At 64.3% G+C, this 113,544-nt stretch carries 101 protein-coding genes, 2 tRNA genes and 1 pseudogene (2 of these 104 cut by a window edge); 48 read left to right on the top strand and 56 right to left on the bottom strand.

Features of this window, described 5'->3' with window-relative positions; genetic code table 11:
- Positions 1 to 32, top strand: the end of a protein-coding gene (locus OEJ36_RS06735; protein WP_263400851.1) for a hypothetical protein. It extends 433 nt beyond the left edge of the window; the window shows 32 of its 465 coding nt (coding positions 434-465); its start codon lies beyond the left edge, outside the window; it ends in the stop codon at positions 30 to 32.
- A 147-nt stretch (positions 33 to 179) separates the two neighbouring features.
- Here OEJ36_RS06735 and OEJ36_RS06730 read toward each other — a convergent pair whose 3' ends face one another.
- Positions 180 to 2,642 carry a DUF4132 domain-containing protein gene (locus tag OEJ36_RS06730; protein WP_263400850.1) on the bottom strand — a complete coding sequence of 821 codons (2,463 nt, stop codon included), beginning with the start codon at positions 2,640 to 2,642 and terminating at the stop codon, positions 180 to 182.
- 34 nt (positions 2,643 to 2,676) lie between these two features.
- Positions 2,677 to 3,072 carry a hypothetical protein gene (locus tag OEJ36_RS06725; RefSeq protein ID WP_263400849.1) on the bottom strand — a complete coding sequence of 132 codons (396 nt, stop codon included), beginning with the start codon at positions 3,070 to 3,072 and terminating at the stop codon, positions 2,677 to 2,679.
- 404 nt (positions 3,073 to 3,476) lie between these two features.
- Between OEJ36_RS06725 and OEJ36_RS06720 the strand changes: the two genes are divergently transcribed.
- Complete coding sequence (locus OEJ36_RS06720; RefSeq protein ID WP_263400848.1) at positions 3,477 to 3,905, top strand: hypothetical protein; 429 nt, start codon at positions 3,477 to 3,479, stop codon at positions 3,903 to 3,905.
- Positions 3,835 to 4,935 carry a hypothetical protein gene (locus OEJ36_RS06715; RefSeq protein ID WP_263400847.1) on the top strand — a complete coding sequence of 367 codons (1,101 nt, stop codon included), beginning with the start codon at positions 3,835 to 3,837 and terminating at the stop codon, positions 4,933 to 4,935. Before OEJ36_RS06720 ends, OEJ36_RS06715 begins: the two co-directional genes overlap by 71 nt.
- 202 nt (positions 4,936 to 5,137) lie before the next feature.
- Here the strand turns inward: OEJ36_RS06715 and OEJ36_RS06710 are convergent, their stop codons facing one another.
- Both OEJ36_RS06710 and OEJ36_RS06705 read right to left on the bottom strand, forming a co-directional pair.
- Complete coding sequence (locus tag OEJ36_RS06710) at positions 5,138 to 6,466, bottom strand: sensor histidine kinase (protein WP_263400846.1); 1,329 nt, start codon at positions 6,464 to 6,466, stop codon at positions 5,138 to 5,140.
- A complete protein-coding gene (locus OEJ36_RS06705; protein WP_263400845.1) occupies positions 6,463 to 7,206 on the bottom strand; it encodes a response regulator in 744 nt (247 codons plus the stop codon). The genes OEJ36_RS06710 and OEJ36_RS06705 overlap by 4 nt, the downstream gene beginning before the upstream one ends.
- A 163-nt stretch (positions 7,207 to 7,369) precedes the next feature.
- Here OEJ36_RS06705 and OEJ36_RS06700 point away from each other — a divergent pair, with 163 nt between their 5' ends.
- The 3 genes from OEJ36_RS06700 to OEJ36_RS06690 all read left to right on the top strand — a co-directional run bounded on the left by OEJ36_RS06700 (position 7,370) and on the right by OEJ36_RS06690 (position 9,587).
- Entirely contained in the window at positions 7,370 to 8,125 is a 756-nt protein-coding gene (locus OEJ36_RS06700; protein WP_263400844.1) for a VacJ family lipoprotein, read from the top strand.
- 3 nt (positions 8,126 to 8,128) lie between these two features.
- Positions 8,129 to 8,374, top strand: a complete 246-nt coding sequence (locus OEJ36_RS06695; RefSeq protein WP_184488063.1) for a hypothetical protein — start codon at positions 8,129 to 8,131, stop codon at positions 8,372 to 8,374.
- Between the two features lie 256 nt (positions 8,375 to 8,630).
- A complete protein-coding gene (locus tag OEJ36_RS06690) occupies positions 8,631 to 9,587 on the top strand; it encodes an NAD(P)H-dependent flavin oxidoreductase (protein ID WP_263400843.1) in 957 nt (318 codons plus the stop codon).
- A 72-nt stretch (positions 9,588 to 9,659) separates the two neighbouring features.
- Here the strand turns inward: OEJ36_RS06690 and OEJ36_RS06685 are convergent, their stop codons facing one another.
- The 9 genes from OEJ36_RS06685 to OEJ36_RS06645 all read right to left on the bottom strand — a co-directional run bounded on the left by OEJ36_RS06685 (position 9,660) and on the right by OEJ36_RS06645 (position 18,928).
- On the bottom strand, positions 9,660 to 10,850 hold the full coding sequence (locus OEJ36_RS06685; protein ID WP_263400842.1) for a serine hydrolase domain-containing protein: 1,191 nt from the start codon (positions 10,848 to 10,850) through the stop codon (positions 9,660 to 9,662).
- Positions 10,851 to 11,116: 266 nt separating this feature from the next.
- Positions 11,117 to 11,497 (bottom strand): hypothetical protein, encoded by a 381-nt coding sequence (locus tag OEJ36_RS06680; RefSeq protein ID WP_263400841.1) that lies wholly within the window; start codon positions 11,495 to 11,497, stop codon positions 11,117 to 11,119.
- Between the two features lie 191 nt (positions 11,498 to 11,688).
- On the bottom strand, positions 11,689 to 12,516 hold the full coding sequence (locus tag OEJ36_RS06675) for a phytanoyl-CoA dioxygenase family protein (RefSeq protein ID WP_263400840.1): 828 nt from the start codon (positions 12,514 to 12,516) through the stop codon (positions 11,689 to 11,691).
- Complete coding sequence (locus OEJ36_RS06670) at positions 12,513 to 13,907, bottom strand: amino acid permease (RefSeq protein WP_263400839.1); 1,395 nt, start codon at positions 13,905 to 13,907, stop codon at positions 12,513 to 12,515. The genes OEJ36_RS06675 and OEJ36_RS06670 overlap by 4 nt, the downstream gene beginning before the upstream one ends.
- A gap of 45 nt (positions 13,908 to 13,952) precedes the next feature.
- Positions 13,953 to 15,425, bottom strand: coding sequence for an aldehyde dehydrogenase family protein (locus OEJ36_RS06665; protein WP_263400838.1), 1,473 nt, complete (start codon positions 15,423 to 15,425; stop codon positions 13,953 to 13,955).
- Between the two features lie 227 nt (positions 15,426 to 15,652).
- Positions 15,653 to 16,984, bottom strand: a complete 1,332-nt coding sequence (locus OEJ36_RS06660) for an MFS transporter (RefSeq protein WP_263400837.1) — start codon at positions 16,982 to 16,984, stop codon at positions 15,653 to 15,655.
- A gap of 244 nt (positions 16,985 to 17,228) precedes the next feature.
- On the bottom strand, positions 17,229 to 17,825 hold the full coding sequence (locus OEJ36_RS06655) for a putative adenosine monophosphate-protein transferase Fic (RefSeq protein WP_263400836.1): 597 nt from the start codon (positions 17,823 to 17,825) through the stop codon (positions 17,229 to 17,231).
- On the bottom strand, positions 17,825 to 17,995 hold the full coding sequence (locus OEJ36_RS06650; protein WP_263400835.1) for a YhfG family protein: 171 nt from the start codon (positions 17,993 to 17,995) through the stop codon (positions 17,825 to 17,827). Before OEJ36_RS06650 ends, OEJ36_RS06655 begins: the two co-directional genes overlap by 1 nt.
- Before the next feature lie 84 nt (positions 17,996 to 18,079).
- The gene (locus tag OEJ36_RS06645; RefSeq protein ID WP_263400834.1) at positions 18,080 to 18,928 is read right to left on the bottom strand and encodes a helix-turn-helix transcriptional regulator; all 849 of its coding nucleotides are present in this window, start codon (positions 18,926 to 18,928) and stop codon (positions 18,080 to 18,082) included.
- A gap of 101 nt (positions 18,929 to 19,029) precedes the next feature.
- Between OEJ36_RS06645 and OEJ36_RS06640 the strand changes: the two genes are divergently transcribed.
- The gene (locus tag OEJ36_RS06640; protein ID WP_263400833.1) at positions 19,030 to 19,836 is read left to right on the top strand and encodes an XRE family transcriptional regulator; all 807 of its coding nucleotides are present in this window, start codon (positions 19,030 to 19,032) and stop codon (positions 19,834 to 19,836) included.
- Between the two features lie 433 nt (positions 19,837 to 20,269).
- Here OEJ36_RS06640 and OEJ36_RS06635 read toward each other — a convergent pair whose 3' ends face one another.
- The 15 genes from OEJ36_RS06635 to thrS form a co-directional block, all read right to left on the bottom strand.
- Positions 20,270 to 21,703 (bottom strand): Eco57I restriction-modification methylase domain-containing protein, encoded by a 1,434-nt coding sequence (locus tag OEJ36_RS06635; protein WP_263400832.1) that lies wholly within the window; start codon positions 21,701 to 21,703, stop codon positions 20,270 to 20,272.
- Positions 21,696 to 22,286, bottom strand: coding sequence for an HNH endonuclease signature motif containing protein (locus tag OEJ36_RS06630; RefSeq protein WP_263400831.1), 591 nt, complete (start codon positions 22,284 to 22,286; stop codon positions 21,696 to 21,698). Before OEJ36_RS06630 ends, OEJ36_RS06635 begins: the two co-directional genes overlap by 8 nt.
- Positions 22,283 to 22,918, bottom strand: a complete 636-nt coding sequence (locus OEJ36_RS06625) for a response regulator transcription factor (protein WP_263400830.1) — start codon at positions 22,916 to 22,918, stop codon at positions 22,283 to 22,285. The genes OEJ36_RS06630 and OEJ36_RS06625 overlap by 4 nt, the downstream gene beginning before the upstream one ends.
- Positions 22,915 to 25,458, bottom strand: a complete 2,544-nt coding sequence (locus OEJ36_RS06620) for a sensor histidine kinase (RefSeq protein WP_263400829.1) — start codon at positions 25,456 to 25,458, stop codon at positions 22,915 to 22,917. The genes OEJ36_RS06625 and OEJ36_RS06620 overlap by 4 nt, the downstream gene beginning before the upstream one ends.
- A 68-nt stretch (positions 25,459 to 25,526) precedes the next feature.
- Entirely contained in the window at positions 25,527 to 25,844 is a 318-nt protein-coding gene (locus tag OEJ36_RS06615) for a hypothetical protein (RefSeq protein ID WP_263400828.1), read from the bottom strand.
- A gap of 37 nt (positions 25,845 to 25,881) precedes the next feature.
- On the bottom strand, positions 25,882 to 26,574 hold the full coding sequence (locus OEJ36_RS06610; RefSeq protein WP_263400827.1) for a hypothetical protein: 693 nt from the start codon (positions 26,572 to 26,574) through the stop codon (positions 25,882 to 25,884).
- A 503-nt stretch (positions 26,575 to 27,077) separates the two neighbouring features.
- Positions 27,078 to 27,154: transfer RNA gene (locus tag OEJ36_RS06605), tRNA-Pro, on the bottom strand.
- 83 nt (positions 27,155 to 27,237) lie between these two features.
- Complete coding sequence (locus OEJ36_RS06600) at positions 27,238 to 27,594, bottom strand: MerR family transcriptional regulator (protein WP_031286878.1); 357 nt, start codon at positions 27,592 to 27,594, stop codon at positions 27,238 to 27,240.
- Complete coding sequence (ihfA, locus tag OEJ36_RS06595; RefSeq protein ID WP_003282572.1) at positions 27,575 to 27,877, bottom strand: integration host factor subunit alpha; 303 nt, start codon at positions 27,875 to 27,877, stop codon at positions 27,575 to 27,577. Before ihfA ends, OEJ36_RS06600 begins: the two co-directional genes overlap by 20 nt.
- A gap of 3 nt (positions 27,878 to 27,880) precedes the next feature.
- A complete protein-coding gene (gene pheT, locus OEJ36_RS06590) occupies positions 27,881 to 30,259 on the bottom strand; it encodes a phenylalanine--tRNA ligase subunit beta (protein WP_263400826.1) in 2,379 nt (792 codons plus the stop codon).
- A gap of 189 nt (positions 30,260 to 30,448) precedes the next feature.
- Positions 30,449 to 31,465, bottom strand: a complete 1,017-nt coding sequence (gene pheS, locus OEJ36_RS06585; protein ID WP_043243027.1) for a phenylalanine--tRNA ligase subunit alpha — start codon at positions 31,463 to 31,465, stop codon at positions 30,449 to 30,451.
- Between the two features lie 94 nt (positions 31,466 to 31,559).
- Positions 31,560 to 31,916: a 50S ribosomal protein L20 gene (gene rplT, locus OEJ36_RS06580; RefSeq protein ID WP_004422590.1), complete on the bottom strand. Its 357-nt coding sequence runs from the start codon at positions 31,914 to 31,916 to the stop codon at positions 31,560 to 31,562.
- Between the two features lie 29 nt (positions 31,917 to 31,945).
- A complete protein-coding gene (gene rpmI / locus OEJ36_RS06575) occupies positions 31,946 to 32,140 on the bottom strand; it encodes a 50S ribosomal protein L35 (protein ID WP_021701550.1) in 195 nt (64 codons plus the stop codon).
- A 61-nt stretch (positions 32,141 to 32,201) separates the two neighbouring features.
- Entirely contained in the window at positions 32,202 to 32,753 is a 552-nt protein-coding gene (gene infC, locus OEJ36_RS06570) for a translation initiation factor IF-3 (RefSeq protein WP_173178453.1), read from the bottom strand.
- Positions 32,753 to 34,675, bottom strand: a complete 1,923-nt coding sequence (gene thrS / locus OEJ36_RS06565; RefSeq protein ID WP_184488044.1) for a threonine--tRNA ligase — start codon at positions 34,673 to 34,675, stop codon at positions 32,753 to 32,755. Before thrS ends, infC begins: the two co-directional genes overlap by 1 nt.
- Positions 34,676 to 35,172: 497 nt before the next feature.
- Between thrS and OEJ36_RS06560 the strand changes: the two genes are divergently transcribed.
- Positions 35,173 to 35,334 carry a hypothetical protein gene (locus OEJ36_RS06560; protein ID WP_021216953.1) on the top strand — a complete coding sequence of 54 codons (162 nt, stop codon included), beginning with the start codon at positions 35,173 to 35,175 and terminating at the stop codon, positions 35,332 to 35,334.
- Between the two features lie 192 nt (positions 35,335 to 35,526).
- The gene (locus tag OEJ36_RS06555; protein ID WP_164488229.1) at positions 35,527 to 35,679 is read left to right on the top strand and encodes a hypothetical protein; all 153 of its coding nucleotides are present in this window, start codon (positions 35,527 to 35,529) and stop codon (positions 35,677 to 35,679) included.
- Between the two features lie 95 nt (positions 35,680 to 35,774).
- On the opposite strand, the gene OEJ36_RS06550 is transcribed toward OEJ36_RS06555, so the two are convergent.
- From OEJ36_RS06550 to OEJ36_RS06530, 5 genes are all read right to left on the bottom strand, one after another.
- The gene (locus tag OEJ36_RS06550; protein WP_263400825.1) at positions 35,775 to 36,170 is read right to left on the bottom strand and encodes a hypothetical protein; all 396 of its coding nucleotides are present in this window, start codon (positions 36,168 to 36,170) and stop codon (positions 35,775 to 35,777) included.
- Positions 36,171 to 36,346: 176 nt separating this feature from the next.
- Entirely contained in the window at positions 36,347 to 36,613 is a 267-nt protein-coding gene (locus OEJ36_RS06545) for a hypothetical protein (protein ID WP_263400824.1), read from the bottom strand.
- 154 nt (positions 36,614 to 36,767) lie between these two features.
- Positions 36,768 to 37,106 carry a hypothetical protein gene (locus tag OEJ36_RS06540; RefSeq protein ID WP_263400823.1) on the bottom strand — a complete coding sequence of 113 codons (339 nt, stop codon included), beginning with the start codon at positions 37,104 to 37,106 and terminating at the stop codon, positions 36,768 to 36,770.
- A gap of 54 nt (positions 37,107 to 37,160) precedes the next feature.
- Entirely contained in the window at positions 37,161 to 37,535 is a 375-nt protein-coding gene (locus tag OEJ36_RS06535) for a hypothetical protein (RefSeq protein WP_263400822.1), read from the bottom strand.
- A gap of 270 nt (positions 37,536 to 37,805) precedes the next feature.
- Positions 37,806 to 37,882: transfer RNA gene (locus OEJ36_RS06530), tRNA-Val, on the bottom strand.
- 183 nt (positions 37,883 to 38,065) lie between these two features.
- On the opposite strand from OEJ36_RS06530, the gene OEJ36_RS06525 reads away from it, so the two are divergent.
- A complete protein-coding gene (locus tag OEJ36_RS06525; protein WP_043246916.1) occupies positions 38,066 to 39,349 on the top strand; it encodes an NAD(P)/FAD-dependent oxidoreductase in 1,284 nt (427 codons plus the stop codon).
- 67 nt (positions 39,350 to 39,416) lie between these two features.
- Here OEJ36_RS06525 and OEJ36_RS06520 read toward each other — a convergent pair whose 3' ends face one another.
- Positions 39,417 to 40,091: a PA2778 family cysteine peptidase gene (locus tag OEJ36_RS06520; RefSeq protein WP_263400821.1), complete on the bottom strand. Its 675-nt coding sequence runs from the start codon at positions 40,089 to 40,091 to the stop codon at positions 39,417 to 39,419.
- Between the two features lie 280 nt (positions 40,092 to 40,371).
- Here OEJ36_RS06520 and OEJ36_RS06515 point away from each other — a divergent pair, with 280 nt between their 5' ends.
- From OEJ36_RS06515 to OEJ36_RS06485, 7 genes are all read left to right on the top strand, one after another.
- Positions 40,372 to 40,641 (top strand): hypothetical protein, encoded by a 270-nt coding sequence (locus OEJ36_RS06515; protein ID WP_021218003.1) that lies wholly within the window; start codon positions 40,372 to 40,374, stop codon positions 40,639 to 40,641.
- Between the two features lie 190 nt (positions 40,642 to 40,831).
- A complete protein-coding gene (locus OEJ36_RS06510) occupies positions 40,832 to 41,545 on the top strand; it encodes a DUF421 domain-containing protein (RefSeq protein ID WP_263400820.1) in 714 nt (237 codons plus the stop codon).
- Positions 41,542 to 42,573, top strand: coding sequence for a DNA topoisomerase IB (locus OEJ36_RS06505; protein ID WP_263400819.1), 1,032 nt, complete (start codon positions 41,542 to 41,544; stop codon positions 42,571 to 42,573). Before OEJ36_RS06510 ends, OEJ36_RS06505 begins: the two co-directional genes overlap by 4 nt.
- Before the next feature lie 100 nt (positions 42,574 to 42,673).
- The gene (locus OEJ36_RS06500) at positions 42,674 to 43,681 is read left to right on the top strand and encodes a GlxA family transcriptional regulator (RefSeq protein WP_263400818.1); all 1,008 of its coding nucleotides are present in this window, start codon (positions 42,674 to 42,676) and stop codon (positions 43,679 to 43,681) included.
- 10 nt (positions 43,682 to 43,691) lie between these two features.
- A complete protein-coding gene (locus tag OEJ36_RS06495) occupies positions 43,692 to 43,940 on the top strand; it encodes a DUF1272 domain-containing protein (RefSeq protein WP_021217999.1) in 249 nt (82 codons plus the stop codon).
- A 14-nt stretch (positions 43,941 to 43,954) separates the two neighbouring features.
- Positions 43,955 to 44,464, top strand: coding sequence for an HPP family protein (locus OEJ36_RS06490; RefSeq protein WP_263400817.1), 510 nt, complete (start codon positions 43,955 to 43,957; stop codon positions 44,462 to 44,464).
- Between the two features lie 15 nt (positions 44,465 to 44,479).
- Entirely contained in the window at positions 44,480 to 45,661 is a 1,182-nt protein-coding gene (locus OEJ36_RS06485; protein WP_263400816.1) for an MFS transporter, read from the top strand.
- A 570-nt stretch (positions 45,662 to 46,231) separates the two neighbouring features.
- Here the strand turns inward: OEJ36_RS06485 and nfuA are convergent.
- The 3 genes from nfuA to OEJ36_RS06470 all read right to left on the bottom strand — a co-directional run bounded on the left by nfuA (position 46,232) and on the right by OEJ36_RS06470 (position 50,295).
- Complete coding sequence (gene nfuA / locus OEJ36_RS06480; RefSeq protein WP_021216800.1) at positions 46,232 to 46,816, bottom strand: Fe-S biogenesis protein NfuA; 585 nt, start codon at positions 46,814 to 46,816, stop codon at positions 46,232 to 46,234.
- 94 nt (positions 46,817 to 46,910) lie between these two features.
- The gene (locus OEJ36_RS06475; RefSeq protein ID WP_263400815.1) at positions 46,911 to 49,190 is read right to left on the bottom strand and encodes a fatty acid cis/trans isomerase; all 2,280 of its coding nucleotides are present in this window, start codon (positions 49,188 to 49,190) and stop codon (positions 46,911 to 46,913) included.
- A 136-nt stretch (positions 49,191 to 49,326) separates the two neighbouring features.
- Entirely contained in the window at positions 49,327 to 50,295 is a 969-nt protein-coding gene (locus OEJ36_RS06470; protein WP_263400814.1) for a hypothetical protein, read from the bottom strand.
- 416 nt (positions 50,296 to 50,711) lie between these two features.
- Here OEJ36_RS06470 and OEJ36_RS06465 point away from each other — a divergent pair, with 416 nt between their 5' ends.
- The 8 genes and pseudogenes from OEJ36_RS06465 to OEJ36_RS06435 all read left to right on the top strand — a co-directional run bounded on the left by OEJ36_RS06465 (position 50,712) and on the right by OEJ36_RS06435 (position 59,752).
- Positions 50,712 to 51,215 carry a hypothetical protein gene (locus tag OEJ36_RS06465; protein WP_263400813.1) on the top strand — a complete coding sequence of 168 codons (504 nt, stop codon included), beginning with the start codon at positions 50,712 to 50,714 and terminating at the stop codon, positions 51,213 to 51,215.
- Positions 51,216 to 51,228: 13 nt separating this feature from the next.
- Positions 51,229 to 51,702: a hypothetical protein gene (locus OEJ36_RS06460; protein WP_263400812.1), complete on the top strand. Its 474-nt coding sequence runs from the start codon at positions 51,229 to 51,231 to the stop codon at positions 51,700 to 51,702.
- A gap of 217 nt (positions 51,703 to 51,919) precedes the next feature.
- Positions 51,920 to 55,642, top strand: a complete 3,723-nt coding sequence (gene metH / locus OEJ36_RS06455; protein WP_263400811.1) for a methionine synthase — start codon at positions 51,920 to 51,922, stop codon at positions 55,640 to 55,642.
- Positions 55,643 to 55,922: 280 nt separating this feature from the next.
- Positions 55,923 to 56,615 (top strand): annotated as a pseudogene (locus tag OEJ36_RS30575) (cache domain-containing protein); the annotation flags it as partial.
- Positions 56,616 to 56,735: 120 nt separating this feature from the next.
- A complete protein-coding gene (locus OEJ36_RS30570) occupies positions 56,736 to 58,016 on the top strand; it encodes a methyl-accepting chemotaxis protein (RefSeq protein ID WP_411860975.1) in 1,281 nt (426 codons plus the stop codon).
- Positions 58,017 to 58,096: 80 nt separating this feature from the next.
- On the top strand, positions 58,097 to 58,381 hold the full coding sequence (locus OEJ36_RS06445) for a YceK/YidQ family lipoprotein (RefSeq protein ID WP_263400809.1): 285 nt from the start codon (positions 58,097 to 58,099) through the stop codon (positions 58,379 to 58,381).
- A gap of 53 nt (positions 58,382 to 58,434) precedes the next feature.
- Positions 58,435 to 59,469: an RNA methyltransferase gene (locus OEJ36_RS06440; RefSeq protein ID WP_263400808.1), complete on the top strand. Its 1,035-nt coding sequence runs from the start codon at positions 58,435 to 58,437 to the stop codon at positions 59,467 to 59,469.
- Positions 59,470 to 59,521: 52 nt separating this feature from the next.
- Entirely contained in the window at positions 59,522 to 59,752 is a 231-nt protein-coding gene (locus tag OEJ36_RS06435) for a DUF2970 domain-containing protein (protein ID WP_263400807.1), read from the top strand.
- A 3-nt stretch (positions 59,753 to 59,755) separates the two neighbouring features.
- On the opposite strand, the gene OEJ36_RS06430 is transcribed toward OEJ36_RS06435, so the two are convergent.
- Positions 59,756 to 60,838, bottom strand: coding sequence for an ABC transporter substrate-binding protein (locus tag OEJ36_RS06430; RefSeq protein ID WP_263400806.1), 1,083 nt, complete (start codon positions 60,836 to 60,838; stop codon positions 59,756 to 59,758).
- A 425-nt stretch (positions 60,839 to 61,263) separates the two neighbouring features.
- Here OEJ36_RS06430 and OEJ36_RS06425 point away from each other — a divergent pair, with 425 nt between their 5' ends.
- From OEJ36_RS06425 to OEJ36_RS06395, 7 genes are all read left to right on the top strand, one after another.
- Complete coding sequence (locus OEJ36_RS06425; RefSeq protein WP_263400805.1) at positions 61,264 to 64,965, top strand: DUF4132 domain-containing protein; 3,702 nt, start codon at positions 61,264 to 61,266, stop codon at positions 64,963 to 64,965.
- Positions 64,959 to 66,056, top strand: a complete 1,098-nt coding sequence (locus OEJ36_RS06420) for an AAA family ATPase (protein WP_021221774.1) — start codon at positions 64,959 to 64,961, stop codon at positions 66,054 to 66,056. The genes OEJ36_RS06425 and OEJ36_RS06420 overlap by 7 nt, the downstream gene beginning before the upstream one ends.
- Positions 66,057 to 66,059: 3 nt before the next feature.
- Positions 66,060 to 68,528: a DUF5682 family protein gene (locus OEJ36_RS06415; protein ID WP_263400804.1), complete on the top strand. Its 2,469-nt coding sequence runs from the start codon at positions 66,060 to 66,062 to the stop codon at positions 68,526 to 68,528.
- The gene (locus tag OEJ36_RS06410) at positions 68,521 to 69,645 is read left to right on the top strand and encodes a VWA domain-containing protein (RefSeq protein WP_263400803.1); all 1,125 of its coding nucleotides are present in this window, start codon (positions 68,521 to 68,523) and stop codon (positions 69,643 to 69,645) included. The genes OEJ36_RS06415 and OEJ36_RS06410 overlap by 8 nt, the downstream gene beginning before the upstream one ends.
- Positions 69,642 to 71,657, top strand: a complete 2,016-nt coding sequence (locus OEJ36_RS06405) for an SWIM zinc finger domain-containing protein (RefSeq protein ID WP_263400802.1) — start codon at positions 69,642 to 69,644, stop codon at positions 71,655 to 71,657. Before OEJ36_RS06410 ends, OEJ36_RS06405 begins: the two co-directional genes overlap by 4 nt.
- Positions 71,658 to 71,883: 226 nt before the next feature.
- Positions 71,884 to 73,542, top strand: coding sequence for a nitrite/sulfite reductase (locus tag OEJ36_RS06400; RefSeq protein WP_263400801.1), 1,659 nt, complete (start codon positions 71,884 to 71,886; stop codon positions 73,540 to 73,542).
- Positions 73,526 to 74,026: a DUF934 domain-containing protein gene (locus OEJ36_RS06395; protein ID WP_263400800.1), complete on the top strand. Its 501-nt coding sequence runs from the start codon at positions 73,526 to 73,528 to the stop codon at positions 74,024 to 74,026. The genes OEJ36_RS06400 and OEJ36_RS06395 overlap by 17 nt, the downstream gene beginning before the upstream one ends.
- A gap of 355 nt (positions 74,027 to 74,381) precedes the next feature.
- Here OEJ36_RS06395 and OEJ36_RS06390 read toward each other — a convergent pair whose 3' ends face one another.
- Positions 74,382 to 74,960: a TetR/AcrR family transcriptional regulator gene (locus OEJ36_RS06390; protein WP_021221780.1), complete on the bottom strand. Its 579-nt coding sequence runs from the start codon at positions 74,958 to 74,960 to the stop codon at positions 74,382 to 74,384.
- A gap of 109 nt (positions 74,961 to 75,069) precedes the next feature.
- Here OEJ36_RS06390 and OEJ36_RS06385 point away from each other — a divergent pair, with 109 nt between their 5' ends.
- Positions 75,070 to 75,507: a hotdog fold domain-containing protein gene (locus tag OEJ36_RS06385; protein ID WP_021221781.1), complete on the top strand. Its 438-nt coding sequence runs from the start codon at positions 75,070 to 75,072 to the stop codon at positions 75,505 to 75,507.
- 44 nt (positions 75,508 to 75,551) lie between these two features.
- Here the strand turns inward: OEJ36_RS06385 and sohB are convergent, their stop codons facing one another.
- Positions 75,552 to 76,577, bottom strand: a complete 1,026-nt coding sequence (sohB, locus tag OEJ36_RS06380; RefSeq protein WP_263400799.1) for a protease SohB — start codon at positions 76,575 to 76,577, stop codon at positions 75,552 to 75,554.
- Between the two features lie 209 nt (positions 76,578 to 76,786).
- Between sohB and OEJ36_RS06375 the strand changes: the two genes are divergently transcribed.
- The 4 genes from OEJ36_RS06375 (at position 76,787) to OEJ36_RS06360 (ending at position 79,943) form a co-directional block, all read left to right on the top strand.
- On the top strand, positions 76,787 to 77,497 hold the full coding sequence (locus tag OEJ36_RS06375; protein WP_184488021.1) for a histidine phosphatase family protein: 711 nt from the start codon (positions 76,787 to 76,789) through the stop codon (positions 77,495 to 77,497).
- Between the two features lie 60 nt (positions 77,498 to 77,557).
- On the top strand, positions 77,558 to 77,872 hold the full coding sequence (locus OEJ36_RS06370; protein ID WP_021221784.1) for an SCP2 sterol-binding domain-containing protein: 315 nt from the start codon (positions 77,558 to 77,560) through the stop codon (positions 77,870 to 77,872).
- Positions 77,873 to 78,079: 207 nt separating this feature from the next.
- Positions 78,080 to 79,150 (top strand): phosphotransferase family protein, encoded by a 1,071-nt coding sequence (locus tag OEJ36_RS06365; protein WP_263400798.1) that lies wholly within the window; start codon positions 78,080 to 78,082, stop codon positions 79,148 to 79,150.
- A gap of 25 nt (positions 79,151 to 79,175) precedes the next feature.
- A complete protein-coding gene (locus OEJ36_RS06360) occupies positions 79,176 to 79,943 on the top strand; it encodes an SDR family oxidoreductase (protein ID WP_263400797.1) in 768 nt (255 codons plus the stop codon).
- 174 nt (positions 79,944 to 80,117) lie between these two features.
- Here OEJ36_RS06360 and OEJ36_RS06355 read toward each other — a convergent pair whose 3' ends face one another.
- On the bottom strand, positions 80,118 to 80,768 hold the full coding sequence (locus OEJ36_RS06355) for a hypothetical protein (RefSeq protein ID WP_021221787.1): 651 nt from the start codon (positions 80,766 to 80,768) through the stop codon (positions 80,118 to 80,120).
- Positions 80,769 to 80,867: 99 nt separating this feature from the next.
- Between OEJ36_RS06355 and OEJ36_RS06350 the strand changes: the two genes are divergently transcribed.
- Positions 80,868 to 81,644, top strand: a complete 777-nt coding sequence (locus OEJ36_RS06350) for a TSUP family transporter (protein ID WP_021221788.1) — start codon at positions 80,868 to 80,870, stop codon at positions 81,642 to 81,644.
- Here the strand turns inward: OEJ36_RS06350 and nudC are convergent.
- The 8 genes from nudC to OEJ36_RS06310 form a co-directional block, all read right to left on the bottom strand.
- On the bottom strand, positions 81,621 to 82,454 hold the full coding sequence (gene nudC, locus OEJ36_RS06345) for an NAD(+) diphosphatase (protein WP_021221789.1): 834 nt from the start codon (positions 82,452 to 82,454) through the stop codon (positions 81,621 to 81,623). The two genes, OEJ36_RS06350 and nudC, sit on opposite strands and share 24 nt — an antisense overlap.
- Positions 82,454 to 84,133 carry a hypothetical protein gene (locus OEJ36_RS06340; RefSeq protein ID WP_043243318.1) on the bottom strand — a complete coding sequence of 560 codons (1,680 nt, stop codon included), beginning with the start codon at positions 84,131 to 84,133 and terminating at the stop codon, positions 82,454 to 82,456. The genes nudC and OEJ36_RS06340 overlap by 1 nt, the downstream gene beginning before the upstream one ends.
- A gap of 39 nt (positions 84,134 to 84,172) precedes the next feature.
- Complete coding sequence (locus OEJ36_RS06335) at positions 84,173 to 84,985, bottom strand: crotonase/enoyl-CoA hydratase family protein (protein WP_021221791.1); 813 nt, start codon at positions 84,983 to 84,985, stop codon at positions 84,173 to 84,175.
- A gap of 150 nt (positions 84,986 to 85,135) precedes the next feature.
- Positions 85,136 to 86,497 (bottom strand): amino acid permease, encoded by a 1,362-nt coding sequence (locus tag OEJ36_RS06330; protein ID WP_263400796.1) that lies wholly within the window; start codon positions 86,495 to 86,497, stop codon positions 85,136 to 85,138.
- Positions 86,498 to 86,512: 15 nt separating this feature from the next.
- Positions 86,513 to 88,768, bottom strand: coding sequence for an arginine/lysine/ornithine decarboxylase (locus OEJ36_RS06325; RefSeq protein WP_263400795.1), 2,256 nt, complete (start codon positions 88,766 to 88,768; stop codon positions 86,513 to 86,515).
- Positions 88,769 to 88,894: 126 nt separating this feature from the next.
- On the bottom strand, positions 88,895 to 89,635 hold the full coding sequence (gene dnaQ, locus OEJ36_RS06320; protein ID WP_021221794.1) for a DNA polymerase III subunit epsilon: 741 nt from the start codon (positions 89,633 to 89,635) through the stop codon (positions 88,895 to 88,897).
- 59 nt (positions 89,636 to 89,694) lie between these two features.
- On the bottom strand, positions 89,695 to 90,120 hold the full coding sequence (rnhA, locus tag OEJ36_RS06315; RefSeq protein WP_371877105.1) for a ribonuclease HI: 426 nt from the start codon (positions 90,118 to 90,120) through the stop codon (positions 89,695 to 89,697).
- Between the two features lie 18 nt (positions 90,121 to 90,138).
- Positions 90,139 to 90,903, bottom strand: coding sequence for a methyltransferase domain-containing protein (locus tag OEJ36_RS06310; protein WP_031288618.1), 765 nt, complete (start codon positions 90,901 to 90,903; stop codon positions 90,139 to 90,141).
- A 60-nt stretch (positions 90,904 to 90,963) separates the two neighbouring features.
- Between OEJ36_RS06310 and gloB the strand changes: the two genes are divergently transcribed.
- Positions 90,964 to 91,743 carry a hydroxyacylglutathione hydrolase gene (gloB, locus tag OEJ36_RS06305; protein WP_263400794.1) on the top strand — a complete coding sequence of 260 codons (780 nt, stop codon included), beginning with the start codon at positions 90,964 to 90,966 and terminating at the stop codon, positions 91,741 to 91,743.
- Between the two features lie 100 nt (positions 91,744 to 91,843).
- Positions 91,844 to 93,442, top strand: a complete 1,599-nt coding sequence (locus tag OEJ36_RS06300; RefSeq protein WP_263400793.1) for a lytic transglycosylase domain-containing protein — start codon at positions 91,844 to 91,846, stop codon at positions 93,440 to 93,442.
- Here OEJ36_RS06300 and OEJ36_RS06295 read toward each other — a convergent pair.
- Positions 93,430 to 94,881: an HDOD domain-containing protein gene (locus tag OEJ36_RS06295; protein WP_263400792.1), complete on the bottom strand. Its 1,452-nt coding sequence runs from the start codon at positions 94,879 to 94,881 to the stop codon at positions 93,430 to 93,432. The genes OEJ36_RS06300 and OEJ36_RS06295 overlap by 13 nt on opposite strands.
- Positions 94,882 to 95,121: 240 nt before the next feature.
- On the opposite strand from OEJ36_RS06295, the gene OEJ36_RS06290 reads away from it, so the two are divergent.
- From OEJ36_RS06290 to fabI, 6 genes are read left to right on the top strand one after another with little or no spacing between them, the layout of a single operon-like run.
- Complete coding sequence (locus OEJ36_RS06290) at positions 95,122 to 96,951, top strand: extracellular solute-binding protein (protein WP_263400791.1); 1,830 nt, start codon at positions 95,122 to 95,124, stop codon at positions 96,949 to 96,951.
- A complete protein-coding gene (locus OEJ36_RS06285) occupies positions 96,948 to 98,819 on the top strand; it encodes an extracellular solute-binding protein (protein WP_263400790.1) in 1,872 nt (623 codons plus the stop codon). Before OEJ36_RS06290 ends, OEJ36_RS06285 begins: the two co-directional genes overlap by 4 nt.
- Positions 98,819 to 99,904, top strand: a complete 1,086-nt coding sequence (locus OEJ36_RS06280; protein WP_263400789.1) for a microcin C ABC transporter permease YejB — start codon at positions 98,819 to 98,821, stop codon at positions 99,902 to 99,904. The genes OEJ36_RS06285 and OEJ36_RS06280 overlap by 1 nt, the downstream gene beginning before the upstream one ends.
- 1 nt (position 99,905) lies before the next feature.
- The gene (locus tag OEJ36_RS06275) at positions 99,906 to 100,925 is read left to right on the top strand and encodes an ABC transporter permease (protein ID WP_263400788.1); all 1,020 of its coding nucleotides are present in this window, start codon (positions 99,906 to 99,908) and stop codon (positions 100,923 to 100,925) included.
- Between the two features lies 1 nt (position 100,926).
- Positions 100,927 to 102,534: an ABC transporter ATP-binding protein gene (locus tag OEJ36_RS06270; RefSeq protein WP_263400787.1), complete on the top strand. Its 1,608-nt coding sequence runs from the start codon at positions 100,927 to 100,929 to the stop codon at positions 102,532 to 102,534.
- A 20-nt stretch (positions 102,535 to 102,554) separates the two neighbouring features.
- Positions 102,555 to 103,349 (top strand): enoyl-ACP reductase FabI, encoded by a 795-nt coding sequence (gene fabI / locus OEJ36_RS06265; RefSeq protein ID WP_043243326.1) that lies wholly within the window; start codon positions 102,555 to 102,557, stop codon positions 103,347 to 103,349.
- 185 nt (positions 103,350 to 103,534) lie between these two features.
- Here the strand turns inward: fabI and OEJ36_RS06260 are convergent, their stop codons facing one another.
- The 6 genes from OEJ36_RS06260 to tig form a co-directional block, all read right to left on the bottom strand.
- Positions 103,535 to 105,409 (bottom strand): SurA N-terminal domain-containing protein, encoded by a 1,875-nt coding sequence (locus tag OEJ36_RS06260; protein ID WP_263400786.1) that lies wholly within the window; start codon positions 105,407 to 105,409, stop codon positions 103,535 to 103,537.
- 214 nt (positions 105,410 to 105,623) lie between these two features.
- Positions 105,624 to 105,896 carry a nucleoid-associated protein HU-beta gene (gene hupB / locus OEJ36_RS06255; protein WP_003087931.1) on the bottom strand — a complete coding sequence of 91 codons (273 nt, stop codon included), beginning with the start codon at positions 105,894 to 105,896 and terminating at the stop codon, positions 105,624 to 105,626.
- Positions 105,897 to 106,032: 136 nt separating this feature from the next.
- Entirely contained in the window at positions 106,033 to 108,429 is a 2,397-nt protein-coding gene (lon, locus tag OEJ36_RS06250) for an endopeptidase La (protein ID WP_043243329.1), read from the bottom strand.
- Between the two features lie 132 nt (positions 108,430 to 108,561).
- Entirely contained in the window at positions 108,562 to 109,842 is a 1,281-nt protein-coding gene (gene clpX / locus OEJ36_RS06245) for an ATP-dependent Clp protease ATP-binding subunit ClpX (protein WP_021220504.1), read from the bottom strand.
- Between the two features lie 110 nt (positions 109,843 to 109,952).
- Complete coding sequence (clpP, locus tag OEJ36_RS06240; protein ID WP_031288134.1) at positions 109,953 to 110,597, bottom strand: ATP-dependent Clp endopeptidase proteolytic subunit ClpP; 645 nt, start codon at positions 110,595 to 110,597, stop codon at positions 109,953 to 109,955.
- Positions 110,598 to 110,691: 94 nt separating this feature from the next.
- Positions 110,692 to 112,002, bottom strand: coding sequence for a trigger factor (gene tig, locus OEJ36_RS06235; RefSeq protein WP_263400785.1), 1,311 nt, complete (start codon positions 112,000 to 112,002; stop codon positions 110,692 to 110,694).
- A 271-nt stretch (positions 112,003 to 112,273) separates the two neighbouring features.
- On the opposite strand from tig, the gene OEJ36_RS06230 reads away from it, so the two are divergent.
- Together OEJ36_RS06230 and OEJ36_RS06225 are read left to right on the top strand one after the other, a co-directional pair.
- On the top strand, positions 112,274 to 112,981 hold the full coding sequence (locus tag OEJ36_RS06230) for a response regulator (RefSeq protein WP_021220501.1): 708 nt from the start codon (positions 112,274 to 112,276) through the stop codon (positions 112,979 to 112,981).
- 3 nt (positions 112,982 to 112,984) lie between these two features.
- Positions 112,985 to 113,544, top strand: the 5' portion of a protein-coding gene (locus OEJ36_RS06225; protein WP_263400784.1) for an ATP-binding protein. 727 nt of this gene lie beyond the right edge of the window; the window shows 560 of its 1,287 coding nt (coding positions 1-560); it begins with the start codon at positions 112,985 to 112,987; its stop codon lies beyond the right edge, outside the window.

Genomic DNA, 113,544 nt, shown 5'->3' with positions numbered 1-113,544 from the left:
AGGGACTGCAGGCGATTCTGGGCAAGATCTAGCCCTACGCACGCGGCCCCGTAGGTTGGCGCCGAGCGCAGCGAGGCCCAACGGTGCGATATCCAACCTCGCCCGTTGGGCTTCGTACCTCAACCCAACCTACATGCGATCAGGCCATAGCCCGGGCTTCAGCCCGGGGCTTCACCGCGCTAGGCGTTGATCTGGCTGAGGATGCTCGGGTCCTTGATCTTCTTGTCGTTGGCCAGCAGCAGCGCCTTGCTGAGGATCAGCGACAGCAGCGCATCCCCCTCGAAGGGCAGGTAGAGCCCGCTGGAGGCGGACTTGGCCTTCTTGTCCTGAACGATGCATAGGTACTGGTCGTTGGGCGCCATGAGGATGTTGCTGCTGCCGAGGTGGATGCGGTAGGTGCGCAGGTCGCCCTTCACCACCAGGTAGCGCCCATCGAGGTGGCAGCGCTTGGCGATGGGCAGGCGCGAGAGGATGTTATCCAGCAGATCGCGCCGCACCTGGGCGCCGCCCTGGAGCTCGGCGTTGCTGGCCAGGGAGATGTAGCCGCGGAAGGCAGGGTCGTCCACCAGGCCAAGCTCGGGGTCATTGGCCACCGAGCAGACGCCGACGAACAGGTCCATGTCGCGCAGCACTTCGGAGAACACCAGCGGCGGAATATCGGCCAGGCGGGTTTCATCCCAAGCCTGCCCGTCCCTGGCAAAACGGAACTCGCCGCTTTCCACATAAGCAAAGACGCCGGTGTCGCCCTGGATGCTGGAGAACGCATCCTTCACATCCAGCTCGAACAGCACCGCCAGCCCCCAGTTCTTCAGCGTCTTGCAGGGGGTGTTGTGGCTGTCCCAGCTGCCCTGCAGGGCGTAGTCCCAGCCACGCTCGCGCAGCAGCGCAGCGAGCTGGAACTGCCGCAGCAGGTGCCCGGCAAAGCGACGGGACGTCGTCCCTGACTCGCGCTCGGCGTCGGTGAGCAGATAGACCTCACGGAACGCCTGGCGGATCGGCTGCAGCACTTGCGCCTCCTGCAGCAGTTCGCGCCAGGCCAGCACTTCCGGCGCGGCCGCCTGGATGGGGTGCCAGAGGGATACGGTCGCGTCAGCGGGCAGCTCGCCCACGGCCGCGCCGTCGAGGCCTGTGAGTACGCCTTTCAGGCCGATCACCGAACGCTGCTGCCCTTCGTGCTCGATGTTCCAGATCAAGCGGCGCCCCATCCAGCCGAGCAACTCGGTGCTGTCGATGAAACGCGGGTACCAGTCCCCAAAGCGCCAGGTGCGCTGACGCAGGTAGGCCTGCTCGAAACGGGTGCGCTGGCCGAGCACGGCGTCGGCGAATTCCTTGCAGCCCTTCTGCCACTCCTTGAAGGCTTCGGCGTTGTCACGCTTGGCTTCGGCCGGGGCACTCTTGAGCACCTTGCCCTCGGCGTTGCTCCACTCGGTGGCCAGGCGCCCTTCCCCTTCCAGACGCAGCAGCGCGGTGGCGCCGCCGAAGCCGAAGCGGGCGATGCCTTCAGCGTCGAAGCCCATATCCGGGACCGAGGCCTCTTCCATGTCGTCCGGCGTCAGGCCGGCACGCTCGGCGGCCTTGACCACCGACTTCTCGATCAGCGCCTTGCCCTGGCTGTAGCGAACCTTGGAGCGCAGGCGGGAGAGTTGCACCACACCGGGCTTGTCGAGCAGGCACAGCACCTGGATGCAGGCGTTGCCCACCAGTCGCGAGCGCGGCCCGTGCCATTGCACCTTGGTGTAGAAGGCCACGGCCATATCGCCCAACCCCGGTGCCAGCACCTTGGGCTCACCCACGCCGGCCAGCCAGACCATCGCCTTGATGGCGCCTTCGTTGGCATCCGACGGGGCGAACTGGTAGTTGCAGATGACCGCGAACCAGCGCGCGAGCGTCTGGCTGAAAGCATCCGCCGGCAACCCTGCGGCGAGCTTGGCGGCCGACTTCAACCAGGCGTTGCTGGGGGAGGAACCGCTGCCGGTAAGGGCATGGTTCATCAGCCCCATCCAGGCTTCGCGCTCGGCCTCAGGCAGCGTGGCGAAGTCCGCATGCAGGTCATCCACCCAGCCGAAGCGCGACTCACCGAGCGGCAGCTGCAGCACCTGCACGCCGCCGAGCATCTTCTTCAGCTTGGCCTCGAGCACGCGCGGGTCGCGCCCGGCCTTCCAGAACGAGGCATTGCGTTCGAGGAAGCTGCCTATGGCCGCTTCATGGCCCACCAGCGCGCCCTGCTTGTGCAGCTTCTCCATCTGGCTGACGAGCCGGGTGATTGGATAATCCAGCTCCTTGATGTACTCGTGCTCCACCAGCACCTTCATCACCTCGATGGCGGTGGCGCCGTCCAGCACGTCATCACGCTTGAGCATCTCGCGCAGCACACGACCCAAGCCGCCAGTGCCTTCGGGGCCCTCGCCGTATAGGCAGGCGAGGTAGACAAGACAGGCGCGCCAGTCCGTAGCGTCGGCATCGATCAGCGCGCGGATGGCAGGTGACTTGTCGAGCTCATACCAATATTCACCTTGGTGCTTGATGAGCTGCTCGACGGCGGTTCGCAGCATCGCGCGCTGCCCATCACTGAGGATCACCAACTGCTGGAGGGGAGAATCGCCGCTCAAGGCCGTGGCGTGGGCGTGCAAAGGTGAAGACATGACGAATCCTTATGTCGTGTGCAAAGGGAACGGCTCAGCCGCCCACCAGGGGCAACAGGCGCAGGAACTGGACGTGGGAAAGGGAGGAAAGGCGGAACGGCTCGTCGAGCTCATCCACTTGCTGCTCATCCACCAGCAGCAGGAAGCCGTTTCTCTCGAACGCGGAGATCGCCAGCTGGCACTGGCGCTCGGCGTCGATCACGCGTCGGGGCAGCTCGTCGTAACCGTTGAGCATCGCCTCGTCGGCCTCCGGGGTGAAGAAGCGGTAGCGCGGCGCATTGGGCATCGCCTGCTGCTGCTCGACCACCTGCAGCACGTAGCGCCGGATCAGCTCACGAGCGGTCAGCGTCTCCACCGGCAAGGTCAGCGTCAGGCTGTTGAGCAAGGAGCCCTGGAGCGTGCAGTCCTGCACCCGCACGGTGAAATCCATTTCCGCCACTCCATCACTTGGAAAAGTGGATGTTTACACCGGGGCGGGAAGTGATGTCGAGGTGCCATGAAGCGGGTTGGCGAGGGTGTGAGGTGGAGCACAGCCGGCGGGGAATCCGCACGGGGCGCAGGCGGCCCCGCTGCCCGTAGGTTGGCGCCGAGCGCAACGAGGCCCAACGGCGCGGTCCTGGATTTACTTGATCGGTTACATGGTCGGTTACTTGATCGGTCACCTGGCCATGACCACCTTCTGCACCTCACCCCAAAACCCAAAGAGCGACCCTCCGATCCTAAGACCAGCTTGATAGTGGCCAGTTAATGGCTACGCTCTGATTCGCCCCAGCTTCTGGAGGCCGACCCACTACCGATTCGAATACGAGCACTGGGCAGAAGGGAATCTGAACCATGAAAGCAATGGAGGCCATGCTCCGCATCGCCGGCCGCACGCGCCTGTTCGCTGGCCTGTACGCCATTGCCCTGGGTTCCGGCTGCACCGTCATCCACGTTGTCGGCGAATCCGGCACCGTGGAGACGCACTACCTCCCGGGCATCGCCTACATCCGCATCGACCCGGACAAGAAACCTCTCTACGTCCATCAGCGCACGTACGGCATCGCCGCCTCGAACAAGGCCCTGTCCCTCGGTTTCGGTGACTTCGAGCAAGTCACCGTCGAGCGCGAGGATGCCTCGGCGTGCCTGCTCATCTCGATAAACAGCAACGCCAACAAGAACGACTTTTCCTTCCAGACCCAGGAGCCGGACCATGTATGCAAAGCGCCAATCACTGAAATCCGCAACAGCATTGGGGAGCACATTGCTGATCAGCCTGATTAGCGCCGGCGGCTGCGCACCGCTGCAGCAGGCGCCACTGGCCTATACATCGGCGCAGGTCGTGGGGGTGAAGCTCGGCATTGCGCCCACGCAGCCGGAGACGCTGGAGGCGGTGGTCGGGGTGAAGATTCTGGATGCCGCCTATGCGCCGGTGGCGGTTTCGAATCCGGGGCTCAAGGATGCGATCAATTCAGGTAAACCCGTCAACGAGAACCTGTATGCCATCAAGGAGATCTACGGCATCTACGGGAATCAGGTCAGCGCTGACACAGCGGCAAAACTGCTGACCGCAGATGAGTCAGCGGATATGAAGAAGTTTCTTGAGGCTCAAACAGCCTTGAGCCAGGCAAAGGACGTTACGAAGAGAGCCGAAGAAGCAAAGGTTTCAGCCGAGAAAGCGCAAGAAGCGGTCAAGAACCTCGATGCTGTTTTCACCGCCGCGGGCTGCCAGCCGATTGCCGCTAACGAGACCATAGGCAGCGGCCTTACAAGACTCTCTCAGTGCAATGGCATAACAAAAGAGGTCAGCGAAGCTCAGGAAAACATCTTCAAAGATCTCAAAGGGCAAAACCCAGCTGACCTGGACAAGCAAGTTGATACCTCGGCCAAGAGTCTCGATGCGGCACAGAAAAGCGAGGCCGTCGCAGTCAAACTAGCCTCGGACAGTGAAGCCAAGGTTCAAGGCGCACTCGAAAAGCTCGCGAATATCCAGAAGCGTGATGCCATCTCGGTCTATGGCTCCTTCAACTCGGATTCGAAAGCCGGATCCAAAAGCGAACCGACCGATCCCAACGCCACGAAAAACTCAGGCGTCGATGTGCGAATCGGCAAGGTGTTCTCCACTGGAGTCGCAGCCCAGAACATCTCGGAAGCTCAGAAGCTGATTGCGGGTAGCGCCGCACTCGACGTCTGCCTGCAAAACGTGCCGCGAATGACTGCAGTCCTGCCAGTGGCCAGCAAGGCCGACATGACAAAAGAACTGTTGAAACTCTGTGCAGACAAAATCATGCCCAGCGCAACGCAAAAGAAGTAGGCATCGCCCACGTAGGTTGGCGCCGAGCGCAGCGAGGCCCAACGATGCAGAGCATTGCCCGGCACCAGCGCCAGACCGGGCATCGCTGGTGGATGAAAAGAGCGTCATCCACCCTACCCATCCTGCGCCTGGAGCACAGCTCGGCCTGGCTCGTTGGGCTTCGTGCCTCAGCCCAACCTACGGGAGCAGGCCTCGGAGCGCCTCAATTCCACGGCAACTCCACCCGCGCGCGCAGGCCGCCTTCGGGTCGGTTGTGCAGGTGCAGTTCGCCGCCGTGTTCGCGGGCGATGGCGCGGGCGGCGGAGAGGCCGAGGCCGACGCCGCCGGATGCGGGGTTGCGTGAGGGTTCGAGGCGGTAGAAAGGTTCGAAGACCTGTTCCAGGTGCTGCTCGGGGATGCCGGGGCCCTGGTCGCTGACGTCGATGAGGATGCCGCGCGGGTCGGTGTGGAGCGCGATCGCCGGGGCCTTGGCGTATTTCAGGGCGTTCTCCAGCAGGTTGGTGAAGACGCGCTTGAGCCCCAGCGGGCGGCCGAGGTAGACGAGCTTGGTGGGGCCGCTGTAGGGGATGTCGATGCCCTCGTCGCGGTAGTCGTCGATCAGGGTCTGCAGCAGCTCGGCGAGGTCGAAGGGGGTCGCGGGCTCAAGGCGTGCGTCGTCGCGGAAGAAGTCGAGGGCGGCGTTGATCATGCCCTGCATCTCGTCCACGTCGCGGAACAGCTTGCGCTGCTGCTCGGGGTCGTCGATGAATTCGCCGCGCAGGCGCATGCGCGTGAGGGGCGCGCGCAGGTCGTGGGAGATGGAGGCGAGCATCTGCGAGCGGTCGGCGACGAAGTGGCGGATCTGCGCCTGCATGGTGTTGAAGGCGAGGATGGCCTGGCGGATTTCCCGAGGGCCGAGGGGCTCGATGGGCGGTGCGCGGAAGTCGCTGCCGAAGCGCCGCGCGGCATGGGCGAAGCTCTCCAGCGGCCGGGCCAGGCGGCGAGTGGCGACCCAGGCCACGGCCAGCGAGGCCACCAGCGCCAGGGCGACGATGATGCCCAGGCGGATTTCCGGGTCCAGGCCCCAACTGCGGTAGCGGGCGGAGAATTCCAGCCAGCTGCCGTCATGCAGCTTCACCAGCAACTGGTAGGGGCGATCGCCGTTGGGCGGCGGCCAGTCCTCGGGGTCGTAGGCTTCCAGGTGGCGGGCCTCGCCGAACAGTTTCTCGATCAGCTCGCTGCCGTCCTGGAAGCCGTCGTCGAAGTCCGGTGGCAGGGTCAGTTGGTCACGGCCGCCGACCCAGCGCACGGCGAAGTTCGGCGCGCTGGCAGCCCGGGCCAGTGTCGGGCGCTGGGCCACGGGCGCGGCTTCGATGATCTGGGTGGCGAGGGCCGCCCGCTCCAGCACCCCGCTGCGGAGCAGGGAGGGCTGCGCCCAGACGCCGGCCAGTTCGACGAACAGCCAGTTGAGCAACAGCGAGGCGAGCATGGCCATGACGATGGTCAGGGCGATCCAGCGGGCGATGGTGTCGCTGCCGCGCGGCCAGTTCATCGGCGGCTGACCTCGGGGCTGAACTGGTAGCCGCCATTGCGCACGGTACGGATGATGTCCGGGCGCTTGCTGTCGGGCTCGATCTTGCGGCGCAGGCGGCTGACCTGCACATCGATGCTGCGGTCGAAGGCGTCGTGGGCGTTGCCGTGGCAGAGGTCGAGCAGCTGCTCGCGGCTGAGGATGCGCCCGGGATGTTCGAGGAATACCAGCAGCAGGTCGAACTCGCCGCCGGAGAGCGGGATCATCACGCCATCGGGTGAGCGCAGCTCGCGGCGGGCAACGTCCAGCTGCCAGCCGGCGAAGACGATCACCGGCCGCGCCTCGTCGCCGCCAGCCTTCACCGCGCCCCCGCTGCGGCGTTGCACGGCGCGCACGCGGGCCAGCAGCTCGCGGGCGTCGAAGGGCTTGGTCAGGTAGTCGTCGGCGCCCAGCTCCAGGCCGATGATGCGGTCGCTCAACTCGCCCATGGCGGTGAGCATGACGATGGGGATGCCCAGCTCGCCGTGCACCCGCTGGCACAGGCTGAGGCCGCTCTGCCCGGGGAGCATCACGTCGAGCACGATCACGTCCGGGCGCTGCCGGGCGATGGCGGCCCACATGGCGGCGCCGTCGGTGGCCACTTCCACTTCGTAGGAGTGCTGCAGGAAGAATTTTTTCAGCAGGGCGAGGATTTCCACATCGTCGTCCACGATCAACAGTCTGTTCACGATGCTCGGTTCGGGTTGGCTGAGGTCGCTCATCTAAAACCATTTGCGCCGGGCGGTCATATATTTCAATCGGGCAACAATCCTTCAGCGCCGGCATCAACGGGACATCTTCCAGCAAAGCCGCCAGGCCATCCTCGCCGCCATTCATTGGGAGGTAGGCGGTATGTCGGTGATGCAGAAAAGATTCGAAAACGGGATGCGTATCGGGGTGCTGTGCGGCTGCCTGTTGCCGCTGGTGGGGTGCAGCAGCCAGGTGACCACCCAGGGTGACTGCGCGGAACTAGCACCCGGTGTGAGCGACCCTGCCGAGGGGCTGAACCGCAAGGTGTTCGGCTTCAATCGGGTGGTCGACGATTACGCCCTGGCCCCCGTGGCACGGGGCTATGCGCGGTTGCCGGAACCGGTGCGCGATGGCGTGCACAACTTCGCCGCCAACTTCGCCGAGCCCAAGGTGCTGGTGAACGACCTGCTGCAGGGCAACGGCCAGCGGGCGATGAACACCCTGGGCCGCTTCACCTTCAACACCATTCTCGGCGTCGGCGGGTTGTTCGACACCGCCGGGCGCATGGGCCTGCCGCACCACGAGGCGGACTTCGGCCAGACCTTCGGCGTCTGGGGCATCGGCAACGGCCCCACCGTCGAGTGGCCGCTGCTGGGCTCGGCCAACAGCCGCGACAGCGTGGGCCGCGTGGCGAACTTCATGTTCTCGCCCTTCGGCAGCGGCAACAGCGACACGGTGGATGCCATCGACACCGCGCAATCGGTCGGCGATACGGTGGACCAACGCGCCACCGCCCTGCCCTTCACCGACCAGCTGGAACAACACCCCGACTATTACGCCGCCCTGCGCGAGTACATCGCCGAGCAGCGCGCGCAGTTGGTGGCCGAAGGCCGAGCAGGCCAGGTGGACAGCAGCCGCCTGTGGCTGGGCTGCAAGACGCAGGCGGAGTAACCCATGAACGACCCGCGCCAGGCCCCTCTGATGCTGCGCCAGGACATCGAGCGCAACGCCGACGAACTGCAGTACCGCGAGCAGGGCCTGAGTCTGTCGGAAGACGGCCTGGCGCTGGTGCTCAGCTACTACTTCGAGAACTACCGCCCCGGCTACGACGTGCGGGTGGTGTGCAGCTACCAGGTGCCGCTGGCGGAGTTCACCCGCTGGATGATCGACAGCGGCCGGCTGCGGCTGTACCAGCCATGAGAAGGCGTTGCGGCCATTGCACTCCGGCCAACTCGGGTGGCCTTAATGCCGAACCGTGAAGCGGTGCTTGACCGGGAGGGGCGCGCCGCCACACCGTGCAAGAAAAGTTGCCGAGCGAAGGTCAGGCAAGGCGGAATTGGCCGAAGAAGCGCAGTTTACGTTTTGTAAATGAGCATTCTGAGGCCGATTTCAACGCAGCATCACCGATGCGCAGGCACTTTTCATACTTCTCATTCACGGACCTGATGGAGTACACATGTCCCGGCTCCCCGCCCCGCTGGATCGCTTGCCCTTCCCCGTCATCGGCTCGCCGCTGTTCATCATCAGCAACCCGAAACTCGTGATCGAACAGTGCAAGGCCGGCGTGGTCGGCTCCATGCCGGCGCTCAACGCGCGCCCCGCCTCGCTGCTGGAAGACTGGCTGGCGGAGATCACCGAGACGCTCGACGCCTACAACCGCGCGAACCCCGACAACCCGGCGGCGCCCTTCTCGATCAACCAGATCGTGCACAAGAGCAACGACCGCCTCGAGCACGACATGGAGCTGTGCGTTAAGTACAAGGTGCCCATCGTCATCACCTCCCTGGGCGCCCGCGAAGACATCTACGCCGCCGCCCACTCCTATGGCGGCGTGGTGCTGCATGACGTGATCAACAACGCCTTCGCCCACAAGGCGGTGGACAAGGGCGCCGACGGCCTGATCGCCGTGGCCACCGGCGCCGGCGGCCATGCCGGGGTGAAGAGCCCGTTCGCGCTGATCCAGGAAATCCGCCAGTGGTTCGACGGCCCCCTGGCCCTCTCCGGCTCCATCGCCACCGGCGGCGCCGTCCTCGCCGCCCAGGCCATGGGCGCCGACTTCGCCTACATCGGTTCGGCCTTCATCGCCTGCGAGGAAGCCAACGCCAGCGAGAACTACAAGCGCGCCATCGTCGAATGCTCGTCCGATGACATCGTCTACAGCAACCTCTTCACCGGGGTGCACGGCAACTACCTCAAGCCCTCGATCGTGGCGGCCGGGCTGGACCCGGACAACCTCGCCGAAAGCGACCCGAGCAAGATGAATTTCGGCGGCGGCGATGCCAAGGCCTGGAAGGACATCTGGGGCTGCGGCCAGGGCATCGCCCCGATCGGCAAGGTGCAGAAGGCCGGGGAATACATCGCCCAGCTCAAGCGCGAATACGCCGAAGCCAAGGCCAGGCTGGCATCGGTCTGATCGTCGCCCGCCCCTCCGTGGCCCGGACTTCAGTCCGGGCTTTCTCGTAGCGAAATGCGGCCAGCGCCGCCATCACCGCCTCTCCAGCGCGCCATATACAGCATCGCGCAACTCGCTGACGAAGCGGCCGGACATGCCCTCATACAGCGTGTTGGTGAAGGCGACCACGCTCAGGCCCTGCACACGGTCCACGAACCACGAGTGGCCGTAGGCGCCGCCCCAGCGCCAGGTGCCGACCGACTCCGGCGAGGCGGCAAGCACGGGGTCCCGCAATACCGAAAACCCCAGGCCAAAACCGCAGCCCGGTGCAGCAGCCAGCTCAAGCCCGCCAGTCTGGTCACGGCCCATTTCCTCGACCAACTCCTCTGGCAACAGCGCGCCGCAGCCCTGCCGCAGGGCCTCCAGCAGGTGCAGGAAGTCCCCGGCGGTGCCGGCCATGCCCGCGCCACCCGACGGGTAGGCCTGTGCGTCGAAGATGCGGGCCGGGCTGTAGGCGATACCAACGGTGCCCTCGAAGACCGGGACTATTTCGCCCTCGGCCAGCCGGTGCGGTTGCTGCACATCGTTGACATAGGCGGTGGCCACGCGCTGCGCGTCAGTGGCGACGAAGCCCGTGTCGACCATGCCCAGCGGGCCCGTAACCAGTTGCCTCACCGCCTCGCCCAGCGTCGTGCCCTGGATGTGCGCGACCAGTGCGCCCAGCACATCGGTTGCCAACGAATAGCCCCAGGCCGTGCCCGGCTCGTACAGCAAGGGCACGCTGGCGAGGCGGCGCAGGTTCTCGGCCAGGGTGATGCCGGAGGCGTCCATGCCGTCCGAGACACCGGCTTGTGCATAGGGACCATCCGCGTCGGCCTCGAAGAACCGGTAGCCCAGGCCTGCCGTGTGGCTGAGCAGTTGCCGCGCGGTGATGCGCGCCGGGCCACCATCGGCGAGCGTGGGACGGAACCCGGGCAACCAGCGCTCGATGCCCGCGTCCAGGTCGAGCCGACCTTGTGCCACCAGCACCAGCGCCGCGGCGGAGACGATGGGTTTGCTCACCGAGGCCAGCCGGAAGACCGAATCCAAGGTCATCGCCCGAGCACGCTCGCGGTCGGCGAAACCTGCGGCCTGCTGATGGATGAGTTCACCGTCACGGGCGACCAGGACGACGGCACCGACCAGGCGACAGTCGTTCAGGGCCTGCTGAACGACGGCCTCGACCTGGGCGGAAAGGCAGGCGGATGAAACACCCTGGAGCAGAGGGGACTGAAGACTCGTCATGGCAACTACCGCAATTCAATGAGCGAGCCGCGACAATAGAAAGACCTCGATTGAAGAAAAAGCTGGGAGCAGTTCCTTGAAGTCCGGAACGGCATGTCCGCAATCATGGGGCGGCCGATCAGGTGCGCCGACACCAGGGGTGCAGCACAAGCCGCCCTCGTAGCCCGGACTTCAGTCCGGGGCAATCCCCCCGCCGAAGCTCCGGTGCAAGGCTCAGCCTCGCGCGTTGGGCCTCGTGCCTCGGCCCAACCTACGGGCGCTGGAGCTCAGCCCTCCTCCACGACCCTTTCCAAGATGGGCAGCCCACCGATGCCCGAGGCACTGCGGGTGCCCGCCGAACACCATGTGCGCTGGTAACCGGTGTATTGGTGATTCACATCGCTGGAGTCCCAGAACAGCTGCTCGAGAAGGTTCTCGTACTCCTGCAGCCACGCTCCGTCGAAATCCCAGAACCCCTTGTAGTAGGCCGCGAAGTGGATCAGGTGGCCGTAGTGGCAATGCCCCCTGGAATTCGTCAGCAGGCTGAACATCGGCCGGATCAGATAGGCACCGATTTCCGGCAGGCGCGCCAGTACATCGCGGTTGTGCTGGGCGGCTTCCGGGCTGCTATCGAAGCAATGGATATGGCCGTGGACGATGCTCGACATGGGAGAACCGCGAGTGGGGAAAGCGCGACAGGCTACCAGAGCGCATCTCCGGAGCCGACCCGTAGCCCGGACTTCAGTCCGGGAGATCCCCCGCGCTGAAGCACGGGCTACGTTCCTATCGAAGCTCCGGTGCAGGGCTCAATCCCGCGCGTTGGGCCTCGTGCCTCGGCCCAACCTACGCCCTCCCCCCTTCACTCCCTCGGCCAGAGCTGCGGAAACAACCGGTGCTCCATCGGTGCACCGGCGGGCAGTTCGTCCGCCAGGCCGGGGAATTCCGGGGAGGTTTTCCAGGGCCGGGGCGCGTGGACCATGTCTTCTCCGAGAAAGCGCAGGGAGTAGGCGCGGCGCCTGCGTTCACCGCCTACGCCACCGGAGGCGTGGAGGGTGAGCATGTGGAAGAACACCGCATCGCCCGGCTCCAGCGCCCAGCCGAGGATGGGCCAGCGGGCGCGATCCGCCTCGATATCGGGTAGGTCGGCCAGGGTGCCTTCGGGAAACCAGCGGGCCTGGTTGTCGAGGAAGGTGCGCGGCATGAGCCAGGGCCCCAGGTGGGAGCCGGCGACGAACTCCAGGGTGGCGTCCCGGGCCACCGGGTCCACGGGCATCCACATGCTGCAGTTCTGCCGGCCCTCGACGTTGTAATAGGGCTGGTCCTGGTGCCAGGGGGTGCGCTGCCGGGTGTTGGGTTCCTTGACCAGCAGGTGGTCGTGGTAGAGGCGCGCGCGGCCGCCGCCCATGAGCTGCGCGGCCACGGAGCCGACACGGCTTTCGAAGATGAAGCGGCGGTACTCGTCGAATTCCCGCCAGTTGCAGAAGTCCTCGAAGAACCAGCCGGGGTCGTCCTCGCGGCTGGCGACCTTGGCGCGCTCGCTGGGGTTGGCGAGGTTGTGCTCGATGCCCTGCTTCAGCAGCGCCACCTCCTGCACCTGGAACAGCTGGCGCACGCAGATGGCCCCGTCCCGTTGGAAGTCCTCTATCAGTGCTTGAGGCAGTTCGAATTCGTAGCTGTGCGTGGTCATGGGGTCTCCTTCCCGGGGGTGGTCTGTGGCGAGGATGCGGGGCCAGGCCCCCTTATCAGGTAGATGACGCCGAGCAGCAAAAGCCAGACAGTGCCGATGTAAAGCGCGGTGCGGGTCTCGGGGAATCGCGCCATCACCACGAAGATGAACAGCATGAAGACGATGGCCAGGTACTGCCCCCATGGCCAGAAAGGCACCGGAAAATGCAGTGCGGCGACTTCCTTCGCATCGAGCTGGCGGCGCATGGCGACCTGGGAGAACAGGATCATCAGCCACACCCAGACCACGGCGAAGGTCACGAGGGAGGCGAACAGCAGGAACAGTTCATTGGGCAGCAGGTAGTTGAGCAGCACACCGAACAGCAGCGCGAGGGTCATCACCAGCACCGTCATCCAGGGCACGCCGGCGGCCGAGAGCTTGCCGAAAGAGGCCGGTGCCTGGCCGTTGCCGGCCATGCCGTAGAGCATGCGGCCGGTGCAGAAGATGTCGCTGTTGATGGCGGAGATGGCCGCCGAGATCACCACCAGGTTGAGGATGCTGGCGGCCGAGTCGATACCCAGCCCGCTGAATATCTGCACGAAGGGGCTGCCTTGGCTCCCGATCTTCGACCAGGGGTAGATGGCCATCAGCACCAGCAGGGTGAGCACGTAGAACAGCAGGATGCGCAATGGCACCGAGTTGATGGCCTTGGGGATCATGCGTTGCGGGTTCTGCGCTTCACCGGCGGTGAGGCCGATCACCTCGATGCCGCCGAAGGCGAAGATGACGATGGTGAAGGACGCCACCATCCCCTCCAGCCCATTGGGGAAGAAGCCGCCATGGACCCAGAGGTTGGCGAACGAGGCGATCCCGCCCGCATCGCCGAGACGGATGCCGAGCACCAGCACCGTGAACCCCGCCACGATCATCGCGACGATGGCCACCACCTTTAGCAGCGAGAGCCAGAACTCCAGCTCGCCGAACACCCGCACGCTGCACAGGTTGATGGCGGCGATGACCAGGACGATGCCCAGCACCCAGACCCAACGCGGCGTATCCGGAAACCACAGGCCCATGTAGATGCCGAAGGCGGTCACGTCGGCGAGGCAGACCATCATCATCGAGAAGACGTAGGTCCAGCCGGTTAGAAAGCCGGCGAAGCGCCCCAGGTAGCGGTTGGCATAGTGGCCGAAGGAGCCGGCCACCGGCGTGTGCACGGCCATCTCGCCCAGGGCACGCATCATCAGGTAGACCGCCGCACCGGCGATCAGGTAGGCCAGCAGCACCGAGGGCCCGGCGCGCTGGATGGCCGCCGCCGAACCGTAGAAGAGCCCGGTGCCGATAGCGGAACCGAGGGCCATGAAGCGGATATGCCGGGCGTTGAGGCCACGGCGCATTGCCGAGCTCTGCATTGCGTTACCCCTTTCTTGTCGTTGTTCGTATCGAGCTGGGCTGCCCTAGCGCCCGTACCACCCCCAGGGCTCGTCGCTGAGGTATTCGGTCACCTGCTTCACCTCCAGATAGTTGTCGAGCCCCCAGGGGCCGAGCTCGCGACCGAAGCCGCTGAGACGGGTACCGCCCCAGGGCGCCTGGACGAAGGCAGGTTGCGAGCAGTTGACCCAGACAACGCCCACCCGCAGTTGCCCGGCGACGCGGTTGGCGCGATCGAGGTCGCTGCTCATCACCGCGGCGGCCAAGCCATAGAGGCTGTCGTTGGCCATCTCCAGCGCCTGCTCGTCGGTCTTGAAGCGCCTGACACTGAGCACCGGGCCGAGCAGTTCATGGCGCCAGAGCGGGCTGCCGGTATGGGGCTCATCGAAGATGGTGGGCTCGATGAAATAACCCGACAGCAGGCCCGGCGGGCGCCGGCCGCCGGTGAGCAGGCGTGCGTCCTGCTTGCCTTGGGCGATGATGTCCATCACCTGGCTGTAGCGTGAGGCGCTGACCAGCGGGCCCATCTGCACGCCCGGCTCGGTGCCCGGGCCGATGCAGATATCCCGGGCCGCCTGCACCAGTCGCTCCAGCAGGCGGTTGGCGATGCCCTCCTGCACCAACAGGCGCGAGGTGGCGCTGCTGACCTGGCCCTGGTTCCGGAAGATGCCGTACAACGCCCACTCCACGGCGGCGTCGAGGTCGGCATCGTCGAAGACGATGAGGGAAGATTTGCCGCCCAGCTCCAGCGTCAGGTTCTTGAAGTCGGCAGCGGTGGCGGCCATCAGCCTGGAGCCGGTGACCAGCCGCCCGGAGAAGGCCAGCTTGTCCACTTCGGGGTGCAGCGCCAGGGCCCGCCCAGCATCCTTGCCGCGGCCGGGCAGGATGTTCAGCACGCCCGGAGGCAGGCCAACCGCATGGGCCGTATGGCCCAGTTCCAGCGCCGTGAGCGTGGTCAGCTCCGAGGGTTTGAGCACGCAAGTGGCACCCGCCGCCAGGGCCGGGGCCACTTTGCGGGCGGCCATCAGCAGGGGGAAATTCCAGGGGATGATCAGCCCGGCCACGCCTACCGGCTCATGACGAATGCGGCAACTGAAGCGCGGGTCGTCCAGCACCAGCGGCTGCTCCTGACGTTCGTCCAGGTCACGGGCCAGCCCGGCGTAGTAACGGAAGCAGGCAACGGCTTCGGCGACATCCTGCACGGCCTCTGACAGCGGCTTGCCGTTGTCGAGCACCTCCAGCAGGGCCAATTCCTCGGCACGGCGCTCGAGGTCATCGGCCATGGCCTCGAGGAAGCGCGCCCGCAGGCCGCCACGGGTACTGCCCCACTGGCCTTCGAAGGCCCGCCGTGCGGCGTTCACCGCCAGATCCACCTCCTTCACACCGGCAGCCGCGAAGTCCTGGATCTTCATTTCAGTCGCGGGGTTGATGCTGCTCAGGCGGTTGCGCTGGCTCGAGCGGACCCAACGGCCATCGATATAGAGCGTTGCTGCAGTCATGGGTGATGCCTTACACAGGGGGATCGCAGACGGCACCTCGGGCCGTCCTTCCAGCTCCCAACCTGTCGCCCAGATACGACGGCGGCAGAGCCACACGACTCACACTATCCAGCCCAGCGGCAGTGGGCTTATCCGCCTGGGGGTAGACGCACACCGCTAGCCCCGTCGGCGCACCGGGAAGAAAAGCCGGCCTACGTCAACCCTGCGCGTCGGCCGTCCCGGGAGGGCTACCCCGGCGCATCGGCCAGCCGTTCGGCAGGGCGATGGCCCATGACCACCAGGGCCAGGCTGGCCAGCACCATGGGCGTGGCGATCCACAGGAAGAAGCCATCCAGGCTGCCCGCCGCCGTGAACAGCCAGGCGCCGAGCATGGAGCCGACGATGGAGCCGGCGCGCCCCGCCGAAAGCGCCCAGCTCACCCCCGTGGCCCGCGCGCTGATGGGGTAGAGCGTGGCGGCGACGATGCTGAGGTTGGCCAGCAAGCCGCTGAGGCCGAAGCCGGCGATAAAGACCATCGCCAGCAACGGCGAGCCGCTGCCCAGCTGGGTGCCGATCAGCGCCAGGGCGACGGCGGCGAAAGCGGCCTGCACGGGCAGCACGCGCCGGGGCCCGAGCCTGTCCAGCAGCAGCGCCATGACGATGCTGCCGAGCACCCCGCCCATGGGGATCATCGAGGCGATGGTGGCGGCTTCGCTCACGCCGTAGCCGCTGGAGCGGAGGATGGTGGGCAGCCAGTTGGTCAGCAGGTAGAAGACGAAAAGCCCGCAGAAGAAGGTCAGCCAGAGCATCAACGTACGCAGCGCCCGGTCGCCTTCGAACAGGGTGGAGAGTGGCGAGCGTGGCTGCTCGGGCAGGTCACCCAGCAGGATGGCGCCACGCCAGCTGGCCTTGCCGCCGATGGCCGTCAGCAGGCGCAACAACGCCTTGCGGTGGCGCTTGCGGCCCACCAGGAAATACAGCGATTCCGGCAGCCAGCGCATCAGCACCGGCAGCAGCACCAGCGGCGCCAGGCCACCAAGGGCGAGCATGCCCTGCCAGCCCAGGCTCGGCATCAGCCAGGCCGCCACGCTGCCGCCCATGGCCAGGCCCAGCACGAAGCCCGAATAGCTCAGCGTGGCCAGCAGCACGCGGCGCCGCTTGGGCGCGTACTCCGACGACAGGGTGATGCAGTTGGGCAGAACCCCGCCCAGGCCGATGCCGGTGACGAAGCGCAGCACCACCAGTTCCCCCATCCAGGTGGCGAGCGCCGCCATCAGCGTGCCCAGTGCGAACACCAGGATGCCGCCCAGCAGCACCCGCTTGCGCCCGAAGCGATCCGCCAGCGGCCCGCAGGCCATGGCCCCCACCATCATCCCGAACAGCCCGGCGCCGAAGGCCGGCGCCAGCTCGCTGCGGTCGATGCCCCACTGGGTGATCAGCTCCGGCGCCACGTAGCCGATCACGGCGGTGTCGAAACCATCCAGCAGCATGATGAGGAAACACAGAAGCAGCACCCGCACCTGCAACCAGGAAAGGGGGCTGTCGTCGATGATGTCGGCGATACGCACGGACCTTGGCATAAAGGCTTCTCCCCGAAGCGATGCCCGGAATGGGCAAGGCCACGCTAGCAACGGGGAGAAAAACGGCGCTATCGCAAGGGTGGTAGACAGGGGCCGGCGAGGGTGTAGGACGCGGTCAGACCTCGGAGCGTGCCGGCGTCATACTGCCGGGCACTCGCCTCGACTCTTACAGACAGGGTCGATGCCCCATGCCCGCGTCCCGAGGGCGTGGCGCTCCAGGTTCCAGTGAAGAGGCGGCTGCAGGCTAGGCGATCGGCGCGCCTATGCAGCGCTGGAAAATTCGCTCCAGCCCACGGTAGTCACAGAACACCGCCTCGATGTTGGCCTGCAACCATTCGCCCACCTCGACCGACCACCAACTGATCTCATACCCCGCGTTCACGATGATGTGCTCGAAAAGAATGCGCTGAGCACGGCCGTTTCCATCACGGAAGGGGTGGATCACGTTCAGGTCGCCGAAGCATTCCGCCGCGGCAATCACAAGCTCTTCACGGGGCAGCTCTTCCAGCCAGGAGGCGCGCTCCAGGGCCGCAAAGATCTTGCCGGCCTCAGGCTCTATGCGCTGCTGGACACAGAAGTGGGTATCGCCCTTGGAGATATCCAGCGTCCTCAGTTCGCCGGCCCACTCATAGACATCGGCAAACAACTGGCGATGAATGCGTTGCAGCGCTGCAAGATCGTAAGGGGGAAGTGCGAACTCGATTTCGCTGGCGGCGATTTCGGAGAGGGAGCGCTCGGCCTGGTTGAGTGCAGCGTCGGACGTCAGGCCCAGGCGATTGCGAAGTATTCGGGTGGCGGGATAGCAGTACGGATCCTGGCCCGTACCGTACTTGTCGACCATCAGTCTTGCCTGGCGCGGTAGGCACTCAGCACGGACTCACGGGAAGGCAGCTTGCGCTCGCCGTCGGCGGGAGTGGTATCGAAACCCTCCAGGCGCAGGCTGGCCGCGTAATTGGACTGGCGTGCCTTGGCGTAATAGGCCCTTTTGGCTTGCAGAGATGGCGTTGGCATCGAGAAACCTCCTTCCAGCAACCGAACGATTATAGCGGATTGCCTCTCAGCCCCCCAGCGACGGGGCCAGTCATCAAACACCGCTCACCCGACGGGCCCTTCGGCACACCGCCGAGCACGGCTGCGGCGCTGCGGCCGGCTGAACAGCCCCGCCCCCATCAGCTCGCGCACGAACAGCCCGAAGAACTCCGCCTGGCTGCCGATCTCCAGCTTGTCGTACAGGTTGCGCCGATGGACCTTCACCGTGCCCCGGGTGATGCGCAACTGGTCGGCAATCTGCTGGCTGGAATACCCCTGCAGCAACAGCTGGGCGATCTTGTGCTCGCGCCGCGTCAGCAACTCCTCGCCGAAGCTGCTGAACACCGTGCGCACATGGGTGGTGGGCAGAACGGCATCCGCCGCCGGCTCGCCACGCGCTTCCCAGGCCAGGCGCACCACCTGTGCCACCACCGGTTGCGCATTCCGCAGCAGGCGCATCTCCTCCTCCGTGAACGCCGCCCCGCCCTCCCCGCGCATCAACGACAACACCGCCCGGCAATACAGGGCCGGCGTGGTGAAGAAGCCCAGCTCCTCGCTCAGTTCCAGGCGGTGGTAATAGGCCTGGAAGTAGTGGTTGCAGCGGAAGCTGTCCGGCGACAGAGCGCGCATGCTGTAGAGCCCGTCCGGCTCACCGAACAGGCAACCGAGGAAGAACGGATCGAGTATGTGCACGCCGCTGCGGTAGTCATTGACGAAGGTGGTGCGCAGCTCGGCAGGAAAGGTGTGGAACAGCGGTAGCGGCGAGTGACTGCCCTCATAGAGGAACAGCGCGAAGTGATCGACCGGGGCGATGCGCTGCAGCCAGTGGGTCAGGGCTTGCAGTTGGGGTTGGCCTGGGGGTTGGGCCAGGACGGCTGTTATTTCGTGGGCCCATTCAGCGAGATGCACGCTCATACAGTCGAGCTCCCTCTCAATACACAGGAAGCCAAAAATACAAGCATAGTTGTGAAATAAACACAATCTTGATTGCTGTGCGCTCTTGTAGATTGCGCCGCATGAAAATTACCGACCGTTTAGACGTACTCGTGCAGGCACGGAAGCCGGATATCGATATACGGCGGATAAAAAGGGATATTGCTGACGCGTGTGGCCTCTCGTACGAAGCGGTACGGAGGTGGTACAGCGGCAACACCGAAAACCTGCGCAATGACAACCTCATCGCCATTGCCAGGAAGTACGACACCACCATCGACTGGTTGCTGACCGGCACAGGTGCCCCGCCACGCAGAGACACCGCTTCGGTGAATATCCAGGCCTGGATAACCACTGCGCAGGCCAGATTCAGCAAGCTCGAAACGCCCATCACGGCAGACGCCATTCAAGCCGTGCTGGAAGAGTTGAAAGGGGCCACCAGCCAGCAAACCGACGCTGTTGGCTGCAAAGAGATTTCAGTCCCCTACTACAACTTCGATCAGTCGCCCTCCAGCGCTCCGAGGCCGGTTGATTACAGTGAAACCATTAGCAGCCTGACGCTCAATGAAGCCTTCCTGCAGGAAAAAGCCACGGCGTATTCGAATGCAGAGCAGCTGGCCATTGTCATCCTCTGGGATAACAGCATGGCCGGCACCCTCAACGACCGCGACGCCGTCATCGTCGACTGCGGCGTGAGCGCCTTCAACGGGGATGGCCTGTACCTGATCAACTGGGCCGGCCACCTGTTCATCCGCCGCCTGCAGCTGGCGGGGCAAGATCAGCTCGAACTCATTGCAGACAACCCGACCCACAACCCGCGCACGGTGTCGATGGTGGATGTGGAAGTGCGTGGGCGGGTGTTGGTGGGGTTTGCGATCAAGAAGTTCTGATCTGCTGCGCGCTGATACTTTGGCTCGCTCAGAGCCATATTAAGTAGATCACTCTATTCAGGCCGGCCCGTCAGCTGGAACGAATATCCAACCTTCTCTTTTGGGTACCTCCGAGCCAGGCTGCGCGAGCAGTTCCGGCCTGAAACTGAATAGCCAGGCAATCAGGGCGCAGGCCAGCAGAGCGTCTGCAGGAGGCTGGGAGGCCTCGATGGCATGCAAGCGCCGGTTGTCGATCCACACGCCGCGGCGCTCAATGGCAGGCGAAGAGGGCAAGCTACTGTTCGCTGGAAGGGAATAAAACATCCAAGAAGGCACAACCAGAATCACGCCTATTTGGGAAAAATAGTAGGTAACCTTTATCAATAACCGTGAACCGAGGTCTGAACCAAAGCCGTTAATTAAAATTTAATTAACGATATCATCCGACAGTCCATTATGAATCAAAAAAATATCTCTCAGCCTGCAAAGAAATAGCATCATATGGCAGCCCACGAACGGAACTACCAAATTTCTCTAGCTGCTGTGAATCTGGCATGGGTAGCGACTCAAGATCAGCAGCATTAATTTGCGTATGCCCAGAAAATCGCCGAATGAATCGATCAACTGTCAATGTAGAAATATATCCATATAGACCAAGACAAAGATCATCCCGAAGCTCACACTTCTCCCCCCATATGTAATTCAGGTGATTTTCCACCCCCAAATAATCACTTGGCAGTTCATGGGAAAGCAATGGCGCCGCGACAATCCTAAGCGCTGATTCTTTAAATGATATTCTTCTAACTAAAATATAATTAGCACGAGGGACAAGATTTTTTTCAGAAGCTGGGCACCTCTTGATAAATCTTAATCTGAAATCTTTGATGGAAAAACTTACACCACTAAATAGACTTAAATTATCTTGATATATCAACTCAACGGTATGCTTCGATTTTCTTTTTCGCAATACATCTTCACTTCTAAAATCAACCACTTTCCCTGTTGATGCGCGCAAGCCTAAAGAGCTCAAATTATTTCTAAACTGACCAATTTTTAGCAAAAGCTCGTCATCACCGTGAGCCAAAGGAATGTGTATAAATTTCTGTGCATCTGCTGCGAAAACAATTCGATCCAAACTAGTTAAAACATTAGAAATTTCGCCATTACTTTTCTCGTGACGAACCAAAACAGTATCAACCTGAACTCTGGATATCTTAATTATCAAGACCTCCTGAGTAACCCCCGAGTCACTAAATATTTTCCTAGATTCAAATAAATGGATCTGGTGTATAAAATAGCCATCAAAAAGAAAATTCCTAAACCCCTTAAACATCGGACCATTACAAAAACTTCTAGGAATAATCGCAACAACCTCCCCCTTCGCGGATAGCAGCTTAAGACAACAGGCGAGAAATGACGTATATAGATTTGAATCACTATACCCCAAAAAAGATAGACATTTTTTCCGAATAGATGAATCGGCTGAGATCTTAGAGTATGGGGGATTTATAATAATCCTATCAAAAACCCTATCACGATCTAGCATCTCAAAAAAATCCAAGCAGTACAAATGCACTTTTTCAACCTGCTCAAAATTACGGCGAGCACACTCATACAAATAAGCGTCCCTCTCAACTAGCGAATAGCTCGAATCTTCACGCTCTCGAATACATCGCTCATAAAGCGCCGCCGCTAGATTCCCAACCCCACAACAAGGATCTAGAACCTCATAACTCTCAAGCAGATCAAATGTGAACATTTCCGACATCAACGCAGCAATTCTAGCAGGAGTAAAGTACTGCTCCTCAAGTTTACGTTTCTGCCCATCAATATGGTCTCTCGCAACAACTCTAGAGTTTTCGACAAGCTGGAGAAAAGAGTCACTCACGCCTTAGGATCCCAACATAATTGAAGTACTGCCTTACCAAATCGGTAAATGCTTGGATATCTTCCTCCCCTCTTCCTTTCTGATCCACAATATCATTCAGAGCTTTTATTTGCTCCTCCATCCGCCCAAGGAGCCAGCATATTTGTCGGCGACGTAAATTCAACTTCAGCTTACGATGGATGTAGCTACCTAAAGGAGTTAGCGCAACGATAACTCCATCTGGACGCCTAGCAAGGTGCTCTGCATAATCAGAGTTACAAGGATCTATATAGCCCACTTCATCCACAACAGAGACAAGAGGATCGTTGCTAGGCCAGTCATTGCTCTTGCCTATATTACAAATAGGGCAGCAATAAACTAAATTTGCGTAAGTATTCTTCAGCTGATCAAATTTAGACTTCGGCGCAAAATGATCTATGTGAAAGCCTCGGCGCCCTCCAGAAAAGAAATCGGGTGTATCACAGTACCCACATCGCAGGTAGAAATCCTCACGCAATTCAACTTTATAAGACGAATAGCGATTGCGAGCTGGTAAATTAGTACGCCGGACGGGGCGAACAGACTGTACAGGGTAAAAACTCATTCCCCCACCTTCTTAGCAAGCAGAGCATCAACTTGAGAAACCAACTTAGCAAGCAAATCAATACTTCGGTCTTCTTTAAGCTCCATGGGAAGTGAACTGCTTGAAAGTCCATGCTCCTCAATATATCCATCTAGCTCTAACGCCCGCTGACGCTGCTCCGCAGTTAAGCTATCTATGGGTAGCGCAACAAGCTCCGTCAGCTCTGACTCAGCTGCAAGAAACTCTGCCTTGTGATCTTTGATAATCTTCGCTATTTGCTCTCTAAAAAGAGTCGTATAGTCATCACCACCAAGTATAACCGCCTTGGTTTGCACTAGTCGGGCATCATGCGTAGCTTCAAGAGCATTTGGGGTGTGTGAGGTTAGAAGGAAACATGGTAAATGCTTATTTCTAGCCTGAATGAGCTCAATCAGGCGCTGCCCATTGAAGCCTACTCGCGCCTTTTCATTCAACATAAAGTCAGTGACAACTGCGTCTGGCGGAGAGCTTAAAATAAGCTCCAGTACTTCATCTTCATCTGCACCATTTTCAATTCTGATTACCTCGAGATCGAAATGACCATCGCTGAAATCCTGAAAATAGACAATATCTTCGGGATCCTCATCAACATATATTAATCTTCCCTTACTCATGCCTGCATCTCCATTACTATCGAGAACCCACTAGTACTAATTATTTTTGCCGCCCCACCATACTCTTCGAGAGTTTTCTCAACCAACCACATCCCCAGGCCAGTGCCGGTCTCTTCACCAGCACTATTTATCTTAGTTGTAAAGGTTGGTTTGAATATATCGACTGGATCGACGATGCTTCCTGCGAGACCGGGCCCAGTATCCTGGTATGAGAGAATCAACTTACCATCAGTCAAGCCAACAAGTATACTGATTCCGCGATAACCAGAAAATCCTGGCCTCTTGAAAGCGTCAGCCGAGTTAATAATTAAATTATTGAATATACAATCCAAATCAATCTCATAAGCCCTAATGCATATATCTACCCCTTCAACCGCTACAGTCAGCTCGACCTGCCGCTCTGCAAGAGTACTACTCCACTCATCTCGCAAATTCTCCAGATAATTCTTTATATTTATCTTCACACGCTTTCGCTTATCTTTTCTTATTGTGCGAAGAGAATATTTAATCCAATTCTTTACACGCTCATCGTCGCGCCTGAGCATTTTTATCCTAACAAAAGGATCCTTGTGCTCCGGAAGATTATTCCTGGTCAGAAAATCCAATTCTGCATAGTCATGAATCAGCCTCTCTAAGTGATCAAAACGACCGCCCAACTTAGCATTTAAACTATCCAACTCGTGGGTGAATGATGCAATCGTAATACCACTCGAAGCAAAAACTCTTAGCAGAGAGTTCTCCTTCTTCATTTCCTCAAGGCGATCATCTATCTCTCTTGCCCTTGCCTTCTCTTTTAAAAGAGCTAGAGCGAGCTTCGCCTCATTTGACTCACTCTCTACCTCAGCGTCATTACCATCGCCTTCGTGATCCTTTTTCAGATCCTCAAATATTTTCTGAGCAAGCTCTTCTGCATTTATTTCTTCTCGCTGGGTGAACTGCTCTTCCGATGGCGCTTTTTGGCGCTCCTTATGGTCAAGATATGCTTCTTTGAAAATCGCACTTCGATCCAACTCGAACTCTTTTATAATGTTTTCTATCACATTACAAAAAAGCAAGAAGGTATCATTCTCCTGAATTCCCTCTCTGCTAGATTTGTCTTCTAACCCAATGTTACTGACTCTAGAGATATTAATAGCACCGGAAATATTTCGAGGAGTCACTCTCCACTTTCCTGTCCTTGGGGCAGAGGGATCCTCTGACTGTCTTCTCCCTAAACCAAGCCAATCCCACGAAGCTTTTCCAATATCACCATATGGTCTAACTCGAAAATTATCCCGATATATTCTTATTCCATTGTTATTATCCAGCCACCGCTTTCGAGCAGGGTTAACTGAGCGCTGCATATACACACTTGCATCGACTGTATCGCCTTGCTTTTTGAGGAAATACAAAACAAAATTGAAGCAGCCTATCTTCTTATGTGCATCACTATTTGAGCTCTCTAAACCAGGCATCAGCTGATATAGAGTTTTACTATACCTATACTCACCACCAAAAAGCTTATCATCCGCATATTTTTCCGACTTAAAGAATGGTCTCTGCAAAAATCCATCGCGAATTTTTTTAGGATCCATCTCGTTCCGGATCATTATGAAGCTGACCAACCCGTCATTATCCATTGAAGCCGTTAGCTTGTAGTCAAAGTCATCACAAACACTAGGCTCAACGCGACCAAAGTCTTCGGCGTAACGCTTACTAAATAAAAATACTCGAAAATTTCCTGCATCAGCTGGAGGAACCAATGACTCCAACTCTTGATATATCTTCGCAATACTAGACTTCGACCAATAATCCCTTACTTGGGAAATTCCGATCCTGGTTCCGTTCTTAACGCCAGATTCAAAAACTTCAGAACAAATCTCCTCACTTAAAACAGACAGAACTGATTCCGAAAAAGAAATGTCGGAGAACCCTATCTTTGCACTGACTCTATCAATAGTAAGCCCCTGTGCATCAAAGTCACCCCAGTTGACTTTCCACAACAAAGAACCATCCGAACCAATAGTTTTAGTGTATAAATCACACTTTTCCCCTAATCGATCCAGTGCAAAGCGCCCAATACCTTTTGCCCCCGACCGTATACGACCAGATTCCGAGATAGAATTTATATTTTTATTATCTGTACCAATTGTCATCCAATTGGTCTCAATAACTTCCTCCTCCATTCCAGCACCATCGTCAATAATGTAGATACTTACACTAGACGAAAGCTTTTCATTTATAGTCTTTCGTTCTGCCTCTGAGTATTTATCAAAATACACTTCCGGCAAAAAACTGTAGAGATCGTCCTCAACTCGTCGATTATAGAGCGCACCAACGTCATACTCGCTTAGGAGCTTACACAGTCTTAAAAGCCCCTCTTCAGTAAGCAACCCTGGAAAGTCCACAAACTCGTCATCAAAATAAACGATACAATTCCTTGCATCTGCATCATAGCAATTCTTCATTAGCTCAATTAACGCACCCTCGGCAGACGATACGTTTTCCCGGCCTATTAGCCTTGCGGTTCGAGCAGAAACATTAAACGGTATATCTCTCATATCCCTCCATAAATCCAACCCGATCAGCCAACTCAAAAGCGATCAAGTCATTATTAGTCGTGAGAAATTTAATTACCATATAGTACGTCTATAATTACAGCCATCAGTAAATTCGGCATCGTAGCTTCTGCTATTAACTGTGCGCTGATCTTTTCTCGTGATTCTGCACTTGCTTGCAGTCCAACAGCGATTGCCGGCAGCAACTGAAGAAAGGCAGCATTCGTCTGCAGCTTTTGGCGTCTCTCGTCCAAATTCCACTTTAGGTTAACCTCAGCGGTCAGCTCATCACCCAAATCCCAAGCCAGCCATACCGGCGACGTACGCAGCTGCATTGTTTCGCCGATATCGTCACCGACATCATTGGGGGATACTCCATGCTTCTCCATCGGGAAGCACACCACTGTATATACACCTCCGAAAAACTTATTCCTTTAAAAGCAAAGCGCTCACTAGCTGCTGGATCAAGACTAGACTCCGATACCTCCGGCTACCCTCCTCTGCATATATGTCACCGGCATCGAAGAAGATGTTGATAACTTGCTGACACTCTTTTGTACTGGTGAGGATGCAGCAGGCGCAGAAGCCACTTAGCATCTCAAGATCATCAAGCGTGACCCAATCATTTTCGACAACCTGCCAAAACCGCACGCCCGAGACAAACGCATCGACAATGTGCGCTAACGGCTCTCCGTACTGATTGCTGTAGAAGCTCCGTGATCGATCTGATGCCTTCACCAATTTCAGATCGGCCAAAGTGCCCGCGTAGTACTGAGAAAGAACACCCAAGCTATTCATGAAGTAGCGTTTTGAAGTGTCTTGAGTTGTTGCATATAGGGAAAGACTCAACAGCTCGCCCACTTTTAGGTCGATGTCAGCCGGCACCAGCTTGGTACGCCCTATTATGGCAGCACTATATCGCTCGTTGATGGAGTCGGTCTCCGGCGCATGGTGCTCTGCAATCAAAGTAAACAGACAATCAGCAGGCCGAAATAGCCCGACGAGGTGCCCATAATCGTTCTTCACGTAGCGCTGATCGTAAGAGCAGACCAGCCAAGGATAGAACGCCCAGTCGGTCAAATTGGTGACGTAGGGGAGCGACTGAGCATAGATCATCATACAGGGCGCCTGAGTGCCCAGGTGATCAGTGTCTCCATTGGCATAGAGGGGGTCAACCAACTGGTAGTGAGTTTCATCGACGTCTAATCCATTACTGCGAAACTCGATAGGCCTAAACACTCACTTAAGCCTGCATCACGATTGATACAACTGGGGCGTATCCGCTCGCAGTAGTAGCACTGACACTCATATTGGTGCGTTTATAGCACTAGCTACAAGCCCTCAGAAGCAGCGCATAGCTGTAGCTGCCCGCTTCGTTCTTGTCCAGCACCCTATACCGACCCAGCGAGCGGGAGAGTTGGGCGCAATGGCTACCCAGATGCCGCACCTAACCAGCCTTACAGCAGCGAGCTGCCACACCACCAATGGAGCTAGGAAGCTTTTTAATGTCGGCTGCCGAAACGAACGCAGAAGGTCCGCAATGAAGAGACAAGAACTCAAAAAACTAAAAGCCAAGAAACGAAAAAAGCCCAAGTCTTTCGACTTGGGCCTTTCTCTAAATATGGTCGGGACGGAGTGATTCGAACACTCGACCCCTTGCACCCCATGCAAGTGCGCTACCAGGCTGCGCTACGCCCCGACTTTGTTGCTTGTCCCGCACTGCGGAACGGAGCGAACTATACTTTAAGCTTTTGAATTGTGGAAGGTTTTTTTCAGGTTTTTTTACTTACGCAGAACCATGAGGACGTCTTCAAGCTCGGCGATGGTCTGCCGGATGAGCTGCTTGTATTGGGTGGTGTCGTCCTTCGCTTCGTCACCGGAGAGACGCTGGCGCGCCCCGCCGATGGTAAAGCCCTGGTCGTATAGCAGCGCCCGGATCTGCCGAATCATCAGCACATCCTGGCGCTGGTAGTAGCGCCGGTTGCCGCGTCGCTTTACCGGGTTGAGCTGGGGAAATTCCTGCTCCCAGTAACGCAGCACGTGGGGCTTGACTGCGCAGAGCTCGCTGACCTCGCCAATAGTGAAGTAACGCTTGCCGGGGATTGTCGGCAATTCGTCGTTATGACTTGGTTCCAGCATAAGCTTCGACTCTGGCTTTCAGTTTCTGCCCCGGACGGAACGTCACGACACGGCGAGCCGTGATCGGGATTTCCTCTCCTGTCTTCGGGTTCCGCCCCGGACGCTGACGCTTATCCCGCAGATCGAAGTTGCCGAAACCCGACAACTTGACCTGTTCGTTATGCTCCAGCGCCTGACGGATTTCCTCGAAAAACAGCTCCACCAGTTCCTTGGCTTCCCGTTTATTCAGGCCAAGCTCTTCGTACAGACGTTCAGCCATCTCAGCTTTCGTCAGAGCCCCCATACGCTACTTCCTTAACGTGGCGTTGAACCTTTCTTCCAGCGAGGTGACGATGTTCTGCGTTGTGGTGTTCACCTCATCGTCGTTAAGAGTGCGCGATGGATGCTGCCAGGTCAAGCCGACGGCCAGGCTTTTTCTAAGCGGATCAATACCTTTACCGTGATAGACGTCAAATAGCCTGAGGTCCGTCAACCACTCACCCGCCGCCTCGCGGATGGTGTCGAGTACGGCCTCGGCGGCGACCTCGCGATCCACCAGCAGGGCCAGGTCGCGGCGCACTTCGGGGAAGCGCGAAAGCTCGCGGAATTTGGGCAGGCGGCCGCGCATGACTTCAGCCAATACCAGCTCGAAGAGGTAGACCGGCTGATCCAGGTCCAGGGCTTTTGCCAGCTCGGGGTGGATGGCGCCGAGGTAGCCGACCAGTTGGCCGTCGCGCTCGATGCGGGCAGTCTGGCCCGGGTGCAGGGCATTGTGCTCGCCGGGTACGAAGTCGAAACCGTCCAGCGCGCCGGCGGCGCCGAGCAGGGCTTCGACGTCGGCCTTCACGTCGTAGAAGTCCACGCCGTCACGGCCATGGGCCCAGGCTTCGGGCAGGCGCTTGCCGCAGACGACACCGGCGAGCATGGCTTCCTGCTTGAGCCCTTCCAGCTGGCCGACGAAGCGCAGGCCGCTTTCGAACAGGCGGACGCGACCCTGCTGGCGGTTGAGGTTGTGCTGCAGCGCCTTGACCAGGCCCGGCCACAGGGAGGAGCGCATGGCGGCCATGTCGGCGGAGATGGGGTTGGCCAGCATCAGCGGCTGCACGCCGGGGTTGAACAGTTCGAACAGCTTGGGATCGATGAAGCTGTAGGTGATCGCTTCCTGGTAGCCGCGGGCGACCAGCAGGCGACGCAGGGCCGGCAGTTCGACGGCGGATTCAGAGCGTGCCTTGGGCGCCAGGCGCGCTTGCGGGTAGCGAACCGGCAGGCGGTTGTAGCCGTAGAGGCGGCCGAGCTCTTCGATCAGGTCCACTTCCAGGCTGATGTCGAAGCGGTGGCTGGGAACTTCCACCGTCCATTGGCCTTGGCCAGCGGAGGTGACGCCCAGGCCCAGCGCGGTGAGCAGGCGCTCGACTTCGGCGGCATCCATTTCCATGCCCAGCATCTGGGCGATGCGCTCGGCACGCAGGGTGACCGGTGCGACGCTCGGCAGGTTGGCTTCGCTGACGCTTTCGATAATGGGGCCGGCTTCGCCGCCGACGATGTCCAGCAGCAGCGCGGTGGCACGCTCCATGGCTTCGCGAGCGAGTTGCCAGTCCACGCCACGCTCGAAGCGGTGCGAGGAGTCGGTGTGCAGGCCATAGGAGCGGGCCTTGCCAGCAACGGCGATGGTGTCGAAGAAGGCGGCTTCGAGGAACAGGTCGCGGGTCTTGTCGCTGACGCCGCTGTGCTCGCCACCCATTACGCCGGCGATGGCCAGGGCGCGGGTGTGGTCGGCGATGACGAGGGTGTCGGCACGCAGGCTGACTTCCTGGCCGTCGAGCAGGACGATCTTCTCGCCCTCCTCCGCCATGCGCACGCGGATGCCACCGTTGATTTCGGCGAGATCGAAGGCGTGCATGGGCTGGCCGAGCTCGAGCATCACGTAGTTGGTGATGTCGACGGCGGCGTCGATGCTGCGCACGTCGGCGCGACGCAGGCGCTCGACCATCCACAGCGGGGTGGGCTTGGAGAGGTCGACATTACGCACGACGCGGCCGAGGTAGCGCGGGCAGGCCTTGGGCGCGAGGACTTCGACCGGGCGCACTTCGTCGTGGGACGGGGCGACCGGGGCGATGGCCAGGCGGGTGACCGGGGCGTCGTAGAGCGCGCCGACTTCGCGGGCCAGGCCGGAGAGGTTGAGGCAGTCACCGCGGTTGGGGGTGAGGCCCAGCTCGATGACGACGTCGTCCAGCTCCAGGTAGCGGCGGAAGTCTTCACCCACCGGCGCATCGGCGGCGAGCTCCATGAGGCCGCCGTGGTCTTCGGTGATCTTCAGCTCGTTGGCCGAGCAGAGCATGCCGAAGGATTCGACACCGCGCAGCTTGGCTTTCTTGATCTTGAAGTCGCCCGGCAGCTCGGCGCCGATCATGGCGAAGGGGATCTTCAGGCCGGGGCGCACGTTGGGCGCGCCGCACACCACCTGGAAGGTTTCGCTGCCGTTACTGACCTGGCATACGCGCAGCTTGTCGGCGTCGGGGTGCTGTTCGGTGCTCAGCACCTCGCCCACGACCACGCCGCTGAAGGCGCCGGCAACGGGGGTGACGCTGTCCACTTCCAGGCCGGCCATCGACAGACGGGCCACCAGCTCGTCGCGGGATACCTGCGGGCTTACCCAGCTCCGCAGCCACTGTTCACTGAATTTCATCCAGCTCTCCTAAGGATTCGTTTCGGCCACGTGCGTAGGTGGTCGGCTTTCGCGCTCCCTCGCATTCACGCGGGAGGCGGTGAGCCCGCTGACGGGTTCTCTCACCTGGCCCCACCTGAGGCGGGGCACTCGCTACACAGCTACAACACAACACTCAACGCACGGGGCATTCGTTTCTGACGGCGCGGCCTAGCGGAATTGCGCGAGGAATCGCAGGTCGTTATCGAAGAACAGGCGCAAGTCGTTGACGCCATAGCGGAGCATGGCCAGACGCTCGACGCCCATGCCGAAGGCGAAGCCCTGGTACTTCTCCGGGTCGATGCCGGACATGCGCAGCACGTTGGGGTGGACCATGCCGCAACCCATCACTTCCAGCCAGCCGGTCTGCTTGCACACGCGGCAACCTTTGCCGGAGCACATGACGCATTGCATATCGACTTCGGCCGAAGGCTCGGTGAAGGGGAAGAAGGACGGGCGGAAACGCACGCCGAGGTCCTTCTCGAAGAACACGCGGAGGAATTCCTCGATGGTGCCCTTGAGGTCAGCGAAGCTGATGCCCTCGTCGACCAGCAGGCCTTCGACCTGGTGGAACATCGGCGAGTGGGTGATATCCGAGTCGCAACGGTAGACACGACCCGGGCAGACGATGCGGATCGGCGGTTGCTGGGATTCCATGGTGCGCACCTGGACCGGCGAGGTGTGGGTACGCAGCAGCATGTTGGCGTTGAAATAGAAGGTGTCGTGCATCGCCCGGGCCGGGTGGTGGCCGGGGATGTTGAGCGCTTCGAAGTTGTGATAGTCGTCTTCGACCTCAGGGCCTTCGGCGATGCCGTAGCCGATGTGGGTGAAGAACTGCTCGACGCGCTCCAGGGTACGGGTGACCGGGTGCAGGCCGCCGGAGACCTGGCCACGGCCAGGCAGGGTGACGTCGATGCGCTCGGCCGCGAGCTTGGCGCCGAGGGCGGCCTGCTCAAGCGAATCCTTGCGGGCATTCAGGGCGTCTTGTACGCGTTCCTTGGCGGTGTTGATCAGGGCGCCGACTTTGGGGCGCTCTTCCGCCGGCAGGTCGCCCAGGGTCTTCATCACCTGAGTCAGTTCGCCTTTCTTGCCAAGGTAATGAACGCGAATCTGCTCAAGGGCATTCACGTCGTCGGTGTTTTGCACTGCCTCAAGCGCTTGAGAGACCAGCGCATCCAGATTTTCCATGTACAGACTCCAGATACGAAATAGGGGAAGAGCACAAGGCTCTTCCCCTATTGGTGACGTTCAGCACCGGGATAGCCCGGTGATTGTCGGGGACTTAAGCCAGTACGGCTTTCGCTTTCTCGACAATCGCAGCAAACGCCGCTTTTTCGTTCACTGCCAGATCGGCCAGAACCTTGCGATCGATCTCGATGGCCGCTTTTTTCAGGCCAGCGATCAGACGGCTGTAGGACAGACCGTTCAGACGAGCACCAGCGTTGATACGAGCGATCCACAGAGCGCGGAACTGACGTTTGCGCTGACGACGGTCACGGTAGGCGTATTGGCCAGCCTTGATCACCGCCTGCTTGGCAACGCGGAACACGCGGCTGCGTGCGCCGTAGTAGCCTTTGGCGAGTTTCAGAATCTTTTTGTGACGCTTGCGAGCGATAACGCCGCGCTTAACACGAGCCATGAGTAGCTTCCTCTAGATATCTTGACCGATTAACGAACGCGCAGCATGCGCTCGACTTTTGCTTTGTCCGACGGATGCATCAGTTCGCTACCGCGAAGTTGACGCTTACGCTTGGTGGACATCTTGGTCAGGATGTGGCTCTTGAAAGCGTGCTTGTGTTTGTAGCCAGCAGCGGTCTTGAGGAAACGCTTGGCTGCACCGCTCTTGGTTTTCATCTTTGGCATGTTCGGATACTCCGCATTGAGTGATTACGCATAACCGCAAGGCCTGCCAGTGCCCTGGTGGTTACTTTTTCTTTTTGGGAGCGATGACCATCATCAGCTGGCGTCCTTCCAGCTTAGGATGCTGTTCAACGGTGCCGAGTTCGGCGAGGTCGGCTTCGACCCGCTTCAACAGCTCCATGCCCAGCTCCTGGTGAGCCATCTCACGACCACGGAATCGAAGCGATACCTTGGCCTTGTCTCCCTCATTAAGGAAACGTACCAGGTTGCGTAGTTTTACCTGGTAATCCCCTTCTTCCGTCCCTGGACGAAACTTGATTTCTTTGATCTGTTGCTGGTGCTGATTCTTCTTCGCCGCAGCAGCCTGCTTCTTCTTCTCGAACAGGTGCTTGCCGTAGTCCATGATCCGGCATACGGGCGGCACTGCATCAGCGGAAATTTCCACCAGATCCAGCTTTGCTTCTTCAGCAGCGCGAAGCGCTTCATCAATCGAGACGACGCCAATTTGCTGGCCGTCTGCACCAATCAGTCGCACCTCTCGAGCCGAGATATTCTCGTTAATCGGGGCCTTAGGTGCAGCTCGTTTATCTTGTCTCATTTCACGCTTAATAATGATTACTCCAATTCTTGGCGACCACGCCGGGAAACCGCCTGCGCAAGCGTAGTGACGAATTGGTCGAGGGGCATGGAGCCCAGATCGACGCCTTCACGGGTTCGCACAGCAACGGATCGTGTCTCAACCTCCCGATCTCCAATAACCAGGAGATAGGGAACCTTGAGCAAAGTATGCTCGCGGATTTTAAAGCCGATTTTTTCGTTTCTCAAGTCGGACTTGGCACGGAACCCGCTTTGGTTGAGAGTTTTTTCAACCTCGAGGGCAAAATCGGCCTGCTTGTCGGTGATATTCATGATCACCGCCTGGGTCGGCGCGAGCCACGCCGGGAACAGCCCCGCGTAGTGCTCGATGAGCATGCCGATGAAGCGCTCGAAGGAGCCGAGGATGGCGCGGTGCAACATCACCGGGCGCGTACGGCTGTTATCTTCGGCGATATAGCTGGCATCCAGACGCTCCGGAAGGTTCGGATCGTACTGCAGGGTGCCGCACTGCCAGTTACGGCCGAGGCAGTCCTTGAGGGTGAATTCGATCTTCGGACCGTAGAAAGCACCTTCACCCGGCTGGTATTCCCAGGCCAGGCCGGACTCGTTGAGGGCGTCGGCGAGGGCACCTTCGGCGCGATCCCACAGTTCGTCGGATCCCACGCGTTTGGCCGGGCGAGTCGACAATTTCATCGACACATCGCCGAAGCCGAAGTCCGAATACACCTGCAGCGTCAGCTTGATGAAGTCGGCCGCCTCTTTCTTCACCTGTTCTTCGGTGCAGAAGATGTGGGCGTCGTCCTGGGTGAAGCCGCGCACGCGCATGATGCCGTGCAGGGCGCCGGACGGCTCGTTACGGTGGCAGGCACCGAACTCGGCCAGGCGCAGCGGCAAGTCGCGGTAGGACTTCAGGCCCTGGTTGAAGATCTGCACGTGGCACGGGCAGTTCATCGGCTTGACGGCGTAGTCGCGGCTCTCGGAAGCCGTGGTGAACATGTTCTCGGCGTAGTTGGACCAGTGGCCCGAACGCTCCCAGAGGATGCGATCGACGACCTGGGGCGTACGCACTTCCACATAGCCGTGCTCACGCTGCACCTGGCGCATGTACTGCTCCAGCACCTGGTACAGGGTCCAGCCATTGGGGTGCCAGAACACCATGCCCGGCGCTTCTTCCTGCAGGTGGAACAGGTCGAGCTGCTTGCCGATGCGGCGGTGATCGCGTTTCTCGGCCTCCTCGATGCGCTGGACATAAGCGGCCAGCTGCTTCTTGTCGGCCCAGGCGGTGCCATAGATACGCTGCAGCTGCTCGTTCTTCGAGTCGCCGCGCCAGTAGGCACCGGAAATCTTGGTGAGCTTGAACGCTTTCAGGAAGCGGGTGTTGGGCACGTGCGGGCCCCGGCACATGTCCACGTACTCCTCATGGAAGTACAGGCCCATGGCTTTCTCGTCCGGCATGTCTTCGACCAGGCGCAGCTTGTAGTCCTCGCCACGGGCCTTGAACACTTCGATCACCTCGGCGCGCGGGGTGACCTTCTTGATCACGTCGTAATCCTTGTCGATCAGCTCGGCCATGCGCTTCTCGATGGCGGCCATATCGTCAGGCGTGAAGGAGCGCTCGAAGGCGATGTCGTAATAGAAGCCTTCATCGATGACCGGGCCGATCACCATGCGGGCGGTCGGGTACAGCTGCTTGACGGCATGCCCGACCAGGTGGGCGCAGGAGTGACGAATGATTTCGACTCCGGCCTCGTCCTTCGGGGTGATGATCTGCAGGGTGGCGTCGCTGTCGATCAGGTCGCAGGCATCGACGAGCTTGCCGTCGACCTTGCCGGCGACGGTGGCCTTGGCCAGGCCGGCACCAATGGATTGCGCCACCTCGAGTACGGATACCGGGTGATCGAACGAACGCTGACTGCCGTCGGGAAGAGTAATGATGGGCATGGCGCCTCCTCTCCTAGTGGTGACCTCTACCAAAGGCCACATGGGTTGGGATGAGCCAGTAATTGATCCGGGGGTATGCCTGCCACACGATGACAGAGCCCGAAGGCCAACCGAGCCGAACCAGAGTCACTGGAGGTGTCGAGAATCGCGGATGCTTCCAGAAACACGTGACAGTGACAAGCACCCGATGCGAGCGGCACGCCTTTATATAGGCGCGACGACCGAAACCGGCGATGCGCAGGGCACGCAACGAGCAGGAAGAATCGCGAAGCGCGGCACTCTAGCACAAAAGAATCAATGACTTAGAAGCGCGCAACACTGCAACCCCACGGCATGCATCGATCCCAATACCCCAAGACCCTGTCGCAGGCCCCGCCATCCGGGCACTGACATTCAATTGCCATCATCGAAATGTGACAACAATCACACAAGAAACCGGAACAGTTCACAGTCGCACTGATATGCTCCGTCGAATCCATCGACCAAGGAGTCATGCGATGAAGGAACAACGTACTTTCCTTGCTCTCCGCGCCCACATTGACGAGTTGCTCAGGGACGGAGCCAGCATTATCAGTCGCGACCCTCTCACCCTGAAGGTCAGCGGCCATCTCTATCGCGTGAACTACGGCATGCTGATCAGCCACTCCGTAGCCGCCTGACCGCGCCCGGGCGCTCTCGCCCGGCGCTGCCCCGCCCTCCCCGCCTGACACCTTCCTCGACGGCGTTTCTGACTGCACATCCATGTTTCGAACGAATAGTCAAAAACGTACAAAGCGCAACGGAATTTCGGAACGCGAGCCCTGTCACAGCTACTGCTATTCTGCTCGCATCTTCCCAGGGGAGACTGATCCGTGAAGGAACAACGGAATTTTCATGCTTTGCGTGCGCACATCGATGAATTGCTCAAGGAAGGAGCACGAATCATCGGACGGGAACCACTCACCATCAGGATCAACGACGGCCTCTACCGTGTACTGCACGGCATGCTGATTGCCGATATCTGAAACCAGACCCGACGCACCGCCTTACCACCTCCGCCAGCGCGACAACCTCGCACTGCGGCTTTCCTTTATTGCTCAACACCCTTCGAACGCCCATATCAGGGAATGAACACAGGCTCCTCGGGCGCAGGCTCGGAGTGATCGTCATCGCTATTCGACCAGCCCGCCCCAGCCCCGAAGTCCAGCGCCTGGGTCTGCAGGTTGTAGCCGACATCCCCACCACTGAAGTAGCCCTCGCCCTGATAGGCAACACCGATGTTCGGCCGGAAAGCGGACGACGCGAACAGATAGTCGAGGCCGACGGAGCCCAACATCTCGTTGTCCTGGTCATCGCTGAACGCCTTGACCCCCGCCGCCACGCCACCGCCGAAGACATAGCTCACCCCGACACCGAAGCCGATGTCGCTCGCCTGCGCCGCGCCGCCCATCGATAGCAGCACAGCCCAAGCCGCCACCGATGTCGCCCGACGACCGAAATCGATTCGCTTGCTCATGGCAAACGCCTCCTCGCTCGTAAATGCATTTTCAAGCGTAGAGAGCCTGCGGATATATCCAAGCGAAGCGGGACCACTTTTCCGATATATGGACATCTACTAGGGCGACCCGGCGAGCCCAAACGACAGAAACAAAAAGCCCGGCGCAAGGCCGGGCTCATCGATACGCGCAACACTCACTTCATCGAGTTGGCGAAGGCATTCCATTCCTCGGTCGCCTTGAGCGCCGCCTCGCGATGCTTGCGCACCGCCTCGTTCCGCTCGGTCACAAAGGCCGTGATGCACTTGTTGTAGCTGTCGACATCACGGGCGAACTGGTCGCGATGCGCCTCATCCCTGAACTGCGCCGGCACATCCGGCCGCTTGCAATCATGGTGAGGGGTAGCTGATTCAGCGAAAACAGCAGGCGAGATCAGGAGAAGTACGGCGAGAGCTTTGCGCATTCGTTTCCTCACGAGAAGCCGGCAGCTTCCCTCAGCGGCAGCCATATAAAGAAGCCGGAAAACTAAAACGCACGGCCAGTTGAGTCAAGCAAGGCGCACTACCAGAAGCCCAGGCCTCTCAATATCCCTACTTAGAGAAACGACCGACACCGGCTCACTTGAGCGGGTCCGCCGCCCGCCAGGTCCCGGGCGCCTGAAGCAACGAGGCCTTGTTGGGCAGACCCCGACAGGCACGATAGGCAATCGCCTGGGACTTCTGATCCCGCTCCACCAAAGCCCCCGCCTCGACACCCTCATAGCCCCACTCAGCCGCCAGACAGTCGACCCACAAGGATTCGACCCCGCCCTTTCCATTGCCGAGCCTGATCACCGCCTTGGAGTCATCGACCCACTCAACCGAGGCAACCTTCAGCCCACCGCCGACCAGATCCTGCGCAGATGCGGTCATGGGCATCATCGCCACCACAAGAACACCACAAAGATGGATACGCATTTAATCCCCTCCCTGGATAGGTAAAGCGAATGCAACAAGGCGCCAACCGTGCGATCAAGGGCAAGCGCCGGCCGGCGCACGGACGATCCTGGCGCTCGATGACGACGTGGTTTCAGCCTCTGCATAGGCATCCATGTTCAAAAGCTGCTGGCCGCCAGCCTCATCGATGACCGAGTAGTTGCCATCGGAGAGCGTGCGCCAGCAGCCCCTGACCTCGGCGCCTTCGCTGTGGGAAACATAAGCATGCCTCTCGGCAGCACGCGAAACAGGCAGCTCGCACGCTCTCTCGAGGAAAAGCACGTCAGGCACATCGCCCAGCGAGAACGCATCGCCCACACACTGATGCCCCTTATCAGCCCGCACCAGCACCTGCTCGGCGCTGGCGGCACCGGCAACCAACGCGCACAGCATTCCCATTGCGTATTTCATGGTGATCCTCCGTGAACAGAATCGAGCGACCTGAAGCCCAGATTGTGAGCTGCGCTCCCTGGGAGAATCCAGAGCTTCCTGGAGGAGGAGATGGCCACCATCCATTTGAGGGGCGCACGGAGAAGGAGATCGAGCACCAGCGGGCACAGGCAGGCTTGAAAGCCTGAACCATGAGGAGGGCCCGGAAGCCCTTTGAAGGAAAATCGGAAAACAAAAAAGGGCGACCCTTTCGGATCGCCCTTCATGCGCTGCAGTGATGCAGCTTCGAATTGGTAGGCACAATTGGACTCGAACCAACGACCCCCACCATGTCAAGGTGGTGCTCTAACCAACTGAGCTATGTGCCTTCGATGGGTGCGCATTCTACAGCCATGCGTTTCGACGTCAACAACTTTTTTCGCTAACTGCCTGAAAAAGTGAAGTTTTTGTTGTTCAACGCCGCGTTAAATATCTTGCACAGCCCCTAGCCGGCTATTTTCAACTCGGGTAGCATCACGCCATCCGTAAAAAATAAAAAACAGAGATTCAAGATGACGCACACTCCCTACCCCCAATCCTATTACGCAGCATCGGCCAACCCGGTACCGCAGCGGCCGGAGCTGGTCGGCGAGACCGAGACCGACATCTGCATCATCGGCGCCGGTTACACCGGGCTGTCCACCGCCCTCTTCCTCCTGGAAAACGGCTTCAAGGTCACCATCGTCGAAGCGGCCAAGGTCGGTTTCGGCGCGTCCGGCCGTAACGGCGGGCAGATCGTCAACAGCTACAGCCGCGACATTGACGTGATCGAGCGCACCGTCGACCCGAAGCAGGCGCAACTGCTCGGCCAGATGGCGTTCGAAGGCGGCCGCATCATTCGCGAGCGCATCGCCAAGTACAACATCCAGTGCGATCTGAAGGACGGCGGTGTGTTCGCCGCCATCACGCCCAAGCAGATGGGCCACCTGGAGTCGCAGAAGAAGCTGTGGGAACGCTACGGCCACACCCAGCTGGAGCTGCTGGACGCCAAGCGCATCCGCGAGGTCGTGTCGACCGAGAACTATATAGGCGGCATGCTCGACATGAGTGGCGGCCATATCCACCCTCTGAACCTGGCCCTGGGCGAGGCAGCGGCGGTGGAATCCCTCGGCGGCATCATCCATGAGCAATCCCCGGCCATTCGTGTGGAGCGCGGCGCCAACCCGGTCGTGCACACGCCCAAGGGCCGCGTGAAGGCCAAGTTCGTGGTCGTGGCGGGTAACGCCTACCTGGGCAACCTGCTGCCCGAGCTGGCGTCCAAGTCCATGCCGTGCGGCACCCAGGTGATCACCACCGAGCCGCTGTCGGAAGAAATGGCCAAGAGCCTGCTGCCCCAGGACTACTGCGTCGAAGACTGCAACTACCTGCTGGACTACTACCGCCTCACCGGCGATAACCGCCTGATCTATGGCGGCGGCGTGGTCTATGGCGCCCGTGACCCGGCGAACATCGAGGCGATCATCCGCCCGAAGATGCTCAAGACCTTCCCGCAGCTGAAGAACGTGAAGATCGACTACGCCTGGACCGGCAACTTCCTGCTGACCCTCTCGCGCCTGCCCCAGGTCGGCCGTATCGGCGACAACATCTATTACTCCCAGGGCTGCAGCGGCCACGGCGTCACCTACACCCACCTGGCGGGCAAGGTACTGGCCGAAGCACTGCGCGGCCAGGCGGAGCGTTTCGACGCCTTCGCCAGCCTGCCCCACTACCCCTTCCCGGGTGGCCGCCTGTTCCAGGTACCGTTCAGCGCCATCGGCGCCTGGTACTACAGCCTGCGCGACAAGTTGGGGATCTGATCCCGCGATATGAAAACGGCGCCCTCGGGCGCCGTTTTTCATTGGGGCTGCGGCACCGCCAGAGAACTCAGTGCAGCTGCTTCCTGGCGATATTCGCCGCATCGGCCTGCCCGGCACCGGCCAGCGCATCGACGGCCTGGGTCCAACGCGACCTGTCCGCCTCGGCGGGCAGCTGGTTCGGCGCCTGCAGCAACGCGGCCCAGTGGCCAGCGCTTTCCCAACCCGATTCGAACTCCGAGAAGCTCATCGGCAGACGGCGTATGCCACCGGCACGCAGGAGCAGTACCTGCTTGTTGCGGTCGTAGCCCACCACCAGCGCGTAGCGCCAGGACGGCAGCCAACCGTAGCCCTGGCGCAGGTGCACCAGCACGGGATTGCCCGCCGCCACCTGCACCAGCAGGTCTTCCAGTTGATTGCCCAGCGGGTACAGCAGCAACCCATGGCGATTCACCACGCCCGCTAGGTTCTGTTGCAGTGCCTCTTCCCGTTCGGGCAGGCGCAGCTCCCTTTCCACCATGCCCGGCGTCACCGTCTCGCCCTGCAGGGTGAACAGCGCAGCCAGGCTGGCCGGCGCGCTCTGGTAGGCATGCTGGGCGAAGAAGGGCACGTTGCTCAGCTCCACCGCTTCGGGCAGGGCACGCAGCCTGGGCGATGTGGAAGGCTGGCTGGAACAGGCCGCCAACAGCAGGCAGAGCACGAGCCCGGCGCAGCGGGTGAAGGATCGGTCAAGGCGAATAGGCACTGCATCTACCCCGGTGGTTCAGGTGCATGGCAGGCACCGGCGCGAGCGGCCGGCCCATGGCGCACCTGTATACCCGAGGCACGCCTGGCAACGCACGGAAATGACGGTTTTTCGAGACCGTTATCACCAATCCATTCATTGCTGCGACAAATAGTTATTTATTCACGACGGCCTGTGACTTCCGGGTCAGGTTTCGCCATCCATATCCACGACGGCACACAAACGGTCGAGCCGACCGGGTCCGTCACCTCAATGGGCACAATACGGAGAGACCCACCCCATGAATGCAACACTGCGCTTCAACGAAGCCCTGATCATCGCCGGCCGCGCCTTCCAACCCTTCCAGTGCGTGGCCTGGGCCCCACAGGATGGCAACGGCGAGCTGAGCCTCAGCGTCATCGACCGCACCAGCACCCGCCTGCTGGGCCGCTCGAAAATCGCCAGCAGCACCTATTCCGACCCCGAACAACTGGCCAGCATCCTCAAGCAGTCCCGCGAGGAGCTGAGCCGCCAAGGTTACAGCCTCGCCCCCTGGGAGATGCCCGAGTAATACCTCCCAGCGCTGTGCCCACTGCGCGGCGGGCAGCTTCCCGGCTGCCCGCCCTGGCGTTATCGCAACGCCGCCTCGCTTTTCACTGAAGAAATTCCCCCGCCTTCGCTGTCCATAACCTTGCAGCCCGAGCACACGCGGCAACCCGCCCGCGCTAGCCTCGCTCGCCCGCGCAAGGAGCACACAGGCCATGAGCCCATTCGACTGGCACCGCATCCTCATCGATGAGTTCCCCCTGAGCTTCCTCGCGGAAGTCGCGCTACGCGCCCTCTTCGCCTTCGTCGTGGTCTTCGCCTTCCTGAAGATTTCCGGGCGCCGCGGCGTACGGCAGATCTCCCTGTTCGAGGTGCTGGTCATCCTCACCCTCGGCTCTGCCGCCGGCGACGTCTCCTTCTATGAAGACGTGCCGCTGCTGCCGATCCTCGTGGTCTTCATCACCCTGCTGGTGCTCTACCGCGTCACCACCTACGCGATGGAGCGCAACCGTCGCTTCGGCGCCTGGCTGGAGGGCGAGCCGGTGGTGATCATCCGCGACGGCCTGTACGACACCGAGGCGCTGGCCCGCAAGAACATCTCCAGCGACGAGTTCTTCATGGAGCTGCGCCGCCAGAGCGTCGAGCACCTGGGCCAGGTGCGCCTGGCCATACTCGAAGTGAACGGCGACGTCAGCCTGTACTTCTTCGACGAAAACGAGGTGCGCGCCGGCCTCTCGGTGCTGCCCTGCCCGTTGCGCCAGAACGTGAAACGCGCGCCGGAAGACGGCCTCTACGCCTGCAACCACTGCGGCCACACCCAGCGCCTGGCGGCCGGTGAAGACTGCCACTGCCCACGCTGCAAACACCCCGGCGGCTCACTGGCCCTGAGCCGCCGCCACCAATCCTCACCCGTGGCGTTGCAGCCATGACCGCCGCCACCCCGCCGGCGCTGCCGCCGCAACTGCGCTACGTCGAGGACAGCATGCCCGGCTTCGCCCGGCGCCTGAGCCGCGGCAAGTTCGTCTACATCGACCTGGCCGGCAAACCGATACGCGACGAGCTGGAGATCCAGCGCATCAACAAGCTCGCCATCCCGCCCGCCTACCAGCAGGTGTGGATCTGCGCCGACCCACAGGGCCACATCCAGGCCACCGCCCGCGATGCCCGCAAGCGCAAGCAGTACCGCTACCACCCGCTGTGGATCGAGATACGCGACGCCGCCAAGTACGAGCGTCTGCTGCGCTTCGGCCAGGCCCTGCCGGCCCTGCGCAGGCGCATCGACCTGCACCTGGGCGAAGCGGGGCTGGGCCGCGACAAGGTCATGGCCGCCGTGGTCGCCCTGCTCGACCGCACCCTGATCCGCATCGGCAACAGCCGCTACGCGCGGGACAACAAATCCTTCGGTCTCACCACCCTGCGCACCCGCCATGTCGCCGTGAAGGGCAACAACATCCGATTCGAATTCAAGGGCAAGAGCGGCATCGAGCACAGCGTCCGGCTCAGCAGCCCGCGCCTGGCGCGCATTCTCCGCCGCTGCCTGGAGCTGCCCGGCCAGCACCTGTTCCAGTACCTGGATGAGGGCGCCGAGCGCCGCACCGTCAGCTCCCACGACATCAACGACTACCTGCGCAGCCACGCCGGCGAAGACTTCACCGCCAAGGACTACCGCACCTGGGCCGGCAGCGCCCTGGCCCTGGAACACCTGCGCAAGCACCGCTGGCAGGACGAAGCCACGGCGAAGAAGCACCTGGTGGAGGTCATCCGCCAGGTGTCCAGCGAGCTGGGCAACACCCCGGCCATCTGCCGCAAGTGCTACGTCCACCCCGCCATCATCGAGGCCTTCCTCGCCGGTGAACTGCAGGGCCTGAAGAAGGCCCGCAAGCGCAAGGGCCTGAGTGCCGAGGAAGCCTCGCTGATGCATTTCCTCCAGGCGCTGCACGTCGCCCCGGCGGGCTGAGCGCCTGGCCAGCGATTTGGCAATATCTGTGGGGTTATTGTCATTGTCGCCAAACCCGGCAGGACGCAGACTGGCACCATCAACCTGATGGAGCCCCGCCATGGCCCCCTTGCGCACCATCGCCTGCCTGGCATTCGACGACGTGATGAGCCTGGACGTGACCGGCCCGCTGCAGGTGTTCGCCTCGGCCAACGTCGAGCGCCAGCGCCAGGGCCTGCCCGACGCCTACGGCATCCGCCTGATCGGCACCGAAGCCGGCGCGGTGAAGACCTCAGCCGGCTTCGCCCTGGTCGCCGAGGCCGCCTATCACGAGGTCGACCCGGCCTCCCTCGACACCCTGCTGGTGGCGGGCGGCATGGGCGTCGAGCGCATGTGCCGCAACCCACCGCTGCTGGCCTGGCTGCGTGACGCCGAGCCCCGGGTGCGCCGGCTCGGCTCCATCTGCTCCGGTGCCCTGATCCTCGCCGCCGCCGGCCTGCTCGCCGGGCGCAGCGCCACGACACACTGGTCCGACGTGCCCGCCCTGGGCGGCTATTGCGATATCGACGTGCAGGGCGACCGCCTGCACACCTACGACCCCGCCGGCCGCGATGGCGACCCTCATGTGTTCACTTCCGCCGGGGTCACCGCCGGCATCGATCTGGCCCTGGCGCTGGTGGAGGCCGACCTCGGCCGCACCATGGCGCTGGCGGTGGCGCGCCGGCTGGTGCTGTTCCTGCGTCGCCCCGGCGGCCAGGCGCAGTTCAGCGCCCTGCTCAACTGCGAGCCCAGCCGCACCCCACGCCTCGCCGCCCTGCTGGAATGGATACCCGGCAACCTCGGCGGCGACCTGTCGCTGGAGGCCCTGGCCAGCCAGGCCAGCATGGCGCCGCGCAGCCTGTCCCGGGTCTTCGTCCAGGAGTTGGGCATGGGCCCCGGCAAGTACATCGAACGGGTACGCCTGGAGGCGGCCCGCGCGCTGCTGCAGGACGCCCAGGCCTCGATCGCCACCGTGGCCCGCCTCACCGGCTTCGGCCACCCGGAAAACCTGCGCCGCACCTTTCACAAACACCTGTCCATCAGCCCGCAGGAATACGCGGAACGCTTCGGACGCCCCACCCAAGCCTGAGGAAACCGCCATGCTCGAACTGCGCCCCAACTGCGAATGCTGCGACAAGGACCTGCCACCCGATTCCGCCGAGGCGATGATCTGCTCCTTCGAGTGCACCTTCTGCCGCGATTGCGTCGAAACCCACCTCGCCGGCCACTGCCCCAACTGCGCCGGCAAGCTGGTCGGGCGCCCCATCCGCCCCGCCGCCAAGCTCGCCGCCAACCCGCCATCGAGCCAACGCATCCACAACCCCGCTGGCTGCGCCAAGCGCGCCTGAACCGGAAGACGACCATGCTCGAACTGGTGAAGAAATTCCGTGGCGACGCCATCGCCCTGCCCCCACGCCCCGCCACGCGCCAGGTGTTCATCGCCTGGCTCGGCGGCGTCCTGGCCATCGCCAGCATCGCCGGCCTGGGCGACGCGCTGACCCTGAGCCTGCTGCTGGGCTCCTTCGGCGCCTCCTGCGTGCTGGTGTTCGGCTTCCCCGACGTGCCCTTCTCGCAGCCGCGCAACGTAGTCTTCGGCCACCTGCTGAGCACCTTCACCGGCCTGGCCTTCCTGCACTTCTGCGGCCCGCACTGGTGGGCCGTGGCCCTGGCGGTGGGCAGCGCCATCGCCCTGATGATGCTGACCCGCACCGTGCACCCGCCGGCCGGCTCCAACCCGGTGATCGTCTTCCTCCTGCAGCCGGGCTGGGATTTCCTGCTCTACCCCACCCTCAGCGGCGCCCTGCTGCTGGTGCTGGTGGCGCTGATCTACAACAACGCGAGCCGCGAGGCCCGCTACCCCAAGTACTGGTAAGCCACCGAGGTCCCCATGCTGCTGCGCAACCCGAGCATCCGCCTGCTGTTCGCTGGCCAGGCCCTGTACTGGAGCTGTTCGATGATCGGCATCACCCTCACCTCGCTGGTGGGGCTGCAACTGGCGCCGCTCAACGCCCTGGCCACCCTGCCACTGGCGCTGCTGGTACTGGGCAACCTGCTGGCGGTGCAGCCGCTATCGCTGTTCATGCAGCGCCATGGCCGCCGCCCCGGGCTGATGCTCGGTGCCGCCGCTGGCGTACTGGGCGGCCTGCTCAGCGCCCTGGGCGTCTGGCTCGGCCACTTCACCCTGCTGTGCCTGGGCGCCCTGCCCATCGGCGCCTACCAGGCCTCGGCCATGTATTACCGCTTCGCCGCCCAGGAGGCCGTGGACGAACAGCACAAGGGCCGCGCCACCGCCTATGTCGTGGGCGGCGGGGTTTGTGCGGCCTTGCTGGCGCCGAGCCTGGCGCTCTGGTCACGCAACGCCCTGGAAACGCCCTTCGTCGGTGCCTACCTGGCCATCGCCGGCCTCGCGCTGATCGCCCTGGTGCTGCTGCGCCTGCTGCGCGAAGGCCAGGCGCCACGCCCGCCCAAGGCCGGCTGGGCCGCCACCCGCGCCCTGCTGCAACGGCCGCTGGTGCGCGCCGCCATCGCCACCACCGCCATTGGCCACGGCTTGATGATTCTGGTGATGAATGCCACGCCCCTGGCCATGACCTTCTGCGGCCTGCCCCTGGAGGCCGGTTCCGAGGTGATCCGCTGGCACATGCTCGGCATGTTCCTCCCCGCCTTCGCCGCTGGCCCGCTGGTGGACAGGTTCGGCAGCCGCCGCGTGGCCCTGGTGGGCGCGGTGCTGTTGCTCCTGAGCGCCGGCATCGCCCTGGCCGGGCTGGGCATGGGGTATTTCCTGGTGAGTTCGTTCCTGCTGGGGCTGGGCTGGAACCTGATGCTGGTGGCCGGCACCACCCTGCTGGCGGAAGGGCACAACGCCGACGAACGCGGCCAGGCCCAGGCGCTGATGGAGCTGTGCAACAGCCTGGTGGCCGCCTGCGCCTCCTTCGCCTCCGGCGCGTTGATCACCGGTCTCGGCTGGGGTGCAGTGAACCTCGGCATGCTGCCGCTGGTGGCGATCGTCCTGCTGGCGCTGTTCTCGGTACGCCGCGGCAAGGCCGCCCAGGCCGAAGCGACACCCTGATCACCGCCCCACATCGCGGCACGCCCCGTAGGCGCGAGTTCTGCTCGCGAAGCTCTACCCGCACCGATCGTAGGATGGGAAGAGCTCCGCGAATCTCATCGATTCGGTATCTCCCATGAACATCGGACAGCATGGGTTTCGCTGCGCTCTACGCCATCCTACGGTGCATAGCGCGCGGCAAAGGTAGGACGGGTGAAACCCGCGAGAATCCTGCACGGAAGACGTCGGGTTGCACCCGGATCGTAGGATGGGAAGAGCTACGCGAATCCCATCGATTCGGTGCATCCACGAACACCGGACAGCATGGGTTTCGCTGCGCTCTACGCCATCCTACGGTGCCTACCCAGCGGCAAAGGTAGGGCGGGTGAAACCCGCGAGAACCCGCACGAAAGACGTCGGGCTTCACCCGGATCGTAGGATGGGAAGAGCTCCGCGAATCCCATCGGTTCGGTGTATCCCCGAACACCGGACAGCATGGGTTTCGCTGCGCTCTACGCCATCCTACGGGGGAATCGCGCGCCAATAAAAAAGGCAGCCCGGAGGCTGCCTTTCTTCTTGCCGCTGCACGCCTCAGTAGTAGGCGTTTTCGCGGTTGCTGTGGTCGGTGACGTCACGCACGCCCTTCAGCTCGGGGATGCGCTCGAGCAAGGTGCGCTCGACACCGTCCTTGAGGGTCAGGTCGACCTGGCCGCAGCCCTGGCAGCCGCCGCCGAACTGCAGCACGGCGATGCCTTCCTCGACCACGTCCACCAGACTCACCTGGCCACCGTGGCTGGCGAGGCCGGGGTTGATCTCGGTCTGCAGGTAGTAGTTGATGCGTTCGTTGAGCGGGCTGTCTTCATTGACCATCGGCACCTTGGCGTTCGGCGCCTTGATGGTCAGCTGGCCGCCCATGCGGTCGGTGGCGTAGTCGACCACGGCGTCGTCGAGGAAGGGCTCGCTGACGGCGTCGATCCAGGCGGTGAAGGAAGCCAGGGCCAGCGGGGTGTCCTCGGGCTTCTGCTCACCGGGCTTGCAGTAGGCGATGCAGGTCTCGGCGTACTGGGTGCCCGGCTGGGTGATGAAGACACGGATGCCGATACCGCTGGTGTTCTGCTTCGACAGCAGGTCAGCCAGGTAATCTTCGGCTGCCTGGGTAATGGTGATGGCGCTCATGGCAACTCCTCGCAAACATGGGGCGCAGTGTACGCCAATCAGGTCCTACGGATAAAGTCCTAGTGTTTTAGTAGGAATTATTCGCGACAACTCCTCAGAGGTTCTGATAACGGTTCATATCGAGCACGCCCGCCTCCACCGGCTCGGTTTCGCGGATGTAGGCCGAGAGGTCGTGGAAGTAGTGCCAGAACTGCGGGTGGCTGCGGCGGATGCCCCAGCGCTCCACCACCTTGTCGAAGGCCGCCGTGTCCTTGACCTGGCTCAGGGCGCTGACGAACTCCGGCACCTCCTCGGCGCGCAGGTTGAACATGAAGTTCGGGTAGCTGGTGAGCACGCTGGGGTAGATGGTCAGGGTGTCCAGCCCCGGCTGGTAGCGCAGCTCCTCACCCATCATGAAGGCCACGTTGCTGTGGGCGCGGTTGCGCAACACGCTGTAGACCTCACGACGCCCGTCGGCCAGCTCCACACGCAACAGCGTCGCCTCCGGCAACTGGTCGATCACCTTGAGCCCCGCCGCCGGCCGGCTGACCAGTTGGCTCAGGGCCTGCTCGGCCTGTTGCAGCGCCGGGTCAATGCCCGGGCGGTAGCAGTTGCCGGTGGTGCAGCGGTTGATCGGGTCCGGCCGCGCATTGAGGTCGGCGTAGCGCTTGAGCAACTGCGCGGCGAAGGAGCCCTTGGCGCGCTCCACCGGGAGGAACAGCCCGGTGGGCGTGTCGTCGTCGATGTCCTCGTAGTCCAGCCACATCTTCAGCTTGCCGCTGTTCTGGTACCAGTCGTCGAGGATCGGCGTGCGCGACTCGGCCGGCATCAGGCGCAGGAAGTTGACCTCGGCGCCGTTGCGGATCAGGTCGAAGTACAGCCGCGTCTGCGCCTGGTGGGAGACGTTGCCATACACGTCGAAGTTGACCACCAGCTGGTAGTAGGTGCGCTCCAGCAGCGGGTAGTCCATCAGCCACATCGTCTGCGGCACCTCGCCGATCAGGCCCTTGCGCACGAAGGCACTGTCGAACTGGCGGTAGATGGACAGCAGCGCGTTGTCGTTGCCGGTCCAGATATCCGCCCAGGTGGGTACCGGCGCGGCGGCATAGGCGTCGCGGCGCAGTTCCTCGTAGGCGTTACGCTTGTCGCGGTAGCTGTGCCACAGGCTCAGCAGCCCGCCGATCTCGTCGAACTGCCCGGGCATCGCCAGCAGCGGCGTCGCTTCACCCCGGTAGGCCGCATCGGTGACGTAGAGGTCGTGTTGCGGGTCCTGGAACAGCGCCCAGAAGTTATCGCGGATCACGTCCGTGGCGATCTGCCCGCGGCACACCGGCCCGCGGATGAAGGTGCGCACGAAGTACTCGGCGTTATCCAGCATGAACTGGTAGCGCGCCTGGGCCGGGATGGCCTCGAAGGTCTCGAAGGGGTTGGCCCGGCGCTGGGCGCCATAGCCCGGCACCTTGTCGGTGCTCCAGTCGCTGCCGAAGAACAGCTCATTGACCCGCGCCAGCTTGGCGTCGTCCAGCGGGTAGGTGATGTGCGTCTTGTGCACGATCACGCCCTGGATGGGCCACAGGCGGTAGTAGAAGTCGGTGCCCGGGTCGTCGTTGGGGCGACGCGTGGCGATGGGGTCGATGGGCTTGCCGCTGGGCGTACGTGAACGCACCAGCTGGAAGAAATGCCCGCTCTTGCCGCCATCGAAATACAGGTGGGCGAGGAAAAGGTGCTCGAACAACCAGCGCCCCACCAGCACCTCGCGGGCGCCCCGGGCGTTGAGCAGGGTCTCCCACTCGGCCACCTGGCGTGCCTCGTCGGGCGTGGGCGTCGGCGCGACCTCTTCAACCGGTGCGCCGGCCGCCAGCCAGCGCTGCAGGGTCTGGTACTGCTGGTCGCCCAGCCCGGTCACGGCGAAGGGCATGCCGGCGTGGGCGAACTTCTTCGCGTAGTCGTCGAACTCCCCCGGCGCCGGGCACTGGTTCTCGCGGTTGATGCTGATGTCCAGGTCCGCCGGCAGCTTGGCATTGGGGGCGAGCGGCGTGCTGTGGCCGAGCTCCAGCATGCGGGCCATCAGGGCAGCCTGGGAGGCCTGGCCGTGCAGGACGGAATAGAAGTCCTTCTGCCGCCAGGCCGCTTCGCCACGGGCATCGAAATACAGCCGGGTGGTGGGTTGAGCCTGGGTGCGGGTGCCGTCGTAGACCGGCTTCTTGGTCGCCCCGCGCGTGGCGCCCTCGGCGCTGCCCAGGTTGAGCTGGCACGGCGAGTCGTAGCAGGCGTGGCAGGCCACGCACTTCTCGGTGAAGATCGGCTGGATGTCGCGGCTATAGGAAATATCCTCGGCCTGCGCCGCAGCGCCCAGGAACAGGAAGGCGGCGGCGAACAACGCGCGATACGGCATGAAGCGTTTTCCTTGGCGAACGGACCGGCCGATTCTAACGGCATCCGCGCTGCGCTGCAGCGAACCGGTAGCCAAGGTGGTAGCGATGGGCTGCGCCCTCACGGCGCAGCGCCATCGCCCAGCCTGCCGCAGCGGCTCAGCTGTAGGTCAGGCCCAGGCCGGCGGCGATGCGCTCCAGGGTGGCCTTTTCTTCCTTGCTGATCTTGCTGCCGAAGCCGAGGAAGCCGCCGGACGCCGAGGCCACCGTCTTGCCCAGGCCCAGCAGCGCCTGCTTGAACGCCTGCGCCTCCTCCGGCGCCACCTTGGTCTCGACGATCAGGCGGATGCGCAGCAGTTCCTGGGCGTGGTTGAACGGCGTGGTCAGCAGTTCGGTCAGCAGCTGCGGCACATCGGTGATGACGTTGGTGATGATGCGCGAGTACAGCTCGCCGCCTTCCTTGGCCGAATCCCCCAGTTGCTTGACGAAGGCCTGGGCCTCCTTGTTGTCGAGCTTGCCGTCGGCGGCGGCCACCAGCAGGAACACCATGAAGGGCGCGCGGCGCAGGGCCTGGAACTCCTCGGCGGTGAAATTGGTGTTCTCCTGGCCGTGGAAGCCGGAGCTTTCGCCAGCCTGATCGACGAAGTTGCTGTTCCACACTTCCAGGGCTTCCTCGTTGTTCTCCAGGCCGTCGAAGAAGGCGGCGGCCAGCTCCTGGAGTTCATCGTTGGAGAAGCCCGCGCCAGCCGAGGCCTTCGGCTTGTGCACGGCGAAGCCGGCTTCGTGACCGGCGTTGCGGTAGGGCAGCAGCCACTGGAAATGACGCTGCTTGTCCGAAGCGAAGCGGATGTCGACGATCAGGCAGTCGGTCTTGCCGGTGGGCAGGGTGACCAGGCCGTCGCGGATGAACACGGCGCCCAGCTTGTCTGCGGCCAGGTTGGTGATGCGCGCATCGCCCTGCTGCATGGCTTCCACCGAGCTGTCCATGAACAGCCGCTCCATGCTGGTCTGCTGGTCCGTGCCCAGGTAGCCGACGATGGGGATCAGCATCTCGCCGGTGGCGACGCCCTGTACTGCATGACCGGCCCAGTAGCCGGCCATTTCCATCACTTTCTTCGCCTGTTCCATCGAACTGCTTCCTTGTGTGTGTTCAGTCTTGCGTGCGGTGTGGGGTATTCGGGCGGCCTGTCTTTCGCCTCTTCGCGGGCCCTGCCCTGCTGCACTAGCGAGGTGCCAGCATCAATCTGCAACAGCCGCGCCTGCCTGTGAAGGGCAGCAGCCGGCTTTCGTGACCCAGATCGACAATCCAGGGAGCTTGCCGCCCCACCGCCCGTCCGCCACGGCCTGCCGAGCGCTGCAGACGTGAACGCCGTCATCCCTTGCACAGGGCCGCCGGCGTATCCTGCCGCCACGCCAGACCGCCAGGGATGATGTCGGCGCAGCTACAGGGACCGTTCTCGGGGCCGCCGTCCGGCGCTCCCCCTCCTGAACTGCAGCCGAACGCCACCCGGTCGGCCCCAGCCATGCCACAGGAGATCCTGACCATGAAACCCCTCGCCGGCGCCCTTGCCGCCCTGACCCTCAGCGCCTGTGCCCAGGCGTCCGATTGCGGCTTCGCGCCGCTGAAACTGGTGGCGAGCCCCGAGGCGCCCACCACCTTCGTCGGCGACGGCCAGCACCTGCAGGTGCGCTTCGTCAACGAGAACCCGGACATAGCCGAACCCGACTCCTTCCCCGAGCCGCCGGTGGTGCTGCTGGACAAGGCCAGCGGCAAGAGCTGCAACATCGAGGATGGCGGCATCTGGGCCCGCGACCCGCTGTTCCTCAGCCGCGACGAGAAGCGCCTGGTGACCTACGAGTTCAGCGGCTCCAACGGCGAGCTGGTGGCCTACGACACCGCCACCTGCAAGGTGCTGCACCGCCAGGACATCACCGGCAAGCACGCCTCCATCGAGGGCGAGGAGCTGGTGCTGGGCGACGACTGCGACGACACCGGCGGCTGCAAGACCCACGCAAAGCAACCCGTACAGCCTTTCTGCAAACCCTGATAGGGATGAGTCAATGAGCCTCGACACCTGCATCGTCAACGCCGCCACCGCGGCCTGGGACCAGAGCTATATCGCCGGTACCCAGAACAAGAAGAACTGCTCCGGCTTCCTCCAATCGGTGGCCGCCACCCTCGGCGTACCGATCCCCGCCGGCACCGCCGACTCCATCATGGGCGGCCTGCCCCAGGCCACCGGCTGGAAGGAACTGGCCAGCGGTGACGAAGCCGCGCAGAAGGCCTCCCAGGGTTACTTCGTGATCGCCGGCATCAAGGGCAGCGACCACAACCCGGCGCGCAACAACGGCCACGTCGCCGTGGTCATCGGCGGCACCCTGTACCGTGGCAAGTACCCCCGCGTCTGGTGCGGCAGCATCGCCGGCTCGGTCGGCCAGAGCCAGGGCCTGCGCTCGGTCGGCGAGGTGTGGAACCGCACCGACCGCGACCTGGTGAAGTACTTCGTCTACGCCACGGCCAGCTGCCGCGGCTGATCCCCCCGCGCCGTGGATGACCCGCCCTCATCCACGGCCGCCCTCCCCGCTCTCCCCCGCGACGCCTGCATCCCCGCGCACCGGGCCCGCCCGGGCCGTCGCGACCTTTCGCCGCAACCAACATGAGCCATTTTCATGCGCCAGCCGGTGGGCGGTCGATCCCCCTCATCTTTGCTATGCTTCGCACCCTTTTTCCGCCCAGCTAGTCAGGTCCTCCATGTCCAGCCCGCTCAACGATCGCAGCGCTCGCCTGCACGCCCTCCACCAGGCCCTCAAGGAACGCATCCTGATCCTCGATGGCGGCATGGGCACCATGATCCAGAGCTACAAGTTGCAGGAGGAGGATTACCGCGGCGCGCGCTTCGCCGACTGGCCGAGCGACGTCAAGGGCAACAACGACCTGCTGCTGCTGTCGCGCCCGGACGTGATCCAGGCCATCGAGAAGGCCTACCTCGACGCCGGTGCCGACATCCTCGAGACCAACACCTTCAACGCCACCCAGGTGTCCCAGGCCGACTACGGCATGGAATCCCTGGTGTACGAGCTGAACGTCGAGGGCGCGCGCCTGGCCCGTGAAGTGGCCGACGCCAAGACCCTGGAAACCCCGGACCGCCCGCGCTTCGTCGCCGGCGTCCTCGGCCCGACCAGCCGCACCTGCTCCATCTCCCCCGACGTCAACGACCCGGGCTACCGCAACGTCACCTTCGACGAGCTGGTGGAGAACTACACCGAGGCCACCAAGGGCCTGATGGAAGGCGGCGCCGACCTCATCCTCATCGAAACCATCTTCGACACCCTCAACGCCAAGGCGGCGATCTTCGCCGTGCAGGGCGTGTTCGAGGAGCTGGGCGTCGAGCTGCCGATCATGATCTCCGGCACCATCACCGACGCCTCCGGCCGCACCCTATCGGGCCAGACCACCGAAGCCTTCTGGAACTCGGTGAGCCACGCCAAGCCGATCTCCGTGGGCCTGAACTGCGCCCTCGGTGCCAAGGAACTGCGCCCCTACCTCGCCGAACTGGCGGGCAAGGCCGGCACCCATGTCTCCGCGCACCCCAACGCCGGCCTGCCCAACGCCTTCGGCGAGTACGACGAGACCCCGGCGGAAATGGCCGTGGTGGTCGAGGAATTCGCTGCCAGTGGCTTCCTCAACATCATCGGCGGCTGCTGCGGCACCACCCCGGGGCACATCGAGGCCATCGCCAAGGCCGTGGCCAAGCACCCGCCGCGCGTGATCCCGGAAATCCCCAAGGCCTGCCGCCTGTCGGGCCTGGAGCCCTTCACCATCGACCGCAGTTCGCTGTTCGTGAACGTCGGCGAGCGCACCAACATCACCGGCTCCGCCAAGTTCGCCCGGCTGATCCGCGAGGAGAACTACACCGAAGCCCTGGAAGTCGCCCTGCAGCAGGTAGAAGCCGGCGCCCAGGTCATCGACATCAACATGGACGAGGGCATGCTCGACTCCAAGGCGGCGATGGTGCGTTTCCTCAACCTCATCGCCGGCGAGCCGGACATCTCCCGCGTGCCGATCATGATCGACTCCTCCAAGTGGGAGGTGATCGAGGCCGGCCTGAAGTGCATTCAGGGCAAGGGCATCGTCAACTCCATCTCGATGAAGGAAGGCGTCGAGCAGTTCAAGCACCACGCCAAGCTGTGCAAGCGCTACGGCGCCGCCGTGGTGGTGATGGCCTTCGACGAAGTCGGCCAGGCCGACACCCAGGCGCGCAAGGAAGAGATCTGCCAGCGCAGCTACGACATCCTGGTCAATGAAGTGGGCTTCCCGCCGGAAGACATCATCTTCGACCCGAACATCTTCGCCGTCGCCACCGGCATCGAGGAACACAACAACTACGCGGTCGACTTCATCAACGCCTGCGCCTACATCCGTGACAACCTGCCCCATGCGCTGAGCTCGGGCGGCGTATCCAACGTGTCGTTCTCCTTCCGTGGCAACAACCCGGTGCGCGAGGCGATCCACTCGGTGTTCCTCTACTACGCCATCCAGAACGGCCTCACCATGGGCATCGTCAACGCCGGCCAGTTGGAGATCTACGACGAGATCCCGAAAGAGCTGCGCGACGCCGTGGAAGACGTGGTGCTCAACCGCAGCGCCAACGCCACCGAAGCCCTGCTGGCCATCGCCGACAAATACCGGGGCGACGGTGCGGTCAAGGAAGTGGAGAACGAGGAGTGGCGCTCGCTGCCCGTGGACAAGCGCCTGGAACACGCGCTGGTCAAGGGCATCACCGCCTTCATCGTCGAAGACACCGAGGAATGCCGCCAGCAGTGCGCGCGCCCCATCGAGGTGATCGAAGGCCCGCTGATGTCCGGCATGAACGTGGTCGGTGACCTGTTCGGCTCAGGCAAGATGTTCCTGCCCCAGGTGGTGAAATCCGCCCGGGTGATGAAGCAGGCCGTGGCCCACCTGATCCCCTTCATCGAAGAGGAAAAGGGCGACAAGCCGGAAGCCAAGGGCAAGATCCTCATGGCCACCGTCAAAGGCGACGTTCACGACATCGGCAAGAACATCGTCGGCGTGGTGCTCGGCTGCAACGGCTACGACATCGTCGACCTCGGCGTGATGGTGCCGGCGGAGAAGATCCTGCAGACCGCCATTGCCGAGAAGTGCGACATCATCGGCCTCTCCGGCCTGATCACCCCCTCGCTGGACGAGATGGTCCACGTCGCCCGAGAAATGCAGCGCCAGGGCTTCGAGCTGCCGCTGATGATCGGCGGCGCCACCACCTCCAAGGCCCACACCGCGGTGAAGATCGACCCGCAGTACAGCAACGACGCCGTGGTCTACGTCACCGACGCCTCGCGCGCCGTGGGCGTCGCCACCCAGCTGCTGTCCAAGGAACTCAAGAGCGGCTTCGTCGAGCGCACCCGCGCCGACTACGTCGAAGTCCGCGAGCGCACCGCCAACCGCGCCGCCCGCACCGAGCGCCTGGCCTACGCCGACGCCCTGGCCAACAAGCCGGCCTTCGACTGGGCCGGCTACCGCGCGCCCAAGCCGAGCTTCACCGGCGTGCGCGTGCTGGAAGACATCGACCTCGCGGTGCTGGCCGAGTACATCGACTGGACGCCCTTCTTCATCTCCTGGGACCTGGCCGGCAAATACCCGCGCATCCTCACCGACGAAGTGGTGGGCGAAGCCGCCACCGCGCTGTTCGCCGACGCCCAGGCCATGCTGAAGAAGCTCATCGACGAGAAGCTGATCAAGGCCCGCGCCGTATTCGGTTTCTGGCCGGCCAACCAGGTCAACCACGACGACATCGAAGTGCGTGACGACCAGGGCAAGCCGCTGGCCACCCTGCACCACCTGCGCCAGCAGACCATCAAGCCCGACAGCAAGCCCAACCTGTGCCTGGCCGACTTCGTCGCGCCCAAGGAAAGCGGCGTGGTCGACTACGTCGGCGGCTTCATCACCACCGCCGGCATCGGCGCCGAGGAAGTGGCCAAGGCCTATGAGGCCAAGGGCGACGACTACAACTCGATCATGGTCAAGGCCCTGGCCGACCGCCTGGCCGAGGCCTGCGCCGAATGGCTGCACGAGCGCGTGCGCAAGGAACACTGGGGCTACGCCGCCGACGAGCACCTGGACAACGAGGCACTGATCAAGGAGCAGTACAACGGCATCCGCCCGGCGCCCGGCTACCCGGCCTGCCCGGACCACACCGAGAAGGCCACCCTGTTCAACCTGCTGGACCCGAGCGCCAGCTTCGACGCGCCCGGCGTCAGCGGCGTGTTCCTCACCGAGCACTTCGCCATGTTCCCGGCGGCGGCCGTCAGCGGCTGGTACTTCGCCCACCCTGAGGCGCAGTACTTCGCCGTCGGCAAGATCGAGCGCGACCAGGTGGAGAGCTACAGCAAGCGCAAGGGCCAGGACCAGGCCGTGAGCGAACGCTGGCTGGCGCCGAACCTCGGCTACGACTACTGACCCCGACCAGGCCCGCGCAATGCGGGCCTGGTTCTTTCTGGCTCCCAGCGGCACAACGATGGGTTTCGCGGGGCTCTACCCATCCTACGGGTGCCCAGTCCGCGCGGCTTGGTGCTCTTCGTAGGATGGGTCGGGCGGCGTTCCGCGAGCGAAACGAAACCCATCACCGCGATGCCCCCGACACGCTCGATCATTCCCTGAACGCCCCCCCAGAAACGACCACTCCTCCGAAACCACTGCAGGAACCCCGACATCTGCCGACACGCCTTTCAGAGGCGCAATGGCCCGGGCACTGCTATTGCATATGAAGTGCCTGCCGCGCCTCTGCCGTGCGCCGCCCTTCAGCTCGGGAATCGAGGAGTACCGAATGTCTCTGCTGCCTGACCGCATTTCCAGCCGCCTGACCCTGGGCGCGATCTTCCTCCTGCTGCTCACCGCCCTCGCCGTGTTCGCCATCATGGTGTTCCGTGGCCAGCCCCGGGTGGTGGCGGAAAGTAACGCCCTGATCGAGCAGACCGGCAGCGCCATCGTCCGCCAGCTCGGCCTCAAGCTCGCCGGCATCGAGGGCCTGGCGGTGAGCATGGCGCACCTCGCCGAGGTGCTGCCCCGGGAAGAGGCGCAATACCGCGACAACTACCCCAACCTGATCGACAACGGCGGCGATGCGGCCATCGCCGGCGGCGGCATCTGGCCGGAGCCGGGCGCCTTCGCCGAAGGCGTCGACCGCCGCAGCTTCTTCTGGGCACGCGGTGCCAGCGGTGCGCTGGAATACTCCGACGACTACAACAAGCCCGAGGGCCCCGGTTACCACAACGACGCCTGGTACACCGGCGCGCGCAGCGCCAGCGGCAATGTCTGCACCTGGTCCGAGGCCTACCAGGACCCGGTCAGCAAGGTGCCCATGGTCACCTGCAGCGTGCCCTACGAGCTGCAGGCGCGCTTCGCCGGGGTCAGCACCATCGACCTGCGCCTCGACGACCTGGCCGCCTTCCTCAAGGACCAGGGCAAGGTCACCGGCGGCTATGCCTTCGCCCTCGACCAGGCCGGCAACATCCTGTTCTTCCCCCTGCCGGGCAGCGGCGCCGAAGCCAGCATGCAGAAGTTCGACGACCTCGCCGCCCGTGAAGCCTGGCTGCAGCCGCTGGCGGAGGCACGGCGCAAGCTCGGTTCCAGCGGCACCGCCAGCGTGGCGCTGGACGACGACGCCCTGCTGGGCGAAGCCAGCCAGGCCAACCTCTTCGTGATGCCGCAAACCCACTGGACCATCGGCCTGGTCACGCCGCAGGCGCGGGTCACCGGCCTGGCGCGCGCGCTCACCTACGAGCTGCTGCTGTTCCTCCTGCCGCTGCTGGGCCTGCTGCTGTTCTTCGTCTGGCTGGCCGGGCGCAAGGTGCTGGAGCAGCTCGGCGAAACCACCGCGCAGATCGACGCCCTCGGCAGCGGCCAGGGCCACGGCGGCGCGCTGACCATCCTCCGTGATGACGAGATCGGCGGCCTGCGCCGCTCAGTCAACCAGTACGCCGGGCGCCTGCAGGGCATGCTCCAGGTGATCGCCGACGAATCCCGCCGCCTGCAGGAAGAGGCCGCCAGCCTCGGCCGCCTCAGTGGCGCCCTGCTCCACCGCGCCGAACAGCAACGCCAGGAAAACACCCAGTTGGCGGCGGCCATCACCGAGATGTCCTCCAGTGCCAACGAGGTGGCGCAGAACACCAACGACTGCGCCGACACCGCCCAACGCTCCCAGGGCGTGGTCAGCGAAGGCCAGCAGAAGGTCAGCTCCAACAGCCGCTCCATCCAGGCGCTCTCCAGCGAAATGGCCGCTGCCGCCGCAGTGATCGCGCGCCTGGAGCAAGACAGCCAGCAAGTGGGTGCCGTGCTCGATGTGATCAAGGCCATCTCCGAGCAGACCAACCTGCTGGCCCTCAACGCCGCCATCGAGGCCGCCCGTGCCGGCGAACAGGGCCGGGGTTTCGCCGTGGTCGCCGACGAAGTGCGCTCCCTGGCGGCCAAGACGCAGAGTTCGGCCAACGAGATCAGCACCATGATCGCCAGCCTGCAGCAGGCCTCGCGCCAGGCGGTGCAGGCCATGCAGGCGGGCGAGGCACGCACCCGCCATGCGGTGGAGGAAGCCGAAGGCGCGGCCACCGCGCTGTCGACCACAGTGCAGAGCTTCGACGACATCTCCCAGCGCGCCCAGCAGATAGCCGTGGCCGCCCAGGAGCAGAGCCACGTGACCCAGGAGATCAACGAACTGGCGGTGCGCATCCACTCGGTGAGCGAGGAAAACGCCCGCGACGCGGTGGACCTGGACGCCCTCGGCCAGGCCATGCAGCAGTCGGCGACGCGCCTGGCGGAGCTGAGCCGGGGCCGCTGAAGGCCGCGACCCCATGCCGCCCTGGGTGAGGGGGCGTCTGCTGCTAGCATGGCGCCCCCTCATTGCCACAAGGAACCGGCATGCGCCTTCCTCGTACCTGTGTCCTGCTGCTCCCCCTCCTGCTCGGCGGCTGCGGCAGCTTCATCGCCCGCGGCGACAGCGCCCACCTGGTCGACGCCGACTACTACAAGGGCACCCAGGCCGACTGGCAGTTGCTGACCGATGGGCTGAATAGCGGCTACGCACCCTTGACCCTGTTCTGCTGGATGTCGCTGGTCTGCCCGGTGGCCACTCTGGCCTCGATCCCCCTGGACCTGGCGGTGGACACCGCGCTACTGCCCCACGACCACACCGCGCGGCCCTGAAGGCCGCGTCGCCCCTACTTAAGCACCAACGCCGGTGGTAGGATTCGCGCCCCATGCGTATCCAAGACCTGCACGACCGCCTCGCCGCCCTCGGCGCCAAACCCATCCACCGTGGGCGGGTGATCCGCGCCTGGCTGCAGGGCAAGCCCCTCGATGCCTGCACCCTGCGCCAGCAGGCCCAGGACTTCCTGCCCATCAGCGTGCGTGAAGGCCTGCCGGCCCTGGCCGATGAGCTGGACAACCTCGCGCGGCTGCGCTCGGAACACCCCGCCGCCGACGGATCGGCACGGCTGCTGGTGGGCCTGGCCGACGGCCAGATGGTCGAAAGCGTATTGCTGCCCCGCGACGGCCTGTGCGTCTCCAGCCAGGTCGGCTGCGCCGTGGGCTGGGTGTTCTGCATGACCGGCAAGAGCGGTCTGCTGCGCCAGGTCGGCAGCATGGAGATCGTCGCCCAGGTGGCCCTGGCGCGGCGCTACCGCAAGGTGAAGAAGGTGGTGTTCATGGGCATGGGCGAGCCGGCCCACAACCTCGACAACGTGCTGGACGCCATCGACCTGCTGGGCACCGACGGCGGCATTGGCCACAAGAACCTGGTGTTCTCCACCGTGGGCGATCCGCGCGTCTTCGAGCGCCTGCCGCAGCAGCGGGTCAAGCCGGCCCTGGCGTTGTCGCTGCACAGCAGTCGCGCCGAGTTGCGCGAGCAACTGCTGCCCAAGGCGCCGCGCATCAGCCCCGAGGAACTGGTGGAGCTGGGCGAAGCCTATGCCCGCACCACGGACTACCCCATCCAGTACCAGTGGACGCTGCTCGCCGGCATCAACGACAGCCAGGAGGAAGCCGACGGCATCCTGCGGCTGCTCAAGGGCAAGTTCGCGGTGATGAACCTCATCCCCTACAACAGCCTGGAAGCGGACGACTACCAGCGCCCGGGCGGTGATCGCATCATCGAGTTGGTGCGCTACCTGCACAGCCGTGGCGTGCTGACCAAGGTGCGCAACTCCGCCGGCCAGGACATCGATGGCGGCTGCGGCCAGTTGCGCGCCCGCGCCGAGAAGGTCAACACCCGTCTGCTGCATCCCGTGCATTGATCCGGGCAGCCTGCCGGGGGCGAGCTAAGCTTGTGCCCCACGGAGGTGCACCATGGACGACAGCAACATCGACGACGACAGCCAACGCCCCCTGACCTTCCGCGAGATGCTCCACAGCGTCGCGGCGGCCGCATTCGGCGTGCAGAGCGGCAAGAACCGCTCGCGGGACTTCAGCCGTGGCAAGCCCAGCCACTTCATCATCCTCGGGGTGCTCTTCACCCTGGTGTTCGCGCTGACGCTCTTCGGCGTGGTCAAGCTGGTGCTGCACTTCGCCGGGCTCTGAGCCTCAGTCCAGCAGCGGCTGCATGCCGAAGCGGTAGACCCGCAGCCCCGGGTTGTAGACGGCGCTATAGGCACGGAAGTCCAGGTTCAGCCCCTTGCCCTGCACGCGTGCCAGCAGGCGCCGGGCGCGCTCGGCATCCAGTTGCACATAGACGTTGGCTTGCAGGTCCTTGCCGCCGCGCCGGACGAAGTCCTGCCCGGCGTCATAGTCGTGCAGCAGCACCATGGCCCAGCCACCGAGGGTGAAGTTGCCCCCCACCAGGCCATCGATACGGCCATCGATGGTCGCCTGCAACGACTCGGGGGAACTGTTGAGCACCGCGAAGTGCAGGTCGTGCCCCGGCTTGCGCCCCAGCTCCTGCGCCGCCTGCATGGTGCCCAGGGCCATCTGGTCGTCGGCCACCCACACCGTACGGGTCTGCGGGTAGCGCCGCAGCAGCTGCAGGGCCTGCTCATAGGCACGTTCACGGCTCCACTCGGCATACACCAGCTGGCGCAGGCGCACCTTGGGGTACTCCTCCAGCGCCCGCTGCAAGCCTTCCTCGCGGCGCTGCGCCGCCGGGGTCTGCTTGATGCCGGAGAACGCCAGCATCTCGAAGACCTGGTCCGGCTCGCGGCTGCGCTGGCCGTCGATCAAGGCACGGGCCAGCAGGTAGCCGGCCACTTCCTCGTTGGCCACCAGGCTGCCGATCCAATTGGGGTAGCGCTCGCGGGAGCCGCCGACCATCTTCTGCTGGTCGTCGGTCAGGCTGCTGTTGATGGCGAACAGCTTCACCGGGCTGCCACGGAACAGGCGCAGGATCTCCGGCCCCATGTACTGCTCGTTGGTGAACACCAGGTAGCCCGGCGGCTCGCTGGCCTCCTTCACCTGCCGTGCCTGCTCCAGGGTGCGACTCAGGTCGTGGTCGCCATAGAGCACCTTCAGGTCCATGCCCAGGCGCTGGGCGGCGGCACTCATGAAGGCGACATGGGATTGCCAGAACGGCTCGGCGCTGGTGCCGGGGCAGAGAAAGACGACCGAAGCACCGTGGGCCAATGCGCTGCAGCAGAGGCAGAAACCGATCAGAAGGGTACGCAGGACATACATCGGGCATGGACTCGATTCGAAGCCCGCGCAGTATAACGCCGCCCTGCGCGGGGCCCCGGTGCCGCCCGTCCATTGGCCGGTGGGTGGATTACTGGTGGCTGACCCAGAACACCGCCGTGGCGACCACGATCAGGATGAGGCAGAAAATCGCGGCGGCATCGATGCCGCTGTCAGGGCTGGAACCTTCGGTGTGATCGCTCATGGCATCCCCTTGTTGTGGTTATGGGTGCTACGCCCACGAGTTAAGACCAGGACCGGCAACCTCTCAAGCCGAGGCGATGGCCATCTCCCCCGCCCGGTAACCCCGTGCAACGGAAAAACATGAGCCAGGCAGCAGAAACAGGCATTGACGAGGCGATGACGCAGGTCGCGCGCGCCCCGGATGAATTACCATCGGCCATCGCACCGCCAAGGACAGGTTCATCATGTTGCAGAAGTTGCTGGAAAAAATCGGCCTCTCCACCCCCGCCACCCCCTTCACCAAGCATGTCGCCGAAAGCCTCGAGGTACTCGACATCCTCGTCCCGGGCCTGGCGACCCGCGCCGCCAGCTACGTGCTCAGCGGCCGTGACGAGACGGTGCTGCTCGACCTGGGCAAGCTCAGCGGCGAAGAGGCCGTGGTCCTGCTCGACCAGCCGGCCACCATGGGCTGGTGGCACCCCTCGGGCAACGTGCGCAACGACGCGCAGAAGCACAAGAAGCGCATCAACGCCGCCGCCAACGCCCGCGCCCGCCTCTATATAGTCACCCCGGAAACCGACCCGCTGGCCCTCGCCCGCTTCGGCAAGGTGCTCGCAGCCGCCTGCCAGGGCGCCAACCTGGTGCGCACCGCCAAGGTGCCCGACTGGCTCATCTACCTGGTGGTGGACGCCCTGCACACCACCGTGAAGAACCTCGGCAACAAGCACGGCGAGGACATGCGCAAGCACTGGAACTTCACCCTGCTGACGCGCCTGCTGGCCGTGGACGAACTGCCAGTCGACGACGCCCTGCTGCTGGTCCTCGACCGCCGCGACCTGGACTTCTACCACTGGCGCGACATCGCCGCGCTGCTCAACCTGCCCGGCCTCGCCGACTACCTGCTGCAACACCCGCAGAGCACCCGCGCCCTGCCCGCCCAACTGTCGGCGAGCGGCTGCCTGAACCTGGTGCAGCTGCTCGGCTACAGCACCCTGGCCGGTGCCTATGCCGACGTGCTGGTGCGCCTGGCGGTGAGCGCGGCCAAAAGCGTTCGTGCCGCTGCTGCGCCGCAGGTCGAAGCCCTGCCGCTGGAGGTCAAGCTCAGCCATCTGCAACACCTGCTGGAAACCGGCGCCAACAGCGAGCGCGCCCAGGCCGCCGACATGCTCGCCCGCAGCGGCGAGGAGGCCCGCGCCCTGCTCCAGGCACGCCTGGAGGTGGAAAGCTCCAAGCCCGTGCAGCAGGCCCTGAGCAGTGCCCTGGCGCGCCTGGACAGCCAGACCCGCGCCCAGCAGGAGGAACTGCCCGAGGCCAGCGACTTCGAGCGCTGTGCCGAGGTCCAGCTCGGCGATGCGGTGCTGCAGCTGCTGCGCCAGAACCTCGTGGAGCTGCTGGAGGAAAGCCGCCTCTCCGCCGAGGAGGAGGTCCGCCAGAACCTCGAACACAAGCGCAAGTGGGACTGGCAGCAGAAGACCTACAAGTCGCTGCAGGCGCTGGGCGAGTCGGACCTGCGCAACGCCCTGGAGCGCCTCAACGGCGCGGCGCGCGGCAAGTTCCCGAACGGCATGGACCTGGTGCTGCAATACAAGGGGCGCCTGGCCGCCAACGCCGACGTCAACCTGCTGCACATCCTCCGCTCCCCGGCCAACCGCCATTTCAACTGGTACCAGGTTGCCCAGTGGCTCAAGGGCGACGCCCTGCAGCGCCTGGACCTGCGCACCCTGGAAGACGCCCTGCAACGCAGCGGCCACGACGACCCGGCGCGGGCCACCGCAGACATCTGCTTCGGCTGGAACTCGCCCATCGGGCAGATCGCCCCGGAGCGCGTCTGGCCCTTCTTCGCCGCGCACCCCGAGTTCATCGAAGAGGCCTTCGGCCTGCGCCCCGCTCCGGGCCGCTACAGCTACAGCGTGGCCACCACGCTGACCCTGCTGGAGCAGTTCCCCAGCCTGCCGGCGCGCTTCGTCCCCGTGCTGCTCGAACTGGCCCTGGGCAGCAGCAAGACCAACCGCGCCGAGGCCCAGCAACTGCTGGAGACCCTGCCGGACATCGGCGACCGCGCCGTGGAAGCCCTGGCTTCGAGCAAGCAGGAGATCCGCACCCTGGCCGCCGAATGGCTGCAGCGCCTGGGCTACCACGCGGCGATTCCCGCGCTGAAGGCGACCCTGGCCAAGGAAAAACGCGAGACCGTCCGCGCCGCCCTGCTCACCACCCTGGAAAGCCTCGGCGAAGACATCTCCGGCCACCTGGCTCCGGACGTGCTGCTGGCCGAGGCGCAGAAAGGCCTGCAGGCCAAGCCGCCGGCCAGCCTCGCCTGGCTCGACCTGGACCACCTGCCCGCCTGCCAGTGGCTCGACGGCACGCCGGTGGAGCCGGCCATCCTGCGCTGGTGGGTGATCCTTGCCTGCAAGCTCAAGGAGCCGGCCGGCAACGGCCTGCTCAACCTCTACCTGGAGCGCCTGGCACCCGCCAGCCGCAACGCCCTGGGCAAGAGCCTGCTGTTGGGCTTCATCGCCCAGGACACCCGCAACCCCAGCCTGGAAGAGGCCATCGCCTACGCCCAGGCCAACGTCGCGCGGCAGATGCAGAACTACCAATCCTGGGCGAAGTACTCCCCCGAGTACGCCGACATCACCCAGGAGCAGGCCTTCGAATCCCTCAAGCGCGAGCACCTGGCCAACTACCTGGGCAGCGCCATCGCCGACAAGGGCATCCTCGCCCTCACCTGGCACACCACCGCCCACGAGCAGGTGAGCCTGATCCAGGCCTACATGCGCGACCATTACCCGCGTCGCTCGCAGATCGAAGCCATGATCAGCGCCGCCGCCAACAGCAACGAGCCCCTGGTCATCCAGCTGCTGCTGTCCATCGCCCGCCGCCACCGCACCGCCTCGGTACAGACCCGGGCCCGCGAGCTGGTGGAGCAGATCGCCCAGCGCAACGGCTGGAGCGCCGACGAGCTGGCCGACCGCACCATCCCCAGCGCCGGCTTCGACGAGAGCGGCGTACTCACCCTGCACTACGGCGAGCGCCTGTTCACCGCGCGCCTGGACGCGGCGCTCAAGCTGGAGCTGTGCAACCCCGACGGCAAGGTGGTCAAGGCGCTGCCGGAACCGCGCAAGAGCGATGACCCGGCGCTGATCAAGGAAGCCAAGTCGCAGTTCTCCACCAGCAAGAAGGAGCTCAAGCAGGTGATCGACCTGCAAAGCCAGCGCCTCTACGAAGCCATGTGCGCGGCGCGCCTGTGGCCGGTGGGCGAATGGCGCGAGTACCTGCAGCAGCACCCGATCATGCGGCACCTGCTGCAGCGCCTGGTCTGGGCGGAAGTCGGTGCCGACGGCGCCACCCGCCTGTTCCGCCCCACCGAGGACGGCAGCCTGATCGACCTCGACGACGACGAAGTGGAACTGGCTGACGACAGCCGCATCCGCCTCGCCCACGCCGCGCTGGTGGATGGCGAAACGGCCAAGGGCTGGGTGCGCCACTTCAAGGACTACAAGGTCAAGCCGCTGTTCGCGCAGATGTCGCGCCAACTGCCGGAGATCGCCCCCGAAGCCGCCGACCCGGCCAGCGACAACAGCATCAGCGACCGCCTGGGCTGGCTCAGCGACACCTTCACCCTGCGTGGCGTGCTGACCAAGCTCGGCTACCAGCGCGCCGCAGCCGAGGACGGCGGCTTCTTCGACCACTACTTCAAGGAATTCAACAGCCTGGGCCTGCGCGTGAGCATCGGCTTCACCGGCAACTGCCTGCCGGAGGAGAACGTCCCCGCTGCGCTGACCCGCCTCGCCTTCGAGAAGATCGGCCGCCGCTGGTCCAGCGGCGACAACCTGCCGCTGGCCGATATCCCGCCGGTGCTGCTGGCCGAAACCTATGCCGACTACCGCGCCGCCGCCGATGCCTGCGTCGGCTTCGATCCCCAGTGGGAGAAGAAGACCCCATGGTAAGCACCGTTCTCCGCCAGGCCTCGGAACAGCATTTCGCCGAGGAACTGCAACGCCTGACCCAGGCCGACCAGCAGGCCGGCGCCGACCTGCCGCCCGGCTGGCTGCGCTCGCCGCGCTCGGTGCGGCGCTTCATCCTCGGTGACGAGGCGCTCGGCGTCAGCCGCAAGTTCTATGGCGACGACGCCCTGGTGGACCGCGCCATCGTCACCCTGCTCGGCCGCCAGGGCCTGATGCTGGTGGGCGAGCCGGGTACGGCCAAGTCGATGCTCTCCGAGCTGCTCGCCGCCGCGATCAGCGGTGACTCGATGCTCACCATCCAGGGCACCGCCGGCACCACCGAAGACCACATCAAGTACTCCTGGAACTACGCCCTGCTGCTGGCCGAAGGGCCGACCCAGCGCGCCCTCGTGGGCTCGCCGCTGTATCAGGGCATGAGCCAGGGCAAGCTGGTGCGCTTCGAGGAGATCACCCGCTGCCCGCCGGAAATCCAGGACGTACTGATTTCCCTGCTCTCGGAAAAGCAGATGATGATCCCCGAGCTGGGCGAGGCCGGGCAGTTACACGCCCGCCCCGGCTTCAACCTGATCGCCACCGCCAACCTGCGCGACCGCGGCGTGCACGAGATGTCCGCCGCCCTCAAGCGCCGCTTCAACTTCGAGACCGTGCGCCCCATCGCCGACAGCGAATTCGAAGTGGAGCTGGTGATGCGCCAGCTGCTCCGCGAGCTGGGCGACGAAGCCGGCAAGGTGACGATCGAGCGCGATGTCATCGGCCTGCTGGTCACCGTGTTCCAGGAGCTGCGTGGCGGCACCACCCGCGAAGGCACCGCGATCAAGGCTCCGGACGCGGTCATGTCCACCGCCGAAGCGGTCAGCGTCGCCTATGCCGCCGCCCTGGAAGCCCGCTACCTCGGCGACGGCCGCCTGACCCCGGCCGAGCTGGCGCGCCAGCTGCTGGGCGTGGTGTTCAAGGACAACCGCGACGACGCCAAGCGCCTGCGCCACTACCTGGACAGCGTGGTGCGCGAGCGTGCCCGCCGCGACGACCGCTGGAAGCACTTCTTCGACGCCAGCAAGGGCCTGTGGGACTGACCCATGCCGCCCGCACACAGCCCCGGCGCTGACCCGCGCCTGCCCGCGCGGCTGCAGGCCGCCGAGCGCAACCGCCAGGCATTGGCTGCGGCCGGCCTGCATTTCGCGCCGCTGCGCCACCACAGCCCGGCCTGCGCCTTCGCCCTGCGCGCGCAGCTGGACGAGCTGCGCCCGGCGGCGGTGCTGATCGAGGGGCCGGCCGACTTCGACGCCCTGCTCCCCGACCTGCTCGACCCGCGCAGCCGCCCGCCCCTGGCGATCCTCTCCCAGCACCGCAACGGCGTCTCGGGCGATGCGCCGCCGCGCTCGGCGTTCTTCCCCTTCTGCGACTACTCGCCGGAATGGCAGGCCCTGCGCGAAGGCCATCGCCTCGGCGCGCAGCTGGCCTTCATCGACCTGCCCTGGGCCCGCCAGGAAGCCGCCGAGGAAGACCCGGAACAGAGCCGCAGCCTGATGGCCGAGCGCTACCTGGCCCACAGCGACTACATCGCCGCCCTGGCCCGCGAGGCCCATTGCCGCGACCACGACGAACTCTGGGAGCACCTGTTCGAACTGCGCGACGCGGACGCCCTGGGGGACTGGCGCGCGCTGTTCGGCGACGCCTTCGCCTGGTGCTCCATGGCGCGCCTCGACTATGAGGACGACGTGCTCGCCGCCGAAGGCTCGCTGGCCCGTGAAGCACACATGCTCGCCTGCATCCGCGACTGGCGCGCGCGTTGCGACGGCCCCCTGCTGGTGGTCACCGGCGGCTTCCACACCCTCGCCCTGGTGGAGGCGCTGGCCAGCGACAGCCCGCCCGCCGCCACACCCACCGCCAGCGGCGACAGCCAGGCCTGGCTGATCCGCTACAGCTTCGACCGCCTCGACGCCCTCAATGGCTATGCCTCGGGCATGCCCTCGCCGGCCTACCACCAGCGGGTCTGGGAGGCGCTGCTGGAAAACCCGGCCGACGGGCTGGCGCGCCAGCGCATCGCCGCCCGCATCCTCAGTGCCATCGCCGCCGAAACCCGCGAACGGCAACTGGCCGATGCCCTGTCCTTCGCCAGCGTCAGCCAGGCCGCGCAACAGGCCGCCGGCCTGGCCACCCTGCGCCAGCACCCGGGGCCGGGGCGCTACGACCTGCTGGACGCCATCCACTCCTGCTTCGTCAAAGGCAGCCTGGACAATGGCCAGGCCGCCTTCCTCGCGGCGGTGAAGAACCAGCTGGGCGGCAACCGCCTGGGCGATGTTCCACCCTCCAGCCTCGCCCCGCCGCTGGTGGAGGAAGCCCGGCGCCTGGCCCTCGGCCACCGCCTCGACCTCAGCGACAGCCTCGCCCGCCGCGCCCGGCTGGACCTCTACCGCAAGCCCCGTCACCGCGCCCGGGGCCGCTTCCTGCACCTGATGGCCTACCTGGACAGCGGCTTCGCCCGGCACCTGGGCGGCCCGGACTTCGTCAACGGCACCGGCCTGGACCTGCTCTTCGAGGAATGGGAATACGCCTGGTCGCCGCTGGTCGAGGCGCGCCTGATCGAGCGCTCCGAACTGGGCAGCAGCCTGCGCGAAGTCGCGGTCCGCCGCCTGCTGGATGAAGAGCAGGCCTTGCAGACCAGCGGCCAGGGCCGCAGCGCCAGCCGCGCGGTGAAACTGCTGGCGCGGGCCGGCTCCATCGGCCTCGGCGAACAGCTGCCGCGCTTGTTCGAGCGCCTGGCCGAACACCTGGAAGAAGACCCCGAGCTGGCCTCGGTGGTGACCTGTGGCCAGCGCCTGCTGCACCTGTGGCGCGGCCGCGAGCTGCTGGGCCTGGACGGCTACCCGCAACTGCCGGAGCTGCTGCAGCGCATCCTCCCCGCCACCCTGTTCCTGCTGCCGGGCCTCGCCGACTGCGACGCCGACCGTGAAGGCGCCGCCATCGACGCCCTGCTCGGCCTGCGCGAATTCCTCCACCTGGGCAGCAGCCAGGCCGGCCTGGCCCACCAGGAGGCACCGCTGCACGAAACCCTCGATCGCCTGCAAGCCGTGGCCCCCGCCGGCATCGCCGGTGCCCTCGACGCGCTGCGCTTCATCGATGGGCGCAGCAGCGAGGAACAACTGGCCGCAGCCCTGCAACGGCGCTTCGGCCCCGGCGCCGACAGCGAAGGCGCGGTGCGCTACCTGACCGGGCTGCTGCAGGCCGCGCCGGAGCTGATCCTGCGGGTGGACGACCTGGCCCTGGGGCTCAACACCCTGGTGGCCAACTGGGACGAGGCCACCTTCGTCCGCCACCTGCCGGACCTGCGCCTCGCCTTCACCCGCCTCAAGCCCCGCGAAACCGGGCGCCTGGCCGATCACCTGGCCGGGCTCAACGGCATCGCCGGGGCCGCCCTCGACAGCGCCCACCACGAACTCGACAGCCACGACCTGCTCGCCGGCGCCGCCCTGCAGCTGGCGCTCAAGCGCTCGCTGGAGCGCGACGGGCTGCTGGCCTGGGCCCAGGAGACCCACCATGAGTGACCTGGAAGCCGCCCGCCGCTGGCGCCTGATCCTCGGCCGCTACGCCGACCGCGCGCTGCACGAAGCGAAGTTCGACGCCGCCGACGCGCGCCTGGAGAAGACCCTCGACTACCTCTACAACCGCGAGTACCAACGTCGCGGCCACGTCCAGGGCGGGCGCGGCGGCTCGCTGGACGACAGCCAGCTGACCGCGCTGAACTGGCTGGAGCAGGCGCGCACGCTGTTCCCCCGCTCCACCTTCGAGCGCCTGCAGGTGCAGGCCATCGAGCGCTACGAGATCAGCGCCCTGCTCACCGACCCGAACAGTCTGGCCACCCTCGAACCCAGCCCGGCGCTGGCCAAGGCCCTGCTCGGCGTGCGCGGCCGCCTGAGTGCGGACACCCGCGATGCCGTGCGCCAGCTGATCACCCGGGTGGTGGAGGAAATCCTCCAGCGCCTGCGCAACCGGTTCACCAACGCCCTGCACGGACGGCGCAACCGCTTCCGCCGCTCGCTGGTGAAGAACGCACAGAACTTCGACTGGCGCGCCACCATCGCCGCCAACCTCAAGCACTACGACCCGCAGCACAAACGCCTGCTGATCGAATCGCCACGCTTCAACGCCCGCGTCCGCCGGCAACTGCCCTGGGACATCATCCTCTGCGTCGACCAGAGCGCCTCGATGCTCGACTCGGTGATGTACAGCGCCATCTGCGCCAGCATCCTCGCCAGCCTGCCCAGCGTGCGCGTGCGCCTGGTGCTGTTCGACACCCAGGTGGTGGACCTCAGCCACCTGGCCCACGACCCGGTGGAGGTGCTGCTCACCGTGCAACTGGGCGGCGGCACCGACATCGGCAAGGCCATGCGCTACTGCGAGCAACTGGTGGAGAACCCGCAACGCACGGTGCTCACCCTGATCAGCGACTTCGAGGAAGGCGCCGCCGTGGGCCCGCTGCTGGCCTGCGTGACGCGCCTCAACGAAGCGCGGGTCAGGCTGCTCGGCCTCGCCGCCCTGGATGACGGCGCCCAGCCGGTCTACGACCCGGCCATGGGGCAGCGCCTCGCCGACCGCGGTATGCAGATCGCCGCGCTGACCCCGGAGCATTTCGCCCAGTGGCTGGCCGAGGTGATGCAATGAGTGCCTGGCAGCAGCGCTACCGCAGCTACGACGATGCCGCGCTGGAGGTGCTGGCCAACGCCGGCCTGCTGCGCCGCGCCACCAAGGACGTGGAGGCCGGCAAGCTGCGCTGGCTGGAGAACGACGACCAGGGCGGCCTGGTGGAAGCCGACGGCCAGCAGGTGCGCCTGGACGGCAGCGGCGTCGATGCCGCGCGCTGCACCTGCCCCGCCAACGGCTGCTGCAAGCACATCCTCGCGGCCGTCATCTGGCTGCGCGAACAACCCGCCGATGCCGCCGGTGACGATGCGACGGAAGAGGACGCCGACCTGGCGCTGCGCGACGCCCTGGCCCAGGACCCGCAACAGCTGCAGAAGCAGGCCGGCAAGGCCGCCACGCGCAAGGCCCGCCAATGGCTGGGCGAGCTGGTCGAGGCGCGGCACCAGAGCCACGGCCGGCGCCTGGCCATCCAGCTGCCGGCGCTGGCCTGCGAGGTCACCTACCTGGCCGGCGGCGGCTTCGACGGCATGCTCTCGGAAACCCGCGAGAGTGAGCGCAAGGCCCTGCACCTCGCCGCGCTGGCGCTGCTGTTCCAGGCACAGGGGCAGCCCTGGGCCTGGCCGGCGGACAGCGAGCCGGCGCCGGCCGACCCGCTGCAACTGAACGCACCGGAGCAGGAATTGCTCGCCAGCGTCCAGCACCTGCTGCAGGAGCTGCTGCGCCAGGGGCTGTCCCACGCCAGCCAGGCCAGCGCTGTGCAATTGCGCATGCTCAACCTGTCCGCCCGCACCGAAGGCCTGCCGCGCCTCGCCGCCCAGTTGCGCACCCTGGGCGGGCAGATCAACCGCCTGGCCAACCGCGACGACCACATCAGCGAGCGCGAAGCCCTGGTGCAGATGGCCCAGGTGCACGCCCTGGCCAGCGCCCTGCAACGTGCCGGCGCCGAACACCTGCCCGCCCTGCGCGGGCGCCTGCGCCGCGACTACCAGGCCGGCGCCCAGCTCGACCTGCTGCCCCTGGGCGCCCACTGGTGGACCACCCCCGGCGGCGCCCGCGGCCTGACCCTGGCCTTCTGGGACCTGCAGGCCGGCGACGTGCTGGAAGCCAGCCTGGCCCGTCCGGATAACAGCGACCCGGGCTTCCGCCGTGAAGCGGTGTGGGCCCAGCAGGCGCTGTGGAAATCCACCCCGCAGCAGCTGTGCCAGGCGCCCCTGTGCCTGACGGCACCGCGCCAGGCCGACGACGGACGCCTGGCCGCCCACGGCGACAGTCGCAGCCAGGCCCAGCCCCGCTGGCCCGCAGCTGATGCACGCCTGGCCGAGATCGGTATCGGCCGCTGGAGCCAGCTGCGCGAACAGCTCGAAGACAGCGCCGCCCTCAGCGCGGAGGCCCCCACCAGCCTGCTGCTGCGCCCGGCCCGTTGCCAGGAGGCGGTGCTCGATGAAGTGCGCCAGGTGCTGTGCTGGACGCTGGAGGACGACCAGGGCGAGGCCATCACCCTGGAGCTGCTGTGCACCGCGGAGCGGCGCGAACGCCTGGACAACCTGGAACGGGCGCAGAAGGCCCGTGACGACATCCGCGCGGTGCTGGTGCGGCCGAGCCTGGATGGCCGGCGCCGGACCCTGGAGCCGCTGGCGCTGCTGATCGCCGGCAGTGGCGAGCTGCGCTGCCTGTCGCTGGATTTCGAATCGGTGATCCGTGGCGGCCTGAGCCTCAACCGCCGCCTGTTCGAGCGCATCCAGCGCCTGCTCGACCGCCAGCGCCCCGTTGCCGCCACCCAGGAAGCGCCTGGCCTGGCCGCGCGCCTGGTGGAACCGGCCCTGGACGTGCTGGAGTCCCTGGCCAGTTGTGGGCGCCAGCAGCTCTCACGGCACCAGCGCGAGGTGCTGCAGCAGCAGGAAGTACTGGCCAGCGCCGCCGGCGTCGAGCTGCTCGCCCAGCACCTGCGGCAGCTGCGCGAGCCCCCCGAACTGCCTCCGCAGGCGCTGCTGGCCAGCAGCCATCTGATGAGCCGTCTGCTGGCCCTGGGGTAAGGGCCGGCGGCGGTGCATTCCACCAGTCGAGAACCATTCTCGCCTTAGTGCCAGTTGGGGTGGGCGTGGTTATGCTTGGTCGCGCACTTATGCATTCCAGTTCTTTACATATACTCAAACATCACTTTTGCGCATAAACCTGAGCTGGTATCTTCCCCCGGCTCCGACAGGAGTGCGCGGCCGTGCGCGCAGAAAAGCTGTAAGCAGCCTGACAACAGGACATTTCATGTACGTATACGACGAGTACGATCAACGGATCGTCGAGGACCGCGTCAAGCAGTTCCGCGATCAGACCCGCCGCTACCTGGCCGGCGAGCTCTCAGGCGAGGAGTTCCGTCCCCTGCGCCTGCAGAATGGCCTGTATATCCAGCGCTACGCGCCGATGCTGCGCGTAGCCGTGCCTTACGGCCTGCTCTCCTCCACCCAGGTGCGCAAGCTGGCGCAGATCGCTCGCGACTACGACAAGGGCTACGCCCACATCAGCACCCGCCAGAACGTGCAGTTCAACTGGCCGGAGCTGGAGGACGTGCCGGAGATCCTCGCCGAGCTGGCCACCGTGCAGATGCACGCCATCCAGACCAGCGGCAACTGCATCCGCAACACCACCACCGACCAGTTCGCCGGCGTCGCCCATGACGAGCTGGTGGACCCGCGCCCCTGGTGCGAGATCATCCGTCAGTGGTCCACCTTCCACCCCGAGTTCTCGCACCTGCCGCGCAAGTTCAAGATCGCCGTCAATGGCGCCGTGAGCGACCGCGCCGCCATCGAAGTGCACGACATCGGCCTGGAAGCGGTGAAGAACGAAGCCGGCGAGCTGGGCTTCCGCGTCTCCGTCGGCGGCGGCCTGGGCCGTACCCCGATCGTGGGCAGCTTCATCAACGAATTCCTGCCCTGGCAGCACCTGCTGAGCTACCTCGACTCCATCCTGCGTGTGTACAACCGCTATGGCCGTCGCGATAACAAGTACAAGGCGCGCATCAAGATCCTGGTCAAGGCGCTGACCCCGGAAGTCTTCGCCGAGCGCGTGGAAGCCGAATGGGCGCACCTGAAGGATGGCCCGACCACCCTGACCGAAGCCGAAGTCGAGCGCGTCGCCAAGCACTTCGTCGACCCGGCCTACAAGGCCCTGGACGACCAGGCCGCCGCCCTCGCCCAGCTCGACGCCGAGCACCCGGGCTTCGCCCGCTGGCGCCAGCGCAACGTAGTGGCCCACAAGAAGCCGGGCTACGCCGCCGTGACCCTGTCGCTGAAGCCCACTGGCGTCGCCCCGGGCGATGTCACCGACAAGCAGCTGGACGCCATCGCCGACCTGGCCGACCGCTACGCCTTCGGTGAAGTGCGCAACAGCCACAACCAGAACATCATCCTCGCCGACGTCGAGCAGGCTCAGCTGTTCACCCTTTGGGGCGAGCTGCGCGAGCAGGGCTTCGCCACGCCGAACGTGGGCCTGCTGACCGACATCATCTGCTGCCCGGGGGGCGACTTCTGCTCCCTGGCCAACGCCAAGTCGATCCCGGTGGCCGAAGCCATCCAGCGCCGCTTCGATGACCTGGACTACCTGTTCGACATCGGCAACCTGGACCTGAACATCTCCGGCTGCATGAACGCCTGCGGCCACCACCACGTGGGCCATATCGGCATCCTCGGCGTGGACAAGAAGGGCCAGGAGTTCTACCAGGTGTCCCTCGGTGGCAGCGCCGGCCGCGAAGCCAGCCTGGCGCAGATCCTCGGCCCATCCTTCGCCCAGGAAGCCATGCCCGACGTGATCGAGAAGATCATCGACGTCTACGTGGAGAAGCGCACCGAAGAAGAACTCTTCCTCGATACCTATCGCCGCATCGGCATCGACCCCTTCAAGGAGCGCGTATATGCAGCGAATAATTAAGAACAACCAGGTCATCGACGAAACCTGGCACCTGCTGGACAAGGACGCGACCCTCGACGGCATGTCCAACTGCGACGACCTGATCGTGCCGCTGGCCCTGTGGCGCGATCACGCCCACGCGCTCAAGGCCCGCGACGGCGGCCTCGGCGTGTGGCTCGATGCCGACGAGGAGATCGAAGAGATCGCCGACCAGCTGAACAACTTCAAGGTCATCGCCCTGAACTTCCCGGCCTTCACCGACGGTCGCCACTCCTCCACCGCCTACCTGCTGCGCGAGCGTTATGGCTACAAGGGTGAAGTGCGCGCCATCGGCGATGTGCTGCGCGACCAACTGTTCGCCCTCAAGCGCTGCGGCTTCGACGCCTTCGCCCTGCGCGCGGACAAGGACCCCTACGACGCCCTCAAGGCCTTCGAGGACTACTCCGAGGTCTACCAGGCCTCCAGCGACCAGCCCCTGCCGCTGTTCCGCCGCCGCTCGGCCTGAGCCGCGCCCAATAAAAAGCCCCGCATATGCGGGGCTTTTTATTGGGCGCGAACCTGCCGATGTAGCCCGGGCTTCAGCCCGGTGCGCACGCCGTTTCATGGGGCGAATCATGTGCCAGGCCAGGCATCGCTTGGTGGATGAAAAGAGCGCCATCCACCCATCGGTCAGCACCGTGGGTTGGATCCGCGCCGTAGGATGGGTAGAGCGTAGCGAAACCCATCACCGCAAACGCCGGCTCGCACCCGACCTACAGGCCGCAGGGCTGCCCCCGGCACGGTGCCCCCTGGCGGCATCGCCTGGTGGATGAAAAGAGCGTCATCCACCCTACGTACTACCGATCACACCGAACGCTCTTTCACGCCCGCACGCTTTCCCAGGCGACCTGGGCCAGCAGGTCGCGGCAGTCGGCGAGGCTGCTGCGGGTGCGGCCGGCCAGCCAGTTGCGGGCGAAGTCGTGGGTGGGGCCGATCACCACCGAGGCAAAGCAGTCCTCGGGCAGCGCCCGCAGCGCGCCGGCTTCGCGATGGGCCTGCAGCGCCGCGAGGATGCGTGCATGGTGCTCGCGGTTGGCCTCGCGCAACTGCTCGCCCACCTCGCCCGCCTCCACCCGCGAGCGGCTGTGCAGGACGAAGCGCGCCCAGTCGGGGTTGGCCACCACCCAGTCGATGTACGCCGTCACCAGCAGCTTCACACAGGCCTCGGCATCGGCGGCCTTGGCGAAGCCTGTCTGCAACAGCTCGGCGTACTGGCCGACCCCGGCCAGGTAGAGCGCGCCGATGATCCGCTCCTTGTTGCCGAAGTGGTGGTAGAGGCTGCCGATGCTGGCGCCGGAGCGATCACGGATCATCTCGATGGTGGTGGCGTCCACGCCTTCCTCGGTGAAGCACTGGAGGGCGGCCTGGAGGATGTCGTCTTTGCGCGAGGAACGAGCCATGGAACTCCCGATGCATGACTAGAATATAATTCTAGAATTCTTTTCCAATTTTCATATACTGCTGCGGCGCGCGCTCATCTTCAATCCACTCACGAGAGAATCGGAACCCATGAGCCAGATGTTGCAGATGTTCCAGCAGGCCGGTGCGGCGCAGTTCAGCGCCATGATCGGCCAGGTCGCCCCCTACTTCGCCAGCATCGCCCCGCAGTTCGTCGAACTGCGTGCCGGCTACGCCGAGATCACCTTTCCCAAGCGCCGCGAGGTGCTCAACCACATCGGCACCGTGCACGCCATCGCCCTGTGCAACGCCGCCGAGCTGGTGGCCGGCACCATGACCGACGCCTCCATCCCCGCCGGCACCCGCTGGATTCCCCGTGGCATGACGGTGGAGTACCTGGCCAAGGCCAGCGGCGACGTGCGCGCGGTGGCCGATGGCAGCGCGGTGGACTGGTCCGTCCTGGGCGACATCAAGGTGCCGGTGATGGCCTATGTCGGCGACACCGCCGTACTGCGCGCCGAGATCACCATGTACCTGAGCAAGGCTTGAAACACAGAGGCCCGGATCGCTCCGGGCCTCTTTCTTTCATTCATTCACTGCCAGAAGCGCTGCTGGCTGAGGCGACCCCACCAGTTCAGCAGCACCCGGTCGACGGCCGCGCTGGCGGCCAGGCCGAAGCGCTCCTGCAGGCTCTTCTTCTCGACGAAGTTGAGCAGGAACATGTCGGCCTCGCGGGCACGCTCGCCGAGGTATTCGTCGCTGGTCTTCAGCTCGTCCACCAGTTGCTTGTCCAGCGCGGCCATGCCCAGCCAGACCTCGCCGGTGGCCACTTCATCGATGGCCAGTTGCGGGCGGTAGCGGGCGACGAAGTTCTTGAACAGCTCGTGGGTGGTCTCCAGGTCTTCCTGGAACTTCTCCCGGCCCTTCTCGGTGTTCTCGCCGAACACGGTGAGGGTGCGCTTGTACTCGCCGGCGGTGAGCACCTCGAAGTCGACGTCATGCTTCTTCAGCAGGCGGTGCACGTTGGGCAGTTGTGCCACCACGCCGATGGAACCGAGGATGGCGAAGGGCGCGGAGAGCACCTTGTCGCCGATGCAGGCCATCATGTAGCCGCCGCTGGCGGCGACCTTGTCGACGCACACGGTCAGCGGGACGCCCGCCTGGCGGATACGCGCCAGCTGCGAGGAGGCCAGGCCGTAGCTGTGGACCATGCCGCCACCGCTTTCCAGGCGCAGCACCACCTCGTCGGCCGGGGTGGCCAGGGTCAGCAATGCGGTGATCTCGTGGCGCATCTGCTCGGCGGCCGAGGCCTTGATGTCGCCGTCAAAGTCGAGGACGAAGACCCGGGGCTTCTGCTCGCCGGCCTTCTTCGCCGCCTTGGCGGCCTTGGCCTCGTCCTTGCGCAGGGCCTTGATGCGGTCCTTGTCCAGCAGCGAATGCTCCAGACGCTCGCGCAGGCCTTTATAGAAGTCGTTGAGCTTGGTCACCACCAACTGGCCGCCACCGGCGCGCCGTCCCCGCCCGCGTACAGCGGCCACCGCCACCAGGACGACCAGGATGGCCACCACCAGCGTTATCGTCTTGACGAGAAAGCTCGCGTAATCGGCTAAGAACTCCACAACACCCCCTTTGGGATCGACTGGCGCCCGCTCTGGCAGGCGCGAAACCGGCCAAGCATACCCGCCCGCGCCGGTCATCCACCAGCGACGGAAAAACCCCTTAATAAATAGCGGGAATGCATTCAAACAAGCGTATGTTTTTTCGTTGACAGCCCCGGAGCTTCCTCATAACCTCGCGAAACTTTCAACGTCCCGGGACGGCAGCGTACGTGGGCAGCATCTACCTGATCCGACATGGCCAGGCTTCATTCGGCGCCGATAACTACGACGTGCTTTCCAGCGTCGGAGTTCGCCAGGCCGAAGTACTGGGCGATCACCTCGCGAGCCTCGGCCTGCGCCTCGATCGTTGCGTCGCGGGCAGCCTGCAACGCCAGCAGCACACCGCCGAAGCCGCACTGTCGCGCTTCCGCGCCGCCGGCCTGGACGCCCCCGCCGTGGACACCGACCCGGCCTTCAACGAATTCGATGCGGACGCCGTGATCCGCGCGCTGCTGCCCAGCCTGCTGGAGCAGGAGCCCGAAGCCCTGCACATCATGCGCAACGCCCCGCAGAACCGCGCCGAGTTCCAGCGCCTGTTCTCCAAGCTGGTGCTGCGCTGGGTGGCCGGCGACTACGACAACGCCGAGCTGCAGAGCTGGCAGGCCTTCCACGACCAGGTCGCGGGCGGGCTGGAGCGCGTGCTGCAACACGCCGAAAGCAAACAGAACATCGCGGTCTTCACCTCCGGCGGTACCATCACCGCCCTGCTCCACCATGTGGCCGGCGTGCCGGCGGACCGCGCATTCGAACTCAACTGGCAGATCGTCAATACTTCGCTCTCACGCCTGAAGTTCCGCGGCAGCGAAGTGGCGCTAGCTTCCTTCAACAGTCATGTGCATCTGGAACTGTTGAAGGCGCCGGAGCTCATCACCTATCGATGAGCACGGCCCACTGCGCCCCAGAAGGGGCGCTAGAAAAACCTGAAAATAAAGGAAAGAACCATGACCACAGTTGCTGACATCGTCAAAAACATGCAGTCCAAGTTCAACGCCGGTGCCGCCGCTGGCCTGGACCTGGTATTCCAGTTCAACATCGAAGATGGCGACAACCACTACCTGGTCGTCAAGGACGGCACCTGCGACGTACAGCAAGGTGATGCCCCGAACCCGAACGTCACCCTGATCATGTCCACCGAAACCCTGGTTGGCATCATGACCGGCGAAACCGACGGCATGCAGGCCTTCATGGGCGGCAAACTGCGCGCCGAAGGCGACATGATGCTCGCCATGAAGCTCGGCGAGCTCTTCCCGGTCTAAGCTTCGAGCTGACCAGGAACAGAGAAAACCGGAGTCCCAGGGCTCCGGTTTTTTTTCGCCCGGCGCAGGTGAATCCGGGCTAATCAGGCAGTTTGATTGTGCTGCAACACGCCTGCCTATAACGGCCCTTCGCCCTTGTGACGCCATCCGGGCGGCATTAGATTAGCGAATAGTCTCGGGCCCTCATCATAAGTAGAAGGGATAAGCATGACGCTTACTGATCAGTCCACCCGCATCCGCGAAGGCGAAGAGCTCGACGCCGCGGCCATCGATCCTTACCTCAAGGCCAACATCCCCGGCCTGACCGGTACGCCGCGCATCAGCCAGTTTCCCGGTGGTGCCTCGAACCTGACCTACCTGCTGGAATACCCGGAGCGCGAGTTCGTCCTGCGTCGCCCGCCCTTCGGCCACAAGGCCAAGTCCGCCCATGACATGGGCCGCGAGTTCCGCATCCTCAACCAGCTCAACGACGGTTTCCCCTACTGCCCGAAAGCCTACGTGCACTGCACCGACGAGTCGGTGATCGGTGCCGAGTTCTACGTGATGGACCGGGTCAAGGGCGTGATCCTGCGGGCCGACGTGCCGGCCGAGCTGGGCCTCGACGAAGCCAAGACCCGCGAGCTGTGCAAGAGCTTCATCGACAAGTTCGTCGAACTGCACAACGTCGACTACAACGCCTGCGGCCTGGGTGACCTGGGCAAGCCGGAAGGCTACGTGCAGCGCCAGATCTCCGGCTGGAGCGACCGCTACGAGAAAGCCCTGACCCCCGACGCCCCCACCTGGGAGCCGGTCAAGGCCTGGCTGCGCGAGAAGATGCCCGCCGACCACCACAAGCCGGCGATCGTGCACAACGACTACCGCTTCGACAACGTGATCCTCGACCCGGCCAACCCGATGAACATCATCGGCGTGCTCGACTGGGAGCTGACCACCCTCGGCGACCCGCTGATGGACCTGGGCAACACCCTCGCCTACTGGATCGAAGCCGCCGACCCGGCCCCGGTGCAGCTGATGCGCCGCCAGCCCAGCCACCTGCCGGGCATGCTGAGCCGCCAGGAGTTCGCCGACTACTACGCCGAGCGCGCCGGCCTGCCGCCGATCACCAACCTCGACTTCTACTACACCTACGGCCTGTTCCGCCTGGCCGGCATCGTGCAGCAGATCTACTACCGCTTCTTCCACGGCCAGACCCAGGACAAGCGCTTCGCACAGTTCATCCACATGAACAAGCTGCTGGAGCAGATGAGCCTGCAGGTCATCGGCAAATCACGGCTGTAACACGGCTCACAACAAGGGGAACCCCATGTCCAAGACCAACCTGTTCGACCTCGACGGCAAGATCGCCTTCGTATCCGGCGCCAGCCGTGGCATCGGCGAGGCCATCGCCAAGCTGCTGGCCCAGCAGGGCGCCCACGTGATCGTCTCCAGCCGCAAGATCGACGGCTGCCAGGCCGTCGCCGACGCCATCGTCGCCGAGGGTGGCAAAGCCACCGCCATCGCCTGCCACATCGGCGAGATGGAGCAGATCCAGAGCGTCTTCGCGCAGATCCGCGAGCAGTTCGGCCGCCTCGACATCCTGGTCAACAACGCCGCCACCAACCCGCAGTTCTGCAACGTGCTGGACACCGACCTGTCGGCCTTCCAGAAGACCGTCGACGTGAACATCCGCGGCTACTACTTCATGTCCATCGAAGGCGGCAAGCTGATGAAGCAGAACGGCGGTGGCAGCATCATCAACGTCGCCTCCATCAACGGCGTTTCCCCGGGCGAGTTCCAGGGCATCTACTCGGTGACCAAGGCCGCCGTGATCAGCATGACCAAGGTCTTCGCCAAGGAATGCGCGCAGTTCGGCATCCGCTGCAACGCCCTGCTGCCGGGCCTGACCGACACCAAGTTCGCCTCGGCCCTGACCAAGAACGACGCCATCCTCAACGTCGCCCTGCAGCGCATCCCGCTGAAGCGCGTGGCTGACCCGAGCGAAATGGCCGGTACTGTGCTCTACCTCGCCAGCGACGCCTCCAGCTACACCACCGGCGTGGCACTGAACGTGGACGGCGGCTTCCTCTCCTGAGGAAACCCCACCCATGAAAAAGGGAGCCTGAATGGCTCCCTTTTTCTTTTCTGCATCCGAGCGCCCTTATGGGGCTCTGGGCGACCTGCAGGTTGGGCTGAGGTACGAAGCCCAACGCAGCGAAGCCGACCCATGCACGCTGGGCCTGGCTGCGCTCGGCGCGACCCTACGCGATCAGCGCCAGTCCTTGAGCGCCTGGGTGGCGACCGGGTTGAGCGGCTGGGCCAGCAGGCCGGTGGGCGAGAGGCTGACGGAGTAGACCGCGCCGTCGGCCATGGGCAGGTAGGTCACCCGCTGCGCCTGGGGGTCGAACAGGAACAGGTCGCGCTGGTTGAGCCGCAGCCAGCGCCACAGGTCGATGCCATAGGGGCTGGCGGCCAGCTCGGCCTCGGCGTGCTGGGCCAGTTGCTGCTCCTCGATGGCGAGGAAGCGCCCGGAAAGCTTCTCCAGGCGGTAGCCCGGCTGCAGGCCGATCAGTTCGGCCAGGCCCTTGAGGCGGAAGATCCGCGCATCCAGCTGCCACAGGTCGCCATCCAGCAATACCGTGCGCTCGTTGCCGCCTTCGAGCAGGGTCACTTCGTAGCGCTGCGGGCCCAGGGCCTTGAAGTTGAGGGTGACGATGGGCTTGTCGGGGTGCAGGGGCTCGTAGCGGGTCAGGTCCCAGGCCACGGTGCCCACCAGCAGCGCCAGGGCGAGGAAGCCCAGGCCGAGGGTGCCGCGCAGCCAACCGAGGAACCAACTGCGATCGAAGAGGATGCGCGCGGCCACAACCGCGGCAAGCAGAGCCAGCAGGGCGATGCCCCAGGCCAGGCCGTCATACTGCATGGAACCCTTTCCTTCTGTGCAAAATAGCCGGCATTATGCGGACCTCCCGGCGCAGCGACCAGTTGCCGCGCTGCGCAATCGGACACAGATCGAGCATTTATGCCCTTCCCTCTCGACTTCGCCGTCGACCCCGTCACCCTTCTGGTGCTGGCGGCGGTCGCGTTCCTCGCCGGTTTCATCGACGCCATCGCCGGCGGTGGTGGCCTGCTGACCATCCCCGCCCTGCTCACCGCCGGGCTGCCGCCGCACCTGGTGCTGGGCACCAACAAGCTGTGCGCCACCTTTGGCTCGGCCACCGCCAGCTACACCTTCTACCGACGCAAGCTGTTCGAGCCGGCCAAGTGGCGCAGCGCGCTGATCGCCACCGCCCTGGGCGCGGCCATAGGCGCGGTGATCGCCCACTGGCTGCCGGCCCACTGGCTGAACCAGATGCTCCCCGCCGTGGTGTTCGGCTGCGGCCTGTACCTGCTGTTCGGCAAGGTGCCGGATGCCCAGCACGCCGTCGACGCGCCCATTCCCCGTGGACGCCAATGGCCCCAGGGCTTGGGCCTGGGTTTCTACGACGGCGTCGCCGGCCCAGGCACCGGCGCCTTCTGGACCGTCAGCAGCCTGCTGATGTATCCCCTCGACCTGGTGCGTGCCAGCGGCGTGGCGCGGACGATGAACTTCGTCAGCAACGGCGTCGCCCTCGCGGTCTTCGTGGTGGGTGGCCAGGTGGCCTGGCTGCTGGGCATCTGCATGGGCATCGCGCTGATGGCGGGCGCCTTCCTCGGCGCGCGCACGGCCATCAGCGGCGGGGCGAAGTTCATCCGCCCGGTATTCATCTGCGTGGTGTTGGCGCTGACCGCGCGGCTAGCCTGGCAGCACTGGTTCTGAGTGACCCAGGCGGCGCGCCAGGTAGAGGTCGATCAGGTAGCGCGCGATGGACTTGCTCGCCGGCAGCGGCGGCAGGTCGTGGATGGAGAACCACTGGGCGTCTTCGATCTCGCCCGGCTGCGGGACGATATCGCCGCTGACGTATTCGGCGTGGAAGCCGAGCATCAGCGAATGGGGGAAGGGCCAGTTCTGGCTGGCGATGTACTGCGGCATGGCGATTTCCACGCCGACTTCCTCGCGCACTTCGCGCGCCACGCACTGCTCCACCGACTCGCCCGGCTCGACGAAGCCGGCCAGGGTGCTGTAGACGCCGCTGACGAAGCGCGGCGAGCGCGCCAGCAGCAGCTCGTCACCGCGGGTCACCAGCACGATCATGCTCGGCGACAGACGCGGGTAATGGTGCACGCCGCAGCTTTCGCAGTGCATGGCCCGCTCACCGGCGACCTGGCGCATGCGCGCGCCACAGCTGCCGCAGAAGCGTTGCTGGTCAGCCCAGGTGCCGATCTGGGTGGCGAAGCCGAGCATGCGGAAGGTGTCCGGGTCGCCCTGCATCATCAATTGGCGCAAGCCGACCCAGGCGCTGCCGGGCACATCGGCGGTGCTCGCCAGTTCCAGCAGGTAGATTTCATCGCCATCGAAGTGGCCGATGCCGTGTTCGGAGAGGATCGGCAGGTCCTGGCGCTTCAGCCATTCCCGGGGGAACAGCACGCCATTGCCATCGGCCAGGAACTGCTGGCGGCAGTGGGCCAGGGCCCAGCCACCGGCGCGGCTAGCATCGAGCAAGCTGGGCTGCCAGCGTTCGTTGGCCATCAGGCCGCCACCGACAGGCCCAGTGCGCGGACGCTTTCAGCGGCCAGGTCGAGCACGCTCGGCTGGGCATCGGGGCGCAGCACGCCGCCGCCTTCGAGGTAGTACTCGAGGCTGGTGAGGGCGTCGGCCAGGGTTTCCAGCAGTTGCTCGGAGGGCATCTGCGGCGCTTCGATCATGTCTTTCTGGATGAAGTCGCCACAGGCACCCACCAGCACCGCCGCGCGTTCCTGGCCGAGGAACCAGAGGCCGCCACGCACGGCTTGCAGGGTCAGGGGCACGTTGGCCAGGTGCAGCTTGTCGCCATTGGATTCGAGGTACGCGGTGATGGCGCGCTTGGCCATGGCCAGGCCGGCCTGGGCTTCGTCGATCACCACGATGCGCGCTTCGGTCAGCTGGTGCTGGGCGAAGGATTCCGATTCGGTCATCGCCTGGGCCGCCGCCTGGCGGTTCTCGCGACGCTCGCCACGCTCGAGGTCGGCCACCATGCTTTCGACATAGAGCACGGCATCGGCCAGCTTGTGCAGGGATTCGGGGGCGGCCGGCGATTGCTCGCTCCAGCCGGCGACCACCGGCAGCTGCGCATGCAGGGCGTTGGCGGCGGAGGTCTGGCCGACCATGCCGAGGGTCTTGGCCAACTTGCCCAGCAGGGCGTGCAGGCTGCCGAAGCTTTCCACCTGGGCGGTGCCGCGCTCGATCAGGTCGAGCACGTCCTTGACGCTGGCCAGCTCCTCGCGGATGGCCGAGGACAGGGAACGCATCACGGCCTGGCCCGGGCCGGCCAGACGCTGGTATTCCTCTTCCAGCAGGTGGTCGGTGAAGGGCAGCGCGGTCATGCCGAAGACGCTACGCAGCTCACTGGCACGCGGCCCCTGGCTATCGGCCAGGGCGACGAGGTAGAGCAGTTCCTTTTGCAGGTTGCGCGGCGCTTCGTAGAGTTCATTGGCGAGCAGTTGCTTGAGCTCGCGGTCGATGCGCGAGAACAGCTGCTTGCGCGCCTTGCGCGGCAGCAGCTGGCCGTCCAGCACCGCTTCCACGGCGGCGGCGCCGATCCAGCACAGGCGCGCACGGGGGTCGATGGCGTAGAGGCTGTCGAGGCGACCGAGGGCACGCCCCATCAGCTTGAGGCTGGCCTGGGGGTTCTGCTCGCGGATGAAGCCCAGCAGGCCCACCTGGTACATCTGCCGCAGGCGACGGGCCAGGAGGTCCTGGGCACCGGTCTCGGGGAGGTTGGCGGCAGCGGGCACGCGCGCCTGGTCCAGGCGCACGCTGAAGAAGAAGCTTTCCGGCAGGGCCGGCTGGTTGGCGGCCTGGCGCAGGTCGTTGATCGCCGGCAGCAACAGCTCGGGCATTTCCTGGCGGTGGGCGTCGACGTTTTCCAGATAGCGGCGCAGCACGTAAAGCGCATTGGCGAGCGCGGCCAGCTGGCTGTCGCGCTCTTCACCAGCCCCGGCCGGGATGTCGGTCGCCTGGTCCAGGACTTCCTGGGCCAGCAGCTCGGCGCCGGTGAGTTCGATGAGGTTGAGGGTGCCGCGCACCTGCTGCAGGCTTTCCACAGCCTGTTGCAGCAGGCTGCCGTTCTCGCGTTCGACGATGAACTGCTCGAGGCTCTGTTCGGCCTGTTCGATAGTGGCGAACAGCTCGTCGCGCACCAGGCTCAGGGAAGTGGCTCCAGTGACCATGCGTCTAGCGCGCCTCCCGCGCGGAGTTCTCGTACAGCATCAGTCGGCGAATTCCGGCTTTTGTTTGTTCATATGGGCGGCCATGGCCACACGCAGGTCGGCGGACTGCAGCATCGCTGCGTTCCAGGTGGCGATGTATTCCAGGCCATCGTCCACGCGGTGGTCGCGCATGTAGCGAATCATTTCCTTGGTACCGCGCACGGCGACCGGCGACTTGGCGGCGATCTCGCGCGCCAGGGCGAAGACGCCTTCCAGCAGCGCATCACGGTCGGCGTAGGTGCGGTTGACCAGGCCGATGGCGCGGGCTTCCTCGCCATCGATGGTGCGACCGGTGAAGGCCAGCTCACGCATCATGCCGTCGCCGATGATGCGCGGCAGGCGTTGCAGGGTGCCGACGTCAGCGGCCATGCCGATGTCGATCTCCTTGATGGAGAACTGCGCATCGGGGGTGGCGTAACGCATGTCGCAGGCGGAGATCAGGTCGATGGCACCGCCCAGGCAATAGCCCTGGATGGCGGCGAGCACCGGCTTGCTGCAGTTGTCCACGGCATTGAACGAGGCCTGCAGCTCGAGGATCTTGCGGCGCAGGGTCTGGGCGTTGCGGCCCACGTCCTTGCCCAGCTGGGTGCCGACCGAAGCCAGCAGCATCAGGTCGATGCCCGAGGAGAAGTGCTTGCCGGCGCCGGACAGCACCACCACGCGGACTTCATCGGTTTCGTCGATCCAACGGAAGATATCGATGATTTCCGTCCAGAAATCGGCGTTCATCGCGTTGATCTTTTCGGGGCGATTGATCTCGACGTGGGCAATCTTGTCTGTCAGTTCTACACGAAAAGCTTTGTAGTCGGACACCGTCGCGATCCTCGCCAGTTCTGCTGCTGGCATGCGTGAAAATTCTTGGGGAATAAACCCCGCAACTATAACAAGCGCGGGTGAAAAGTCGAAGACGGCCTCTGTGATGCAGGACACGCCATGGCAGATAGAAGCCGCTTGCAACGGGGCTCAGAGGCGCGTGGCCAGGGCATCCCGGTGCACCCGGTTGCGCCATTGCCGCCAGGTGTAGAGCGGGATGCCGGCCATGAGCACGAGGAAGCCCCAGAAGATCGCCTGCTCGCCGGTGCCGTACAGCGCCCAGATCGAGTAGATGAAGCCGAGCACGCCGATGGCCACCAGCCGGCCGCGCTCGCGCGCGGAGAAATCCCCCGGCTGCACCGCCAGTTGCTGCAGCAACGCGGCGGTGCAGAAGGCATAGGGCACGACGCCGGTCATGGTGCCGAGCAGGATGATCACGTTGAACACGTCCACCAGGTCGCCACGCCCGTCCACCAGCACCAGCGCGGTGACCAGGACGCCGGAAATCAGCAGGCCGTTGGCCGGCACATCGTATTTGTTGGTCTTGGCCAGGGATTCGGGCAGCAGCCCGTCGCGTGCGGTGGCCATGGGGATCTGCCCCTGCAGCAGCACCCAGCCGTTGAGCGCGCCCAGGCAGGCGATCACCGCGCCGGCCGCCACCAGGTGGTAGCCCCAGTCGCCGATGAGCACCCGCGCCGCATCGGCGAAGGGCGCGGTGGAGCGCATCAGCACCTCGGGCGGCAGCACGCCCTGCACCGCCGTGATGGAGAGGATGTAGACGGCGGCGGCGACCAGGGTGCCGAACACCGTGGCGCGGGGAATGGTGCGCTTGGGGTCGCGCACGTGGTCCGCCGGCACGGTCGCCGACTCCAGGCCGATGAAGGACCAGAGCGTCAGCGCCGCCGTGGTAGCGATGGCCTTGGCATAGCCGCCGGAGCCGGGCGGCAGCTCGCTGACCTCGGGGATGCGCAGGTATTCCGGGTGGAAGGAGAACCAGCCGAGGATGCCCACCAGCAGCAGCGGGATCAGCTTGAGAGCGGTGAGGATGTTCTGCGCCAGGCCGAAGGCGCCGATGCCACGCAGGTTGATCAGGGTGCACAGCCAGATGGCGCCGATGGCGGTGGTCACCGTCAGCACCGGGTCGCGCAGGGCGGGGAAGAACACCTGCAGGTAGCCCACCAGGGTCACCGAGATGGCGGCGTTGCCGATCCACGCGGCCTTCCAGTAGGTCCAGGCGCAGAGGTAGCCGGCAAAGGCGCCGAAGCCGTCACGGGTATAGGCGTAGGGCCCGCCGGCTGCGGGGTTGAGCCGGGCCAGGCGGGCGAAGGTCAGCGCCAGGATCACCGCCCCGGTGCTGGAGATGAGCCAGCCGAACAGGCTCAGCCCGCCATAGGCGGCGAGGCTGGAGGGCAGCAGGAAGACCCCCGAGCCGATCATGTTGCCCACCACCAGCGCGGTGCAGGTCCAGAACCCCATGGTGCCGGACCTGCCCGCCGGTTTCTGCTCGCTCATCGCGCCCCCGGCTCGTCACTCCCTTATGCAATCAACGGTATAGCAGCGCCCCGTTGGGCTGTCGTCGTGCTGCAGGCCGTGGACATCGGAATCGAAGCCGGGGAAGGCGCTGTCGAAGGTCCGGGCGAAGGCCAGGTAGTCGATGATCGAGCGGGTCTGTGCGGTGAAACGCTCCCCCGGCATGATCAGCGGGATGCCCGGCGGGTACGGCACCAGCATCACCGCGGCGATGCGCCCTTGCAGCTGCTCGATGGGCACCGCCTCGACCTCGCCGCGCACCAGCTTGTCATAGGCCTCCGACGGCTTGATGGCCAGCTCCGGCAGCGCGGTGTACATGCGCCGCATGGCCTTGGCCGTGGCGTTGTCGCGGTAGCAGGCGTGCAGCTGGTCGCAGAGGTCACGCAGGCCCAGCCCCTGGTAGCGGGCGGCATCGGCCCGGGCCACCGAGGGCAGCGCATTGGTCAGCGGGGCGTTGGCGTCGTAGGAGCGCTTGAACTCCAGCAGCTCGGTGAGCAGGGTGCTCCATTTACCCTTGGTGATGCCCATGGAGAACAGCACGAGGAAGGAGTAGAGACCGGTCTTCTCCACCACCAGGCCACGCTCCCAGAGGAACTTGCCGACCACCGCCGCCGGGATGCCCTGCTCGCCGAGCTTGCCGTCGGCACTGAGCCCGGGGGTGACCAGGGTGACCTTGATCGGGTCGAGCAGCACGTAGTCGTCCGCCACCTCGCCGAAGCCGTGCCAGTCGGCGCCGGGCTCCAGCACCCAGTCGCCGGTGGCCACCGCCTCGGCGCCTTCCACCTGGGGCGGCTCCCAGATATCGAACCACCAGTCCTTGGCATCCAGGGTCTGCCAGACGTTGGCCAGGGCACGGCGGAAGCTCAGGGCCTCGTCGAAGGTTTCCTGGATCAGCGAGCGGCCGGCGGGGCCTTCCATCATCGCCGAGGCGACGTCCAGCGAGGCGATGATGCCGTACTGGGGCGAAGTGGAGATGTGCATCATGAACGCCTCGTTGAAGCGGTCACGGTCCAGCTGGCGGGCGCCGCCGTCCTGCACATGGATCATCGAGGCCTGGCTGAAGGCCGCCAGCAGCTTGTGGGTGGAATGGGTGGTGAACACCAGCGGGCCTTCCTCGCTGCGCGCCGTGCCCATGCCGTAGCGGCCGTCGTAGAACTCGTGGAAGGCGGCGTAGGCGTACCAGGCCTCGTCGAAGTGCAGCACCTCAACGGTGTCGCCCAGCGCCTGCTTGATCAGCTCGGCGTTGTAGCAGAGGCCGTCGTAGGTGGAGTTGGTCACCACCGCCAGCTTGACCTTGGGCGCGCGGCCCCGGGCCAGTGGGCTGGCGTCGATCTTGGCCTGGATGGATTCGCGGCTGAACTCGCTCAGGGGGATGGGCCCGATGATGCCCAGTTCGTTGCGCTCGGGGCTCAGGTAGAGCGGGATGGCGCCGGTCATGATGATCGAGTGGAGGATCGACTTGTGGCAGTTGCGGTCCACCAGCACCAGGTCGTCGCGGGCGACCATGGAGTGCCAGACGATCTTGTTCGCGGTAGAGGTGCCGTTGATCACGAAGAAGGTGTGGTCGGCGCCGAAGTTGCGCGCGGCGCGGGCCTCGGCTTCGGCCAGGGGGCCGGTGTGGTCCAGCAGCGAGCCCAGCTCGGGCACCGAGACGGAGAGGTCCGAACGCAGGGTGTTTTCGCCGAAGAACTGGTGGAAGGCCTGCCCCACCGGGCTCTTGCGGTAGGCGACGCCACCACCGTGGCCGGGCGTGTGCCAGGAGTAGTTGGATTGCGCGGTGTGTTCCACCAGGGCGCGGAAGAACGGCGGCAGCAGGCCTTCGAGGTAGTTGCGCGCGGCGCGGGCGACCTGGCGGGCGAGGAAGGGCACGGTGTCTTCGAAGAGGTAGAGCAGGCCCCGCAGCTGGTTGAGGTCGGCCATGGCTTCGGCCGGGGCGTTCTCGATGGTCACCTGTTCGCCCAGGGCGAAGATCGGCAGTTGCGGCGCGCGCACCCGGGCCACGCGGATCAGCTCGACCACGTCCTGCAGCAGGCGCTGGTTCTCGCCTGCCCCTTCGGCGGCGACGAGGATGCAGGCCAGGCCGTGGTGGGTGGAGGCGACGATGCGGCCTTCGGCGGAACTGGCGGTGGAGAGGATGACGAAACCGTCCTGCTCCAGTTCGCGGGCGATGCCGCGCACGCGATCACCGGCGACCGTATCGGCCTTGATGTCGCGGTGGACGATGAGGATGGGGAACTTCAGGTCTTTGTACATGCAGGCTTCCCGAGGGCGGCGGGGTCGGTCCCGCCTGTGCCCTCAGGGTAGAAGCTCACCGGAGTCGACGGAACCCCGGTTGCCCCAGCCTGTACGAAAAGGTCGCGCCCCTGGAATTCGACCGACTCAGGCTTCCGGCGTGGCCGGTTGCTCCATCTGCACCCAGAGCGCCGGGGCGCCGGCGGACTTCTCGATCACGCCCATGCGCACCTTGTGGGCTGCGATCTCTTCCTCGGTTGCGAGGAGCACGCGGCCCGGTGCACGGCCGCTGATGCGACGGATGGGGCTGGCCACGGGGCGGCCACCGCCATCGTCGGCACCCTCGCCCGCCAGGGACAGGTTGGTCTGGCCACCGGTCATCGCCAGGTAGACGTCGGCGAGGATCTCGGCGTCGAGCAGTGCGCCGTGGAGGTCGCGGCCGGAGTTGTCGACGTCGTAGCGCTTGCACAGGGCGTCCAGGCTGTTGCGCTGGCCCGGGTGGCGCTCGCGGGCCATCATCAGGGTGTCGAGTACGCCGCAATGTTCGGCGATGTCGGAGCGATCGCTCTGGCCCAGCAGGGCGAACTCGTTGTTGATGAAGCCGATGTCGAACGCCGCGTTGTGGATGATCAGCTCGGCGCCCTTGATGAATTCGAAGAATTCGTCGGCGATGTCCTTGAAGCGCGGCTTGCCCACCAGGAATTCATTGGTGATGCCGTGGACCGCGATGGCGCCCTCGTCCACTTCACGATCGGGCTGCAGGTAATAGTGGAAGTGACGCCCCGTGAGGCGGCGGCCATCCAGCTCGACGCAGCCGATCTCGATGATGCGGTGAGCATCGGTCACCGGCATGCCGGTGGTTTCGGTATCCAGTACTACATAACGCATGTTCGGGCCCGTGAATGAGTGGCTCTATATATAGAAGGAAGAACGCCGCAGGCGGCATTCTAGCGGGCGTTCAGCTCACTGACACCCCGGTTGGCCAACTGGTCGGCGCGCTCGTTGCCCGGGTGACCGGTATGGCCGCGGACCCACTGCCATTCCACTTCGTGGCGGTTCACCTGCTCGTCGAGCATCTGCCACAGGTCGGCGTTCTTCACCGGCTGCTTGGCGGCGGTCTTCCAACCGCGCTTCTTCCAGTTGGGCATCCATTCGCGGATGCCGCGCATCACGTACTCGGAGTCGGTCACCAGGCGCACCTTGCACGACCGCTTGAGCTCGGCCAGGCCACTGATGGCGGCCATCAGCTCCATGCGGTTGTTGGTGGTATCGCGTTCGCCGCCCCAGAGCTCGCGCTCGACGCCCTTGTAGACGAGCAATACGCCCCAGCCACCGGGACCGGGGTTACCCTTGCAGGCGCCGTCGGTGTACATCTCGACTTGATCGGTCACTTAAGCCTCGTGTTTCGAATCGCGCCGGCTGACCTTGGCCACCGGCATCGGCACCAGCTTGCCCATGGGCTCGCGTCGGGCCGGACGCAGCGGGCGCAGGCCGACCACCAGCTTGCGCGCCACCAATAGATAGAAGCCGGCACCGAACCATTGCCCGGCACCGCCCCACCGCTCCAGCCGTGCCAGGCGCGTTTGCCAGGCTGCCGAAGCGAGCGGCGGACGATAGCACCCGAAGCGGCGTTTCTCCAGCGCGAAGCCCAGCAGGTTGAGCCAGTCGGCAACCCGTGTCGGCGAGATGCAGCGGGCCTTGCCCAGGGCATCACCGGCAAAGTAATGACGCAGGCCCCAGGGGCTCCAGGGGTTGACCCCGACGATCAGCAGGTGCCCGCCGGGCCGCACGCTGCGCGCGGCTTCACGCAGCAGGCCATGGGGCGACAGACAGAAGTCCAGCCCGTGCTGCAGCACCACCACATCGGCGGCGTGCTCGCTGAGCGGCCAGGCATTTTCCTCGCAGACGATCTCGACGCCGGACAGCGGCGCGCCCAGGTGCACGCTGCGCTGGATCTGCTTCGCGCCCGGCGGCAGCTCGGCGCGCGGGCCGTAGTGCACCAGGTAGCCACCGAAGTAGCGCGCCAGTTCGTCCTCCAGCAGGCGCTGCTCCTCGAACAGCATCAGGCCACCGAGCGGCCCTTCGAACCAGGCGCGGGCATCGTCGATAAGCTCGATCCAGGCAGGATCGGCCTGGGCGAAGGCTTGCTCGGTCATGGAAATCTCCTGCATGGGAGCCCTAAGATGCTCCTTTGCGTACTGATTGGCGACCGGATCATGATACAGATCGACCCCTTGCGTGCCTTCTCCGACAACTACATCTGGCTGTTGCAGGATGCGACCGAACGCCGCTGCGCCGTGGTCGACCCGGGCGATGCGACGCCGGTGCTGGCCTGGCTCGACGCCCACCCCGGCTGGACCCTGTCGGACATCCTCATCACCCACCACCACGCCGACCACGTCGGTGGCGTCGAGCGCATCAAGGCCGCCACCGGCGCCCGGGTGCTCGGCCCGGCCAACGAGCGCATCCCCGGCCGCGACCTGGCCCTGGATGAAGGCGACGAGGTGCAGGTGCTGGGCCTGTCGTTCCGCGTCATCCATGTGCCCGGCCACACCCTGGGCCACATCGCCTTCTTCCACGCCGACGCCAGCCGCCCCCTGCTGTTCAGCGGCGACACGCTGTTCGCCGCCGGCTGCGGGCGCATGTTCGAAGGCAACCCGGTGGACATGCAGGCCGCCCTCGCCCGCCTTGCCGCGCTGCCCGTGGAGACCCTGGTCTACTGCGCCCACGAATACACCCTGAGCAACCTGCGCTTCGCCCGCGCCGTGGAGCCCGACAACGCCGACATCGCCCAGCGCTTCGAGGCTGTCACCCGGCTGCGCGAGCAGGACGGCATCAGCCTGCCTTCGACCATCGGCCTGGAACGCCTGACCAACCCCTTCCTGCGGGTGAATGAAACATCCGTAAAAGAAATAGCCGACAAGCGGGCCGGCAGCCATAACCCCGCACCCGCACAGGTTTTTGCCGTCCTCCGGGCATGGAAAGACGGCTTCTGAAACCCCTCCCAGGTCACAGTTGAGCTGGTGAAAACTTGACCACTCCCGGGTCGGTTCCTAGAATCGCCCGACCTTTTTGCCCGGAAAAGCACCCTGACCAATGCCGTCCAAGTCGTACCAAACCCTTGATCTAGACGCATTGGTTCGAGCCTCCCGGGTGCTCGTGCTGATGTGTGCCGCTGCGCTGGCGGGCTGCCAGAGCGCCGTTCACAAGCCCGAGGACGCGGGCCAGGACACCGACCTTGCCGTCGGCATGCAACAACAGACCCAGTGGCTGGAAGAAGTACCGGCCGAAGTGCGCGAACCCCAGGACATCTGGGAGCGCATGCGCAAGGGCTTCGCCCTGCAGGACGAGATCGGCGTCAACCCGCGCATCGAGCAGCAGCGCCTGTGGTTCGTCAGCAACCCCTCCTTCGTCGAGAACGCCAGCCAACGCGGCAGCCTCTATATCCACTACATCGTCGAGCGTCTCGAAGAGCGCAAGATGCCGCTGGAACTGGCCCTGTTGCCGGTGATCGAGAGCGCCTACAACCCCTTCGCCTACTCCCGCGCCGATGCCGTGGGCCTGTGGCAGTTCATCCCGTCCACCGGCCGCCACTTCAACCTGCGCCAGACCAGCTGGTACGACGGCCGCCGTGACATCACCGCCTCCACCAACGCGGCCATGGATTACCTCGGCCGCCTGCACGAGATGTTCAACGGCGACTGGCTGCTGGCCCTGGCCGCCTACAACGCCGGCGAAGGCACGGTGAGCCGCGCCATCGAGCGCAACCAGAAGCTGGGCCTGCCCACCGACTACTGGAACCTGCCGCTGCCCCAGGAAACCCGCGACTACGTGCCCAAGCTGCTGGCCCTGTCCCAGGTGGTGGGCGCGCCCGAAGCCTACGGTGTGAACCTCAGCCCCATCGCCAACGAGCCCTACTTCGAAGTGGTCGAGCTGAAGCAGCGCATGGACCTCTCCCGCGTGGCCGCCATGGCCCAGGTGGACGAGGACGAGCTGTACCAGCTCAACCCCGCCTTCAAGAAACGCATCACAGTGGATGGCCCGCAACAGCTGCTGGTGCCCACCGAGAAGGCCGAGCTGCTGGCCGCCAACCTGTCGCTGATGAAGCCCCAGGACCTGGTGGAATGGCAGGAGTACAAGGTGCGCAACGGCGACAGCCTGCACGGCATCGCCAACCGTTACCACGTGACGGTGAACACCCTGAAGGAGATCAACGGGCTTTCCGGCAACCACCTGCGCGTGGGCCAAGCCCTGAGCATCCCCGTGGAGCCGGGCGTCAAGCCGACCCAGCCGCTGTTCCAGAACCTGGCCCGTGCCGAGGAGCGCCCGAGCGCAACGGCCCGTACCTACAAGGTGAAGAGCGGCGACAACCTCTGGCAGATCGCCAAGCAGACCAAGGTCGACGTGAGTGATATCAAGCGCTGGAACCGCCTCTCCGGCAATTCGCTGAAGGTCGGCCAGAGCCTGGCCCTGCAGGCCCCCGGCCAGCCGAGCGCGAAAAGCACCGCGCGCATGGTGGCCGCGATCGACAAGCCCGGCCGTGATGCGGTGACCTACTACAAGGTCAAGGAAGGCGACTCGCTCTATGTGATCGCCAAGCGCTTCAAGGTCGAGATGAAGCACCTGCAGCGCTGGAACCCACGCAGCGGCCACGCCCTCAAGCCGGGCCAGACCCTCACGCTCTATCTGCCCTGACCCTTGCTCAGCGCCTCCAGGCAGCGCCCGGCCAGCTGGGCGAAGCGCTGGAAGGCGACGAACTGTTCATGCTTCAGGGCCCTGCCCGATAGCCGGCAGTCGGCGTAGATCACCCCGATCTCCCGGCTGCCCGCGCGCAGCGGCGCGACGAAGAACATGCCCTGGCCGAACCAGCGGCGCATGGGCTGGCTGACCAGCTCGTTGAGGCTGTAGCTCGCCGGAATCCCCATCCACAACGCCTCGCGACTGCGCAGCACGTAGCTGAACAGGTGCGGCTGCTCGGGCAACTCCGCCGGCAGCTCGAACTCGGTGAGCCAGTGCGCACTGCCCTCGCCCACCGCCCGCTTGGCGCGGAAGCGGGTCTGGCGGTCGGCGAGCACGGCGATCATCACCCGCTCCAGCCCGACGCCCTGGTGCAGGCCCTTGCACAGGGTGTCGAGAATCAGCCCGACATCGGCACTGCTCGACACCATCATCCCCAGGTCCTGCAGGGCTTGCTGCATCAACAGCAGGTCGGGCTGCAGCAGCCGCGCCTTGCGCTGGGCCTGCTGCTGCAACAGCAGTTCGGGGTCGGTGTTGGGGATCAGCGCGCAGAGCTTGCTGGCACCGAAGGTCGCCGCCACCTTCACCGCCTCGTCGGCGCTGGCCAGCACCTGCTGCATGGCCTCCTCGGGGGTGACGCCGATGAAGGTCGCCAACTGTTGCACCAGCTTGCCCATCTGTGCCGAATCCCAGCCTTCCAGGGCCGCCTCGCTGATGCGTACGCCGAGGTTCACGGCCTTCACCGACGGGTCGTTCTGCGCGCCGCCGCCCTGGGCCAGGGCGACGATCTCGCCGAGGTTCCAGCTCTTCACCAGACCGCCGCTGAGCTGGCGGAAGCTGGTGCCCAGCACCTGGCGCACCGCCTCGTCCTCATCGGCACCCGGCTGTGCCAGGGCACTGGCCAGCTCATCGGCCTGTTCGCCGCCGCAGCCCCAGAAGGCCAGCTCGCCCAGGTGGTAGAGCAAGGCGGCGATGAACACCTCTTCCTGGTCCCGGGTGAGCACGTAGCCGGCGATGTTGCGTGCCTGCACGGCGGCGTGGAAGGAACGCGCGAGCAGCTCCTGCAGCTGCTCGCGCGGTGCGCGGGTGAGCAGGCCGTCGATCAGCGACAGCGAGAGACCGATCAGCCGCACGTTGTCGAAGCCGATCAGCACGATGGCCCGCGAGATGGTGCGGATGGTCTCCTGGGAGGGGTTGTAATAAACGCTATTGCCGACCCGCAGCACCTTGGAGGTGAGCGCGGCGTCGCGCAAGAGCACGTCGGCCAACTGCTGGACCGACGCCTTGTCGTGTTGCGCCAGCTTGTGCAGGTCCTGCACCACCGCGGCGAGAGCGGGCAAATCCGCCTGATTGAGCCTGTCGATCCATGACTGCAAACCATGGCTACGTGAACCCAAGATAGGAACCCCTGCACGTTTTCCCGAAGTGTAGTCAAAATGCTGGCCATCCGGCCTGGGGCCAGCCCTTTTTCCAGTGGATACAAGCTGTTACTGTACCGGTCGAAACGCCCGCCCGCCGGCTCCCGCCGAGGGCCCAGAGAAGATGAAGCCGGCGGCTGGCCCGTCCGAGGTTCCCATGCCCTGCCAGGCTCACGACCCCACCCCAGACCACCCTGCCATGGACCGGACACACGCCTGATGCGTCGCCTCCTCCTCCTGCTGATCAGCCTGGCCGCCAGTGGCCCGGTGGCCGCGACCATCAGCGAGAGCCATGGCTATGCCCAGTTCGGCGCACTCAAGTACCCCGAGACCTTCAGCCACTTCGACTGGGTCAACCCCGATGCCCCCAAGGGCGGCACCCTGCGGGTGATGGCCTTCGGCACCTTCGACACCCTCAACCCCTACACCTTCAAGGGCAGCAGCCCGGTCTCCACGCCCAACTTCCTGCAGTATGGGGTGACCGAGCTGAACGAGCCGCTGATGGCCGGCACCGGCGCCTATGACCCCTCAGGCGACGAGCCGGCGTCCAGCTACGGGCTGATCGCCAGGAGCGTGGAGTACAGCGAGGACCGCAGCTGGGTGGTGTTCAACCTGCGCCCGGAAGCGCGCTTTCACGACGGCCAGCCGATCACCGCCTACGACGTCGCCTTCTCCTACCGCACCCTGGTGAGCAGCGGCCACCCGCAGTACCGCACCAGCCTGCAGGAAGTGCAGCGGGTCGATATCCTCAACCGCCACCGCATCCGCTTCGTGCTCAAGCGCGCGGGCAACCCGCTGCTGATCCTGCGCCTGGGCGAGATGCCGGTACTGCCGCAACACTATTGGAAGAACCGCGACTTCAAGGCCACCAGCTTCGATGTGCCCCTGGGCAGCGGCCCCTATCGCATCACCCAGGTACGCCCCGGGCGCGGGCTGGTGTTCGAACGGGTCAAGGACTGGTGGGGCGAGAAGCTGCCGGTGAACCGCGGCAAGTACAACTTCGACCGCGTCGAGGTGGAGTTCTACCGCGACAGCAACGTCGCCTTCGAAGCCTTCAAGGCCGGCGAGTTCGACTTCTACATCGAGCACCAGGCGAAGAACTGGGCCAACGGCTACCGCTTCCCGGCCATCGCCCGGGGCGACGTGATCCGCGCGGAGATCCCCCACCAGATTCCCACCCAGACCCAGGCGCTGTTCATGAACACCCGCCGCGCGACCTTCCAGGATCGCCGCGTGCGCGAGGCCATGGGCCTGATGTTCGATTTCGAGTGGACCAACCGTGCCCTGTTCAACAACGCCTATGCGCGGGCCCGCAGCTACTATCCCAACAGCGAATTCGAAGCCACCGGCAAACCCGAGGGCCAGGAGTGGCTGCTGCTTTCGCCCTACCGCGAGCAACTGCCGGCGAAGCAGTTCACCGAGCCCTTCAAGGTGCCGGAAACCGATGGCCGTGGCATTCCCAGGGAAACCCTGCGCCGTGCATTGGGTCTATTGGCCGACGCCGGCTGGAAGCTCTCCGGCCAGCGTCTGCTCAACAGCCGTGGCGAACCGCTGCGTTTCGAAATCCTGCTGGTCAATCCGAACCTTGAACGCATCCTCCAGCCCTACAGCGAAAACCTCGCCAGCATCGGCATCGACGTCACCCTGCGGACCGTCGACCGCGCCCAGTACAAGCAGCGCCTGGACCATTTCGACTACGACATGATCCTGATGACCCTGGCCCAGACCCTCAGCCCCGGACTGGAGCAGTCGCTCTACTTCCATTCCAGCCAAACCTCGGTGAAGGGCAGCAAGAACTACGCGGGCATCGCCGACCCGGTGGTGGACGCCATGGTCGAGAAGCTCCTCGGCGCCCAGACCCGCGACGAGCAGGTGGCCGCCGGCCGCGCCCTGGACCGCACGCTGCTCTGGCAGCACTACAGCATTACCAACTGGTACATCAACTACCACCGCCTGGCGTACCGCAACAGGTTCGCCTTCGTCACCACGCCGCCCTATACCCTGGGCCTGCGCGCCTGGTGGCTGAAGCCCACGGAGAAATCCCGATGAGCAAGACCCTGCGCTCCCTTTGCCTGAGCGGCTGCGGCGCATTGCTGCTGACCCTCGCCGGCATCGCCCATGCCGAGCCCCGGCACGCGATCACCCTCTACGACGAGGCGCCCAAGTACCCGGCCAACTTCAAGCACTTCAGCTGGGTGAACCCCGATGCGCCCAAGGGCGGCACCCTGCGCCTTTCCGGCTACGGCGGCTTCGACAGCCTCAACGACTTCATCCCCAAGGGCACCGCGGCGGGCCAGCTGGGGCTGATCTACGACTCGCTGACCTACCACTCCCCCGACGAGCCCTTCACCGAGTACGGGCTGCTCGCCGAGAAGATCGAGAAGGCGCCGGACAACAGCTACGTGCGCTTCTACCTGAACCCCAAGGCACGCTTCAACGACGGCACCCCGGTGACCTCGGACGACGTGGTGTTCACCTTCAACACCCTGGTCGAGCACGGCGACCCGATGTACCGCCACTACTATTCCGACGTGGCCCAGGTGGTGGCCGAGGACAAGCAGCGCGTGCGCTTCGACTTCAAGCACCCGGGCAACCGCGAGCTGCCGCTGATCCTCGGGCAGATCCAGGTGCTGCCCAAGCACTGGTGGGCCACCCGCGACTTCTCCAAGAACACCCTGGAACCGCCACTGGGCAGCGGCCCCTACCGCATCGCCAAGGTGGATGCCGGGCGGGCGATCCGCTTCGAGCGGGTCAAGGACTGGTGGGGCAAGGACCTGCCGGTGAACCGCGGCTACTACAACTTCGACGTCATCACCGTGGACTACTACCGCGACATGTCGGTGGCGCTGGAGGCCTTCAAGGCCGGCCAGTTCGACTTCAACCTCGAGTACTCCGCCAAGGACTGGGCCACCGGCTATGACAGCCCGGCCCTGCGTGCCGGCAAGATCATCAAGCAGGCCATCCCCAACCACAATCCGGTGGGCATGCAGGGCTTCGCCTTCAACATCCGTCGGCCGGTGTTCCAGGACCGCCGCGTGCGCGAGGCCATCGCCTCGCTGTTCGACTTCGAGTGGACCAACAAGCAGCTGTTCTTCAGCTCCTACAAGCGCACCGGCAGCTTCTTCGAGAACTCCGAGATGGCCGCCAAGGGGCTGCCCAGCGAGGCCGAGCTGAAGATCCTCGAACCGCTGCGCGGGCAGATCCCGGACGAGGTCTTCACCACCGAGTTCAAGCCGCCGGTGAGCGACGGCAGCGGCATCATCCGCGAGCAGAAGCGCCGCGCCTACAAGCTGCTGACCGACGCCGGCTACCGCATCGAGAACGACAAGATGGTCGGCCCCGACGGCAAGCCCCTGGCCTTCGAGATGATGATCGCCCAGGCCAACCTGGAACGGGTGATCCTGCCGTTCAAGCGCAACCTCTCCGAGCTGGGCATCGACCTGACCATCCGCCGCGTCGACGTCTCGCAGTACATGAACCGCCTGCGCTCGCGGGACTACGACATGGTCCCCGGTACCTGGGGCCAATCCAACTCGCCGGGCAACGAGCAGATGGAGTTCTGGCACTCGCGCAGCGCCGACAGCGCCGGCAGCCGCAACTTCATCGGCCTGCGCGACCCGGCCATCGACAAGCTGGTGGAGGGCCTGATCCGCGCCGACTCCCGCCAGAGCCTGATCGACCACTCCCGCGCCCTCGACCGGGTGCTGCTGTGGGGCAACTACGTGGTGCCCAACTACTACGTGGACACCTGGCGCGTGGCCTACTGGAACCAGTTCGACCGCCCCGCCACCACGCCGCTCTACGATTTCGGCATGCTCACCTGGTGGAAGAAACCCGACGCCAAGGCCGACGCCCCCGAGCAGGCCGACGCTGACGCCGCCCCGGCCGACACCGCACAGACCGAGGAAGCGCAGTAATGCTCGCCTACATCCTGCGGCGCCTGCTGCTGATCATCCCCACCCTGTTCGGCATCCTGCTGATCAACTTCATCATCATCCAGGCCGCGCCCGGCGGCCCGGTGGAGCAGATGATCGCCAAGCTGGAAGGCTTCGACGCGGCCGCCGGCGGGGCCACCGGGCGCATCTCCGGCGGTGGCGCCGAGGTCTCCGTGGCCGGCTCCAACTACCGCGGCGCCCAGGGCCTGGACCCAGAGCTGATCAAGGAAATCGAGAAGATGTACGGCTTCGACAAGCCGGCCCACGAACGCTTCTGGCTGATGATCAAGAACTACCTGCACTTCGACTTCGGCAACAGCTTCTTCCGCGACGCCAAGGTCACCGACCTGATCATCGAGAAGATGCCGGTGTCGATCTCCCTGGGGCTGTGGAGCACGCTGATCATGTACCTGGTCTCGGTGCCCCTGGGCATCGCCAAGGCGGTGCGCCACGACAACGCCTTCGACGTCTGGACCAGCACCGCGATCATCGTCGGCTACGCCATCCCCGCCTTCCTCTTCGCCATCCTGCTGATCGTGCTGTTCGCCGGCGGCAGCTACTACGACTGGTTCCCCCTGCGCGGGCTGACCTCCAACAACTTCGACGAGCTGAGCCTGGGCGGCAAGCTGCTGGACTACCTCTGGCACCTGGCGCTGCCGGTGCTGGCCCTGGTGATCGGCAACTTCGCCACCCTCACCTTCCTGACCAAGAACAGCTTCCTCGACGAGATCAACAAGCAGTACGTGATCACCGCCCGCGCCAAGGGCCTGTCGGAGAACCGCGTGCTCTACGGCCACGTGTTCCGCAACGCGATGCTGCTGATCATCGCCGGCTTCCCCGCCGCCTTCATCGGCATGTTCTTCACCGGCTCGCTGCTGATCGAGGTGATCTTCTCCCTCGATGGCCTCGGCCTGCTGAGCTTCGAATCGGCGCTGAACCGCGACTATCCCGTGGTGTTCGGCACCCTGTTCATCTTCACCCTGCTGGGACTGATCGTGAAACTGATCGGCGACATCACCTACACCCTGGTCGATCCGCGCATCGACTTCGAAAGCCGGGAGGGCTGACATGCAACTCTCGCCAATCAATCGACGTCGCTTCGAGCGCTTCAAGGCCAACAAGCGTGGCTGGTGGTCGCTCTGGCTGTTCCTCGTGCTGTTCATCGCCAGCCTGGGCGCCGAACTCATCGCCAACGACAAGCCGCTGGCCGTGCGCTACGACGGCGAGTGGTACTTCCCGGTGTTCAAGCGCTACCCGGAAACCGCCTTCGGCGGCGAATTCCCCCTGGAAGCCAACTACAAGACGCCCTACATCCGCGAGCTGATCGCCGCCAAGGACGGGCAGATGATCTGGCCGCCGGTGCCCTTCAGCTACGAAACCATCAACTACGACCTCAAGGTGCCGGCCCCCGCGCCGCCCTCCGCCGACAACCTGCTGGGCACCGACGACCAGGGCCGCGACGTGCTGGCGCGGGTGATCTATGGCTTCCGCATCTCGGTACTGTTCGCCCTGACGCTGACCATCCTCAGCTCCATCATCGGCGTGATCGCCGGCGCCCTGCAGGGCTTCTACGGCGGCTGGGTGGACCTGGCCGGGCAGCGCTTCCTGGAAATCTGGTCGGGCCTGCCGGTGCTCTACCTGCTGATCATCCTGGCCAGCTTCGTGCAGCCGAACTTCTGGTGGCTGCTGGGCATCATGCTGCTGTTCTCCTGGATGAGCCTGGTGGACGTGGTGCGCGCCGAGTTCCTCCGCGGCCGCAACCTGGAGTACGTGCGCGCGGCCCGGGCGCTGGGCATGCAGAACGGTGCGATCATGTTCCGCCACATCCTGCCCAACGCCATGGTCTCCACCATGACCTTCATGCCCTTCATCCTCACCGGCGCCATCGGCACCCTCACCGCCCTGGACTTCCTCGGCTTCGGCCTGCCGCCCGGCGCGCCGTCCCTGGGCGAGCTGGTGTCCCAGGGCAAGGCCAACCTGCAGGCCCCCTGGCTGGGCATCAGCGCCTTCGCCGTGCTCGGCGTGATGCTGACCCTGCTGGTGTTCATCGGCGAAGCCGCCCGCGATGCCTTCGACCCGAGGAAGTGAGATGAGCGAGAACCTGATTGAAATCCGCGACCTCGCGGTCGAATTCGTCACCGGCCAGCACACCCAGCGGGTGATCGAGGGTGTGAGCTTCGACATCCGCAAGGGCGAGACCCTGGCGCTGGTGGGCGAGTCCGGCTCGGGCAAGTCGGTCACCGCGCACTCCATCCTGCGCCTGCTGCCCTACCCGCTGGCCCGCCACCCCGCCGGCAGCATCACCTACGCCGGCAAGGACCTGCTCAAGCTGCCCGAGGCCAAGCTGCGTGGCATCCGTGGCAACCGCATCGCCATGGTCTTCCAGGAGCCCATGACCTCGCTCAACCCGCTGCACAGCATCGAGAAGCAGATCAAGGAAGTGCTGGCCCTGCACAAGGGCATCAGCGGCAAGGCCGCGACCCAGCGCACCCTGGAGCTGCTGGAGCTGGTGGGCATCCCGGAGCCGGCCAAGCGCCTCAAGGCCTACCCCCACGAACTCTCTGGCGGCCAGCGCCAGCGGGTGATGATCGCCATGGCCCTGGCCAACGAGCCGGAGCTGCTGATCGCCGACGAGCCGACCACCGCGCTGGACGTCACCGTGCAGCTGAAGATCCTCGAACTGCTCAAGGAATTGCAGGCCCGCCTGGGCATGGCGCTGCTGCTGATCACCCACGATCTGAACCTGGTGCGACGTATCGCGCATCGCGTATGTGTCATGCAGCGCGGTTGCATCGTCGAACAGGCGTCGTGTGAAGAATTGTTCCATGCACCGCAGCATCCCTACACCCGGGAACTGCTCGCCGCCGAGCCTTCGGGCAAGCCGGTGGACAGCCCGCAGGGGCCGCCGTTGCTGGAAGTTGACGACCTGCGTGTGTGGTTCCCGGTGAAAAAGGGATTGCTGCGACGCACGGTCGACCATGTGAAAGCCGTGGACGGCATCGACTTCACCCTGCACCAGGGCCAGACCCTGGGCATCGTGGGTGAAAGCGGTTCCGGCAAGTCCACGCTGGGCCTGGCGATCCTCCGGCTGCTCGGCAGCCAGGGCGCCATCCGCTTCCAGGGCCAGCCCCTGGATGGGCTTTCGCAGAAGGATGTACGGCCGTTCCGGCGCCAGATGCAGGTGGTGTTCCAGGACCCCTTCGGCAGCCTGAGCCCACGCATGTGCGTGGGCCAGATCGTCGGGGAAGGCCTGCGGATCCATGGCATGGGCACCGAGGCGGAGCAGGAACAGGCCATCATCGACGCGCTCCTGGAGGTAGGACTGGACCCGGAAACCCGGAACCGCTACCCCCACGAGTTTTCCGGCGGGCAACGGCAACGGATCGCCATTGCCCGGGCATTGGTGCTGAAACCGGCGCTGATCCTGCTGGACGAGCCCACTTCGGCGCTCGACCGGACGGTGCAGCGCCAAGTGGTGGAGTTACTGCGTTCGTTGCAGGCCAAGTACAACCTGACCTACCTGTTCATCAGCCATGACCTGGCGGTGGTCAGGGCCCTGAGCCACCACCTGATGGTGGTCAAGCACGGCAAGGTGGTTGAACAGGGGCCTGCCGAGGCGATCTTCGCCGCACCGCAGCACACTTATACGAAGCAGTTGCTGGAAGCCGCATTCCTGGCTCCGGAAACTGCCAATTAACCAGAAGAGGAAGAACGCACATGGGTTTTCTCGCCGGTAAGCGCGTACTGATCGTTGGCGTCGCCAGCAAACTGTCCATCGCATCGGGCATCGCTGCTGCCATGCACCGTGAGGGCGCCGAGCTCGCCTTCACCTACCAGAACGAAAAGCTGAAGGGCCGTGTGGAAGAGTTCGCCGCAGGCTGGGGTTCCAACGCCGACCTGTGCTTCCCTTGCGACGTCGCCAATGACGACGAGATCGCAGCCGTATTCGAAGCCCTGGGCAAGAAGTGGGACGGCCTGGACATCATCGTCCACTCCGTTGGCTTCGCCCCGGGTGACCAACTGGATGGCGACTTCACCGACGTCACCACCCGCGAAGGCTTCCGCATCGCCCACGACATCAGCGCCTACAGCTTCGTGGCCCTGGCCAAGGCCGGTCGCGAGCTGATGAAGGGCCGCAACGGCAGCCTGCTGACCCTGTCCTACCTGGGCGCGGAACGCACCATGCCCAACTACAACGTGATGGGCATGGCCAAGGCCAGCCTGGAAGCGGGCGTCCGCTACCTGGCCGGCAGCCTCGGCCCGGAAGGCACCCGCGTCAACGCCATCTCCGCCGGCCCGATCCGCACCCTGGCTGCCTCCGGCATCAAGAGCTTCCGCAAGATGCTCGCCGCCAACGAGAAGCAGACCCCGCTGCGCCGCAACGTCACCATCGAGGAAGTCGGCAACGCCGGCGCCTTCATCTGCTCCGACCTGGCGTCGGGCATCAGCGGTGAAATCCTCTACGTCGACGGTGGTTTCAACACCACCGCCATGGGCGCGATCGAAGACTGATCTCCCCGGACGTGAAAAAGCCCGCCTGATGGCGGGCTTTTTCATGGGCGCTCGAAACGTATCGCTGCTCAATCTGCAGCCCGGGGGATCGAGACACAGAAGGCACAGAAGCTCCCCCCTCCCCTTTTCTCCAAGCATGAAAAAGGCCGCTTCGCAGCGGCCTTCTTCAAATCACGCCAGGTCGATCAGAAACGCTCGACCTTGGCTTCGGCTTCCAGCTGGCGGCGGTAGGCAGCGAAATCCTGCTGACCACTGCGCGAGGCGAGGAAACGGGCGTACATGGCCTTGTCCTGCTCGGACAGGGCGTCTTCGGGCTGGCTCACACCGTTCAGGCGGATCACCACGTAGTCGCCGTTGCTCAGCTTCAGGGAAGAGAAGGTCGGCTTGTCGGCCGACTCCGGCTTGCCCATGCGGAACAGCGTCTGCAGCAGGGCCGGGTCTACACCCTCCTGGCTGCGGGTGGCGGCTTCGACCACGTTCCAGGTCTGGCCTTGCGGCGCCTGGGTGGCCGGGGTCTTGCCTTCGCGCAGGCTGGCGAGCAACTCGTCGGCCTTGGCCTTGACGGCTTCGCTGGCCTTTTCCTGGGTCAGGTGCTGGCGGATGCTGTCGCTGACGGCTGCCAGCTCCAGCTGCTGGGGCTTGCGGTGTTCCTTGGCACGCAGGACGACCACGGTGTCCGGGTCCAGCTCGATGGCACCGCTGTTGCCGCCGTCTTCCAGCACTTCAGGGCTGAAGGCAGCCTGCAGCACCTGGCGGTTGGCCGTCAGGCCTTCGCCACCTTCACGACCGAAGGGCGCGCTGGTCTGGACCTTGAGGTTCAGCTCCTGGGCCGGCTGGGCCAGGTCGGAGGCTTCGAACGCGGAGTCTTCCAGTTCCTTGGTGGCCTCGACGAAGCGCTGCTCGACCTGCTGGGTCTTCAGCTCGCGGACCATCTTCTCCTTGAGGCTATCGAAGCTCGGCACTTCAGGTGCCTGGATCGCCAGCAGCTTGATCAGGTGCAGGCCATAGGGCGTGGTCACCGGAGCGGAGATTTCGTCCTTCTTCAGGGCGTAGAGCGCGTCCTCGAAGGCCGGCTCGTAGACACCACGACCGGCGAAGCCGAGGTCACCACCGTTGGCGGCGGAGCCCGGGTCCTGGGACAGCTCCTTGGCCAGGGCGGCGAAGTCTTCGCCCTTGTCCAGGCGCTGCTTGATCTCGTCGATCTTCGCCTTGGCCTGCTCGACGGTCTGCTGGTCGTTCACTTCGATCAGGATGTGGGCCGCGTCGCGCTGCTCGGAGAGGTTGCCGATCTCCTTGTCGTACTGGGCCTTGAGGTCGTCTTCGCTGACCTCGACCTGACCGAAGAAGGCTTCCTTCTTCAGCTCGACGTATTCGAGCACGACCTGCTCGGGGCTCATGAACTGGGCCTTGTGCTCGTCGTAGTAAGCCTGGATTTCTTCGTCGCTCACCTGGACGGCCTTGGGATCGGCCTTGAAGGTCAGGGTGGCGAAATCACGGGTCTGCTTCTCCAGACGGGCGAAGGCGCGTACTTCTTCGTCGGTGACGAAGCCGCTACCAGCCAGGCCGGCGCGGAGCTGGCCGACGAGCATTTCCTGCTCGAGCATCTGGCGGAACTGCAGGCGGGTGTAGCTCATCTGGCGAATCACCTGATCGAAGCGATCAGAGTTGAACTTGCCATCGACCTGGAATTCGGGAGTTTGCAGGATCAGTTGATCCAGAGCGGGTTGCGAGAAGGCGAAGCCGGACGACTTGGCACCTTGCAGCAGCAGCTTGCGCTCGATCAGGCCCTTGAGGGCGGCTTCACGCAGCAGCTTGTCGTCGAGCTGGGAGGCGTCGAAGTCCTTGCCCAGTTGCTGCATCAGCTGGCGGCGCTGCATGTCTGCGGCCTGGCTCAGCTGGTCGAGGGTGATTTCCTCGCCGTTGACCTTGGCAGCGTCCTGGCGGGTGCTGGTGGCATTGAAGATGGCATCGAAGCCCGTCAGCGCGAGCAACGCGATGATGACGCCGATAATGGTCTTGGCAATCCATCCCTGTGAATTGTCCCTGATGTTCTGCAGCATGCGTCCCCCAGAAACGGCTGTACCAAAAAACCAGCCGCGCAGCGCGGGTAGAGTCCATATATAAGAAAGGCGCATCCGAGGATGCGCCTTCTCTCTTAACTGGCGGAGCGGTCGGAAGCTAAGGCTTCCAGGACGCGAGGTATTCCTCGTGGTCTACCGCTCCGCTGCCAGCCGGGACAAAGCCCCTGCTGGAAGGGCAAAGCCCGAAAGACGCTTAGTTGACGGCGTCTTTCAGAGCTTTACCAGCTTTGAAGCCAGGGATCTTGGCAGCAGCGATCTTGATCGGCTTGCCAGTCTGCGGGTTACGGCCAGTGCGAGCAGCGCGCTCTTTCACAGCGAAAGTACCGAAACCTACCAGCACCACGGAATCACCAGCCTTCAGAGCGCCAGTGACGGATTCGATAACTGCGTCCAGCGCACGGCCGGCGACAGCTTTCGGGATATCAGCAGATGCGGCGATGGCATCGATCAGTTCCGACTTGTTCACTCTTAAGTCCCCTTATTTCTGTTGAGTTTGTTTCTTAGTTGTTTGGTGTAAGCAAAGCGGGTGCTGGATGGCCTGCTGACACACGAGAGCCGCTTTATAACAAGGGCTCGAAAAATGTGTCAAGAAAGCCCCCCGGCTAATGCGTGCTGATTCGCTCCTTGGAATCAGACTCGCGCTTGTCATCCTTTGCAACCATCTCGGGAGCCGCATCGGGCAAGGGCTCCGGGGCGTATTGCAGCGCAATTTGCAGGACCTCGTCAATCCATTTAACAGGTTTAATGGCCAGGTCTTGCTTGATATTTTCGGGAATCTCTTTCAGATCACGCACATTCTCTTCGGGAATGATCACGGTCTTGATCCCACCCCGGTGAGCAGCCAGCAATTTCTCTTTCAACCCACCGATTGCGAGTACCTGACCACGCAGGGTGATCTCACCGGTCATGGCCACATCGGCCCGCACGGGAATCTGCGTCATCGCCGAAACCAGCGCGGTGCACATGCCGATGCCGGCGCTCGGACCGTCCTTCGGCGTAGCCCCTTCGGGCATGTGGATGTGAATGTCGCGCTTCTCGTGGAAGTCCGCAGGGATACCGAGGCTTTTCGCACGGCTGCGCACCACCGTCAGCGCGGCGGTGATCGACTCCACCATCACGTCACCCAGGGAGCCGGTCTTGGTCAGCTGCCCCTTGCCGGGGACCACAGCGGCCTCGATGGTCAGCAGCTCGCCACCGACCTGGGTCCAAGCGAGCCCGGTGACCTGGCCGATCTGGTCCTGCAGCTCGGCAAGGCCGTAGCGGAACTTGCGAACGCCGAGGAAGTGCTCGAGGGATTCGGCCGTCACCAGCACCTTGAAGCGCTTCTCGCGGGCATGTTCCTTGACCGCCTTGCGGCAGACCTTGGCCAGTTGCCGCTCGAGGCTGCGCACCCCGGCCTCGCGGGTGTAGTAGCGGATGATGTCGCGGATCGCCGCTTCGTCGAACTCCAGCTCGCCCTTCTTCAGGCCGTTGGCCTGGGTCTGCTTGGGTGCGAGGTACTTGGTGGCGATGTTGACCTTCTCGTCCTCGGTGTAACCGGGCAGACGGATCACTTCCATGCGGTCCAGCAACGGGGCCGGAATGTTCATGGAGTTGGCGGTGCACAGGAACATCACGTCGGAAAGGTCGTAGTCGACTTCCAGGTAATGGTCGTTGAAGTTGTGGTTCTGCTCGGGGTCGAGCACTTCCAGCAGCGCCGAGGCGGGGTCGCCGCGCATGTCGCTGCCCATCTTGTCGATTTCGTCCAGCAGGAACAGCGGGTTGCGCACGCCGACCTTGGTCATCTTCTGGATCAGGCGACCCGGCATGGAGCCGATGTAGGTACGACGGTGGCCGCGAATCTCAGCCTCGTCACGCACGCCGCCCAGGGCCATGCGGATGAACTTGCGGTTGGTGGCACGGGCGATGGACTCGGCCAGCGAGGTCTTGCCTACGCCGGGCGGGCCGACCAGGCAGAGCACCGGGCCCTTGACCTTCTTCACGCGCTTCTGCACGGCGAGGTATTCGAGGATGCGGTCCTTGACCTCTTCGAGGCCGTAGTGGTCGGCGTCGAGAATATCTTCGGCCTTGGCCAGATCGAGACGCACCTTGCTCTCGGCCTTCCACGGCACATTGACCAGCCAATCGATATAGGAACGTACGACAGTGGCTTCGGCGGACATCGGCGACATCTGCTTGAGCTTGTTCAGCTCGGCATTGGCCTTGGTCAGCGCCTCCTTGGTCAGGCCAGCGTTATCGATGCGCTTCTTCAGCTCCTCGATCTCGTTGTGCCCTTCGTCGATATCGCCCAGCTCCTTCTGAATGGCCTTCATCTGCTCATTCAGGTAGTACTCGCGCTGGCTGCGCTCCATCTGTTTCTTCACGCGACCGCGGATACGCTTCTCGACCTGCAGCAGGTCGATTTCGGCATCCAGCAGCGCCAGCACATGCTCGACGCGCTCGGGCAGCTCGGTGATTTCGAGGATTTCCTGCTTCTGCTCAATCTTCAGCGCCATGTGGGCGGCCATGGTGTCGACCAGACGCCCGGGCTCATCGATGCTGTTCAGCGAAGACAGGACTTCAGCGGGCACTTTCTTGCCCAGCTGTACATATTGTTCGAACTGGCTGAGCAGGCTGCGGGTGAAGACTTCGGACTCGCGCTCGCCGGCGTCGACTTCCTCGATGAGGGTCACCTCGGCGCGGCAGTGACCGTCCACCTCGGTGAAACGCTCGATGGAGCCCCGCTGCTCGCCCTCAACCAGCACCTTGACGGTGCCATCGGGCAGCTTCAGCAGTTGCAGGACGGTCGCGACGGTGCCGACACGGTACAGGGCGTCTTCGCCCGGATCGTCATCGGCCGGATTCCTCTGCGCCAACAGAAGAATTTGCTTGTCCCCGGTCATCGCGGCTTCGAGGGCCTCGATGGATTTTTCACGGCCCACGAACAGTGGGATGACCATATGCGGATAGACCACGACATCACGCAATGGCAGGAGAGGCAATTCAACGGTTGTCTTCATGATTTCAGCTCTACAGCGGCCAATGGCCGGTAACAGATGGGATAACCCTGGGACCTAAGATGGGGGCAGGTCTGGGAAAAAACAAGCGCTGTAGTAGGAAATGCAAAGGGGCCCGGAGGCCCCTTTGTTTCATCAAGCGTCAGGCGCGGCCTTGGCCGGCTGCTCGCTGTTCTCGTAGATCAGCAAGGGCTTGGAAGTGCCTTCGATGACGCTCTCGTCGATCACCACCTTGCTCACCTCGGTTTGCGAGGGGATTTCGTACATGGTGTCGAGCAGGATGCCTTCGAGGATGGAGCGGAGGCCACGGGCGCCGGTCTTGCGCTCCAGGGCACGGTGAGCAACGGCCTTCAGCGCATCGGGACGGAATTCGAGGTCGACCCCCTCCATCTCGAAGAGCTTGGCGTATTGCTTGGTCAGTGCGTTCTTCGGTTCGGTGAGGATCTGCATCAGAGCAGGCTCATCGAGCTCGTCCAGCGTGGCGATGACCGGCAGACGACCGACGAACTCGGGGATAAGCCCGAATTTCACCAGGTCTTCCGGCTCCGCATCACGCAGCGCTTCGCCGACTTTCTTGCCCAGGTCGACGCTGCGGACTTCGGCATTGAAGCCGATGCCGCCACGAGCGGAACGGTTCTGGATGACTTTTTCCAGGCCGGCAAAAGCGCCACCGCAGATGAACAGGATGTTGCGCGTGTCCACTTGCAGGAATTCCTGCTGCGGGTGCTTGCGTCCGCCCTGGGGAGGAACCGAAGCGACGGTGCCCTCGATGAGCTTCAGCAGCGCCTGCTGCACGCCCTCGCCCGAAACGTCACGGGTGATGGACGGGTTGTCGGACTTGCGCGAAATCTTGTCGATTTCGTCGATGTAGACGATGCCCATCTGGGCCTTCTCGACATCGTAATCGCACTTCTGCAGCAGCTTCTGGATGATGTTCTCGACGTCCTCACCCACGTAGCCCGCCTCGGTGAGGGTGGTGGCATCGGCGATGGTGAAGGGAACGTTGAGCAGACGGGCCAGGGTCTCGGCCAGCAGCGTCTTGCCCGAACCGGTCGGGCCGATCAGCAGGATGTTGCTCTTGCCGAGTTCGATATCGTCTTTCTTGTCACGCTGGTTCAGGCGCTTGTAGTGGTTGTAGACCGCTACGGCCAGCACCTTCTTCGCACGTTCCTGACCAATGACGTACTGATCGAGGATGGTGCGGATTTCCTTGGGCGCCGGCAGCTTGTGCGCGCTGTTCTCGGCCTGGGCTTCCTGCACCTCCTCGCGGATGATGTCATTGCACAGGTCCACGCACTCGTCGCAGATAAAGACCGAGGGGCCGGCAATCAATTTGCGTACTTCGTGCTGGCTTTTGCCGCAGAAGGAGCAATAGAGCAGCTTGCCGTTGTCCTCGCCATTGCGGGTGTCAGTCATTCGATCAATCCAATCGGGATAGGCATGAAACACAAGATGAAGGCAAATGCGGGCATTTTCAAGCCCGCGAAGCGGCCGGATATCTTCCGGCCGCGGTATTGCGGAACGGCTTAGCTCGCCAGTTGGCGCTTGCTGTGGACCTGATCGATGAGGCCGTATTTGACCGCTTCTTCACCGCTCATGAAGTTGTCGCGGTCGGTGTCGCGGGCGATCACATCGATCGGCTGGCCGGTGTGGTCGGCGAGGATCTTGTTCAGGCGCTCACGGATGGTGAGGATCTCACGGGCGTGGATCTCGATATCCGAAGCCTGGCCCTGGAAGCCACCCAGCGGCTGGTGAATCATCATCCGCGAGTGCGGCAGGCAGTAACGCTTGCCGGCAGCGCCACCGGCGAGCAGGAGCGCGCCCATGCTGCAGGCCTGGCCGATGCAGGTGGTGGAAACGTTGGGCTTGATGAACTGCATGGTGTCGTAGATCGACATGCCAGCGGTCACCGAGCCACCCGGGGAGTTGATGTAGAGGTGGATATCCTTGTCGGGGTTCTCCGCCTCGAGGAAGAGGAGCTGCGCCACGACCAGGTTGGCCATGTAGTCCTCGACCGGGCCAACCAGGAAGATCACCCGCTCCTTCAGGAGACGCGAGTAGATGTCGTAGGCACGTTCGCCACGGGCGGACTGCTCGATCACCATGGGCACGAGGCCACCGGCGGCCTGGATATCAGGGAACTGTTGCTGCATATAAGAATTGCGGGACATGTCCAGCGATCACTCCCTAAATAATGTCATGTCTCAAAGACGCATAAGCCAGCGCGAAGGCTGGCTTATGGTGTGCTCGAACGAGGCGAAACGATCAGTCGGCTTGCGGAGCTTCTACCGGCTTGACTGCATCTTCGTAGGAGACCGCTTTGTCGGTCACGTTGGCCTTCTGCAGGACAGTATCTACAACTTGTTCTTCCAGCACAACAGAACGCACTTCGTTCAGTTGCTGGTCGTTCTTGTAGTACCAGGCCACTACTTGCTCGGGCTCCTGGTAAGCGGAAGCCATTTCCTCGATCAGCTCGCGAACGCGGGCGTCATCGGGCTTCAGCTCGAACTGCTTGACCACTTCGGCGACGATCAGGCCCAGCACGACGCGGCGCTTGGCTTGCTCTTCGAACAGTTCGGCCGGCAGTTGGTCGGGCTTGATGTTGCCACCGAACTGCTGGACGGCCTGCACGCGCAGACGGTTCACTTCGTTGCCGATCAGGGCCTTCGGCACTTCGATCGGGTTGGCAGCCAGCAGGCCGTCCATTACCTGGTTCTTGACCTTGGACTTGATGGCCTGGCGCAGTTCGCGCTCCATGTTCTTGCGGACTTCGGCGCGGAAACCTTCCAGGCCGCCTTCCTTGATGCCGAACAGGGTGAAGAACTCGTCGTTCAGTTCCGGCAGCTGGGGAGCGGAAACGCTGTTCACGGTAACGGTGAACTCAGCGGTCTTGCCGGCCAGGTCGAGGTTCTGGTAGTCCTCGGGGAAAGTCGGGTTGATGACGCGCTCTTCACCGGCCTTGACGCCGACCAGGGCATCTTCGAAGCCCGGGATCATGCGGCCGGAGCCCAGGACCAGGGCAGTGCCCTTGGCGGAACCGCCAGCGAAGGCTTCGCCGTCGATCTTGCCGACGAAATCGATGTTCAGCTGGTCGCCGTTCTCGGCAGCGCGATCAACCGCTTCGAAGCGGGTGTTCTGCTTGCGCAGGATTTCCAGCATGTTGTCGACATCGGCGTCAGCCACGTCGGCCTGCAGGCGCTCGATGGCGATGGAATCGAAGCCGGCAACCTTGAACTCGGGGAAGACTTCGAAGGTGGCGATGAATTCCAGGTCCTTGCCCTTCTCGAACACTTTCGGCTCGACGGCAGGCTGGCCAGCCGGGTTGAGCTTCTGCTCGACGACGGCTTCATAGAAGGAGGACTGGATCAGGTCACCCAGGACTTCCTGACGAGCGGAATCTTCGTAGCGCTGACGGATCACGCTCATGGGCACCTTGCCCGGGCGGAAGCCAGCGACCTTGGCGCGACGAGCAGTCTGCTGAAGACGCTTGGTGACCTCGGTCTCGATCCGCTCAGCCGGAACGCCAACAGTCATACGGCGCTCGAGAGCGGAGGTGCTTTCAACAGAAACTTGCATGGATATTCCTCGTTGCAGACGTTAGCCGGCCGGACCGGCCCCATAATCAAGGGCATGCATTCTAGTGGAGCGAAAAGCAGAAGTCACCCCAGCGGCAACGGCAGATGCAACACCGCTTTTCATGCCCTCCCGAACACCGCGCCGCGACCCTGCCCAAGCACCGGAACAGAGGCCTCCAGACCAACGGATACGCGGTGTTACGCACCACTGGAGTGCAACTCGCGGAGGGTGCTTATAATGCGCCACGCCTCCCGCCGACCGACGAACAACCATGGATAGCCACGCTCTCAGCAAGGTAATGCTGGTCGAGGACGATCAGAAGCTCGCCCGCCTGATGTCCCTCTACCTCTCCGAACACGGCTTCGAGGTACGCCAGGTGCACCGTGGCGACACCGCCCTCGACGCCTTCGTCGAATTCCGCCCCCAGGCGGTGATGCTCGACCTCATGCTCCCCGGCCAGAGCGGCCTGCACGTGTGCCGCGAAATCCGCCGCATCGCCGACACGCCGATCCTCATGCTCACCGCCAAGGAAAGCGACCTCGACCATATCCTCGGTCTCGAATCCGGCGCTGACGACTACGTGATCAAGCCCATCGAGCCGCCCGTCCTGCTCGCCCGCCTGCGCGCCCTGCTGAGGCGCCATGCCCCCTTGGCCGGCGAGCGCGACAGCCTGGAGTTCGGCCGCCTGAACATCGACCGTCGCCGTCGCGGCGCCGAACTGGGCGGCCAGGACATCGAACTCACCACCATGGAGTTCGAGCTGCTCTGGCTGCTGGCCGGCCAGGCCGGGGAGATCCTCTCCCGCGACGAGATCCTCAATCGCACCCGCGGCATCGGCTTCGACGGCCTCAACCGCAGCGTCGACGTCTGCATCAGCAAGCTGCGCGCCAAGCTGCTGGACAACCCACGCGAGCCCGTGAGGATCAAGACCGTCTGGGGCAAGGGCTACCTGTTCAACCCCCTGGGCTGGGAGAGCTGAACCATGCTGCGCCTGTTCCTGCGCCTCTATCTATTGCTTGCGGTGGGCTTCGGCGGCGCCATCTTCGTGGTCGACCACGTCATCTCCACCCTCTTCGCCCCCAGTCTCGAGGAATACAACCGCCAAGCCGTGCGCGGCCAGGCCTACGCCCTCACCGAACGCCTGCGCCAACTGGACGCCGCCGGCCGCGCGCGCCAGATGGATGACTGGCGCCCCCACTACGGCCTGCGCCTGGAGCTGAAGGACGCCAGCGACCTCGCCCTGGACGAACGCGAGCGCAAGCTGATCCTCAACAACCTGCTGGTCACCCGCGAAAACTACACCCGCTATATAAGCCGCATCGACGATGGGCCGCAGCTGCTGGTGATCGACCTGCCCGCCGAACCGGCCGGCACCCTGCTCTTCACCATCGGTGCCTACCTGTTGCTGGGCTTCCTGGTGGGCCTGGTGCTGTTCCTCTGGGTCCGCCCGCACTGGCGCAACCTGGAAACCCTGCGCCTGGCCGCCCAGCGCTTCGGCGACGGCGACCTCGGCACCCGCACGCCAGTGTTCCGTGGCTCCGA

Source organism: Pseudomonas sp. PDM13, from assembly GCF_025685765.1.
Taxonomy (GTDB): Bacteria; Pseudomonadota; Gammaproteobacteria; order Pseudomonadales; family Pseudomonadaceae; genus Metapseudomonas; species Metapseudomonas solani.
This window is presented reverse-complemented; position numbering and strand designations above follow the sequence as displayed.

Bases quoted from the DNA above. Each gene is read 5' to 3' on its own strand.
- ihfA (WP_003282572.1), bottom strand. From the start codon at position 27,877: ATGGGGGCTCTGACGAAAGCTGAGATGGCTGAACGTCTGTACGAAGAG.
- nfuA (WP_021216800.1), bottom strand. From the start codon at position 46,816: ATGAGCGCCATCACCATTACCCAGGCAGCCGAAGATTACCTGGCTGAC.
- OEJ36_RS06460 (WP_263400812.1), top strand. From the start codon at position 51,229: ATGAGCCTCGACACCTGCATCGTCAACGCCGCCACCGCGGCCTGGGAC.
- OEJ36_RS06535 (WP_263400822.1), bottom strand. From the start codon at position 37,535: ATGAAATACGCAATGGGAATGCTGTGCGCGTTGGTTGCCGGTGCCGCC.
- OEJ36_RS06730 (WP_263400850.1), bottom strand. From the start codon at position 2,642: ATGTCTTCACCTTTGCACGCCCACGCCACGGCCTTGAGCGGCGATTCT.
- OEJ36_RS06695 (WP_184488063.1), top strand. From the start codon at position 8,129: ATGAACGACCCGCGCCAGGCCCCTCTGATGCTGCGCCAGGACATCGAG.
- lon (WP_043243329.1), bottom strand. From the start codon at position 108,429: ATGAAGACAACCGTTGAATTGCCTCTCCTGCCATTGCGTGATGTCGTG.
- OEJ36_RS06330 (WP_263400796.1), bottom strand. From the start codon at position 86,497: ATGAGCGAGCAGAAACCGGCGGGCAGGTCCGGCACCATGGGGTTCTGG.
- OEJ36_RS06400 (WP_263400801.1), top strand. From the start codon at position 71,884: ATGTACGTATACGACGAGTACGATCAACGGATCGTCGAGGACCGCGTC.
- gloB (WP_263400794.1), top strand. From the start codon at position 90,964: ATGATACAGATCGACCCCTTGCGTGCCTTCTCCGACAACTACATCTGG.
- OEJ36_RS06410 (WP_263400803.1), top strand. From the start codon at position 68,521: ATGAGTGACCTGGAAGCCGCCCGCCGCTGGCGCCTGATCCTCGGCCGC.
- OEJ36_RS30570 (WP_411860975.1), top strand. From the start codon at position 56,736: ATGCAGAAGTTCGACGACCTCGCCGCCCGTGAAGCCTGGCTGCAGCCG.
- OEJ36_RS06630 (WP_263400831.1), bottom strand. From the start codon at position 22,286: ATGAGTTTTTACCCTGTACAGTCTGTTCGCCCCGTCCGGCGTACTAAT.
- thrS (WP_184488044.1), bottom strand. From the start codon at position 34,675: ATGCCCATCATTACTCTTCCCGACGGCAGTCAGCGTTCGTTCGATCAC.
- OEJ36_RS06690 (WP_263400843.1), top strand. From the start codon at position 8,631: ATGTCCCGGCTCCCCGCCCCGCTGGATCGCTTGCCCTTCCCCGTCATC.
- OEJ36_RS06650 (WP_263400835.1), bottom strand. From the start codon at position 17,995: ATGCCAACGCCATCTCTGCAAGCCAAAAGGGCCTATTACGCCAAGGCA.
- OEJ36_RS06365 (WP_263400798.1), top strand. From the start codon at position 78,080: ATGACGCTTACTGATCAGTCCACCCGCATCCGCGAAGGCGAAGAGCTC.
- OEJ36_RS06350 (WP_021221788.1), top strand. From the start codon at position 80,868: ATGCCCTTCCCTCTCGACTTCGCCGTCGACCCCGTCACCCTTCTGGTG.
- OEJ36_RS06395 (WP_263400800.1), top strand. From the start codon at position 73,526: ATGCAGCGAATAATTAAGAACAACCAGGTCATCGACGAAACCTGGCAC.
- OEJ36_RS06645 (WP_263400834.1), bottom strand. From the start codon at position 18,928: ATGAGCGTGCATCTCGCTGAATGGGCCCACGAAATAACAGCCGTCCTG.
- OEJ36_RS06675 (WP_263400840.1), bottom strand. From the start codon at position 12,516: ATGACCACGCACAGCTACGAATTCGAACTGCCTCAAGCACTGATAGAG.
- OEJ36_RS06465 (WP_263400813.1), top strand. From the start codon at position 50,712: ATGAAACCCCTCGCCGGCGCCCTTGCCGCCCTGACCCTCAGCGCCTGT.
- nudC (WP_021221789.1), bottom strand. From the start codon at position 82,454: ATGGCCAACGAACGCTGGCAGCCCAGCTTGCTCGATGCTAGCCGCGCC.
- dnaQ (WP_021221794.1), bottom strand. From the start codon at position 89,635: ATGCGTTATGTAGTACTGGATACCGAAACCACCGGCATGCCGGTGACC.
- OEJ36_RS06710 (WP_263400846.1), bottom strand. From the start codon at position 6,466: ATGAACTGGCCGCGCGGCAGCGACACCATCGCCCGCTGGATCGCCCTG.
- OEJ36_RS06325 (WP_263400795.1), bottom strand. From the start codon at position 88,768: ATGTACAAAGACCTGAAGTTCCCCATCCTCATCGTCCACCGCGACATC.
- OEJ36_RS06700 (WP_263400844.1), top strand. From the start codon at position 7,370: ATGCGTATCGGGGTGCTGTGCGGCTGCCTGTTGCCGCTGGTGGGGTGC.
- OEJ36_RS06725 (WP_263400849.1), bottom strand. From the start codon at position 3,072: ATGGATTTCACCGTGCGGGTGCAGGACTGCACGCTCCAGGGCTCCTTG.
- OEJ36_RS06270 (WP_263400787.1), top strand. From the start codon at position 100,927: ATGAGCGAGAACCTGATTGAAATCCGCGACCTCGCGGTCGAATTCGTC.
- OEJ36_RS06310 (WP_031288618.1), bottom strand. From the start codon at position 90,903: ATGACCGAGCAAGCCTTCGCCCAGGCCGATCCTGCCTGGATCGAGCTT.
- OEJ36_RS06705 (WP_263400845.1), bottom strand. From the start codon at position 7,206: ATGAGCGACCTCAGCCAACCCGAACCGAGCATCGTGAACAGACTGTTG.
- OEJ36_RS06490 (WP_263400817.1), top strand. From the start codon at position 43,955: ATGCTCGAACTGGTGAAGAAATTCCGTGGCGACGCCATCGCCCTGCCC.
- fabI (WP_043243326.1), top strand. From the start codon at position 102,555: ATGGGTTTTCTCGCCGGTAAGCGCGTACTGATCGTTGGCGTCGCCAGC.
- OEJ36_RS06515 (WP_021218003.1), top strand. From the start codon at position 40,372: ATGAATGCAACACTGCGCTTCAACGAAGCCCTGATCATCGCCGGCCGC.
- OEJ36_RS06665 (WP_263400838.1), bottom strand. From the start codon at position 15,425: ATGACTGCAGCAACGCTCTATATCGATGGCCGTTGGGTCCGCTCGAGC.
- OEJ36_RS06495 (WP_021217999.1), top strand. From the start codon at position 43,692: ATGCTCGAACTGCGCCCCAACTGCGAATGCTGCGACAAGGACCTGCCA.
- OEJ36_RS06500 (WP_263400818.1), top strand. From the start codon at position 42,674: ATGGCCCCCTTGCGCACCATCGCCTGCCTGGCATTCGACGACGTGATG.
- OEJ36_RS06290 (WP_263400791.1), top strand. From the start codon at position 95,122: ATGCGTCGCCTCCTCCTCCTGCTGATCAGCCTGGCCGCCAGTGGCCCG.
- OEJ36_RS06670 (WP_263400839.1), bottom strand. From the start codon at position 13,907: ATGCAGAGCTCGGCAATGCGCCGTGGCCTCAACGCCCGGCATATCCGC.
- OEJ36_RS06405 (WP_263400802.1), top strand. From the start codon at position 69,642: ATGAGTGCCTGGCAGCAGCGCTACCGCAGCTACGACGATGCCGCGCTG.
- OEJ36_RS06475 (WP_263400815.1), bottom strand. From the start codon at position 49,190: ATGCCGTATCGCGCGTTGTTCGCCGCCGCCTTCCTGTTCCTGGGCGCT.
- OEJ36_RS06430 (WP_263400806.1), bottom strand. From the start codon at position 60,838: ATGTATGTCCTGCGTACCCTTCTGATCGGTTTCTGCCTCTGCTGCAGC.
- OEJ36_RS06540 (WP_263400823.1), bottom strand. From the start codon at position 37,106: ATGCGTATCCATCTTTGTGGTGTTCTTGTGGTGGCGATGATGCCCATG.
- pheT (WP_263400826.1), bottom strand. From the start codon at position 30,259: ATGAAATTCAGTGAACAGTGGCTGCGGAGCTGGGTAAGCCCGCAGGTA.
- OEJ36_RS06470 (WP_263400814.1), bottom strand. From the start codon at position 50,295: ATGGAACAGGCGAAGAAAGTGATGGAAATGGCCGGCTACTGGGCCGGT.
- OEJ36_RS06545 (WP_263400824.1), bottom strand. From the start codon at position 36,613: ATGCGCAAAGCTCTCGCCGTACTTCTCCTGATCTCGCCTGCTGTTTTC.
- OEJ36_RS06385 (WP_021221781.1), top strand. From the start codon at position 75,070: ATGAGCCAGATGTTGCAGATGTTCCAGCAGGCCGGTGCGGCGCAGTTC.
- OEJ36_RS06525 (WP_043246916.1), top strand. From the start codon at position 38,066: ATGACGCACACTCCCTACCCCCAATCCTATTACGCAGCATCGGCCAAC.
- OEJ36_RS06230 (WP_021220501.1), top strand. From the start codon at position 112,274: ATGGATAGCCACGCTCTCAGCAAGGTAATGCTGGTCGAGGACGATCAG.
- OEJ36_RS06505 (WP_263400819.1), top strand. From the start codon at position 41,542: ATGACCGCCGCCACCCCGCCGGCGCTGCCGCCGCAACTGCGCTACGTC.
- rplT (WP_004422590.1), bottom strand. From the start codon at position 31,916: ATGGCTCGTGTTAAGCGCGGCGTTATCGCTCGCAAGCGTCACAAAAAG.
- OEJ36_RS06615 (WP_263400828.1), bottom strand. From the start codon at position 25,844: ATGGAGAAGCATGGAGTATCCCCCAATGATGTCGGTGACGATATCGGC.
- OEJ36_RS06285 (WP_263400790.1), top strand. From the start codon at position 96,948: ATGAGCAAGACCCTGCGCTCCCTTTGCCTGAGCGGCTGCGGCGCATTG.
- OEJ36_RS06445 (WP_263400809.1), top strand. From the start codon at position 58,097: ATGCGCCTTCCTCGTACCTGTGTCCTGCTGCTCCCCCTCCTGCTCGGC.
- OEJ36_RS06425 (WP_263400805.1), top strand. From the start codon at position 61,264: ATGTTGCAGAAGTTGCTGGAAAAAATCGGCCTCTCCACCCCCGCCACC.
- OEJ36_RS06440 (WP_263400808.1), top strand. From the start codon at position 58,435: ATGCGTATCCAAGACCTGCACGACCGCCTCGCCGCCCTCGGCGCCAAA.
- OEJ36_RS06715 (WP_263400847.1), top strand. From the start codon at position 3,835: ATGTATGCAAAGCGCCAATCACTGAAATCCGCAACAGCATTGGGGAGC.
- OEJ36_RS06625 (WP_263400830.1), bottom strand. From the start codon at position 22,918: ATGAGTAAGGGAAGATTAATATATGTTGATGAGGATCCCGAAGATATT.
- OEJ36_RS06720 (WP_263400848.1), top strand. From the start codon at position 3,477: ATGAAAGCAATGGAGGCCATGCTCCGCATCGCCGGCCGCACGCGCCTG.
- OEJ36_RS06275 (WP_263400788.1), top strand. From the start codon at position 99,906: ATGCAACTCTCGCCAATCAATCGACGTCGCTTCGAGCGCTTCAAGGCC.
- OEJ36_RS06685 (WP_263400842.1), bottom strand. From the start codon at position 10,850: ATGACGAGTCTTCAGTCCCCTCTGCTCCAGGGTGTTTCATCCGCCTGC.
- OEJ36_RS06610 (WP_263400827.1), bottom strand. From the start codon at position 26,574: ATGATGATCTATGCTCAGTCGCTCCCCTACGTCACCAATTTGACCGAC.
- OEJ36_RS06510 (WP_263400820.1), top strand. From the start codon at position 40,832: ATGAGCCCATTCGACTGGCACCGCATCCTCATCGATGAGTTCCCCCTG.
- clpX (WP_021220504.1), bottom strand. From the start codon at position 109,842: ATGACTGACACCCGCAATGGCGAGGACAACGGCAAGCTGCTCTATTGC.
- OEJ36_RS06260 (WP_263400786.1), bottom strand. From the start codon at position 105,409: ATGCTGCAGAACATCAGGGACAATTCACAGGGATGGATTGCCAAGACC.
- OEJ36_RS06485 (WP_263400816.1), top strand. From the start codon at position 44,480: ATGCTGCTGCGCAACCCGAGCATCCGCCTGCTGTTCGCTGGCCAGGCC.
- OEJ36_RS06280 (WP_263400789.1), top strand. From the start codon at position 98,819: ATGCTCGCCTACATCCTGCGGCGCCTGCTGCTGATCATCCCCACCCTG.
- OEJ36_RS06390 (WP_021221780.1), bottom strand. From the start codon at position 74,960: ATGGCTCGTTCCTCGCGCAAAGACGACATCCTCCAGGCCGCCCTCCAG.
- OEJ36_RS06370 (WP_021221784.1), top strand. From the start codon at position 77,558: ATGACCACAGTTGCTGACATCGTCAAAAACATGCAGTCCAAGTTCAAC.
- OEJ36_RS06340 (WP_043243318.1), bottom strand. From the start codon at position 84,133: ATGGTCACTGGAGCCACTTCCCTGAGCCTGGTGCGCGACGAGCTGTTC.
- pheS (WP_043243027.1), bottom strand. From the start codon at position 31,465: ATGGAAAATCTGGATGCGCTGGTCTCTCAAGCGCTTGAGGCAGTGCAA.
- OEJ36_RS06435 (WP_263400807.1), top strand. From the start codon at position 59,522: ATGGACGACAGCAACATCGACGACGACAGCCAACGCCCCCTGACCTTC.
- rnhA (WP_371877105.1), bottom strand. From the start codon at position 90,120: ATGTACACCGACGGCGCCTGCAAGGGTAACCCCGGTCCCGGTGGCTGG.
- OEJ36_RS06360 (WP_263400797.1), top strand. From the start codon at position 79,176: ATGTCCAAGACCAACCTGTTCGACCTCGACGGCAAGATCGCCTTCGTA.
- metH (WP_263400811.1), top strand. From the start codon at position 51,920: ATGTCCAGCCCGCTCAACGATCGCAGCGCTCGCCTGCACGCCCTCCAC.
- tig (WP_263400785.1), bottom strand. From the start codon at position 112,002: ATGCAAGTTTCTGTTGAAAGCACCTCCGCTCTCGAGCGCCGTATGACT.
- clpP (WP_031288134.1), bottom strand. From the start codon at position 110,597: ATGTCCCGCAATTCTTATATGCAGCAACAGTTCCCTGATATCCAGGCC.
- OEJ36_RS06300 (WP_263400793.1), top strand. From the start codon at position 91,844: ATGCCGTCCAAGTCGTACCAAACCCTTGATCTAGACGCATTGGTTCGA.
- OEJ36_RS06620 (WP_263400829.1), bottom strand. From the start codon at position 25,458: ATGAGAGATATACCGTTTAATGTTTCTGCTCGAACCGCAAGGCTAATA.
- rpmI (WP_021701550.1), bottom strand. From the start codon at position 32,140: ATGCCAAAGATGAAAACCAAGAGCGGTGCAGCCAAGCGTTTCCTCAAG.
- OEJ36_RS06415 (WP_263400804.1), top strand. From the start codon at position 66,060: ATGCCGCCCGCACACAGCCCCGGCGCTGACCCGCGCCTGCCCGCGCGG.
- OEJ36_RS06640 (WP_263400833.1), top strand. From the start codon at position 19,030: ATGAAAATTACCGACCGTTTAGACGTACTCGTGCAGGCACGGAAGCCG.
- OEJ36_RS06355 (WP_021221787.1), bottom strand. From the start codon at position 80,768: ATGCAGTATGACGGCCTGGCCTGGGGCATCGCCCTGCTGGCTCTGCTT.
- OEJ36_RS06680 (WP_263400841.1), bottom strand. From the start codon at position 11,497: ATGTCGAGCATCGTCCACGGCCATATCCATTGCTTCGATAGCAGCCCG.
- OEJ36_RS06550 (WP_263400825.1), bottom strand. From the start codon at position 36,170: ATGAGCAAGCGAATCGATTTCGGTCGTCGGGCGACATCGGTGGCGGCT.
- OEJ36_RS06420 (WP_021221774.1), top strand. From the start codon at position 64,959: ATGGTAAGCACCGTTCTCCGCCAGGCCTCGGAACAGCATTTCGCCGAG.
- OEJ36_RS06600 (WP_031286878.1), bottom strand. From the start codon at position 27,594: ATGCTGGAACCAAGTCATAACGACGAATTGCCGACAATCCCCGGCAAG.
- OEJ36_RS06560 (WP_021216953.1), top strand. From the start codon at position 35,173: ATGAAGGAACAACGTACTTTCCTTGCTCTCCGCGCCCACATTGACGAG.
- OEJ36_RS06660 (WP_263400837.1), bottom strand. From the start codon at position 16,984: ATGCCAAGGTCCGTGCGTATCGCCGACATCATCGACGACAGCCCCCTT.
- OEJ36_RS06655 (WP_263400836.1), bottom strand. From the start codon at position 17,825: ATGGTCGACAAGTACGGTACGGGCCAGGATCCGTACTGCTATCCCGCC.